Source organism: Rhodococcus baikonurensis (assembly GCF_040489275.1).
Lineage (GTDB): Bacteria > Actinomycetota > Actinomycetes > Mycobacteriales > Mycobacteriaceae > Rhodococcus_F > Rhodococcus_F baikonurensis.
This window is the reverse complement of record NZ_JBEUOQ010000003.1, coordinates 113013-228355: the sequence shown is the minus strand read 5'-3', so window position 1 is coordinate 228355 and position 115343 is coordinate 113013. Positions and strand designations below refer to the sequence as shown.

At 62.9% G+C, this 115343-nt stretch carries 101 protein-coding genes (1 of these 101 only partly in view); 37 read left to right on the top strand and 64 right to left on the bottom strand.

Annotated elements, in window-relative coordinates; genetic code table 11:
* The 3 genes from ABWI03_RS08675 to ABWI03_RS08665 form a co-directional block, all read right to left on the bottom strand.
* Positions 1–562, bottom strand: the 5' portion of a protein-coding gene (locus ABWI03_RS08675; RefSeq protein ID WP_298775837.1) for a cation diffusion facilitator family transporter. Its footprint begins 368 nt before the window's first position; the window shows 562 of its 930 coding nt (coding positions 1–562); its start codon is at positions 560–562; its stop codon lies off the left edge, out of view.
* Positions 563–653: 91 nt separating this feature from the next.
* Positions 654–1799 carry an FUSC family protein gene (locus ABWI03_RS08670; RefSeq protein WP_124567310.1) on the bottom strand — a complete coding sequence of 382 codons (1146 nt, stop codon included), beginning with the start codon at positions 1797–1799 and terminating at the stop codon, positions 654–656.
* Positions 1786–2202: a DUF3151 domain-containing protein gene (locus tag ABWI03_RS08665; protein ID WP_003944361.1), complete on the bottom strand. Its 417-nt coding sequence runs from the start codon at positions 2200–2202 to the stop codon at positions 1786–1788. Before ABWI03_RS08665 ends, ABWI03_RS08670 begins: the two co-directional genes overlap by 14 nt.
* Positions 2203–2327: 125 nt before the next feature.
* On the opposite strand from ABWI03_RS08665, the gene ABWI03_RS08660 reads away from it, so the two are divergent.
* Positions 2328–3218, top strand: a complete 891-nt coding sequence (locus ABWI03_RS08660) for an Rv0361 family membrane protein (RefSeq protein ID WP_298775841.1) — start codon at positions 2328–2330, stop codon at positions 3216–3218.
* 98 nt (positions 3219–3316) lie between these two features.
* On the opposite strand, the gene fbaA is transcribed toward ABWI03_RS08660, so the two are convergent.
* Positions 3317–4354: a class II fructose-bisphosphate aldolase gene (gene fbaA, locus ABWI03_RS08655; protein WP_095972438.1), complete on the bottom strand. Its 1038-nt coding sequence runs from the start codon at positions 4352–4354 to the stop codon at positions 3317–3319.
* A gap of 203 nt (positions 4355–4557) precedes the next feature.
* Here fbaA and ABWI03_RS08650 point away from each other — a divergent pair, with 203 nt between their 5' ends.
* Together ABWI03_RS08650 and ABWI03_RS08645 are read left to right on the top strand one after the other, a co-directional pair.
* Entirely contained in the window at positions 4558–5295 is a 738-nt protein-coding gene (locus ABWI03_RS08650) for a VTT domain-containing protein (RefSeq protein WP_003944390.1), read from the top strand.
* Positions 5296–5324: 29 nt separating this feature from the next.
* Positions 5325–5987, top strand: coding sequence for a DedA family protein (locus tag ABWI03_RS08645; protein WP_003944306.1), 663 nt, complete (start codon positions 5325–5327; stop codon positions 5985–5987).
* A gap of 11 nt (positions 5988–5998) precedes the next feature.
* Here the strand turns inward: ABWI03_RS08645 and ABWI03_RS08640 are convergent, their stop codons facing one another.
* Positions 5999–7126: a GTP-binding protein gene (locus tag ABWI03_RS08640; RefSeq protein WP_235171557.1), complete on the bottom strand. Its 1128-nt coding sequence runs from the start codon at positions 7124–7126 to the stop codon at positions 5999–6001.
* Positions 7127–7170: 44 nt separating this feature from the next.
* Positions 7171–8523 (bottom strand): LLM class flavin-dependent oxidoreductase, encoded by a 1353-nt coding sequence (locus tag ABWI03_RS08635; protein WP_124567313.1) that lies wholly within the window; start codon positions 8521–8523, stop codon positions 7171–7173.
* A 91-nt stretch (positions 8524–8614) separates the two neighbouring features.
* Here ABWI03_RS08635 and ABWI03_RS08630 point away from each other — a divergent pair, with 91 nt between their 5' ends.
* A complete protein-coding gene (locus ABWI03_RS08630) occupies positions 8615–9610 on the top strand; it encodes a GNAT family N-acetyltransferase (protein ID WP_298775847.1) in 996 nt (331 codons plus the stop codon).
* On the opposite strand, the gene ABWI03_RS08625 is transcribed toward ABWI03_RS08630, so the two are convergent.
* From ABWI03_RS08625 to ABWI03_RS08605, 5 genes are all read right to left on the bottom strand, one after another.
* Positions 9573–10280 (bottom strand): alpha/beta fold hydrolase, encoded by a 708-nt coding sequence (locus ABWI03_RS08625; RefSeq protein WP_298775850.1) that lies wholly within the window; start codon positions 10278–10280, stop codon positions 9573–9575. The two genes, ABWI03_RS08630 and ABWI03_RS08625, sit on opposite strands and share 38 nt — an antisense overlap.
* 11 nt (positions 10281–10291) lie before the next feature.
* Positions 10292–11413, bottom strand: coding sequence for a glycoside hydrolase family 76 protein (locus ABWI03_RS08620; RefSeq protein WP_003944321.1), 1122 nt, complete (start codon positions 11411–11413; stop codon positions 10292–10294).
* 57 nt (positions 11414–11470) lie between these two features.
* Complete coding sequence (locus tag ABWI03_RS08615; protein ID WP_298775854.1) at positions 11471–12163, bottom strand: TrmH family RNA methyltransferase; 693 nt, start codon at positions 12161–12163, stop codon at positions 11471–11473.
* Positions 12163–12762 (bottom strand): DUF6636 domain-containing protein, encoded by a 600-nt coding sequence (locus ABWI03_RS08610; RefSeq protein ID WP_095972443.1) that lies wholly within the window; start codon positions 12760–12762, stop codon positions 12163–12165. Before ABWI03_RS08610 ends, ABWI03_RS08615 begins: the two co-directional genes overlap by 1 nt.
* 67 nt (positions 12763–12829) lie before the next feature.
* A complete protein-coding gene (locus ABWI03_RS08605) occupies positions 12830–13612 on the bottom strand; it encodes an SDR family oxidoreductase (RefSeq protein ID WP_235171554.1) in 783 nt (260 codons plus the stop codon).
* Between the two features lie 34 nt (positions 13613–13646).
* Here ABWI03_RS08605 and ABWI03_RS08600 point away from each other — a divergent pair, with 34 nt between their 5' ends.
* Positions 13647–14090, top strand: a complete 444-nt coding sequence (locus ABWI03_RS08600; protein ID WP_050656270.1) for a hypothetical protein — start codon at positions 13647–13649, stop codon at positions 14088–14090.
* A gap of 4 nt (positions 14091–14094) precedes the next feature.
* On the opposite strand, the gene ABWI03_RS08595 is transcribed toward ABWI03_RS08600, so the two are convergent.
* Complete coding sequence (locus ABWI03_RS08595; RefSeq protein WP_298775857.1) at positions 14095–14808, bottom strand: lysoplasmalogenase; 714 nt, start codon at positions 14806–14808, stop codon at positions 14095–14097.
* Between the two features lie 49 nt (positions 14809–14857).
* Positions 14858–15538, bottom strand: a complete 681-nt coding sequence (locus ABWI03_RS08590) for a lysophospholipid acyltransferase family protein (protein ID WP_200314228.1) — start codon at positions 15536–15538, stop codon at positions 14858–14860.
* Positions 15539–15601: 63 nt separating this feature from the next.
* On the opposite strand from ABWI03_RS08590, the gene ABWI03_RS08585 reads away from it, so the two are divergent.
* Genes ABWI03_RS08585 through ABWI03_RS08575 form a run of 3 tightly spaced genes read left to right on the top strand, consistent with a single transcriptional unit; the run spans position 15602 to position 17922 of the window.
* Positions 15602–16165, top strand: coding sequence for a TetR/AcrR family transcriptional regulator (locus ABWI03_RS08585; protein WP_298775864.1), 564 nt, complete (start codon positions 15602–15604; stop codon positions 16163–16165).
* A gap of 33 nt (positions 16166–16198) precedes the next feature.
* The gene (locus ABWI03_RS08580) at positions 16199–16642 is read left to right on the top strand and encodes a MarR family winged helix-turn-helix transcriptional regulator (protein WP_095972448.1); all 444 of its coding nucleotides are present in this window, start codon (positions 16199–16201) and stop codon (positions 16640–16642) included.
* 23 nt (positions 16643–16665) lie between these two features.
* Positions 16666–17922, top strand: a complete 1257-nt coding sequence (locus ABWI03_RS08575) for an MFS transporter (protein WP_353798851.1) — start codon at positions 16666–16668, stop codon at positions 17920–17922.
* Between the two features lie 51 nt (positions 17923–17973).
* On the opposite strand, the gene pyrE is transcribed toward ABWI03_RS08575, so the two are convergent.
* The 5 genes from pyrE to clpB all read right to left on the bottom strand — a co-directional run bounded on the left by pyrE (position 17974) and on the right by clpB (position 24042).
* Positions 17974–18507, bottom strand: a complete 534-nt coding sequence (gene pyrE, locus ABWI03_RS08570; protein WP_003944385.1) for an orotate phosphoribosyltransferase — start codon at positions 18505–18507, stop codon at positions 17974–17976.
* A gap of 50 nt (positions 18508–18557) precedes the next feature.
* On the bottom strand, positions 18558–19358 hold the full coding sequence (locus tag ABWI03_RS08565; protein WP_095972449.1) for an SDR family NAD(P)-dependent oxidoreductase: 801 nt from the start codon (positions 19356–19358) through the stop codon (positions 18558–18560).
* Positions 19359–19403: 45 nt separating this feature from the next.
* Entirely contained in the window at positions 19404–20291 is an 888-nt protein-coding gene (locus ABWI03_RS08560; RefSeq protein ID WP_298776176.1) for a TtfA family protein, read from the bottom strand.
* An 86-nt stretch (positions 20292–20377) separates the two neighbouring features.
* Positions 20378–21331, bottom strand: coding sequence for a hypothetical protein (locus tag ABWI03_RS08555; protein WP_095972450.1), 954 nt, complete (start codon positions 21329–21331; stop codon positions 20378–20380).
* 158 nt (positions 21332–21489) lie between these two features.
* Positions 21490–24042 (bottom strand): ATP-dependent chaperone ClpB, encoded by a 2553-nt coding sequence (gene clpB, locus ABWI03_RS08550; protein WP_095972451.1) that lies wholly within the window; start codon positions 24040–24042, stop codon positions 21490–21492.
* A 182-nt stretch (positions 24043–24224) separates the two neighbouring features.
* On the opposite strand from clpB, the gene ABWI03_RS08545 reads away from it, so the two are divergent.
* A complete protein-coding gene (locus tag ABWI03_RS08545) occupies positions 24225–25421 on the top strand; it encodes an FAD-binding oxidoreductase (protein WP_200314233.1) in 1197 nt (398 codons plus the stop codon).
* Between the two features lie 16 nt (positions 25422–25437).
* Entirely contained in the window at positions 25438–26184 is a 747-nt protein-coding gene (locus ABWI03_RS08540; protein WP_003944435.1) for an FAD-binding oxidoreductase, read from the top strand.
* Between the two features lie 3 nt (positions 26185–26187).
* On the opposite strand, the gene ABWI03_RS08535 is transcribed toward ABWI03_RS08540, so the two are convergent.
* The gene (locus ABWI03_RS08535; protein WP_298775877.1) at positions 26188–27348 is read right to left on the bottom strand and encodes a globin domain-containing protein; all 1161 of its coding nucleotides are present in this window, start codon (positions 27346–27348) and stop codon (positions 26188–26190) included.
* 235 nt (positions 27349–27583) lie between these two features.
* Between ABWI03_RS08535 and ABWI03_RS08530 the strand changes: the two genes are divergently transcribed.
* Entirely contained in the window at positions 27584–28771 is a 1188-nt protein-coding gene (locus tag ABWI03_RS08530; RefSeq protein WP_298775879.1) for a nitric oxide synthase oxygenase, read from the top strand.
* Between the two features lie 6 nt (positions 28772–28777).
* Here the strand turns inward: ABWI03_RS08530 and ABWI03_RS08525 are convergent, their stop codons facing one another.
* Together ABWI03_RS08525 and ABWI03_RS08520 are read right to left on the bottom strand one after the other, a co-directional pair.
* Entirely contained in the window at positions 28778–30163 is a 1386-nt protein-coding gene (locus tag ABWI03_RS08525) for a CitMHS family transporter (protein WP_003944372.1), read from the bottom strand.
* Positions 30164–30256: 93 nt separating this feature from the next.
* Positions 30257–31264, bottom strand: a complete 1008-nt coding sequence (locus tag ABWI03_RS08520) for a Bug family tripartite tricarboxylate transporter substrate binding protein (RefSeq protein WP_298775880.1) — start codon at positions 31262–31264, stop codon at positions 30257–30259.
* Between the two features lie 168 nt (positions 31265–31432).
* Here ABWI03_RS08520 and ABWI03_RS08515 point away from each other — a divergent pair, with 168 nt between their 5' ends.
* The gene (locus ABWI03_RS08515) at positions 31433–33115 is read left to right on the top strand and encodes a sensor histidine kinase (protein ID WP_298775881.1); all 1683 of its coding nucleotides are present in this window, start codon (positions 31433–31435) and stop codon (positions 33113–33115) included.
* The gene (locus ABWI03_RS08510; protein WP_124567324.1) at positions 33112–33795 is read left to right on the top strand and encodes a response regulator; all 684 of its coding nucleotides are present in this window, start codon (positions 33112–33114) and stop codon (positions 33793–33795) included. Before ABWI03_RS08515 ends, ABWI03_RS08510 begins: the two co-directional genes overlap by 4 nt.
* A gap of 23 nt (positions 33796–33818) precedes the next feature.
* Here the strand turns inward: ABWI03_RS08510 and ABWI03_RS08505 are convergent, their stop codons facing one another.
* Positions 33819–35393 carry an AMP-binding protein gene (locus ABWI03_RS08505; RefSeq protein WP_298776178.1) on the bottom strand — a complete coding sequence of 525 codons (1575 nt, stop codon included), beginning with the start codon at positions 35391–35393 and terminating at the stop codon, positions 33819–33821.
* A 222-nt stretch (positions 35394–35615) separates the two neighbouring features.
* On the opposite strand from ABWI03_RS08505, the gene ABWI03_RS08500 reads away from it, so the two are divergent.
* From ABWI03_RS08500 to ABWI03_RS08480, 5 genes are all read left to right on the top strand, one after another.
* Positions 35616–36161, top strand: a complete 546-nt coding sequence (locus ABWI03_RS08500) for a hypothetical protein (protein ID WP_019749419.1) — start codon at positions 35616–35618, stop codon at positions 36159–36161.
* A gap of 126 nt (positions 36162–36287) precedes the next feature.
* Complete coding sequence (locus tag ABWI03_RS08495; RefSeq protein WP_019749418.1) at positions 36288–37484, top strand: 3-ketosteroid-9-alpha-monooxygenase, oxygenase component; 1197 nt, start codon at positions 36288–36290, stop codon at positions 37482–37484.
* Positions 37485–37535: 51 nt separating this feature from the next.
* Positions 37536–38717: an acyl-CoA dehydrogenase family protein gene (locus ABWI03_RS08490; RefSeq protein ID WP_019749417.1), complete on the top strand. Its 1182-nt coding sequence runs from the start codon at positions 37536–37538 to the stop codon at positions 38715–38717.
* Between the two features lie 39 nt (positions 38718–38756).
* On the top strand, positions 38757–39668 hold the full coding sequence (bphC, locus tag ABWI03_RS08485) for a biphenyl-2,3-diol 1,2-dioxygenase (RefSeq protein ID WP_019749416.1): 912 nt from the start codon (positions 38757–38759) through the stop codon (positions 39666–39668).
* 192 nt (positions 39669–39860) lie between these two features.
* Complete coding sequence (locus tag ABWI03_RS08480) at positions 39861–40643, top strand: IclR family transcriptional regulator (RefSeq protein ID WP_206029392.1); 783 nt, start codon at positions 39861–39863, stop codon at positions 40641–40643.
* Between the two features lies 1 nt (position 40644).
* Here the strand turns inward: ABWI03_RS08480 and ABWI03_RS08475 are convergent, their stop codons facing one another.
* On the bottom strand, positions 40645–41346 hold the full coding sequence (locus ABWI03_RS08475; protein ID WP_019749414.1) for a PadR family transcriptional regulator: 702 nt from the start codon (positions 41344–41346) through the stop codon (positions 40645–40647).
* A 226-nt stretch (positions 41347–41572) separates the two neighbouring features.
* On the opposite strand from ABWI03_RS08475, the gene ABWI03_RS08470 reads away from it, so the two are divergent.
* The 3 genes from ABWI03_RS08470 to ABWI03_RS08460 all read left to right on the top strand — a co-directional run bounded on the left by ABWI03_RS08470 (position 41573) and on the right by ABWI03_RS08460 (position 42817).
* On the top strand, positions 41573–42073 hold the full coding sequence (locus ABWI03_RS08470; RefSeq protein ID WP_019749413.1) for a flavin reductase family protein: 501 nt from the start codon (positions 41573–41575) through the stop codon (positions 42071–42073).
* Positions 42074–42185: 112 nt separating this feature from the next.
* Positions 42186–42572, top strand: coding sequence for a nuclear transport factor 2 family protein (locus ABWI03_RS08465; protein ID WP_095972459.1), 387 nt, complete (start codon positions 42186–42188; stop codon positions 42570–42572).
* Positions 42572–42817 (top strand): hypothetical protein, encoded by a 246-nt coding sequence (locus ABWI03_RS08460; protein WP_019749411.1) that lies wholly within the window; start codon positions 42572–42574, stop codon positions 42815–42817. The genes ABWI03_RS08465 and ABWI03_RS08460 overlap by 1 nt, the downstream gene beginning before the upstream one ends.
* On the opposite strand, the gene ABWI03_RS08455 is transcribed toward ABWI03_RS08460, so the two are convergent.
* Positions 42790–43275, bottom strand: coding sequence for a flavodoxin family protein (locus ABWI03_RS08455; protein ID WP_019749410.1), 486 nt, complete (start codon positions 43273–43275; stop codon positions 42790–42792). The genes ABWI03_RS08460 and ABWI03_RS08455 overlap by 28 nt on opposite strands.
* A gap of 119 nt (positions 43276–43394) precedes the next feature.
* Here ABWI03_RS08455 and ABWI03_RS08450 point away from each other — a divergent pair, with 119 nt between their 5' ends.
* Positions 43395–43829: a nucleotidyltransferase domain-containing protein gene (locus ABWI03_RS08450; RefSeq protein ID WP_298775900.1), complete on the top strand. Its 435-nt coding sequence runs from the start codon at positions 43395–43397 to the stop codon at positions 43827–43829.
* On the top strand, positions 43826–44437 hold the full coding sequence (locus ABWI03_RS08445; protein WP_298775903.1) for an AAA family ATPase: 612 nt from the start codon (positions 43826–43828) through the stop codon (positions 44435–44437). Before ABWI03_RS08450 ends, ABWI03_RS08445 begins: the two co-directional genes overlap by 4 nt.
* Before the next feature lie 88 nt (positions 44438–44525).
* Here the strand turns inward: ABWI03_RS08445 and ABWI03_RS08440 are convergent, their stop codons facing one another.
* Positions 44526–45797, bottom strand: coding sequence for a DICT sensory domain-containing protein (locus tag ABWI03_RS08440; protein ID WP_298775906.1), 1272 nt, complete (start codon positions 45795–45797; stop codon positions 44526–44528).
* A gap of 237 nt (positions 45798–46034) precedes the next feature.
* Positions 46035–46436, bottom strand: a complete 402-nt coding sequence (locus ABWI03_RS08435; RefSeq protein WP_298775908.1) for an STAS domain-containing protein — start codon at positions 46434–46436, stop codon at positions 46035–46037.
* Positions 46437–46766: 330 nt separating this feature from the next.
* Here ABWI03_RS08435 and ABWI03_RS08430 point away from each other — a divergent pair, with 330 nt between their 5' ends.
* Positions 46767–48200 (top strand): FAD-dependent oxidoreductase, encoded by a 1434-nt coding sequence (locus ABWI03_RS08430; protein ID WP_298775910.1) that lies wholly within the window; start codon positions 46767–46769, stop codon positions 48198–48200.
* Positions 48201–48221: 21 nt separating this feature from the next.
* Here the strand turns inward: ABWI03_RS08430 and ABWI03_RS08425 are convergent, their stop codons facing one another.
* The 5 genes from ABWI03_RS08425 to ABWI03_RS08405 all read right to left on the bottom strand — a co-directional run bounded on the left by ABWI03_RS08425 (position 48222) and on the right by ABWI03_RS08405 (position 52556).
* A complete protein-coding gene (locus ABWI03_RS08425; RefSeq protein WP_298775913.1) occupies positions 48222–48872 on the bottom strand; it encodes a nucleoside/nucleotide kinase family protein in 651 nt (216 codons plus the stop codon).
* Positions 48869–49171 carry a hypothetical protein gene (locus ABWI03_RS08420; RefSeq protein ID WP_019749398.1) on the bottom strand — a complete coding sequence of 101 codons (303 nt, stop codon included), beginning with the start codon at positions 49169–49171 and terminating at the stop codon, positions 48869–48871. The genes ABWI03_RS08425 and ABWI03_RS08420 overlap by 4 nt, the downstream gene beginning before the upstream one ends.
* 130 nt (positions 49172–49301) lie before the next feature.
* Positions 49302–50132: a mycofactocin-coupled SDR family oxidoreductase gene (locus ABWI03_RS08415; RefSeq protein ID WP_298775916.1), complete on the bottom strand. Its 831-nt coding sequence runs from the start codon at positions 50130–50132 to the stop codon at positions 49302–49304.
* Between the two features lie 4 nt (positions 50133–50136).
* Positions 50137–50934 carry a mycofactocin-coupled SDR family oxidoreductase gene (locus ABWI03_RS08410; protein WP_019749396.1) on the bottom strand — a complete coding sequence of 266 codons (798 nt, stop codon included), beginning with the start codon at positions 50932–50934 and terminating at the stop codon, positions 50137–50139.
* Positions 50931–52556, bottom strand: a complete 1626-nt coding sequence (locus tag ABWI03_RS08405) for a flavin-containing monooxygenase (RefSeq protein ID WP_298775920.1) — start codon at positions 52554–52556, stop codon at positions 50931–50933. The genes ABWI03_RS08410 and ABWI03_RS08405 overlap by 4 nt, the downstream gene beginning before the upstream one ends.
* A 210-nt stretch (positions 52557–52766) precedes the next feature.
* On the opposite strand from ABWI03_RS08405, the gene ABWI03_RS08400 reads away from it, so the two are divergent.
* Positions 52767–53207, top strand: a complete 441-nt coding sequence (locus ABWI03_RS08400) for a hypothetical protein (RefSeq protein WP_124567334.1) — start codon at positions 52767–52769, stop codon at positions 53205–53207.
* A 7-nt stretch (positions 53208–53214) separates the two neighbouring features.
* Here ABWI03_RS08400 and ABWI03_RS08395 read toward each other — a convergent pair whose 3' ends face one another.
* Positions 53215–53874, bottom strand: coding sequence for a response regulator (locus ABWI03_RS08395; protein WP_200314274.1), 660 nt, complete (start codon positions 53872–53874; stop codon positions 53215–53217).
* Between the two features lie 176 nt (positions 53875–54050).
* On the opposite strand from ABWI03_RS08395, the gene ABWI03_RS08390 reads away from it, so the two are divergent.
* Positions 54051–54512 carry a hypothetical protein gene (locus ABWI03_RS08390; RefSeq protein WP_095972469.1) on the top strand — a complete coding sequence of 154 codons (462 nt, stop codon included), beginning with the start codon at positions 54051–54053 and terminating at the stop codon, positions 54510–54512.
* A 91-nt stretch (positions 54513–54603) separates the two neighbouring features.
* Here ABWI03_RS08390 and ABWI03_RS08385 read toward each other — a convergent pair whose 3' ends face one another.
* From ABWI03_RS08385 to dnaK, 9 genes are all read right to left on the bottom strand, one after another.
* Positions 54604–55779 (bottom strand): NADH:flavin oxidoreductase, encoded by a 1176-nt coding sequence (locus ABWI03_RS08385; RefSeq protein ID WP_298775928.1) that lies wholly within the window; start codon positions 55777–55779, stop codon positions 54604–54606.
* Between the two features lie 132 nt (positions 55780–55911).
* Entirely contained in the window at positions 55912–56631 is a 720-nt protein-coding gene (locus tag ABWI03_RS08380; RefSeq protein WP_298775931.1) for an ABC transporter ATP-binding protein, read from the bottom strand.
* A complete protein-coding gene (locus ABWI03_RS08375) occupies positions 56631–58481 on the bottom strand; it encodes a branched-chain amino acid ABC transporter ATP-binding protein/permease (RefSeq protein WP_298775933.1) in 1851 nt (616 codons plus the stop codon). The genes ABWI03_RS08380 and ABWI03_RS08375 overlap by 1 nt, the downstream gene beginning before the upstream one ends.
* A 1-nt stretch (position 58482) precedes the next feature.
* On the bottom strand, positions 58483–59340 hold the full coding sequence (locus ABWI03_RS08370) for a branched-chain amino acid ABC transporter permease (protein WP_020906602.1): 858 nt from the start codon (positions 59338–59340) through the stop codon (positions 58483–58485).
* Complete coding sequence (locus ABWI03_RS08365) at positions 59337–60551, bottom strand: ABC transporter substrate-binding protein (RefSeq protein WP_095972473.1); 1215 nt, start codon at positions 60549–60551, stop codon at positions 59337–59339. Before ABWI03_RS08365 ends, ABWI03_RS08370 begins: the two co-directional genes overlap by 4 nt.
* A gap of 332 nt (positions 60552–60883) precedes the next feature.
* Complete coding sequence (locus ABWI03_RS08360) at positions 60884–61294, bottom strand: heat shock protein transcriptional repressor HspR (RefSeq protein ID WP_003944355.1); 411 nt, start codon at positions 61292–61294, stop codon at positions 60884–60886.
* On the bottom strand, positions 61291–62463 hold the full coding sequence (dnaJ, locus tag ABWI03_RS08355) for a molecular chaperone DnaJ (protein ID WP_095972474.1): 1173 nt from the start codon (positions 62461–62463) through the stop codon (positions 61291–61293). The genes ABWI03_RS08360 and dnaJ overlap by 4 nt, the downstream gene beginning before the upstream one ends.
* 22 nt (positions 62464–62485) lie before the next feature.
* Positions 62486–63082 carry a nucleotide exchange factor GrpE gene (gene grpE, locus ABWI03_RS08350; RefSeq protein ID WP_298775942.1) on the bottom strand — a complete coding sequence of 199 codons (597 nt, stop codon included), beginning with the start codon at positions 63080–63082 and terminating at the stop codon, positions 62486–62488.
* Positions 63079–64932: a molecular chaperone DnaK gene (dnaK, locus tag ABWI03_RS08345; RefSeq protein ID WP_003944365.1), complete on the bottom strand. Its 1854-nt coding sequence runs from the start codon at positions 64930–64932 to the stop codon at positions 63079–63081. Before dnaK ends, grpE begins: the two co-directional genes overlap by 4 nt.
* Positions 64933–65194: 262 nt before the next feature.
* Here dnaK and ABWI03_RS08340 point away from each other — a divergent pair, with 262 nt between their 5' ends.
* The gene (locus tag ABWI03_RS08340) at positions 65195–65770 is read left to right on the top strand and encodes a hypothetical protein (protein ID WP_253253001.1); all 576 of its coding nucleotides are present in this window, start codon (positions 65195–65197) and stop codon (positions 65768–65770) included.
* Positions 65767–66771 (top strand): TIGR03617 family F420-dependent LLM class oxidoreductase, encoded by a 1005-nt coding sequence (locus ABWI03_RS08335; RefSeq protein ID WP_298775945.1) that lies wholly within the window; start codon positions 65767–65769, stop codon positions 66769–66771. The genes ABWI03_RS08340 and ABWI03_RS08335 overlap by 4 nt, the downstream gene beginning before the upstream one ends.
* Positions 66772–66776: 5 nt before the next feature.
* Here the strand turns inward: ABWI03_RS08335 and ABWI03_RS08330 are convergent, their stop codons facing one another.
* The 5 genes from ABWI03_RS08330 to ABWI03_RS08310 all read right to left on the bottom strand — a co-directional run bounded on the left by ABWI03_RS08330 (position 66777) and on the right by ABWI03_RS08310 (position 74891).
* The gene (locus ABWI03_RS08330; RefSeq protein ID WP_124567338.1) at positions 66777–67421 is read right to left on the bottom strand and encodes an FMN-dependent NADH-azoreductase; all 645 of its coding nucleotides are present in this window, start codon (positions 67419–67421) and stop codon (positions 66777–66779) included.
* 23 nt (positions 67422–67444) lie between these two features.
* Positions 67445–69028, bottom strand: coding sequence for an MFS transporter (locus ABWI03_RS08325; protein ID WP_124567339.1), 1584 nt, complete (start codon positions 69026–69028; stop codon positions 67445–67447).
* Positions 69029–69132: 104 nt separating this feature from the next.
* A complete protein-coding gene (locus ABWI03_RS08320) occupies positions 69133–70617 on the bottom strand; it encodes a dynamin family protein (RefSeq protein WP_298775950.1) in 1485 nt (494 codons plus the stop codon).
* Positions 70614–72482 (bottom strand): dynamin family protein, encoded by a 1869-nt coding sequence (locus ABWI03_RS08315; protein WP_124567340.1) that lies wholly within the window; start codon positions 72480–72482, stop codon positions 70614–70616. The genes ABWI03_RS08320 and ABWI03_RS08315 overlap by 4 nt, the downstream gene beginning before the upstream one ends.
* A 123-nt stretch (positions 72483–72605) precedes the next feature.
* Positions 72606–74891: an IniB N-terminal domain-containing protein gene (locus ABWI03_RS08310; RefSeq protein WP_298775952.1), complete on the bottom strand. Its 2286-nt coding sequence runs from the start codon at positions 74889–74891 to the stop codon at positions 72606–72608.
* Between the two features lie 334 nt (positions 74892–75225).
* Here ABWI03_RS08310 and ABWI03_RS08305 point away from each other — a divergent pair, with 334 nt between their 5' ends.
* The 5 genes from ABWI03_RS08305 to ABWI03_RS08285 all read left to right on the top strand — a co-directional run bounded on the left by ABWI03_RS08305 (position 75226) and on the right by ABWI03_RS08285 (position 83734).
* The gene (locus tag ABWI03_RS08305; protein WP_298775954.1) at positions 75226–76953 is read left to right on the top strand and encodes an Hsp70 family protein; all 1728 of its coding nucleotides are present in this window, start codon (positions 75226–75228) and stop codon (positions 76951–76953) included.
* A 14-nt stretch (positions 76954–76967) separates the two neighbouring features.
* A complete protein-coding gene (locus tag ABWI03_RS08300) occupies positions 76968–79403 on the top strand; it encodes a LuxR C-terminal-related transcriptional regulator (RefSeq protein WP_298775956.1) in 2436 nt (811 codons plus the stop codon).
* Between the two features lie 111 nt (positions 79404–79514).
* Positions 79515–80759, top strand: coding sequence for a hypothetical protein (locus ABWI03_RS08295; protein WP_298775958.1), 1245 nt, complete (start codon positions 79515–79517; stop codon positions 80757–80759).
* Positions 80760–80859: 100 nt separating this feature from the next.
* The gene (locus tag ABWI03_RS08290; RefSeq protein ID WP_124567345.1) at positions 80860–82200 is read left to right on the top strand and encodes a S1 family peptidase; all 1341 of its coding nucleotides are present in this window, start codon (positions 80860–80862) and stop codon (positions 82198–82200) included.
* Positions 82201–82423: 223 nt separating this feature from the next.
* Complete coding sequence (locus ABWI03_RS08285; protein ID WP_298775961.1) at positions 82424–83734, top strand: S1 family peptidase; 1311 nt, start codon at positions 82424–82426, stop codon at positions 83732–83734.
* A 143-nt stretch (positions 83735–83877) separates the two neighbouring features.
* Here ABWI03_RS08285 and ABWI03_RS08280 read toward each other — a convergent pair whose 3' ends face one another.
* The gene (locus ABWI03_RS08280) at positions 83878–84528 is read right to left on the bottom strand and encodes a DUF8020 domain-containing protein (RefSeq protein ID WP_050655717.1); all 651 of its coding nucleotides are present in this window, start codon (positions 84526–84528) and stop codon (positions 83878–83880) included.
* 359 nt (positions 84529–84887) lie between these two features.
* On the opposite strand from ABWI03_RS08280, the gene ABWI03_RS08275 reads away from it, so the two are divergent.
* A complete protein-coding gene (locus ABWI03_RS08275; RefSeq protein ID WP_235171525.1) occupies positions 84888–88079 on the top strand; it encodes a (Fe-S)-binding protein in 3192 nt (1063 codons plus the stop codon).
* A gap of 72 nt (positions 88080–88151) precedes the next feature.
* Here the strand turns inward: ABWI03_RS08275 and ABWI03_RS08270 are convergent, their stop codons facing one another.
* From ABWI03_RS08270 to ABWI03_RS08260, 3 genes are all read right to left on the bottom strand, one after another.
* The gene (locus tag ABWI03_RS08270; RefSeq protein ID WP_235171524.1) at positions 88152–88616 is read right to left on the bottom strand and encodes a DUF8820 family protein; all 465 of its coding nucleotides are present in this window, start codon (positions 88614–88616) and stop codon (positions 88152–88154) included.
* 50 nt (positions 88617–88666) lie between these two features.
* Entirely contained in the window at positions 88667–89845 is a 1179-nt protein-coding gene (locus ABWI03_RS08265) for a DUF6745 domain-containing protein (RefSeq protein WP_298775965.1), read from the bottom strand.
* A 319-nt stretch (positions 89846–90164) separates the two neighbouring features.
* Complete coding sequence (locus tag ABWI03_RS08260) at positions 90165–92105, bottom strand: S9 family peptidase (protein WP_298775967.1); 1941 nt, start codon at positions 92103–92105, stop codon at positions 90165–90167.
* Between the two features lie 76 nt (positions 92106–92181).
* On the opposite strand from ABWI03_RS08260, the gene ABWI03_RS08255 reads away from it, so the two are divergent.
* Both ABWI03_RS08255 and ABWI03_RS08250 read left to right on the top strand, forming a co-directional pair.
* Positions 92182–93435 carry a pyridoxal phosphate-dependent aminotransferase gene (locus tag ABWI03_RS08255; protein ID WP_298775969.1) on the top strand — a complete coding sequence of 418 codons (1254 nt, stop codon included), beginning with the start codon at positions 92182–92184 and terminating at the stop codon, positions 93433–93435.
* A gap of 493 nt (positions 93436–93928) precedes the next feature.
* Positions 93929–95191, top strand: coding sequence for a YibE/F family protein (locus ABWI03_RS08250; protein WP_124567353.1), 1263 nt, complete (start codon positions 93929–93931; stop codon positions 95189–95191).
* A 9-nt stretch (positions 95192–95200) separates the two neighbouring features.
* Here ABWI03_RS08250 and ABWI03_RS08245 read toward each other — a convergent pair whose 3' ends face one another.
* Both ABWI03_RS08245 and ABWI03_RS08240 read right to left on the bottom strand, forming a co-directional pair.
* The gene (locus ABWI03_RS08245; protein WP_298775973.1) at positions 95201–96868 is read right to left on the bottom strand and encodes a DUF7159 family protein; all 1668 of its coding nucleotides are present in this window, start codon (positions 96866–96868) and stop codon (positions 95201–95203) included.
* Positions 96869–97017: 149 nt separating this feature from the next.
* On the bottom strand, positions 97018–98337 hold the full coding sequence (locus tag ABWI03_RS08240) for a UDP-glucose dehydrogenase family protein (RefSeq protein WP_124567355.1): 1320 nt from the start codon (positions 98335–98337) through the stop codon (positions 97018–97020).
* Between the two features lie 108 nt (positions 98338–98445).
* Here ABWI03_RS08240 and ABWI03_RS08235 point away from each other — a divergent pair, with 108 nt between their 5' ends.
* Positions 98446–98970 carry an arsenate reductase/protein-tyrosine-phosphatase family protein gene (locus ABWI03_RS08235; protein ID WP_200314300.1) on the top strand — a complete coding sequence of 175 codons (525 nt, stop codon included), beginning with the start codon at positions 98446–98448 and terminating at the stop codon, positions 98968–98970.
* Here the strand turns inward: ABWI03_RS08235 and ABWI03_RS08230 are convergent.
* The 12 genes from ABWI03_RS08230 to ABWI03_RS08175 all read right to left on the bottom strand — a co-directional run bounded on the left by ABWI03_RS08230 (position 98942) and on the right by ABWI03_RS08175 (position 114915).
* Entirely contained in the window at positions 98942–100366 is a 1425-nt protein-coding gene (locus tag ABWI03_RS08230) for a tyrosine-protein kinase domain-containing protein (RefSeq protein WP_298775977.1), read from the bottom strand. The genes ABWI03_RS08235 and ABWI03_RS08230 overlap by 29 nt on opposite strands.
* 130 nt (positions 100367–100496) lie before the next feature.
* Positions 100497–101822, bottom strand: coding sequence for a UDP-glucose dehydrogenase family protein (locus tag ABWI03_RS08225; RefSeq protein WP_283376856.1), 1326 nt, complete (start codon positions 101820–101822; stop codon positions 100497–100499).
* A 53-nt stretch (positions 101823–101875) separates the two neighbouring features.
* Complete coding sequence (locus ABWI03_RS08220) at positions 101876–102844, bottom strand: GDP-L-fucose synthase family protein (protein ID WP_298775981.1); 969 nt, start codon at positions 102842–102844, stop codon at positions 101876–101878.
* Positions 102841–103872, bottom strand: a complete 1032-nt coding sequence (gmd, locus tag ABWI03_RS08215; protein WP_095971940.1) for a GDP-mannose 4,6-dehydratase — start codon at positions 103870–103872, stop codon at positions 102841–102843. The genes ABWI03_RS08220 and gmd overlap by 4 nt, the downstream gene beginning before the upstream one ends.
* A 97-nt stretch (positions 103873–103969) precedes the next feature.
* Complete coding sequence (locus ABWI03_RS08210; RefSeq protein ID WP_298775985.1) at positions 103970–104767, bottom strand: WecB/TagA/CpsF family glycosyltransferase; 798 nt, start codon at positions 104765–104767, stop codon at positions 103970–103972.
* 5 nt (positions 104768–104772) lie between these two features.
* Positions 104773–105939 carry a glycosyltransferase family 4 protein gene (locus ABWI03_RS08205; protein ID WP_298775987.1) on the bottom strand — a complete coding sequence of 389 codons (1167 nt, stop codon included), beginning with the start codon at positions 105937–105939 and terminating at the stop codon, positions 104773–104775.
* Positions 105936–106832, bottom strand: coding sequence for a glycosyltransferase family 2 protein (locus ABWI03_RS08200; RefSeq protein ID WP_298775989.1), 897 nt, complete (start codon positions 106830–106832; stop codon positions 105936–105938). The genes ABWI03_RS08205 and ABWI03_RS08200 overlap by 4 nt, the downstream gene beginning before the upstream one ends.
* On the bottom strand, positions 106829–108040 hold the full coding sequence (locus ABWI03_RS08195) for an MATE family efflux transporter (protein WP_298775991.1): 1212 nt from the start codon (positions 108038–108040) through the stop codon (positions 106829–106831). The genes ABWI03_RS08200 and ABWI03_RS08195 overlap by 4 nt, the downstream gene beginning before the upstream one ends.
* Complete coding sequence (locus ABWI03_RS08190) at positions 108037–109248, bottom strand: glycosyltransferase family 4 protein (RefSeq protein ID WP_298775993.1); 1212 nt, start codon at positions 109246–109248, stop codon at positions 108037–108039. Before ABWI03_RS08190 ends, ABWI03_RS08195 begins: the two co-directional genes overlap by 4 nt.
* Before the next feature lies 1 nt (position 109249).
* Positions 109250–110518, bottom strand: coding sequence for an O-antigen ligase family protein (locus tag ABWI03_RS08185; protein ID WP_298775995.1), 1269 nt, complete (start codon positions 110516–110518; stop codon positions 109250–109252).
* Positions 110519–110534: 16 nt separating this feature from the next.
* Positions 110535–112058 (bottom strand): sugar transferase, encoded by a 1524-nt coding sequence (locus ABWI03_RS08180; protein WP_298775998.1) that lies wholly within the window; start codon positions 112056–112058, stop codon positions 110535–110537.
* Positions 112059–113469: 1411 nt separating this feature from the next.
* Positions 113470–114915 (bottom strand): tyrosine-protein kinase domain-containing protein, encoded by a 1446-nt coding sequence (locus ABWI03_RS08175; RefSeq protein ID WP_095971961.1) that lies wholly within the window; start codon positions 114913–114915, stop codon positions 113470–113472.
* Positions 114916–115343: the final 428 nt, after the last annotated feature.

The window sequence follows — 115343 nt, the reverse complement described above, 5'->3', positions numbered from 1 at the left end:
ACACCAGGACAAGGCCACCGGCGATCAGAACGCCGACGCTACCGACCGCGTCGGCAAGCACTTCGAGGTACGCGCCACGCACCGCGAGGCTGTCCTTGGAATCGCCGCGCAGCATCAGCATCACGACGATGTTCGCGGCCAGACCGGCGGCAGCAGTGATGATCAGGGCGCCGCCGGGAATCTCGGGTTCGTTTCCGATCCGGCCGATTGCCTCGTAGAAGACCCAGGCCGCAACGGCCAGCAGCATCACCGCGTTGGCCATGGCGGTCAACACCTCGGTGCGGTGCCAACCGAAAGTCCTGGCAGCGGTGGTGCTGCCCTTCTTCGCGAGCAACAACGCTGTCAGTCCCATGGCCATACCCACCACGTCGGTGAGCATGTGACCGGCGTCGGCGAGCAGAGCCAACGAGTTGATCAGGATGCCGACCGTGGCTTCGAGCACGAGGAATGCAACGAGAATCGCAAGCGCGATCGCCATTTTCCTGATGCGTTGCGGTGACGGTCCTACGCCGACCGAATCTGCTGCCGAGTGGCCATGTGAATGACCGTGCCCTGCTCCCATTTGTCCTGTTCCCTCCCAAGTCCTTCTCAGAGCATATGCATACATTCGCATACATACAATGAGTTGCTCAGTGAGCGGGAACCGGCAGAGGTCAGTGATCCGGCTCGTACGCGGGATGAGGCACAGTGGGCGGCAGGGTGGCGATCGACGAGATGCGCTTCATGCCAGCTACCTGCAAGAGGTCGACAACCAGCGAGCGAATCTGGGCGAACACCACGGTCGAGGACAGTCCTGCGTTCTCGACTATCGCCGGTTTCAGCTCCTTTGCGACCGAGCGCAGGACGCGCGCTGCTTCGGCCTGATCAGGCTGCTCCCCCGGCTCCGCCAGGATCATCTCCTTCAGAACTTCGACGGCTTTCGACAAGCGCTCCACCTGAGCTACCAGACGCGGATCAAGGATCTCGTCGTCCCTGACCAACGTCAACGAACGACGCGCGAGCACTCGAATGTTGCGCATCGCGTTGTCGATGGGATCGGCTGTCGCCATGAGCCTTTCGAGGCGCGGTCGACTGTTCCAGTACAGCGGGGAGATTCGGCTGATCTCGCGCCCGCCGAGAAGGTTGCTGCGCAATCCGTCGATGGCACCTTGAGTTGCGCGCGCCTTCTGCAGCGCCTTCACGATCGGGTCAGGGTCGTTCGCAACAAGCCCGTCTGCCACCAATTGCAGTACCTCGGAAGCGGTTCCGAGAATCGATGCAGCATCCTTGCGTGCGCGTCGTACCGGGTGGGTGGGGATGATCGCGACCACAGCGATGCCCACCAGGCCACCGACCAGGGCATCGATCATGCGATCGGGTCCGCCACTGCCGCCCGGCGGGATCAGCGTCGCCACCAGCACCGCCGAGTTTCCCGCCTGCATGGAGAAAATCGGTCCGCTGTTCAGAAGCACCGCCACGGACATCGCCAGCACGACGACCAAACTGATCTGCCAGGGCCCGCTCCCGATGCCGGAGATGATCAGGTCACCGATTCCGATACCGACCGTGACTCCCGCAACCAACTCGAACGAGCGTCGGAGTCGGGCGCCCAACGACAGACCGAGCGAGACCACGGCGGCAATCGGCGCGAAGAACGGCGCATGGTGCCCGATCACCGTGGTAGCAACCCACCACGCCAATCCGGCCGCCAAGGCACATTGAATGATCGGTAGCGCCGACGTTTGAAGCCGACGCACCGATTTGCGAGCCCGGTCCTTGATCCCGGCCCGGCTCGGACGGAAACTGCTAACCGAGGCCAAGCGCTTCGGCGGCGTTGGGATCGCAGTCTTCGAGCAGATCGAGGCAACGCGCGTACTCGTCGGCTTCACCGATCGTCTTCGCGGCCTTGGCCAGGACGGCGACGCAACGCAGGAAGCCACGGTTCGGTTCATGGCTGTACGGCACGGGACCGAAACCCTTCCAACCGTTTCGACGCAGTTGGTCGAGTCCGCGGTGGTAGCCGGTACGCGCGTAGGCGTAGGCCGTGATGGTTTCGCCCTTGTCCAGGGCAGCCTCGGCGAGGTAGGCCCACGCGATGGAGGCAGTGGGATGGTCGGCCGCGACCTGGGCCGGGTCAGCGTGGTTGAGCAGTGCCGATTCCGCTTCATCGTCGCCGGGAAGCAGGGTGGGCTTGGGTCCGAGCAGGTCACCGAATTGGGTCATGCGCTCATTGTGCCCGCTACGCCTTTCTGCCACAGGACCGCCTCGCCGACGGTCGGAGTTATGCAGGCTACATACCGGTCGTTACCCTGACATGGTCATTGCTGCATAAGACCGAAGGGTTACCCGTGCCGGACTCGAAAGACGACAACTCGACAAAGAGCGCAGCCCCGAAGGGTGCGTCCGAGAAGTCGGCCCCGACCGAACCTGCGACTGTGGCGATCCAGAAGGCAGACAAGAACTCGAAGGCCGGCAAGGATTCGAAGGCAGACGGCGACGCCAAGACCGCTAGTGCGCCAACGGTCGCGATCCCCAAGGCAACTCAGGCTCCCACGGCAACTCCGGCTCCCACGGCAACTCCGTCACCCACAGCAGCCCCGACACCCCAGCCGAAACCGGAGCCCGCCACCGTCGCGATTCCGAAAGCCTCGCGGCCGACACCACCGCCCCGGCAAGCTCCGACCCCACCACCACCGGCGCCGCAGCGCGCCGCGCCTCAACGTGTTGGTGCCGCAGCGCCCCCACCTCCGGCCCAGCCGATGCCGACCCGTATCGAGCCCGCCGCGCCGGAGAAGACCAAGCGCAGCGGCAAGGGCTGGTACATCGCGGCAGCAGCGGCCGGCGTGGCCGTCCTCGCGGCGATCGGCGTCGCCGTATTCGTCTCGTCCAACAGCGGTAGCGGTGAAAGCTCACCCGAAGCCCAGGTCCAGACCGCCATCTCGACGTACGTCGACGCTCTGCAGACCGGCGATCTGGCAACGCTGCGAACGTCGACCTGTGGGGCGTTGGGCGAGTATTACCGCACCATTCCCGACACGGCGTTCGCTCAGGTCCACGACAATGCCGTCGCGCAGAAGACGATCCCGCAGGTCGGGGCTGTCGACGCGGTTCGCATCACCGACGACACCGCGATCGCTCAGGTCCAGGCAAGTTTGCCGAGCACGGGCGAGCAGTCATGGCGCACATTCGACCTCGAGCGCCAGGACGGCACGTGGAAGGTCTGCGATCCCAGCAAGTAAGTACCTGAACAGACAATGAGTACCTGAACAGACAATGCGCGCCGGCGAGAATTTCGCCGGCGCGCATTTTGTTCTGTGTAGCTCAGTTGTGAAGCCGATCAGCCTGCCGAGACCGAGCGTCCGGCCGACTTCAGGTCGTTGCACGCCTCGACGACGCGAGCCGTCATGCCTGCTTCGGCCTTCTTGAGGTAGCTGCGCGGGTCGTATGCCTTCTTGTTTCCGACCTCGCCGTCGACCTTGAGGACGCCGTCGTAGTTGGTGAAGAAGTGTCCTGCGATCGGACGGGAGAACGCGTACTGGGTGTCGGTGTCGACGTTCATCTTGACGACGCCGAAGTTCAGCGAGTCCTCGATCTCCGACTTCAGCGATCCCGATCCACCGTGGAAGACGAAGTCGAAGGGCTGCGAACCGGAAGCCAGGCCGAGCTTGGCAGCGGCGACCTTCTGGCCCTCTTCGAGAACCTCGGGCTTGAGCTTGACGTTGCCCGGCTTGTAGACGCCGTGGACGTTGCCGAAGGTGGCAGCGAGCAGGTACTTGCCCTGGTCACCGATGCCCAGAGCGTCGACCGTCTTCTCGAAGTCCTCGCTCGAGGTGTAGAGCTTGTCGTTGATCTCGGCCTCGACGCCGTCTTCTTCGCCGCCGACGACGCCGATCTCGACCTCGAGGATGATGCGTGCAGCCTTCGAGAGGGCGAGCAGTTCCTTGGCGATGGCCAGGTTCTCGTCGATCGGGATAGCCGAGCCGTCCCACATGTGCGACTGGAACAGCGGGTTACGACCGGCGTCGACGCGCTCCTGCGAGATCGCGAGCAGCGGACGCACGTAGGTGTCCAGCTTGTCCTTCGGGCAGTGGTCGGTGTGCAGCGCGATGGTGACGTCGTACTTTGCGGCGATCACGTGTGCGAACTCGGCGAGCGCAACAGCGCCGGTGACCATGTCCTTGACGCCCAAACCGGAACCGAACTCGGCGCCGCCCGTCGAGAACTGGATGATGCCGTCACTGCCGGCGTCCGCGAAGCCCTTGATGGCTGCGTTGATGGATTCGGAGCCGACACAGTTGATGGCGGGGAAGGCAAAGGAATGCTCCTTGGCCCGACCAAGCATCTCGGCATAGACCTCGGGAGTTGCGATAGGCACGGCGGGAGTCCTCCATATACGTGTCGTTCGGAGCGCTCGGCGATGTGAAAGCGCTTCGTGTGGTCCTAGCAGTATGGCAAGTCCGACTCGTCCCGTCTCTTTGCGGTCTCGGCCACCACACAAGCCCGGTATCAGTCACCGCCGCCGACGCGATGACCTGCGGTGGTGGGAAACACTCAGATTCGGCCGGTACTCTGGCCCCCGTGAATGTGCAGGCAGCAACTGAATCCGTGACGAACCTGGCCTTGCTGCCCGGCTTCCTCGATCCCGTGAACCTCTTGAATTCCTTCGGAACGTGGGTTCTGGTGGGATTGCTTCTGGTGGTCTTCATCGAATCCGGCCTGCTGTTTCCGCTCTTGCCCGGCGATTCGCTCCTCTTCACCGCGGGGCTGATCGCGGCTTCCAAGTCCACCGAGATCGAACCGTTCGCACCTCTGTGGGTGCTCTTGGTGACCATTCCGATCGCCGCGATTCTGGGCGACCAAGTCGGGTTCTACATAGGCGCCAAGGGCGGAACTGCCCTGTTCAAGACGGACGACGCGCGGTTCTTCAAGAAGAAGTACATCGACGAGTCGCACGCCTTCTTCGAAAAGCACGGCCCGATCACCATTATCCTGGCTCGGTTCGTGCCGATCGTGCGTACTTTTGCACCGGTGGTCGCCGGTGCTTCGAAGATGAAGTACTCACTGTTCCTGACCTACAACATCGTCGGCGGCATCCTGTGGGGTGCCGGCGTGACTTTGCTCGGCTACCTCCTGGGGCAGATCGAATTCATCCGCGACAATGTCGACTACATCTTCATCTTGATCGTCCTGGTGTCGGTTCTGCCGATCGTCTTCGAAATCGGAAAGCGAATTCTGGCGTCGAGACGTGGTGAAACGGCGAATACTTCCACTACGGACAATTCGACGGTGACAGTCCCCGAAGACCCCACCCCCTGATTGCAGAACGAGGCGAAGAACTGACCACGATGACGCTCGCATCCGGCAGTTTCTCCCCACTCGAGACTGCCGGGCCTCTGTTGGTCTGGATCATCGTCGTCACGTTCGTCTTCATCGAGTGCGCGATCATCCTCGGATTGTTTCTGCCCGGTGATTCGCTACTGATCACAGCCGGAATCGTGCTTGCCGGTCACGAATCCGGTGCAGGCCACGTGTGGGCCCTGTCGGTGGGCGCGATGATTGCCGCCATTGCCGGTAACCAGGTCGGGTACGTCATCGGCCACCGAACCGGCAATCACATCAAAGCCCGCAAGGGTGGCAAGTACTTCACCGAGAAGAATTTGCACCGCGTCAACATCTTGTTGGAAAAACACGGGTTCTGGGCGGTCCTGATCGCCCGCTGGGTTCCGTGGGTGCGCACCCTGTGCCCGATGGTCGCCGGCGCAGCCAAGATGAACCACACGCGCTACACCATCGCGAGCACCATCGGCGCGATCATCTGGGCGCCGGTGCTCTTGCTGCTCGGTTTCTACGGTGGCTCGTTCCTCGATCGCGTTCCGTGGTTGCTACCCGCCGTGCTGATCGTGATGATGGTCAGCTTGGTCATCGGTACCGCGTTGGGTATCTGGCAGTACCGCAAGGAGATGGCCCGCCCCGCCGAAGACGTCGAGGTCGAAGAAGTCCTCGACTAGAAGCGCACGGCTCAGTGCACGTGGCTCCGGTCCCACGCCGGTAGCGGGTCCTCGTAGCGCGTCCAGGCCCGCGGCCCTTCGCGTAGTTCGTCATCGGTCAGCAGGGCTGGGTCGAGGATTTGTGACGGCGCCGCCGGGTCGAGTTTCACTCCGATGAACACGATCTCCTGCCCCGGTACCTCCGCTGCCGACGCCCACAGTTGAGCCGGTTCGATGACGAGGTTGGGGCCTGCCTGCGACCAGATCGCGGCGAACTCGGGCCGACTCGCGATCCAGCAGAAGCCTTTGCTTCGCAAGAGGCCCGCGAACTGACCGAGCGCAGCCTCGAGCCTGGACGGATGAAAAGGGCGCGAGGCGCGATACGTGACGCTGCGAATTCCGTATTCCTCGGTTTCCGGGGTGTGCCCACCGGCCAGTTCCTCGTCCCAACCGGGTACTTGCGCAGCCAGTTCCGGGTTGTAGAGGCCGGTTTCGAGGACGCGATCGAGGGTGACTTTGCCGTGGTCGGTGCGGATCAGTTGCGCGGTGGGGTTGAGCCTGCGAAGCGTTGCCTCGACGGTTCCCGCCGCCCGCTGGCTCACCAAGTCGGTCTTGTTCAGCAAGATGACGTCGGCGAACTCCACCTGATCGACCAGGAGATCGGAGATGCTGCGTCCGTCCCCCTCCCCTGCTTCGAGGTTGCGCTCGTCCAGTCGTTCGCCTTTTGCCAGCTCGCCGAGGAAGGTCGACGCGTCCACCACGGTCACCATCGTGTCGAGCTTCGCGAGCGAGCCGAGGCTGAAGCCGTCCTCGAATTCCCAGTCGAAGGTGGCTGCCACCGGCATCGGTTCGGAGATGCCGGTGGATTCGATCACCAACTGATCGAATCGCCCCTCTCGGGCCAGAGCGCCGACGGCGTCGATCAGATCCTCACGCAGCGTGCAGCAGATGCATCCGTTGGTCAGCTCGACCAACTTCTCCTCGGTGCGATCGAGGTGGCCCTGGCCTGCGACCAGGGCCGCGTCGATGTTGATCTCGCTCATGTCGTTGACGATGACGGCGACCCGCCGACCGTCGCGATTGGCGAGGATGTGGTTGAGGAGTGTGGTCTTGCCTGCGCCCAGAAATCCGGACAGCACGGTTACCGGTAGCTGCTTCATTCCTTAATGATAACCATTGTCATTATCGACAAGGGGAAGCGGGCCTACTGCACTGCGGACGCACTACCCGAGAACTGGCTCTCGGGCCTCGGCAAACCGAAATGATCGCGAAGCGTCGTACCCGAGTATTCGGTCCGGAACAAACCGCGATCCTGCAGGATCGGAACCACACGCTCGGTGAAGATCTCGAGCCCACCCGGGTAGTACGGCGGCATGACGTTGAATCCGTCAGCAGCACCGCTGGTGAACCACTCCTCGATCGTGTCGGCCACCTGCTCGGCGGTTCCGGCAAATACCCGATGTCCGCGCGCACCCGCCAAACGATGAAGCAGACCCCGAACCGTCGGACGCTCACGCTCGACAATGCCGGCAATCACCTGCAATCTGCTTTGCTTGTTGTCGGTGACATCACCTGCCGCCGCGAACAATTCGACAGGAACCGGAGCATCCAGTTCCAGATTCCGAACATCGGTTCCGGTGAGTGCACCGAGCTGCGCGAGCCCGTACTCCGGCGAAGTCAACTCGTTGAACTCGCGCTCGAGTGCCTTGGCCTGCTCTTCGGTGTCACCGATGAACGGGCTGATTCCGGGCAGGATCTTGACGTGATCGGGGTTGCGCCCGAACTGAGCGGCCCTCGACTTGATGTCGGTGTAGAACGCCTGAGCATCGGAAAGTCTCTGGTGCGCTGTGAAAATCGCCTCCGCGTACTGACCGGCAAACGCGCGACCGTCGTTGGACGCACCGGCCTGCACCAGCACCGGGTATCCCTGCGGCGTTCGCGGTGCGTTGAACGGTCCCCGCACCCGAAGATGCCGGCCGACGTAATTGATCTCGTGAATCTTGCTTCTGTCCGCGTAAATTCCGTTCTCCCGGTCCAGCCTGATCGCGTCGTCCTCCCAGCTGTCCCACAAGCGCACCACCGCGTCGACGAATTCCCGTGCACGCGAGTACCGGTCACCGTGGTCCGGATGCTTGGCCAGTCCGAAGTTGGCTGCTGCCAGGTCGGTGCCGGTGGTGACGATGTTCCACCCCGCGCGTCCGTTGGAGATGTGGTCGAGCGAGGCGAACAGCCGAGCCAGGTTGTACGGCTCGTAGTACGTCGTCGACGCCGTCGCGATCAAACCGATCCGCTCGGTCGCCACTGCGATGGCTGTCAACAAGGTGATCGGCTCCAACGTCCCCGCTGGACCGTGCTCGACGTCGCTGCGCAACGCGGGACCGTCGGCGAAGAAGATTCCGTCGAACTTCGCTGCCTCAGCGGTGCGCGCGATCTCCTGGAAATAGGTGACGTCGAACAGTCGTTCCGGGGTTGTCCACGGATGACGCCACGCCGCTTCGTGATGGCCGGCGGGGTGGATGAACGCGTTGAGGCTCAGTTGGCGCGGAGAATCAGACATGCCTGAATGCTGGCAACTGCCGCCGCCGTCCGACAGGGTTAGGGTTCGCGTGATTCCAACTCAGGGTGGGCAGCTCGGTATCGTCACAAGGGTGAGCCGCGTAGTCGTAGCCGAGTTCGTACCGTCCGAGGACTCGGCACCTGTTCTTCGGCAATGGTGTGAGGTGTTCTCCGAAGGTCAACGCCGGCTCTCCGGAACTGCGCCGACAGCGGCGGTCCTGGCGGACATGATCGAGGCCGAAGGCGATTCGATCGATGTGTGGCGTTGGATCGCACGCGACGCCGACACCGACGAGGTTCTCGGTATCGCCCAGGCACGACGAAATTCAGCCGAAGCCGACCTCGCAGAGTTACGGATGTACGTGACACCCCACGCGCAGCGACGAGGAGTAGGACGAGCGCTTTCCGAACTCGTCGAGGTTGACATCACCAGGTTCGGCGTGCGGAGAATCAGGGTCACCGCGCTCGTGGGAAGTGCGGCCGAACACTTCCTGCACAAGTTCGACGGCCATCGTGTGCTGCTTCGACTGGCCAACCAGGTGCAGCACCTCAGCCCTCCCACCGCAGAAAGCGATCACCCCGGCTATCGAATCGTCAGTTGGCGCAACCGAACCCCCGACGAGCTTGTCCACTCCTTCGCGGAGGCATTGAATCGACTTCTCGACGCACCGGGCGCCGAACTGCAGATGCCCGAACGTAATTGGGGAGCCGACGAGGTCAGATCCTGGGAACAGAAGATGACGGGTGGCTCTCAGGTACTCCTGGTGTGCTGCGCGGTCGACGGCGTCGGCGAAGTGGCCGCAGCGACAGTAGTGACGGTGGACGAGCACGACTGCACCCACGCTTCGCAGCACGACACCGTGGTACTTCCCCAACATCGCGGGCATGGCCTCGCTCAGTGGGTCAAGGAGCAACAAGCGGCTGTGTTGGCAGCTGAATTTCCTTTGCTGCAAAAGATTCACACGACGGTGAACACGGAAAATCACCCGATGCTGACCGTCAATCGGAGCCTGGGATATCAGACTGTTGCGGAGCGGATCCTGGTGGAGATCAGGAGAGTCGAGAGTGCGTCGCACAAGCCTCGGTGACGATCGTCCTCCACAGGCCCGGGTGCGACTGCCAGAAGTTGTGCGCGACACCGTCGACGACCTCGAAACTACCGTTCGGCACCAGCGCGGCCAGTTGCTGCAACGGCCACGACGGGCGAATGTCGTCGGCTGCCGCGAGAAATGTCATGGGCACGGGTGAGTCGGCCAACTGCCGAAACAGCTGTGGTTCATGAATCCATTCGACGAACGATTCTTGAAGCGATTGCCAGACAACAGGTTCCCAAGGTATCTGCGGGTCCGGCTCGATCCCCGCTTCGTACTGCTTCGACCATGTCCGGTCCTTGTGGAGGCCGTGCCCCGCGATTCCGACGACGCCGGACACCGATTCCGGACAGTCGAGTGCGTACCGCACTGCCAAGTCGGATCCCCACGAGTGCCCCAGCACAACCCAGCTGTCGATCTCGAAGGTGCGCCGGACCAGTTCGAGGTCCGCAACCGCCTGCGTCATCGAATGAGCGCCGCCTCGGGACCGACCTACTCCGCGCGGCTCAGGGCACCACGCGCGCATTCCTTCAGGGACCAGCTCGTCCTGAGCAAGATAGTGAACGCATCCCGGGCCGCCGGAGAGAACCAGAACGTCCGACCCCGACCCACCGACATCGATGTGAAGACGAACGCCGTCGGTGTCGATCACGTGCCGGGATTCCATGACGGAAAAGCCTAGCGCTTACGCGGGTATCCAGCCGCCGAGACGACAAATGCCGCTTCCATGAGCATCCACCCACCCACCTGCACCGAGAGGTCTCGCTCGGGGACGCTCGACGAGCGCACCGTTCCGGCGGCGAAGGTGGCGATGTCGCCGGACAGACTCGGCAACTGAGCATCCTTGGTCCAGTCGTGCCCGAACAGCGGCAGACCTTCGATCTGCAGTCTGTTGTTCCAGGCGGCTTCGGCGGAGGACAGAACGATCTGCGCTGCGAGTTCGCGCGCTCGCAGGTCCTCGTGCGTCTCCCAGGACAGGTTCACCACCACGAAGGCGAGGTAGCGGGCCAGGATTGCGTTGAACAATCCGCCGTCGCCTCCGCCGCCGCCCGTGATGACTCCGTACTCGGTCATGCCGTCGTACACGGCGTCGACGAGTTTGTGGACTCGCTCGCGGTGACGCGGCTCGCCCAATCGCGTCGACAACTCGGTTTCCAACCCCAGCGTGACGCCTTGACAGTACGAGTAGATCGCGCGCTCGAGGGTGCCGTCGCGGCGGATACCGTCGAAGATCAGTCCGGAGTCCGGATCCCGCAGCGTCTCGTCGATCCAGTCGGCCGTTGCTTGCGCACGCCAGAGTTTTCCGGTGCGCGCCAGCATGATTCCGGCGGGTCCGTTTGCCGGGGTGTTGTAGAAGTCGGAACCTTTGCACCACGGAATGCCGCCGCCGTCGGCCGGGGACCACGAATCGAAGAGTTGCGATTCGAGCGCCTGGACCGCGGTCCGGTGATCGACCGAGAACATGCGTTGAGCACGTTCGAGCGAGAGGCCCAGCCACGCCATGTCGTCGTAGTAGTTGTTGGTCCACGCCGAGACGTTGCGGACCCGCACACTGCGGGCAACCTTCGCCACCCGGCGACGACGCTTGGGCGTCGGGTCACGTTCGAGTGCGTCGATTGCAGTATCGAGCAGGTGCGCCTGCCACCAGTAGTGCCAGGGCTTGAACATCCGCTCGCGCCGAACTGCAGGCCAGGCAACCACGCCGAGTGCTGTCCGGGGCATCCCCCACAGGCGCCGAAGGTGACGACTGACTATCGCGCCCTCAGCCGCATCGGCCCGCTCTGCCCACACTTCCTGCATAACTACCTATCCTGTCTGGTCGAGCCGCTACGCGCTAGCCGGAATACGAGAGCGAGATCAGCGGGAATCGGCGAGATCGGCATGCTCACGGACCCACGCGTGCATCGCGATACCGGCCGCGACTCCGGCGTTGATGCTGCGGGTCGACCCGAATTGCGCGATCGAGACCGTCATGGACGCAACCTCTTTCGCATGATCGGTCACTCCGGGGCCTTCTTGACCGAACAGCAGGATGCACTCTCGCGGCAGGCTTGCCGTTTCCAGCGGCACCGACCCCGGAGTGTTGTCGACGGCCACGATCGTGAGTGAATTCTCACGGGCGTACTCGACGAGTTGGCCGATGTCGGCGTGGTGAACGATGTGCTGGTATCGATCGGTCACCATGGCGCCCCGCCGATTCCAGCGCCGACGCCCCACGATGTGGACGGCGGCTGCGGCAAACGCGTTGGCCGTGCGGACTACCGTGCCGATGTTGGCGTCGTGCGCGAAGTTCTCGATGGCGACATGCATCGTGTGACGGCGCGAGTCGATGTCCTCGACTATCGCTTCCCGCGTCCAGTACCGGTACTCGTCCAAGACGTTTCGACGATCACCCTCGGCCAGCAGCACCGGGTCGTAGCGCTCGTCGGTCGGCGGTTCCGTGTCGTGTTCCTCGGCCCACGGTCCGACACCGTTGGGATTCTCGCCCCACTCGGTGGGTCCCGGTTCACCGGCCCCGCCGGAAACGTCGTCGGCTGCGACTTCGGTCATCAGAACACCTCGTTGGAATCTGCAGCCACGGTGAAGCCGTGCGTGGTCTGATCGTTGACACACGAGACGTCTGTCGCGGTGGTCGTGCAGGTGAAACCCAGTTTGCTCAGCGGTTGACCGGCGGCCAACACCGGATCGGCGTCGGGGCCGCCGGAGGTGTACACCTCACCGCCCGAACACATGAAAGCACCTTCGCCCTCGTCGGTGACGCGAATGCCGTTGCCCCAGTTGACCATGCAGCTTTCCGGCCGCGGCGGGACCGGGGTGGTCGTTCCCTCGCACCCGGCTTCGATTCTGGTGGGCAACTTGATGATGCCGCACTGGAAGTTACCGTCGGGAGTGGTGAAGTAGTACGACTCGTTGCGCTCGAACTGCACGTCCGTGAGCGTCGTCGTCGGCGGCAGCGTCGTGGTCGGTGGTTCGGTGGTCGTGGTGACGACGGGCGCGACGGTGGTTGTTGTCGTCGGTGTCGCGGTCGTGGTGGTCGAACTGGGCTGCGCCGCTACGGTCGGTGCCGAATCCGCCTCCCCGCCGCACCCTGCGAGCACGAGCGCCGATCCGACGCCCAACAACACGAACCCCACCCGAACACGAACCACCCGACTACCTCCACACACGTCATCTTGGCCCAGCAACAGCCGACAGTGCACTCTATCGTGCGGCCGACTAAGTGCTGGTGACGCGCTTGTTCATCAGCCGTGAGAGCCACGCGGGCGAGAACCGCGACGCACTGAGGAAGAGCTTCGCCTGAGTTCCGACCGGGTAGTGAACCTTGTGTACGCGTCCGGCGCCGCGTGTGGCCGTCCACAGCTCCTGCGCGACGTCGGTGGCAGTCAGCTTGATACCCAGAGATCTGGTGGCACCAGTGTCCATTCCGGTGACCATCGCGGTCTGGACGAACAACGGCCAGAGCGCTAGTACGCGGATGTCGTGCTGTGCCCATTCCAAATCGAGCGCCTCGGTCAGGCCGCGAATCGCGAACTTGGTTGCGCCGTACGTCGCGAGTTCGGGTTGGCCGTAGATCGCCGACGCGGAGCACAGATTGACCACCTGCGCCCCGGCGGTATCACGGAGGTACGGGAAAGCCGTGTGCGTGCCGTTGAGCGTGCCGGTGACGTTGATGTCGACCATTCGGCGATGCGCCGCAAGAGAAATATCCTCGAACCGTCCCGAGGAGAGCACGCCCGCATTGTTGATCAGGATGTCCAGACGGCCTGACTCCCCGGCAAAATCGGCCAGACACCGCGCCCATCCGGCCGGATCGGTGACGTCCAGGACACCCGTCACGACGCTGCCGCCGAAGCCGTCGATCTCGGCCTTCACAGAGGCAAGGCCGGCGTCGTCGATGTCGAATGCGCCGACGCGGTATCCGTTGCGCGCGAACAACAGCGACGTCTCCCGCCCGATTCCAGCCGCAGCACCGGTGATGAAGACGTTCGGTTCGCTCATCCGGTCAGGCTATCCTGGATGTGGAGGAAATCTGATGAATCACCGTCGCGTCGTACACACCGTGTGTTTCATCGCGGTGGGGTATCTGATCGTGCTCGCGGTGTGGCTCGGATGGCTGGTCGAGCACACCCCACCCGGCACGCTGCCCTATCAGATCGGCGGGCTGCTCGCCGCTTTCGGCTCGGTTCTCGGATTCGGAATGGCCTGGGCCAACCGCCCGACCCGTGCCGAGCGCAAACTCGAGAAGCACGGCCTCGAAGGATGGGCACGGATCGACAAGGTCACACCCCTGCGCCGAACCGTCGACGGCGAGTTGGCCAAGCTCGCACTCCACCTCACGGTTCCAGGTTCCGATTCGTACTCGGGTCGGATCGAGTACGAGATCCGGCCCGAGTTCAAAGACAAGATCACTCCCGGATCCACGGTCACCGTCATGGTGGACCCGAAGAACCGAGACCGAATCATGCTGTGCCCGTGAAAAACTAGACGCTCTTCTTGCGTCCCAGCGCCAACATGCCCTCCACCAGCATCAGTTGCGCTCCCGCGTACGACGCCAGGATCACACCCTCGGCAGCAGCGCGGCCGGCGGTCCCGCGGATGAACAGTCGACGCACCACGATCAGCCCGTCGGACGCGGTGAAGAGCACTCCGCCCAATCCGAGCCAGGACCGTCGATCCTTGTTCGGGACGACCACGTCGAGCACGGCCTTCGATTGCGGCGCCAGAGCGGGGTCCGCCGACAACGTCGAGGTGGTTCCCAACATCAATCCGTATCCGGTGAGCGGCGTCGACACGCTCGGCGCCTTGGCACGCAGCAGACCGGACGCCGTCGACCAACCGCTGATGCGGGGCCGCAGGGCAGCGCGCGTCGGCCGAGCGCCACGGCGCAGCAGCAGCGCCGAGTAACTGGCCTGCATCACCGCGAACGAGGACGCGCCCTTGATCAGACGAGCATCGTTGTCCGGGTCGATCATGAACACGTCGCCGACAGTTGCAGCGGCGAGGCCGGCCAGAAGCAGTGCGGTATCGGCAGTTTCCGTCTCCGAACGCTTGCGCAGCACTCGGGCAGCCAGGGCGGGTGCAATCAAGGGCTTCGCGATCTGCTGAACCCGCTCGTTACCGACTGCTGCCCCGACCACGGTCGCTGCCGTCGCCGCCGCAAAAACTGCGTGCTCGATGCCCCACTTGCCCGCCATCACAATCCTCCTGTTGGTTACACGTCCAACAGCGACCGTACTGGGTCACTCAGGCGGCATCGCCGGATTTGACGTCCGCGCCGTAGACATCGACGTATTCCTGCCCCGATTGCTCACAGAGCACCGTCATCAATTCGTCCGTCGCCGCGCGCACGACGGCCTGGTAGCCCCGAAGTTCGCGGTACCGCGAGAAGTCGATCGGCTCCCCTACCGTGATCCGGACCTTGCTGAAGCGCCACATCCGCGTCCCCGGCGGGTTGACGGCGTCGCCGCCGTGCACGACGACGGGAACGACCGGTGCTCCGGTTTCCAGGGCAACGCGAATCGCTCCGGTCTTTCCCTTGTACAGGCACCCGTCGGGTGATCGCGTTCCCTCGGGATAGATCCCCCAGACCCCGCCCTTGTCGAGAATTCCGATGGCCGTGTCCAACGCCGCACGGGAGGCGTCGGCGCCGCTACGATCGATCGGCACCTGACCCGCCCCACCGAAGAACCAGCGCTGCATCGCGCCCTTCACACCGGTCCCGGTGAAATATTCACTCTTCGCGACGAAGGTGATGCGTCGGCGCACCATGAGAACCAGGAAGAACGAGTCGACGACTGCCCGATGGTTGCCGGCGAGAATCACCGGCCCCTTCTTGGGGATGTGGTGCTGGCCCTCGATCGTCGGCCGCCCGAACAGCCAGAGGACCGGGCCGATCAGGACGTATTTGAACAGCCAGTAGAGCACAGGGCATCACCTTTTCCGTCTAGTAGACAGTGTCTACGTTCAAGATAGTAGACACTGTCTTCCATGACTGTCAGCAGCCTTCGCGAAACACTTGTCGCCACCGGCGTCGAGATTCTCGATGTCGACGGCGCCACGGAACTGACGCTACGGGAGATCGCGCGGCGCGCGGGCGTGTCGCACGGCGCCCCGCGGAGATACTTTCCGACCCACAACAGCCTGCTTGCCGCAATCGCCTCACACGGCCTGCGCGATCTCACCGACAGACTCGATCCCATCCTCGCCGGCAAACAACCCGCTCGTAGCCGATTGATCTCGGCAGCAATCGAATACGTGTCATTCGCCCAGGAGCGACCCGCAATGTTCGAGTTGATGTTCCGCCACGACCTCCTCGAGGGCGCAGGCAGCAACCTCCGGGAGTCTTCACTCCCACTCTTCGCCGCCCTGCAATCCCTGACCGACGAGGCCAACGCCTCCGATCCCACCACTTCTGCACTGAACATCTGGACGGGAACCCACGGCATCGCAGTGCTGGCGACAAACCGAAGCCTCACGCTCGTCTGCCCCGACCTCGACATCGCGGCACTCGTCACCTCGACTGTGACGAACCACCTTCCGCACACCCGTTGATTTACATAGTTACCCTATGTAATAATATTTCTCGTGTCCGATGACCAGCAGCAACTGCACGAACTACTCGTCGACCTCGTGAGCAATACACACCGCTTCGCGAAGCTGGCAGGTTCGTTCGCGTCCGAGCAGTACCCACGCGCCTGGCTGCGCGCACTCTCACTTCTCGAGGAGTACGGCGAAATGCGCATCAGCGATTTCGCCCGGCTCGACAGATGCTCGCAGCCCTCCGCCACCGCGCTGCTACGCAAACTCGGCGAACACGGTTACGTCGAGCGCCGGGCCGACCCGGAGGACGCCCGCGCAGTGCGCGTCGCCATGACCGAGAAGGGTCGAAAGATATTGAACGACGGCCGAAACGAGATCGCCGACGCCCTGGTACCTCACTTCGTCGAACTCGAGCCGGAACAGATCAAGAAGCTGGCTGACGGATTGGCCGAATTACGGTCCATCATCAAGACTTCCGACCCCAGCTGAAATACCCACCACTGAAAAAGGAGGTGGCCGTGAGCAACACGACCGCGACATCAACGCACCAGAACGAGGCTCCGCCGAGCCTCCTGAAGCAACCGAAAGCGGTGTGGGCGGTAGCTTTTGCCAGCGTCATCGCCTTCATGGGCATCGGTTTGGTCGATCCGATCCTCAAGCCGATCGGCGAACAACTCGACGCCACACCGTCGCAGGTTTCGCTCCTGTTCACCAGCTACATGCTCGTGACCGGCGTGGCCATGCTCATCACCGGTGTGGTGCCCAGCCGCATCGGCGCCAAGAAAACACTTCTTGCAGGCCTTGCCATCATCATCGTGTTCGCTTCTCTGGCAGGCGCTTCCAGCACCATCGGGCAGATCGTCGGATTCCGTGCGGGCTGGGGACTGGGCAATGCACTGTTCATCGCAACGGCACTGGCGGCCATCGTCGGCGCGGCCAGCGGCGGCGTCGCACGTGCGATCATCCTGTACGAGGCTGCACTGGGCATCGGTATCGCGGTCGGACCGTTGGTCGGCGGCGTTCTCGGTGACATCAGCTGGCGCGCACCGTTCTTCGGCGTCGCAGCCTTGATGGCAGTTGCCTTCATTCTCATCGTCGTGATGCTTCCGAGCGCACCCAAGCCGGAACACCACACATCCATCGCTGCGCCGTTCCAGGCTCTGCGGCACCGCGGGCTACTCACTGTTGCCATCACCGCGCTGCTCTACAACTACGGATTCTTCACGCTGCTCGCGTACACACCGTTCCCCCTCGACATGGGGGCGTACCCGATCGGATTCATCTTCTTCGGCTGGGGCCTGATGCTGGCGATCTCGTCGGTTTTCCTCGCCCCTCGCCTGCAACGACGCTTCGGCACCCTACCGATGATGATGCTGGCGCTGACACTGTTCGCACTCGACCTCGGCATGATGGCGCTCTTCACCGAGAACAAGATCGTCCTGATCGTCGGCGTCGTCCTCGCCGGTTTGTTCCTCGGCGTGAACAACACACTCATCACCGAAACCGTCATGATCTCGGCTCCCGTGGAACGGTCGACCGCCTCGGCTGCCTACAGCTTCGTTCGATTCGTCGGCGGCGCCGCAGCCCCGTGGGTTGCCGGCAAGCTCGGCGAGTCCAACGTCCACATGCCGTTCTGGGTCGGCGCGGTGCTCACCCTCGCCGCCGTGTTCGTCCTGTCGAGCGGACGCAAGGTCCTCGCGCACGTCGACGACCACGATCCCGCGCCGCACAGCGTCGACGAAGCGCTCGCCGTCACCGTCGGCGACTGACCCCTGTGAGTGGTTAAGGAGTGCAGGGACCCCTTAACCACTCACGGGGCGTCAGCTCAGGTTCAGATCTTCCAGGCCCAACAGCGAGCGGTACTCGACGCCCTCGGCACCGATCACCGCATCCGCACCCGTCGCGCGATCGACGACCGTCGCGACTCCGACCACGGTGGCCCCCGCCTCGCGCAGGGCCTTCACTGCTGTCAGCGGCGAATTGCCCGTGGTGGTCGTGTCCTCGACAACCAGGACACGCTTGCCCACGATGTCCGGGCCCTCGATCTGACGCTGCATCCCGTGTGCCTTGGCAGCTTTGCGAACGACGAACGCGTCGATCGGGCGTCCGGGAGCGTGCATCACCGCCATCGCAACCGGATCGGCGCCCATCGTCAAACCGCCGACGGCGTCGAAATCCCAGTCCGCGACCAGTTCACGCAGCAGCGAGCCGATCAGCGGCGCCGCCTTGTGGTGAAGTGTCGCGCGGCGAAGGTCGACGTAGTAATCGGCTTCCTTGCCCGAGGACAACGTCACCTTTCCGTGTACAACAGCCAATTCGCGCACCAGCGCAGCCAAATCCTCACGATCGCTCATGAGTGCTCAGCCTACCGACCACTGCCTTGTGTTCGGCTTCTGCCTCTGGGCTACGTTCGCCCGCGGCCTCTGCCCACGATGTTCGTCAGCCGACGAACCAGACCCTTGGGAACCAGACGCCCAGCCGTAGTGAGGACCTTGTACTGAACTCCCGGAATGCTGATGACCTTGTCGTCACCGAGATCCTTCATCGACGCCGCAACCACCTGGTCGACGCTCAGCCACATCGGCTTGGGGATCGTGGACATCTCGATACCCGCACGCTCGTGGAACTCGGTGCGGATGAAGCCCGGGCACAGTGCCTGCACGCGCACTCCCGTTCCGGCCAACCCGCCGGACAGTCCCTCCGTGAACGAGATCACGTACGCCTTGCTTGCCGAGTACGTCGAACCGCGCCCGGACAACAGCCCCGCGACGCTCGCGACGTTGACGATCGTTCCGTGCGCCGACGCGATCATGCTGGGCAGCGCCGCGCGGGTCAGCCGCATCACGGCGGTGACGTTGACGTCGAGTTGCGACTGCAGCAGCGCCGGATCTGCGGTCCAGAACTCGCCGGACGTACCGAATCCGGCGTTGTTCACCAACACCTCGACGCCCTTCTCCAATCGAAGCGCGACCGTGTCGCGTCCGGCCTCGGATGCGAGATCGGCAACCAAAATCTCCGACTCGGTGCCGAACATCGTCTTCAGCTCGGACGCGAGGTCATGCAATCTGACCTCGTCACGCGCGACGAGAACCAGGTCGTATCCGAGGGAGGCGTATTTCTTGGCGAAACCGGCGCCGAGACCAGAGGTAGGTCCGGTCACCAGGGCAACGGGACGCACAGGGCGATCCGAGTGGGAAGTCGACATACCGGCCACGCTAGTGGTTATCGGGACGGGACGGGAACCTGAAGGTCAGTCGACGGGGCGAATTGTGCCCGAGCGCTGCGACGCCGGACGCTGAGCCGGCTTGTCGGCCGCCTCGGGCTTGCGCAGCGATTGGTCCTGACGCGGTCCAGATTCACGCGATCCAGATTCACGCGGCGCGGACTCACGCGGCGAGAATTCACGAGGTGCAGCTTCACGAGGCGGCTGCTCCTGACGCGAACGGGGCTGCTCTACCGGATCCTGAGCGGGGCGAGACTTCTCGGCCCCCGGCCGCGGACGGCTCGGATCGTGATCGACCTCGAGTTCATTGGGATCGGTGACGGGGGGCAGTACGTGCAAGATGCCGGACAGCCGCGCAACCGACTCGATTGCCGCGTCCCAATCCCGGCCGTTGCTGGTCACCGGCAGCGAGCCGAGCGTCCACGGCCCTTCGCTCCACAGCATGCTGATCGACGGCGGAACGGATTCGGTGAACGCCACCATGCGCTGATCACAGACACGACGAGCAATCTCGAGGTCCGTTGCGAAAACCACCCGGGAACCGATCGCACCCAGCAGGTTCAGGTCACCGTCTTTGGGCGGAGCTGTCGACTTCAACCGGAGATCGATGTCGACGTCGGACCCGATCTCGCGGCGAACGGCCACGATGGTCGCGGTCTCTTCCAGGTCGAACAGCACGAACTGCTCTCCGCGGCGACGGCCTCGGACGACGTCGGTGGCTGTGAGGTAGTCCTGCTTGGCCATGACCGCGCGATGCCATTCGCCTGCCAGCTGATCGTCGGTAGCCGTGTACGTGTAGCCCTGAGCCTTCGCCCAGATCTGACGCACTCGTCCTGATTGATCTCGCCTCGTCCTGTCGACGTACAGAAGCGCACCCGCGCCTGCGAGTGCAATTGCTGCCAGTCCGAACCACATTCCAGTCATCACCCTCCAGGGTAGCGACTCGCGGCTTCAACCTCCCGCGACACCCTGGTGGACTCGCCCGATGTGTCGTGAACGACTCAGTTGCCGAACTTCGGCAGCGACGTACTCAGAATCGTGTTGGCGGTCATCGTCCCGTTCTCCACCGGCGTTCCGTCGACGACGATGTTGTCCCCCGGTTGCAGATCGGCGATGGTGGCACGGTTGAGCGCGATGAGCGTGGTGTCCGCAGTGGTCAGGATCGTCACCTGCGAGCCGCCGATCGAATCGATGACCAATGTGCCGCCGTCATTCGACTTGACGGTGCCGACGGCTCCCCCGGCGTCACCGATGACTTCGCCGAGCCCGCCCGGAAGCTGGCTGAGCGGGGAATCCGTCGTCGGAGTCGGTGCCGTGGTGCTCGCCTTCGGCGGTGTGGTGGTCGGCGCCTGCGTCGTGGTCGTCGGGGGAACGAAAGCGGTCTGGGTGCCCTTGTCGTTCGAACCGAACGCCGAGAACGCGACGATCGCGATCACGGCGACCAGGATCCCGACCACGCCGGCGGCCACCCATGTCGCGAGCTTGCGCTTCTTGCCGCCTCCCGACGACCCGTCCTCGATGAACGGCTGTTCCGGCGGGACACCACCGCCACCACCGGCAACCGGATACTGCTGTGTATTTCCGTACTGCTGCGTATTTCCGTACTGATCCGTGGTCCCGTACTGCTGGGCCGTGTACGGCGGATAGGCCTGCGTCGCTCCGGGCGGCGGCGCCTGCGGATCGAACTGCGGGTTGTAGGCAGGGAACGCCTGAGTGGGATTCGGCTGCTGCCCCTGCTGCCCCAAGTACTCCGTGTTCTGATCCGGGCCACCGTAGGGATACTGCTGTGCCCCCGGCTGCTGACCGAAATACTCCGTCGGCTGGTTCGGATTCTGGCCGGACACCGTCCCGTACTGCTCCGTCGGCTGGTCGGGCGTACGCCCCCACACCTCGGTGGCCTCGGGATCCTCACGGCGCGGCCCACCCGAGTTACGCGGATCGTTCTGATCGGTCATGCCTGGCTCACCTTCGGTTGGGACGAAAGAGCGTCGAAGTCGTTCGGAGAGGCGCGGGTGCACTCATCCCCGGTTCGAGCATCCAGCCATCCAGGGTAGAACAAAATGCGAATGCCCCGCCGATCCAAGTGGATCGACGGGGCATTCCGCTTACCGAATCAGGAGAGAACCAACTGATCCGCGTCCTCGCTGACACCGACGTGCACGGTGTCGCCGTCCTGGACCTTGCCTGCCAGGAGCAGCTTGGCGAGCTGGTCGCCGATCGACTGCTGAACGAGTCGACGCAGAGGCCGAGCGCCGTACAGCGGGTCGTAGCCGCGCACTGCGAGCCACATCCGAGCCGCACCGTTCACCTCGAGGGTGAGACGACGCGCAGCCAGACGCTTCTGCAACTGCTCGAGCTGGATGTCCACGATGTGCTCCAGCTGCTCTTCGGAGAGCGAATCGAAGATGACCACGTCGTCGAGACGGTTGATGAACTCCGGCTTGAACGCGTGGCGTACCGCGTCCATGACCTGCTCCCGTGTGCCACCGGATCCCAGGTTGGAGGTCAGGATCAGGATGGTGTTTCGGAAGTCCACCGTGCGGCCTTGACCGTCGGTGAGTCGGCCTTCGTCGAGCACTGCGAGCAGGACGTCGAACACGTCGGGGTGTGCCTTCTCGACCTCGTCGAAGAGGACCACCGAGTACGGGCGTCGCCGGACAGCTTCGGTGAGCTGGCCGCCGGCTTCGTAGCCGACGTATCCCGGAGGGGCACCGACGAGTCGGGCCACCGAGTGCTTCTCACCGTATTCGCTCATGTCGATGCGGATCATCGCGCGCTCGTCGTCGAAGAGGAAGTCCGCCAAGGCTTTGGCGAGCTCCGTCTTACCGACGCCGGTCGGGCCGAGGAACAGGAAGGAACCGGTGGGCCGATTGGGGTCGGCGACACCTGCTCGGGCGCGGCGAACCGCATCCGAGACGGCGACGACGGCGTCGGTCTGGCCGACGACTCGCTTGCCGAGTTCGGACTCCATGCGGAGCAGCTTCTCGGTCTCGCCTTCCATCATCCGGCCGGCGGGGATTCCGGTCCAGGCTGCGACCACGTCTGCGACGTCGTCTGGCCCGACCTCTTCCTTGAGCATCACGTCACCGTCGGAGGCGGCTCCGGAAGCGGCTGCTGCCTCTTCCAGTTCCTTCTCCAGCGCCGGGATGCGGCCGTAGCGCAACTCGGCTGCCTTGCCCAGATCGCCGTCACGCTCAGCGCGTTCGGACTCTCCTCGCAGGTTTTCGAGCTGTTCCTTCAGCACGCGCACCGAGTCGATGGCCTGCTTTTCGTTCTGCCAGCGGGTGCTGAGCTGATTGAGCTTTTCGCGGTCGTCGGCGAGTTCCTGACGCAGCTTCTCGAGCCGTGCCTTGGACGCGTCGTCGGTTTCCTTCTCGAGTGCCACTTCTTCGATTTCGAGTCGGCGAACCGTGCGTTCCACCTCGTCGATCTCGACGGGCCGCGAGTCGATCTCCATACGCAGTCGCGATGCGGCTTCGTCCACGAGGTCGATGGCCTTGTCCGGCAGGAACCGCGACGTGATGTAGCGGTCCGACAGCGCGGCAGCAGCCACCAACGCGGAGTCGGTGATGCGCACGCCGTGGTGCACTTCGTAGCGCTCCTTGAGGCCGCGCAGGATGCCGATGGTGTCCTCGACCGAGGGCTCACCGACGAGCACCTGCTGGAAACGACGCTCGAGTGCTGCGTCCTTCTCGATGTACTTGCGGTACTCCTCGAGTGTGGTGGCACCGACCAACCGCAGCTCACCGCGGGCGAGCATCGGCTTGATCATGTTGCCTGCGTCCATCGCGGATTCACCGGTGGCTCCGGCGCCGACGATGGTGTGCAACTCGTCGATGAAGGTGATGACCTGTCCGGCGCTGTTCTTGATGTCGTCCAGAACTGCCTTGAGACGTTCCTCGAATTCACCGCGGAACTTGGCACCGGCGACCATGGACCCGAGGTCCAGGGACACGACGGTCTTGCCTCGCAGCGATTCCGGGACGTCACCCGCGACGATGCGTTGGGCCAGGCCCTCCACGATCGCGGTCTTACCGACGCCGGGCTCACCGATGAGGACCGGGTTGTTCTTGGTACGACGCGAGAGCACCTGCACGACACGACGAATCTCGGTGTCGCGACCGATCACCGGATCGAGCTTGCCGCTTCGCGCGGCTTCGGTGAGGTCGGTGGAGTACTTCTCCAGCGCTTGGTAGGTGCCTTCCGGCTCCGGGCTGGTGACGCGAGCGCTGCCGCGGACGGTGGTGAAGGCTTCACGCAGTGCGTCCTGGGTGGCGCCGTGGCGCACGAGCAACTGGGCGACGTCGGAGTCGCCGCCGGCCAGTCCGTAGAGGACGTGCTCGGTGGAGACATATTCGTCGTCCATCTCGGTGGCGAGGTGCTGAGCAGCGGTCAGTGCCGCGAGTGCCTCGCGTCCGAGTTGCGGAGTGGAGCTTGCGCCGGTTGTCTTGGGCAGGCGGTCGACGATTGCCTGAGCTTCACGGTGTACGACCGTGGGGTCGACGCCTACGGCTTTGAGTAGTGGGGCAGCGATGCCGTCGGTCTGGTCGAGCAATGCGACCAGCAGATGGGCGGGCCGGATATCGGGATTACCCGCCGACGACGCCGACTGCAGTGCAGCCGTCATCGCAGCCTGGGTCTTGGTTGTTGGTGTGAACGAGTCCACTTGTCACCTTTCTGGCGAAGTCGAACGGGAAGAGCCGCGACCGGTTGGTATTGCGACTGTGTCACTATGCTCAACGCGGACAAACTTGAGTCTATTCCGCTCAAGTTTGTTTTCGCCAGACCGAGTTGGTTTCGTAGGTCACATTTTCGGCCGTACTAGAATTGTGGCGAGAGTTGCAGCTGGTGCGAAAGGGGGATGGATTGGATCCGACAGTGATCGCCCGTCTGCAATCCAGCCTCGATTCTCTGACCGACGACGAAGAGAGCCGCGCGCACTTCTCGGCAGTGTTCTACACCGGCCTCTTTGCGGAACATCCTCTGTACCGCTCATTGTTCCCCGCCGGGATGGAATCGCAGGGCCACCGTTTCTTCAGAGCCGTCGAGTTCGTCGTGAAGAATCTGCCGCAGCACCGCCGAATCCGAAAGTTCCTCACGCAACTCGGCCGCGACCACCGTCGCTACGGTGTCGAGCGTGAGCACTACGAGGCCGCAGGCGTCGCTCTGAAGCGCGCGGTTCGGTCGATGTACGGCACGAGCGCGCACAGCCGCTACAAGTGGACGCCGGAACTGGACGAGGCCTGGTCGCAGTTCACCGACCTCGTCGTGAGCACGATGGCCGACGGCGCCGAATCCGATACGACCCCGGCGCTCTGGGGCGCAACCGTGGTCAGCCACGAACGAGTCCTCGACGATCTGGCGATAGTGCGCCTCGAAGCCGACCCACCCATTCCGTACGGGGCGGGACAGTACGTCGGCGTTCAGATTCCGCAGCGCCCGAAAATGTGGCGGTACTACTCACCGGCGATTCCGACCAACCCTTTCGGTCAGCTCGAGTTCCACATCCGCAAGGTGTCGGGAGGATGGGTCAGCCCCGCGATCGTCAGCGAAACCAACGTCGGTGACCGCTGGGTCATGTCCACTCCCCTCGGCGGTCTCGAGGTCGACTTCACCAGCGACCGTGACGTTCTCATGATCGGGTCCGGCACCGGCATCGCCCCTCTGCGGGCCCAGGTGATGGAAATGTCCCAACGCGCGAACAACCCGCGCGTGCATCTGTTCGTCGGCGGCCGCTACCCGTGCGACCTCTACGACCTCGAAACCCTCTGGCACATCTCGCTCAGCAACCCGTGGTTGACCGTCGTACCGGTTTCCGAAGAACCCGAAAACCCTTGGTGGCACAACGGACCGGTGCTCGAACCGCCCTTCGGAATGCACAGCCGACTGATCGGACCGATCGGAAAAGTGGTCGCGCAGTTCGGCTCGTGGGCCGACCGTCAGGTGCAGATCTCGGGGTCACCGTCGATGATCAAGACGACCGTCTACGCCTTGCGTGCCGGCGGAACTCCGCTCGACCAGATCCGGCACGACCCGCTCTACTGACTACAGGAGAACTTTCATGGCCCAGCGAACCTGGTCGAGCACAGTTGTCGAACATCACCGTCTCCGTGAGGATCTGGCGGTTGTCCGCCTGGTCGGCGATGTCGTCCCCTTCCGCCCCGGCCAGTACGTCGATGTCAGCGTCCCGCAGAATTCGCGGTTGCTCCGTCGGCTCTCCCCCGCCCTGCCTCCCTCACACGACGGGAAGCTGGAGTTTCACGTCAAGACGGTTCCCGGCGGTTGGGTCAGCGGTTCGATAGTCAAGGACACCCAGCCCGGTGACGTCTGGCAGATCCTCGACCCGCGCGGCAACCTGTCCGTCGACGAGAACGGACCCACCGTCATCATGGTCGCGGGCGGAACCGGCTTGGCTCCGCTCCGGTCGATCATTCTCGATCTGGCTCAGACCCCGAACCCGCCGCAGGTGTACCTCTTCTTCGGTGGCAGAACGCTTCGCGATCTCTACGCAGCGGACATGCTGTGGCTGCTCGCCGACCAGTTTCCGTGGTTGCAGCCCATTCCTGTCGTCGAAGATCTCTCCGACGGCGGCCCGCCCGACGGATGGTTCGACCGGTTGAACGTCGACATCGGATTCGGCGACGATCATCTCATCGAGGGAACGCTCGCCGACGTCGTCGCGTCGTACGGTGCGTTCACCGAACATCAGGTCTTGGTGTGCGGGTCAGCAGCAATGGTTCGATCGACGCGTGATCGATTGATCGAGGCCGGAACGCCGGCCGAGGTCATTCAGTTCGATCCTTACTGACGGTCAGTACGTCGGATCATTGCGAACGGTGTCGACGTCGATGCCCACTGCGCGCAGCCTGAATTTGGTGCTGTTGACCATGGATTCGCTGCCGACGACCTGAATGTCGTAGCCCGCCCAGTCACCGAACGAGGTCACGACCTTGCCGACCTTGCCGACGATGCGCCTGGCCATGCCGATCGGGGGCAGCGGTTCCGCTTCGGTGTGCCACCACGGATTCTCGTCTTCTTCGGAGACCGGGACAATCGTGAGCCACGGGTGCTTCTCTGCCAACTTCCACAGGTATGGAAGGTCGTACAGATCGCACGGATGCTGTCCGGAATAGAACAGTTGGACCTTGCGGGTGTTGCCGCGTCGGATCAGCTCGAGTATCTGAGCGCGCAGCGGAGCCACTCCGGTTCCCGACGCGATCATCAAGAGGTCCTTGGAGTTCTCCGGAATCCCCAGGGCGCCGATGGGCGAACCGACCACCCAGGTGTCACCGACAGCGGTCTGGTTCACCATGACCGGGCTGACCCACCCACCGGTGACCTGCCGAACGTGGAACTCGAGGATTCCGGTCCCGTCGTACGGCGTGGCCGGCGAGAGGTAGCGCCACATCCGCGGCCTCGCGGCGACCTGCACGCTGACGTACTGACCGGCGCGGTACTCCATCGTCTGGTCGAGCTGGAGCCGCACGACGGCGACGCCCTTGATGACCGGACGGCATTCGACGACCGTGGCACTCCAGGCGGGCGGTCCGTCTTCCGCGTTGGCGGCATCCATCATCGCGGCCGAGATGATCGCGAGCGCGTTGCGCCACGCGCTGTCCACCTCGTCGGTCCACATTTCTGCGCCACCGAAAGTTTCGAGTGCTTCGATCAACGCGTTCCCGACTGCCGTGTAGTGCTCGTCGGTGACGCCGTACTTACGGTGATCGCGGCCGAGCTGCGCGAGGTACTCGACTATCGCGTCGGACTCGTCGAGGCGCTCGACGACGTGGGCGATAGCGCCGACAAGCCGGTCCCGCTGCACATCCATCGCTGCCGGAAAGAACTCCCGGGTTTCGGGCGATCGAGCGAACAGGATCGAATAGAAGGTACGGGCGAGCCGTTCCGGACCATCTTCCACCGCAGCGACGGATTTGAAGCTCGACCGGACCAGAGAGATTGCTTGCGAATCCACGCTCATCCTCGTCCCGACTAGACGCGGCAAGACCCGCCGCGGAATTTCGTCTGCAGCTTATGTCACAAATGTCTGACTCGTAAATCATTCTGGACAAGTGTCACAATGCGACCCCATTTCGCGGTGTGACCGTCCCTTTCTTATTCTTGCGTGCAAGATAAACAAGAGCTTCGACACTCTCGATCGCCGAGCTAACGTTCAGCGAAATCTCAACCAGCCAAACAGGAGTCGTGCCGTGGATTTTGTTCGACAGGACGAATTGCCCACCGATAGCGGGCTTACGTCCCAGATCGCCTCCACTACCCCGACGCTGACCGAGCTTCAACGTCGGGAACTCGAGTGCGTCGAATTTTTCGACTCTCCGGAACTGGGCCACCTCCCCACGTCTCGGCGGCGCGAGGCCTTGCGTGAACTCCACCGGACCGGCACCTACACGCACACAGCGGAGGAATTGCTCGTCGGCGCCAAACTCGCCTGGCGAAACCACGCCCGGTGTGTCGGTCGCGCCCATTGGCGGACCCTCAAACTCATCGACGCGCGCGATGCCGTCACCGCTTCCGCTCTCGCAGAAGCGTGCTGGGAGCACCTGCGTCTGTCGACGAACGGTGGCGCTCTGCAGTCCGTCGTGACGGTCGGCCCCCTTCCCCGCGAGGACGGCCAGGAGTACCGCATCCTCAGCCCGCAACTGATCCGCTATGCCGGCTACCGTCAGCCGGACGGCAGCATCCTGGGCGACCCCTGGCACGTCGATCTGACCGCTCAGGTCACCGCGATGGGATGGAAGGGCGCCGGTACGGCGTTCGACGTTCTCCCCGTACTGATTTCGGTTCCCGACGAGCCCTTGCAGTATTTCGACGTTCCGACGGACCTCGTACTCGAGGTCGAGATCGAACATCCCGAATACGGCTGGTTCGCTGATCTGGGGCTTAAATGGCACGCCGTTCCCGCGGTCTCGGACATGAATCTCGACATCGGCGGAATCGTCTATCCCTGCACACCGTTCAGCGGTTGGTACGTCAGCACCGAGGTCGGCGCACGCAACTTCAGCGACACCGATCGCTACAACATGTTGCCCACCATCGGAGCGATGATGGAGCTCGACATGAGCCACGACCGCACGCTGTGGAAGGACCGCGCACTGGTCGAACTGAACCGCGCAGTTATCCACAGCTACCGCAAGGCCGGCGTCATCATGGTCGACCATCACACTGTCGCAAAGCAATTCATCGATCACATCGCGCGTGAGGACAAGGCCGGGCGCAAGTGCCCGACCGACTGGTCCTGGGTGAACCCGCCCATGTCCAGCTCGCTCACACCGACGTTCCACCGCCTGTACGACGAGCCAGATCTCGACATCCGGCCCAACTTCGTCACGAAAAAGAAGAAGGGCACCGACCAAGGCCGGTGCCCCTTCCACAACTGATCGCGCTCAGAAGGGGATCTGCCCCAATCCGACGCCGACCACGAGCATCGTGATCGAGATCAGTCCGGCTCGCCACAGGACCTTCTTGTGGTGATCCGCCAGGGACACACCGGCGAGGGTGACGAGGAGCAGGATCGCCGGGACCAGCGGACTCTGCATGTGTACGGCCTGCCCGGTGATCGACGCGCGCGCCATCTCCACCGGCTCGATGCCGTACTGCGCTGCAGTCTCGGACAGTACCGGGAGCACCCCAAAGTAGAATGCGTCGTTGGTCATGAAGAACGTGAGCGGAATGCTCAGGACGCCCGTGATGACGGCAAGGTGCGGGCCCATGGCGTCGGGGATGACCTGCAACAACCACTCCGCCATTGCCTCGACCATGCCGGTTCCCTGGAAGACTCCGGTCAGCACGGCCGCTGCCAGGACCATCGCGACGACCGAGACGATGCTCGACGAGTGGCGGGCGATCGCTTCGCCCTGATCCTTGACCGCCGGGAAATTCACCGCGAGAGCGATCGACGACGCGATCATGAACAGCACCGGGATGGGCAGGATGTCCATCACGAGCACCACGAGAAGGATCGTCGTCAGCGCGGCGTTGAACCAGAGCAGCTTCGGTCGCAAGGTGTCCCGCTTGGGGTCGAGGCCGTCGATGAAGCGTCCGGTATCGCCGCCGTCGTCTTCGGAGTCGTTCGAGCCGCCGGTGCCGGCGCTACCGGTGCTGGAACTTCCACCGTTTCCGACCTTTTCGAGGATGCGCTCAGAAGTCAGGACCAAAGTCCCGATCCTGCGGCGTTCCATGATCCCGAGGTGAATCGCGAATCCGAGCACCATGATCAGGCCGACGATCAACGACGGCACCATCGGGACGAAGACGTCGGACGGTGAGAGTCCCAGCGCACTCGCCGCTCGGACGGTCGGGCCGCCCCACGGAATGATGTTCATCGTCGCGTTGGACAGGCCGGCGATCACCGTCAGGACGACGGGGCTGACACCGAGTTTGAGGTAGAGCGGTAGCAGCGCGGAGGTCACGATGATGAAGGTCGTCGAACCGTCGCCGTCCAGGGACACCACCATCGCGAGCACCGCGGTTCCGACCACGAGCCGCATCGGATCGTCCCGCACCATCCGCAAGATGAGTTTGACCAGCGGATCGAACAGTCCGACGTCGATCATGATTCCGAAGAAGATGATCGCAAAGAACAACAGAGCCGCGGTGGGTGCAAGCGACTTGATGCCGTCGGTGATCATGTCGCCGATTCCGAGCCCCGCCCCGGCAAGTAGTCCGAAGGCCACCGGAACCAGGGTCAGTCCCACCACCGGGGTCGCGCGTTTGGTGAGGATCAGGAACATGAACACCGCAACCATGAGGAAGCCGAGTGTGACGAGCATGATGAACTCCTTTTGTGCTGAGTTGCCGAGAAAAACGGCACGGCAAATCGAGCCGGTGACCTTCGTGGAGGTGAAACGAAACTTTCGGTTGTGCTAGTTCGTGCCGGGCGGATCGAGCGTCGCGTCGACGAACTGGGCTTGATCGGCAAGGAAGGCAGAGAACTCTGGTTCGGTGAGAACTGCACTGTTCCAACCATTTCGGCGAGACAGCTCGTTCCACCGCGGGCTTGCCGCCAGATCCCGCACCAAATCCTGCAAGCGCTGACGCTGATCGTCGCTCAGACCCGGCGGCGCCATGAGCCCTCGCCAGTTGGTGAACGTGACGTCGACGCCCGACTCCGCCATGGTGGGCGCATCCACCGCCGGGGTGCGCTCCGGCGAGCTGACCGCAAGAACCCGAACCGTGCCTGCCGCAATCTGATCCAGGTACTCACCGATTCCGGTTGCAGCGACGTCGACCTGCCTGGTGAGCAGCGCGGGGAGCAGTTCTCCGCCGCCGTCGAAGATGCGATAGGGAGACAGCGACGGATCTATCCCGACTGCCCGTGCGAACAGAAGGCGGAACAACCCGTCCGGTCCACCTTCACTCGAACCACCGCCGATCGAGATCGACGACGGATCCGCCACCCAGGCCTGCGTCAGATCCGCCAGAGTTTTGTACGGCGAATCTGCCGGAACCAGTAGAGCTTCCGGTTCTTCGACCAGTCTCGCGATCGGCGTCACGTCGGCAAGAGTGTGCTCTGACGGCAAAATCTCGAGCGAACCCAGAACACCGAGCCCCATGACCATGAGCAGATCGGGATTCCCGCTTTCGAGAGCCAACCGGTTGAGTCCGACGATGCCGCCCGATCCGGGCAGTACAACGACGTCGGAGTCGACGGTTCCCTCGTCGGCCAGTGCCTGCACCATGGTCCGGGCGGTCAGGTCGTAACCACCACCGGCCACCGAGGGCACCAGTACTCGCAGTTCTTCGGAACTCTCACCCGCTCGGCCACCGGCGAAGAAGGACTCGACCGGAGTGCATCCGGTCGAGAGCACGAGAGTCATCGCGCAGGCGCCGAGCAGGGCGATATGCCTACTCAGCCGCTTCGATACCTTCATGTCGCTGCCCTTGTCTGCTGGTTGTCTGCTGGTACCGCTGTGTGAACAGGTTTCATACTGACGCACTTTGTGACTGGGGTCACCATTGGGAAAGCAAATTGATTTGTGCTCATTGTGCTCACGAACGGGCGCTTTCCCGACATCGAACCGAAGGCTAGGGTCTGGCTGGTGTCCTCAGGAAACGAGCAGGCCGAGCGAGAGCGCAGGTCGCCACTGCGTGCGCGCTTGCGTCCGCGCCGGCACACTCTGGCGTCGCAACTCCTCGAGCTGCAACTTCTGATCGTCGTCGCGGTTCTCGTGTGCGTCACTGCCCTCTCCCTCGCTCAATCGTCCGCGAGTTTTCAACGCGAGGAGGGCCGTCGCGCACTCTCCGCAGCGGAATCGCTCGCAGCCAATCCGGCGGTACGCGAACTACTCCCCCAGGCTCAGACCCGCCTGCGCTCCGGACTACAGGGTTCGGTCGACTCGGTGCGCGCCATCTCGGGCGTCACCTACGTCTCGCTTGCCGACGCCGACGGCACTGTCGTCATTTCGACGCGCCCCGGTGATGTCGGCATCGATGCACGTCAGACCCAGGATCGGTCGTGGACGGGCTTGGTCGACACGCCATCCGGCAAGGCCGTGGAAGCGCACGTTCCGATCCTCGGAGGCGAAGGCACGATTACCGGAACCGCGATCGTCGGCATCGAGTATCCCTCGATCTGGGCGCGACTGCTGCAGTCGGCGCCGAACCTCCTGGTGTACCTCGCGGTGGCCTCACTCCTCGGCGGCGTCGGTTCGATCCTGTTGGCCCGCAGGGTCAAACGGCAGACCCTCGGCATGGAGGCCGGGGAGATCCTGGACCTGGTTCGCCAACGAGAGGCGATGTTGCGTGGCCTCAAGGAAGGTGTCATCGCATTCGACGCGCAGGGAAAAGTGGTGCTGATGAGCGACAGTGCTCACCAACTCCTCGACATCCCACGCGGGAGTGCCGGTAGATCGGTGCGGGACCTCGGCCTCGACGACCGCCTCCAGAGTGTACTGACCTCCGGCACAACCGAATCCGATCAGTTGGTTCTTGTCGGTGATCGACTACTGGTCCTCAACACCGTCTTGATCGAATCCAAAGGCCGCACTATCGGGTCGGTCACCACTTTCCGCGACCGCACCGAATTGCGCTCCGTGGAAGAGGAACTCGACGTGACCAGAACCAGCACCGACGCACTACGCGCACACATCCACGAGTTCGACAATCAACTGCACACCATCTCCGGCCTCGTCCAGCTCGGCGAATACGACGAGGTGGTCGGCTACGTCGAGGGCTTGACCATGGAGCGCGCGCAGGTCAGTGCATCCGTCACCGACAAGATCGCCGACGTCGGTACCGCTGCACTCGTGATCGCCAAGATAGGTGCCGCTGCACAGGGACTGGTCACGGTCGAACTCACCGAAGACACACATCTGGAGGCGGTGGACCGCAGGCTCGGACGAGATCTCGCGACGGTGGTCGGAAACCTCGTCGACAATGCCGTCGACGCCGTCGGTGAGATGACGGAAGCCTCGCGCCGCAAGGTTCGGTTGTCGATTCGCGACCGCGGTGCAGCCGTCGAAGTGCGAGTCGAGGACGCCGGCCCTGGTATCGCGCCGGAGAATCGCGACAGGGTCTTCGGTCAAGGCTGGAGCACCAAGGGACAGTCCAGTGACGGACACGGTTTCGGCTTGGCACTGGTACGCCTGACGTGTCGTCGACGCGGTGGCGACGTCACCGTGAGCACGTATTCGACAGCAGGAATCGAGATACCGGGTATCGAGACAGAGGACATCGAGTGGACTGTCTTCACTGCGGTCCTACACGACGGAGAGGGCGCATGATCCGGGTACTGGTGGTCGACGACGACTTCATGGTGGCGAAGGTGCACAGCGGATTCGTCTCGCGGATAGACGGTTTCGAAGTGTGCGGCGTTGCCCATTCGGCCGAGGCCGCGCTGACCGCGGTCGGTGAGTTGCAACCCGACCTGGTTCTACTCGACGTGCACCTGCCCGGTACCACGGGACTGGATCTGATCGCCCCGTTTCGCGAGCTGGCACCGGAGCTGGACGTTCTCGTCATCACGAGTGAGCGCGAGGCGGGCTCGGTCAAGAAGGCACTGCGCAGCGGCGTCGTGCATTACCTGATGAAGCCCTTCACGTTCGAGGTTCTCCGTGAGCGGCTCGAGCGATACCGATCGACCTACGCGAACCTCGACAGTACCGGCGAAGCAGAACAGGACGCGGTGGACGAGGCTTTCGGAGTGGCCGGTGGCGCCGCGGGGGCGTCGTCCCTCAAGGGGCTACCGAAAGGACTCAGCCCCGAGACCCTTCAGTTGGTCGAGACAGCACTGCGAGAGGTAATCGAACCCGCCTCGGCAACAGAAGTTTCCGAGAGGATCGGCATCTCACGCGCAAGCGCGAGGCGCTACCTCGAGTATCTCTACGAAACCGGGCGGTCCACCACCTCGCTGAAATACGGAGTGGTGGGCCGCCCGGAGCGCCGATACGTCTGGAAACGCTGACCCTTCGCTGTCGACGCCGGTTCCTAGACTGCGCGGGCGCTGGTCTCCCAGTACCGCGCGCGCAGAGCCTTCTTGTCCAGCTTGCCCAGTGGTGTCAGCGGTAGGGAATCCACGAAGTCGACGCTCTTGGGCGCGTGAACCGAACCCTTGGCCGCCTTCACCTTCTCGACCAGTTCCTCGGTGTCGACGGTCAGTCCTGCTCGAAGTACGACACAGGCCTTGACGGCTTCGCCCCACTTGTCGTCCGGCACACCGACTACCGCCACCGATGCGACGGACGGATGCGCCGAGATCACGTCTTCGATCTCGCGAGGGAACACGTTGAAACCACCGGTCACGATCATGTCCTTCTTGCGATCGACGATGGACATGAACCCGTCCTTGTCCTTTCGCGCGATGTCGCCGGTGTGTAGCCAACCGCCCCGGAACGCCTCGGCAGTTTCGGCCGGCTTCTTCCAGTAGCCCTTCATGATCAGCGGGCCGCGCACGCAGATCTCACCGAGTTCTCCCTGCGGCACCTCGTTGAGGTCGTCGTCGAGCAACCGGACGTCGAGCCACGGCACCGGGCGCCCACAGGTAGCGAGGCGGCCCGGATCGTCAGCGAGGTGTTCTTCCTTGCGCAACACCGAAATTGTCATGCCGCACTCGGTCTGACCGTAGAACTGGAAGAAGATCTGACCGAACTTCTTGATGCCCTCCTGCAACCTGGCAGGAGACATCGCGGACGCCCCGTAGAACAGCGTCTGCAAACTGGAGACGTCCCGCTTGGGCAGATCGGGGTGGTCCATGAGCATGTAGATCATGGTGGGCACCAACATGGTTGCCGTGATCTTGTGCTTCTCGATCGCTTCGAGCACAGCACCGGGCTCGAAGGCAGGCAGGACGATCAACGCACCGCCGCGCAGCAAGGTCGGGATGAAGAACGCTGCGCCGGCATGCGAGAGTGGCGTGCAGATGAGGAAGCGGTTGTCCTCGGGCCATTGCCACTCCGACATCTGGATCTGATTGAGCGCTGCACCCGAACGGAAGGATCCGACAACACCTTTGGGCTTGCCAGTCGTTCCACCGGTGTAAACCATGCTGCTGGCGTCTTCGGCGTCGACGTGCGCGGCCTTCAGCGGCGCGGGCTCGAACGTGGCAGCCAGCGCGAGGATGTCGATTCCCACCTCGGACGGACCCATCGAGAGCACGTTGGTCAACGAGGGTGAGGACGCCTTCAACTCGGCGGCACGCTCTTCGAAGGCATTGGGATCGAAGATGAGGGTCTCGATCTCGGCGTCGTCGACGATGTACTTGTGGTCGTCGAGCGATCCCATCGGGTTCAAGGCGCTCGCCCGGCAGCCGGTGATCATGGTTGCGCCCATGCTGATCAGGACCTCGGGGCGATTCTTCGAGAGCATCGCGGTGCTGGTGCCCTGAGTGATTCCCAGTGACGCGAGCGCCTGGGCGAAGCAGCTGATCTGATCGCGCATCTGACCGCCGGTGAGGATCACGTCGCCGAGGTACAGCGCGGGCTTGTCGTGATTGCGTTCCAGAGCGGTGATGAGCAGGTCCGGACCGTATACCGGTCGGTGCAGGTCAGCGAACTCGTCTGTCATCTGGTCTTCCTTCTGCTCGGCGCGTGCAGTCATCGAGATGTGCTCCCGGTCACGGATACGATATCCAGAATTGCACAAAACTGGAACAGGTTCCACCTCTTCGATCGAATCCGAGAATGCTCCCGATCAGCGGGAAGCCCGTCGTCACCCGCCAGAGCGGTGGTTAGCGTCGATGTACCCACCGAGACGACAGCGTCTCGGTCGCGTCCAACGGAGAGTGTCATGACTACCAAGCTCGGTACCGCCCACTTCACGGCAACTGCTCCCCGTACCGCCACCACGCTCCTCTCCGATTTCGACTCGTTGTACGGCACCGTGCGCTCGGCACGCGACGGGTCCGTCGTCGAGCAGGATGTGGTGTTCTTCGGACGCCCCGACCCCGGCGCACGGCTCACCGGATCCGTGAGGCCACTGGGTTCGACACTCGAGCGAATCACCGAATACCACGATCAGACCGGGCATCTGGTGGCCGAGGTCTTCGTGCGGGAAGCCCCGTCCACTGACGCCGGCGCCGATTCCGTTGCTGCCCTTGCTGATTTCGCCGCTCGGCGTTACGGATCCGCATCGCTACGACGGTTCCGCGGGCGGTGCACCGCGACCTCCTCGGGAGCAGACCTGAACTGCTCCGTGACGGTACTCGCCACGTACGAGAAGGACCACGAGAGCGTCACCGACGTAGCTCTGGTCGCCACCGATCCCACCGGGGTTGTCACTGCCCGGGCCTGGGCGACTCTCGCCGTCGACAATGCTGCGACTCTCGCCGGCTGAATCCCTGCAGGTCACCGAGTGGGTGTTCCATCCAGCGGGAACTGCCGTATCTCCAGCGGACGCTTCGTCGTTGTATGAGACGGATCACATCACTGGAGCGTCGCAAGACGCGGCTCGGAGGAAGACATGGCACTCGGAACCGGCCCACTCACCACTACGGACGCCCCGACGCAGTCGGGCGCCGGCGAGGAAATTCGAGAAATCGAAGCGGCAGCGCCTCCCGCGCGGTTCGCACGTGGATGGCACTGCCTCGGACTCAGCAAGACCTATCGCGACGGTCAGCCCCACCAGATCGAGGCATTCGGCACCAGCCTTGTCGTCTTCGCCGACAGCAAGGGCGACATCAAGATTCTCGACGCCTACTGCCGCCACATGGGTGGCAACCTCGCTCATGGAACCGTCAAGGGCGATTCGATCGCCTGCCCGTTCCACGACTGGCGTTGGGGCGGTAACGGAAAATGTACGGCGATCCCCTACGCACGACGCGTTCCGCCGCTGGCCAAGACGCGGGCGTGGACCACACTCGAGAAGAACGGTCAGCTGTTCGTCTGGCACGATCCCCAGGGAAATCCCCCGCCCGCCGAGGTCACGATTCCCGACATCGAGGGCTTCGGAAGCGATGAGTGGAGCGACTGGAGCTGGAACACGCTCACCATCGAAGGCTCTCATTGCCGCGAGATCGTGGACAACGTCGTGGACATGGCCCACTTCTTCTACGTTCACTACTCCTTCCCCAAGTACTTCAAGAACATCTTCGAAGGTCACGTCGCGAGCCAGTACATGGAATCGGTGGGACGTGAGGACATCATCAGCGGCACCAACTACGGCGACCCCAACGCTGTGCTCCGTTCGGATGCTTCGTATTTCGGTCCGTCGTACATGATCGACTGGATCAAGAGTGAAGCCAACGGGCAGATCATCGAAACCGTTTTGATCAATTGCCACTACCCCATCTCGAACAATGCGTTCGTGTTGCAGTACGGCGCGATGGTCAAGAAACTTCCCGGTATGGACGACGAGTCCACTGCCGCGATGGCTGCGCAGTTCACCGAGGGCGTCGAGATGGGATTCCTTCAGGACGTGGAGATCTGGAAGAACAAGGCTCCGATCGACAACCCGCTGCTCTCCGAGGAGGACGGCCCGGTTTACCAGTTGCGGCGCTGGTACAACCAGTTCTACACCGACGTCGAGAACGTCACGGAAGACATGACGAAGCGCTTCGAATTCGAGATCGACACCACCCGCGCCGTGGAGAGCTGGAAGCGGGAAGTCGCCGAAAACGTTGCCGCACGTGACGCCCAGGCGCTCGAGACAACCTCCTGATCCGCAGTCGAAAGCACTGCTGAAACAACCTGACTGGATGCAAGGAACAACATGACGTACGAAGTGCTCGAACAGATCAATGCGATGGCCGACGACATCTTCGCCGAAGGTATCGAGGCCGAGCGGATCGGCCGGGTGGCCGACGACACCGCCAAGAAGATGAAGGCAATCGGTTCCATCCGCATGCTGCAGCCCAAGGAACACGGCGGCATGGAAGCGCACCCTCGCGAGTTCGCCGAGACCGTCATGCGCATGGCTTCGCTCAATCCCTCGGCCGGCTGGGTCCACGGGATCGTCGGAGTTCACCCGTGGCAGCTTGCGTTCGCGGATCCCAAGGTGCAGCAGGAGATCTGGGGATCGGATCCCGATACCTGGATGGCTTCGCCGTACATGCCCGGCGGAATGTGTATCCCGACCGACGGCGGTTACAAGTTCTCCGGCCGCTGGCAGTTCTCCTCCGGCACCGACCATTGCGACTGGGCATTCCTCGGCGCGATGGCGTGCGACAAGGACGGCAACATGGAGATGCCGCCGCGCATGCTCCATGTGATCATTCCGCGCACCGACTACGAGATCATCGAAGACTCGTGGGATGTCATGGGACTTCGCGGCACCGGTTCCAAGGACCTGGTGGTCAAGGATGCCTATGTCCCGGATTACCGCGTCATGGACTGCGACGAGGTCATCGACGGAACGGCAGTACGCAAGTACGGGCGCACCGAGACGCTGTATCTGATGCCGTGGTCGAACATGTTCCCCCTCGGCATCACTGCCGCCACGATCGGGATCTGCGAGGGAATGCTCTTCCACGCCAACGAGTACCAGGCCGATCGCATCAACGCGCAGGGCACGGCGGTCAAGGACGACCCGTACACCTTGTTTGCCATCGGTCAGGCAACTGCCGACATCCGGGCTGCCCGCGACACCCTGCTTGCCAACGTCGACCGCATGTGGGATCGGGTGGACGCCGGTAAGGAAGTGACCTTCGAGCAGCGCGCCGAGGGACGTCAGACTCAGGTGCAGGCCGCCTGGCGCGCAATCAATGCAATCGATCAGGTCTACCCGCGTTGCGGTGGCAACGCACTACGGATGGACAAGCCGCTCCAGCGATTCTGGCGCGACGCTCACGCGGGGCAGCACCACGCAATTCACGTGCCGGGCACCGTATTCCACGCCGCCTCACTGAGCCGTCTCGGCGCAGATCCGCAGGGTCCGCTGCGGGCGATGATCTGATCAGACTTCGACACGAGAAATCGACAGGAACAGAACACGATGACACACACCGACATCAAGGGACTTGGCTACGTCAAGATCTCGACCAACGACATGGCACGTTGGCGCACTTTCGCTTTCGATGTTCTCGGATTCGCCAAGGGCAGTGGGCCGGACGAGAACGCCCTCTACCTACGACTCGACGAGCGTGCTGCTCGCATCGTCGTCGTCGAGGGTGAGCGCGACGAGATCGTCAACATCGGTTGGGAGGTCGCCGATCACGCCGCACTGCGCCGCGTTCAGGAGGCCCTCGAGAAGAACGGCACCGAGGTCGAGCAGCTTTCGCTTGCCGAAGCAGATGCTCGACGGGTCGAAGAGGTCATCGCCTTCACCGATCCCGGTGGAGCAGCCATCGAGGTCTTCCACGGAGCGATCCTCGACCACAGCCCCGTGGTGACACCCTTCGGTGCTCGATTCGTCACCGGCTCACAGGGTCTCGGCCACGTCGTACTCCCGGTGATGGACAGTGCTGCGAGCTTCGACTTCTACACCGAGGTGCTCGGCTTCTACCCACGCGGCGCGTTCCGTCTGCCGGCACCGCCCGAATTCGGGCCGCTGCGAATCCGTTTCATGGGCGTCAACGAGCGTCACCACAGCTTGGCCCTGTGCCCGGCACCGCACGGCGGCGCACCCGGCCTGATTCACATCATGGTCGAGGTGGACACCCTCGACGCCGTCGGCCAGGCTCTCGACCGAGTGATGAAGGACGGATTCTCCGTGTCGTCGACCCTGGGTCGTCACACCAACGACAAGATGATCTCCTTCTACGTCCGCGCACCCGGCGGCTGGGACATCGAGTTCGGCACCGAGGGCGCGAAGGTGGATCAGGACTCGTACTCCTCCGAGGAGATCACCGCTGACAGCTACTGGGGCCACGACTGGTCCGGAAGCGAACCACTGGCAGCTATGTAGTACCCGCCCGGTAGTAAACCGACGAAGGGGGCTTGTGCGAATTCTCGCGCAAACCCCCTTCGTCGTTTCCACCATGACGCGCCCGAAAACAGACCGGTGATCCACTTCACAAATCCGCAACTCTATGACACTATTTCTAATTGAAATAGCCAGTTCACTGGTTGTGGAGCTCTAAGAGAAGTGAGGTACACGATGACACTGCAGGCTGTGGATGCTTTAGGCGGAGATTCGGCCCCGACAGCAATTCTCGATCGCGTCTCGCTGGTTCTCGACGCCTTCGACGGTCCCGGCAGGTTGACGCTCGCTCAGGTCGTTCGGAGCACCGGCCTTCCCCGCTCGTCTGCCCACCGCATGCTCGAACGTCTCGTCTCGATGCGTTGGCTGCGTCGTGACGGCCGCGACTACGAACTCGGTATGCGCCTCGTCGAACTGGGATCGCTCGCGGTTCATCAGGACCGCCTCCACGCTGCAGCCATGCCGCTTCTGCACGAGCTCTACCGCGTCACCGGTTTCGTGGTCCACCTCGGCATCCTCGACGGGCCCGACGTGGTCTACATGGAGAAGATCGGCGGACGCCTCGCCGCCGCGGTGCCGACGCGTGTGGGTGGTCGACGCCGCGCCGAGACCACTGCGATCGGTCAGGCACTGCTCGCGTTCGGTTCGCCGAAGTCCTCGGGTTACGCACTGCCCCACCTCGCCAGAATCCGCGAGTCAGGGGTTGCATTCGAATCCGGAAACGGCCTACCGGGATTCAGCTGTCTTGCGGCACCGATCGGCCCCATCGGCCGCGCGGTTGCCGCGGTATCCATCTGCGCGCCGTCGAAGGCCCTCCGCCTCGACCACGTCAGCGCAGCGCCGGTCCGTATGGCAGCCGCTGCCATTTGGCGAGGCATCGACGGCGGATCGCTGAGTGTCACTCCGACGTTGCAGCGTCGTCACCTGTTGCGCAACATGCCGACCGCGGCCGGAGCCTGACTCAGATATTCGAGCCGTTGCCGGTGAGCCCGGCCTGCTCGAGTGCCAACACGTATTCCTCGACGTTCTTCCATCTGCCGGGCGTCGAGGGCAACGGCGATCCCAGTCGGTCGTGCTCGGCAACGTTCGCGAACTCGGCGGACGCACGGTCGATGTCTTCGAGTAGTTCGCGAGCAAGTTCGATCTCTGCGCGGAAGTACCGTTCCGACCAGCGCAGTGTCATGACCGGGAACGACCACGCCGGCTCGTTCTCGGCATGATCTGCGTGAAGTTTCGCGCGTCGAATCTGCTCTTCGACATTGGCGATGTGGGCTTCCACCAGGGCCTTCAGTCGTTCAGGCTCATTGAGGTGTCCCATCCACAGACGCAACATCACGCCGTGCTTGAGCACCGGAACTTCCACCGGCGCCTCGCGTGACCACGTCCGGACGGCGTCAGTTCCCGACTGGGTGATCGAGTAGAGGCGCTTGCCCCGCACCCCCGGCTCGGAGACGACCCGGGACTCCACGAATCCGATGCTTTCGAGCTTCTTCAGCTCTGCGTAGACCTGGCTGATGGACGGGCTCCAGTAGAAGAAGCCGACACTCCAGTCGGCCCACTTCTTCAAATCGTTTCCGGTCAGTTCCTCCCCGAACGTCAGCATCCCGAGCACTGCCCAGCTGGTAGCGGGAAGTCCTCGGGACACGTCATCAGGTTCGGACATGCCCGAAGTCTAACAATCACTGGTGATTTGCTGGTTTCGTAGAATCCGAACGGACCGCTGAGCGGGATCAAATTTGCGTGAGGCCCCTCCACCTGGCACTCGGTCGGCCCGGACCCGTGCCGAGAAGCCATTGCTGCCATTGAGTGGGACTGCCGCTGGATTACCGCCGCGCCGCCACACATCGTTGTTTCCGAAGCTGTTTGCAGAGTTTGAACAAGGAGACGACATGACCGTGGAAAACGCCGAGCCGCCAGTTCTGGACGGACGCACACTTCGCAACGTGATGAGCAATTTCTGCACCGGCGTCACCGTCATCACCGCTCACGACGGAGAGTCACCCCTCGGCTTCACCTGCCAGTCTCTGGTCTCGGTATCTCTCGATCCCCCGCTGCTCTCCTTCTGCCCGGCGAAGACGTCGACGAGTTGGCCGAAGCTTCGCGAAACAGGGACTCTCTGCATCAACGTCTTGGCACACGATCAGCAGGACATGTGTTCGGCGTTCGCACGCGGCGGGACGGACAAGTTCCTCGGCGTCGAATGGGATGCCGCCGGCAACGGCGCTCCGGCGCTGAGCGGCGCGCTCGCCCGCATCGAAGCAACGGTCGAGCAGGAGCACGACGCCGGTGATCACACGATCGTCGTCGCACGCATCACCGATCTGAACGTGCTGCGCCACGACGGTCCGCTTCTGTTCTACCGCGGTGGGTTCGGACGCTTCGACGCCTGAGTGCTCAGGCTGTCCCGCTGCGTGGGAGATGGCGGCGCCTAATCGAGACAGCACCGATAGCGTCCGAAGTAGTTGTCAGACCCTGAACTTCTCGACTGATCGGACTAACTCGATGACCACTCTCGAACCAGACACCACGGCCGCGATCACGGCGACGGTTACCACCTACCTCGACGCCGTGGCTCGCGGATCGTCAGCGGACATCGCCGCCCTCTACGCCGAGAACGCGACACTCGAAGACCCGGTCGGCAGCGAACCCCGAGTCGGCAAGGCAGCGATCACCGAGTTCTACGGCGCTCTCGAGGGCGGTTCGCAAGAGACGGAACTGCTGACCCTGCGGGTGAGCGGATCCAGCGCGGCCTTCCACTTCCGCGTCGTCACGCCGGTCGGCGACCAGATCTACGAGGTCGAACCGATCGACGTCATGACTTTCGACGCGGACGCCAAGATCACGAGCATGCGTGCCTTCTGGTCACCGGCCGATCTGATCGCACGCTGATGCGTCAGGTCAGTTGCCGCAACTGCGGAAATCGTGTCCTGGTGGAGAAGTACAGCGACGCGCACACCAGCGTCCAATGGCTCGAAGAGTCGCAAGAGGTGTGCCCGGAACTGGGGCGCGAGAACGGCCGTGCCAACGCTCAACGGACGTGTGGTGCTCTGCGCCAGACGATCAACGATCTCGCCGACGCCGGAGAGCTCGAGATGAGCCTGCGCAGCTATCCAGTGCCGGGCAAGCTGTCCTGAACGCTTCCGCGTAGCACTTCGGCGAACGTGCGCGCCGATTCCAGGTCGTCGGCGTTCGGCCGCCCCTTGCGGATTCCGCCGAACAGCTTGAACGGAAAATACGTATCCCACGCACGGGACGAGAACGCGGCGACCACATCGAAGCCCTTCTGTTCGAGCAGCTGAACCAGCGGACGCGAGAAGCGATGAATCCCCTTGTCGGGAAAACCACTGGTAGCAAAGACAAAAGCCTTGGATCGTCGTTCTACGGCGAGCGAGTCGATGAACGAGCGTAGATCTTCGTGGTACGAGCGCAGATAGATTCCGGACCCGAAGCCCACGAGGTCGTAGCCGGCGAGCTCCGCGGAGTCGATCTCGCCCGGTTCGACCACGCGAGCATCGAGAACCTCTGCGATGACGTCGGCGATCCGCCGCGTATTGCCGTGGGAGACAGAGGTGCACACGATGATCGCCTTCATCGACTGCCTTCATTCGTCGTGGACATATGCATTTTCTCCCCAGGGTTGGTCACGGAACTCCCCCAAGGATATGGGCAGGAATAGGATCGATTGCCCATTGGTGAGGAAAGATACCCGGCATGTCAGCACGATTGAAAGGACGTAGGCGCGCGGTCAACGCGTTGGTCGTCGACGTCGAACGATGGGCCGCTGAGCACGATGACGTCAAAGCTGTAGCCCTGGTCGGGTCCTACGCGCGCGGCGCGGAGCGTATGGCGAGTGATGTCGATCTGATGATCCTGGCCGAAGATCCGGACGCGGTTGTGAACGGGGATTGGTTCATACAAATCCGTCCCGACGCGCGATTCATCAGAGCCGCGAACTGGGGGCCGGTCCGAGAGCGGCGTTTCCGCCTGCGGTCCGGGCTCCTCGTCGAACTGAACTTCGCCGCCGAAAGCTGGGCGGACGTTCCCCTCGACGAGGGCACTCGACGCGTTCTCGCGGACGGCCACCGAATCCTGTACGACACGGGACCTCTCGATGTCGCCACGGGCGCGGCAAGAACTCCTCGATGAGCACCGCGACGGCCTTCGAAATCCTGGCCGCCGAAATCTCCGCCTTGCGCGGCTCCCCCCTCGTCGCGATCGACGGTGTCGACGGGAGCGGCAAGACGACATTCGCGAAAAATCTTGCAGCACAGCTGAATGCACGCCCCGTCATCGTCATTCACGTCGACGACTTCCTCAATCCGCCGGAGATTCGTCATCGCAGAGGTCGGCAATCGCCGGAAGGCTTCTGGCTCGACAGCTACGACTACGACGCCCTCGAACGCCATGTTCTCGACCCACTGACACCGGGAGGAACCCGCGAGTACCTGCTACGACGGGACAGCGCCGCGTACCTGCATGCAGCCGATGGAGCGATAGTCCTCGTCGAGGGCCTGTTCCTGCATCGTGACGAACTCGCCGAAAGATGGGACTACTCGATTTTCCTCGACGTGCCCTTCGAGGTCACCGCGCAGCGAATGCACCTTCGCGACGGAACGAACGCAGATCCGGAACATCCGTCGATGAACAGATATGTCGGTGGCCAACGGCTCTACTTCGCGGCCGCACGACCCTGGAGCCGAGCGGACTGCGTCATCGACAACTCCGACCCGAAAATGTCAACTCTGCAGCAATAGAAACGTGGCGCGGCGCCCGTCCAGTCCTTAGCCACGATCAACGCTCTGGCAGCGCTCGCGGCGAACTGCGAGAACATCGGCACCGGGTTCACGAATTCGTCTTGGGGTAGCGACGAAGGATAGAGTGTGCTGCCTGGGTGACGGTGGTGCGATCGTAGGTTTGCACGAAGTCGAAGGTACGCTCGAGATCTGGCCCGTTGTCATGAAGATCTCGCGCCGACAGCATCGCAGCATGATGTGGTCCCAGAGTGACGACCGTCCACTCGTTGACAAGATCATCACCTGGGTCGAGCGGTGCGTGTTGCACTTTACCGTCGAGCATCACGGACAGTCCGACACCGTAGACACCGGCGAACCCAACGGTATCGGCGAGGTGACGCCACCGTGCTGCTGTGGATGCGGTGAAATGCTCGGCTTGTTGAAAGGTGCCCAGAACAAGCATCGAGGAACCCGATGTGGCGGCTTGCGTTTCGAGGGACTTACTCAGTTGGATCAACAGTCGCTTGGTACCGCGCCGGACCTGGCTGTGAGCAGACACGATCGAGTAGGGAGTGCCGACGTCGGGGATGGGATCACTCCACACCGGACTGTCGGGCATCGCGACGACCGGTTCGGACAACAGTGAACTCGGATCGTCGACTGCGGGATACAACTCACCCGTTCCGTATGTGGCTCCGATAGTGATTGCGGCAAGACGGGCGGATTCCGAGTCGACACCCTCGGCAAGGATAATCGCGTTCGATCGCTCGACGTAGGCACCGAGCGCATGTACCGTCGTTCCGACTTCGAAATATGCTGCCTTGGAAAGTAATTCCGCGGAAGTGACAATGATGTCGGGTTCGACCAAAGACAGCAGCGTCGCCGAGTGCTTGTCGATGCCGACACCATCGAGTGCAATCAGACGCCCACACGCGCGGGCTTCTCTGATCACTGCCAGAGAGTTGTGGGGATCGGCAAGCACCGATGCGCTGTCAACCGTGATGACGATCCGTTGCAGATTTCTCGTCGTTCCTTCGATACCAGAAGCGTTCAGAGCTGCTCGGGAAGCCGAGTCAACGGCCACCAGTAACGGCAGGCGATCCGCGACGGTGCATGCGAGTGCAGTACGGGACATGGCCAGTTTGTGACTGTCGAATTCCGAGCGTTGCTGCATCAATTGCGAGGCGCGGCGAAGGGCATGCGCCGAACACAGAGAGGAATTGTCAGGCCCACGCAATTGCAGCTCGGCACCTGCAAGTGCGTGGTCGTCGAGGCGGCGTATCGGTGCGAACTGCATGCTTACTTCCAGACCAATCACATCGGAGAACTGGGTGATCGGAGAATTCGACGATGTCGAACCGTTGCTGGTGTCATACGCCATGGTGTGGCTCTTCACTACGAGTCGGGACCACCAAGCGTTCATGCGGCCGGACGCGTCGATGGCGGCGCCGGCTGCTCGACACTGAAAGAGACTACCGCAAATCACGGCGCAACCCGGTGACGACTACCTGATCGCGCGCCACAAAGTGCACATCGAGACGCAGATCAGACCAGGAAACCAAGTCAACGCGTGTCGAGCACTGCTCACTTCACATCGTTCGTCGGAGTTGTTTCCGGCTCAAGCACCGAGAGCATCAGCAGTCGATGCGGCATCGCCCGCAATGAGTTCGGAGGCACCGAGAGCCTGGAAAATCATGGAGACCGCGCGCGTCGGGGCAAACAAGCGAATGCGGTTGTTGCCACGCCCCGCAGCGTCGACAACGGCATTCGCCACTCCGGACGACATGAAGGTCACGCCGGAGAGATCGACGTGAATATCGGTGCCGACCAGGAGAAGTCGGTCGAGCGCATGCACCAATTCCACACGCTGACCCATGTCCAATTCTCCGGAAAGCCTCAGTACCGCATAGGAAGGGGTGTAGCTTTCCACGTCGATACTGTACCGATACCCTTCTCGGCCGGCGCTGTCGAAGAGATCGAGAACATTTGCAGCTGAAGAACGTTCGTTGATCGTAGTCATGAAAGCCTCTTGTCTGGACTCGGCGTGCCCCACCGCCCGAATCAGCGATGAATCACTGTGCGTCGGATAACCAACGGTGTCGGTCACTGCGTTCCAGACGAACTCTGCCACCGGCAGGTTTCGCCGACACATCTACATTCATAACGCTAGGGTCTCGAAATTGTCACAGCGCGATGTCGCACTTTGGCGCCACCCCCGATGCACTGAACGCGTATACCCCACCCGGCCCCGACGTCTCTGCGGGGCGTCTCTGCGGCGTCAATCACTAGCTTTCTCGCTCATCGGGAAGGTGGGTTCGCCGCACCACCATTCCGCAATACCTTCTGTGACATGGATAACATTGTCGACGTACTCGTCATCGGATCGGGCGCTGCCGGATCGGCCGCAGCGCTCCAAGCACACGCTGACGGCGCGTCGGTGGTGATTCTGGAGAAGAGCGGACGCGATGCCGCGGGCGGCAATACTCGACTGTCCGGCAGTGGATGGTTCGTCAACCAGGACCCTGCTGCCGCCCGCACCTTCCTGCGTTCGTTGAACGGATCGTTCACCGTTGCCGACGATGTCATCGACGCCTGGGCAGAGAATACGCAAGGACTGTCCGACTGGCTCCGCAGTCTGGATGCATCTGTAGCGATGACCGGCGATTTCCATTCCACGGCGGAGTACGGCGAACTCGACGGAAGTTCTTGTTACGCAGGGATGGACACCATCGAAGGGAAGATGGGCAATGAACTTCTCTACTGCTTCCTCGTTTCCGCTCTCGCTGAACGTGGCATCACCACTCTTTTCGACACCGAAGCCACCAGACTCTTGACGGATGAATCCGGATCGGTGACCGGAGTCGAGGTCCGTTCGAGTGAACAAACTTCGGAGATCCAAGCGCGCCGGGGCGTCATTCTTGCCACCGGAGGATTCGAAGCGAATCCGGCCATGGTCCGCGACTACTTGCGTCTGGAGAATCCGAAGATCTGGGGCTCACCGTCGGCAACCGGCGACGGCCACCGCATGGCGCAGGCAGTGGGCGCAGATCTGTGGCATATGAACAACATGATGACCATTACGGGAATCCCCGGTGATCCCGAGAATCCCACGGGTTTCTTTCTCGCGCTGTGGAATGCACATAATTACGTGTTCCTCAGCCGGGAAGGTCGACGTTTCACCGACGAGTCAGCCGAAATGCGGCACGGTCATGTGTTCAGAGAGGGCTCTTACCAACACTTTCCAGTGCAACCGATGAACATCGTCTTCGACGAGACGATGCGGTTGGCCGGACAATTGAGCCCCAGCCGTGACGCACTGCCCGTCGGACACAGAGTCCTCGACGAAGGGTACGAGTGGAGTTCGGACAATCAAGCCGAGATCGACAAGGGTTGGATCGTCAAGGCGGACACGCTTGCCGAGCTCGCCGAGAAGCTCGGACTGGACCCCACAGTCGTGGAAACGAGCGTGCGCCGCTACAACGAGGCGTGCACAGACGGCGTAGACCACTCGTTCGGTCGCAAGCCCGAGACTTTGGCTCCGATAGCGACCGCTCCGTTCTACGCCGTCTCCGGGCCACCGCTGCTGGGATGGAGTAGCGGTGGGCCGCGCCGCGACGGTCATTCCCGCGTACTCGACACCGCCGGTAGCCCGATTCCGGGACTGTATGCGGCGGGCGCAGTGAGTTCCACCTACAGCGCGGCAAAGGACGGTGGATTCCACATTGCCGACGCCTTCGCATTCGGCCGTGTCGCCGGGGCCCACGCTGCCGCGCGCCAAGCTTGATACCGTCTGCCTTTCGACTGACTAGCTGCGCACAATCACGTGGCTCGTCAGTTGTGGTCGATCGTCACGCAGATGAATCCTCTGCGCCGGATGAAACCGGGATTCGTACCGGGACACTATCGCCTCGGCGGTCCCGTAATAGCTCACATCGCGCGGACGAACCTTCGCACGCCGCAAGGACTCGTCGAAGCTGGTTTCAACCCAGATTCGTAGGTCGAACTGATCTCGCATCAGTCCCCGAAAAAGCAGAACTCCCTCGACGAGCACGATGGCACGATCTGGAACCCGGGCCTTCGTTACCACCGATTCGTCCGTCTCCGGATCAGTCGAGACGTAGGAAATGTCGGAAACTTCGGCCGACCGTAGCGGCACCAGCACACGACTGCTGAGGATCGAATAGTCGTACGCATCCTCGAGATACCCACGCACCGCGTCGGGATTGTTGTTTCGTACGGCTTTCGCAGTCGAGAACTCGTCGCCATGGATCGTGACGACGTCATGGCCCGACGTCGAGATACCGTCAGCCAACTCGTCTGCGATCGTCGATTTTCCGGACGCCTCGATTCCCGAGAGCCCGACGACAGTGCGTCCGAAGCGTACTTCGTGGCACCGTACGACGTGCTCGACAAGAGAACCCGAATCATCCGCGCCGAAGGTCTTCTGCCGATTCACACCCGAGCGGCCTTGACCTCGTCGAAGAACGCGATGACGGCGGCTTCATTCTCCGGCGGGACCGTCATTGACGCCCGTGGACCCGCTACCGCGATGGAGTCGTCGGCGAGCCGGTTTCCAATGGTGAGCTTCAGTCCCGACTTCGACGGTTTCGCCTTCACCGCAATGTGTTCGACATGCCAGCGAGCCACTTCGCTCGTGCTCGCAGCGGTGCGGTCGAAGACCTCCACCGTGCGGTGGTCGAGGACCATGACGATGTTGGTCCCGACGGTAACTTCCAGATAGCGTCGTTCCGCCACGGTGTGCGCCTTTCGGTCAGTTGAACCCGACGCTACACACCGTGGCAGATCTCAGCGTGACATAACTCCGCTATTCAAAACTTCAGCTGTTCAGAACTTCTGTTGTTCAGAACTTCTGTTGTTCAGAACTTCAGCGGGATGAACTACCCGCATCCACCGGCAGTGCGACCGACGTGATGTAGCGGGCCTCGTCGGAAGACAGGAACAGAGCAGCGTTCGCTACGTCCACCGGTTCGATCCACGGAATGGCGAGCATGTTCATCGTCATCGCGGCCGCAGCGAATTCCTCCCGCGTCGGGTTCTCGAGATCGGGGCGGAACTTGCCGCGCACCAACGGGTTCTGAATCATCGGGGTGTCGACGTTGGTGGGATGGACCGTGTTGACCCGCACGTTGTACGGCGCCAGTTCCTTTGCCAGCGAACGCATCAGACCGACTACACCGTGCTTGGCTGCGGTGTAATGCGCAACCCCGACCAGCCCCCGAAGTCCGGCGATGGAGCTCGTGAGAGTCATCGATCCCCCACCTCGCTCGATCAAGTGCGGAGCCGCGACCGTCGTGGTGTGCCACACCCCGGTCAGGTTCACGTCCAGCATGGTCTGCCACATCGTTTCCGACATGGTCAGTGCCCCGTCGGATGACGTGATACCGGCTGTAGCGCACACGATGTCGAGTCCGCCGAGCGCTTCGACCCCCGAGTCCACCGCACTGCGTAGTGCCTCGAGATCCCGAACGTCCACTACCGCAGATTCGACCTTTCGCCCCATCGCCCGGATCTGCGCAACGGTCTCGTCGAGATCCGCCTCTGTTGCGGGCGGCGTGACTGTCGTTTCCAACGACGTGCACACGTCGACCGCGATGATGTCCGCGCCCTCTTCGGCAAAACGCACGGCCTGTGCCCGCCCGATTCCCCGAGCCGCACCCGTGATCAGCGCGATCTTGCCTTCCAATCGAGAAGTCATCAATTCACACTTTCTGGGTCAGGCCGGCGTCGACGACCAACTGACAGCCGGTCATGTAACGGGACTCCGCGGATGCGAGAAACAGGACGGCATTGCTGACATCCACCGGATCGACCCAGGGAACGGGCAACAGGTTGCGTGCGCTCAGTACTGCAGCAGCATCTGCTTCGGTGGGATTCTCGATGTCCGGGCACAGGTTCGCGAACACTCGCTCGTTGATGATCATCGGGGTACGTACCGAACCCGGATGCACGGAGTTGACGCGAATGCCCTCCGCCCCCAACTCGTTGGCCAGCGTTCTGGCCAGACCCACCACAGCGTGCTTGGCGGCGCTGTAATGACCCGCTCCGGCAATACCTTTGATTCCGGCGGTCGAGCTGACCAGAACGACGGATCCACCGTCGCCGAAGTGCGGAACACAGGCTTTGACGGTGTGCCACGCCCCGGTGAGATTGACGTCCAGCGATCGGTTCCACACTGCCGGTTCGATGGTCCACGACGGTCCCGGTGTGTCGTAGACGCCGGCGTTGGCGACCACGACGTCCAGACCCCCGAGTTCGGTAACACACTCGGCCACTACTGCGGCCAAGCCGTCGAAGTCCCGAATGTCCGCCACACCGGTGACCGCGACACCGCCTCGATCACGCACTGCCTGAGCGGTTTCCGCCAACCCCGATTGTGCCTGTTCGACGTCCAATGCGATCACGGACGCGCCTTCTTCGGCGAGCCGCTCGCAGTGTGAACGTCCCATTCCGCCGGCAGCACCCGTTACGAGCACCCGCTTGCCTTCGAGACGACTCATGCGTTCACCGCGCTGTTCAGCTCGAAGCCTCGGTATCCCGCTGCTGCCACGTCTGCACAGATGTCGGAGTAGACACCGAAGCCTCCGATGAAGGGCATGAAGATCCTCGGCTTTCCCGGGATGTTGGCTCCCATGTACCAGGAGTTCGCGGATGGAAACAATGTTGCCGACGCCCGACGCGAGCACTCCTCGAGCCAGGTGTCCACGGCTTCGGCGCTCGGCTCGATGGTGTCGATGCCGTTGGAATCGAGATGCTCGATCGCGTCGGCGATCCAGTCGACGTGCTGCTCGGCAGCGAGGATCATGTTCGACAGCACACTCGGGCTACCGGGTCCGGTGACGATGAACAGGTTCGGGAAGCCGTGCACTCCCAGGCCGAGATAGGTTCGCGGACCCGCATGCCAGTTCTCTCGCAAGGTCTCGCCGCTGCGGCCACGGATCTCGATGCGATCGAGTGCCCCGGTCATCGCATCGAAACCGGTGGCGAACACCAATGCGTCGAGTTCGTAGTGGGCGTCGGCCGTCTTGATCCCGGCCTCGTCGATTGCCTCGATCGGTGCGCTCTTGAGATCGACCAGGCTCACGTTGTCGCGGTTGTAGCTCTGGTAGTAGTCGGTGTCCGTCACGATCCGCTTGGTCCCGATGGGATGATCGTTCGGGATCAGCAAGTCTGCGATGGCCTGATCTTCGACCACCGATCTGATCTTGGCCTCGGCAAACGCCGCTGCTGTGGCGTTGGCGTCGATGTTGCTGGTCTGGTCGGCGAAGGTTTTGGCGAACAGGACACCGCCGAGCTTCCACCGCTCTTCGTAGGCCGCGTTTCTCTCGGCCTCGGACACCTCGAGCGCACTGCGAGGGTCCGAGACGAACGGTGATCCACCGCCGCTGCGCTTGGACAGTGCTCGACGCTCGGCGTAGTCGGCCTTGATCTCGGCGCGCCGCTTGTCGTCGAGCGGCGTGTTTCCCGCCGGCACACTGTAATTCGCGGACCGCTGGAACACGAAGAGGTGCTCGGCTTGCTCGGCGATCAAAGGAACGGACTGGATGCCCGACGATCCGGTACCAATCACTCCCACTCGCTTGCCGGTGAAATCGACGCCCTCGTGCGGCCAGAAGCCGGTGTGGAAGACCTCACCGCCGAAAGTCTCCCGACCTGCAATGTTCGGAACGTTCGCGGTCGAGAGGCTGCCAGTGGCGCACACCACGAAGCGTGAGGTGACGTCATGACCACCGTCGGTGCGCACTCGCCACGTCGACGAAGCCTCGTCGAACTGTGCGCTCTGAACACGGGTATCGAAGGTGAACCCACTGCGTAGGTCGAAACGATCGGCAACGTGATCGAGGTAGGACAGGATCTCCGGTTGCGCGGCGTACTTCTCGCTCCAGTCCCACTCCTGTTGCAGCTCTTCGGAGAACGAGTAGGAGTAGTCGAAACTCTCGACGTCGCAGCGTGCGCCCGGGTAGCGGTTGAAATACCACGTGCCGCCCACTCCGGAGCCCGCTTCGAAGCCGTGGACACGCAACCCCTGCTCGCGAAGTCGGTGCATGGCGTACATGCCGGCGACGCCGGCGCCGATGACTACGACGTCGAGTGGTGCGGTGGAGAAGTCAGGATCGGTCATGGTGGTCACGCTACGAGTGGGTTGGTTGGCAGAGGAACGGGTTCTCCCGCTGGGTGGGCGGGCGAGGCGGGTTTGTCCACCGATCGGAGGACACCGATGTCGTCCGGCACTGGGACCGGTAGGCGGACAGACCTGAAGGGAATTGGGGGCCATAGTTGTCTCATCACCGAAACACACGGTCACCGAGACCGACCAATCGAGGAGAACATGATGAGCACCAACACAATTCGACCCGAAGCAATTTCCTTCTCCGGCCTCAGCATGGCAGCTCTGGTTGCCCGCGCCGCCGGTGCGAACACGGTGAAGTCGATAACCGACACATCCGTCACGACGGCGATGATCAGCAATTCGGGTCGCGGCGCCCTGTATCTGGTCGACGCGTCCAATCCGAACGGCGACTGGGTCGTCCCGCCGGCGGACTACATCCTCCCCAACACGAACGTCAACGTAGTCGCCACCAGTAAGAACCAGAACGACTTCCCCATCGTGCTCACGTACCGCTCCGACGACGGTGGAGTGTTCGTCTTCAGTGCCACCAATTCGAAGACCAGGGCAGATGTCGGCGGTACGTACGCCACCGACGACCACGACGTCACGGTGACGATGACCTCGGGTTACCCGGCCATGAATGTCACCTACGTGATCCGGTGACGCTTGCTCACTCCAACAGACCCTGTCGCATCGCAGCGGCGACGGCGGCGCCTCGATCGTTGACTCCGAGTTTCTCGTAGAGGCGCTGTACGTGGGTCTTGACAGTGGAGGGCGCGAGAAAGAGCTGTGCGGCGATGGCCGGGATGCTTGCGCCCTGCGCGATCAATCCGAGAACCTCACGTTCGCGGGCACTGAGCGTCGGACCGGAAGGTTCACTGCGACGCCGGACCTCCCCCACCAATCCGGCGGCGATGCTGGGCGGCAACACATCTCGGCCCGCGGCACAGTCGAGTACGGCGCTCACGATCTCGGCGCGAGTGGATTCCTTCGGCAGGAACCCGGCAGCGCCGGCTTGCAGAGCCTGATAGACGACGGACGACTCGTCGTGAGCGCTGAGCAGTAGCACCCTGGTCGGAAGCTCGTCTCTGACCACTGCGGCGGCGACCTGAGTTCCGTCCAGGTGCGGCATCCGGAAATCGAGCAGCGCCACCTTCGGGCGTAGTTCGCGGATCATTGCGAGCGCTGCTGCGCCGTCGTCGGCCTCGCCCAGGACGTCGATGCTGTCACTGCCGGTCAGGGCCCGAACCACGCCCTCACGGAACAGCGGGTGATCGTCGCCGACCACCACGGAAACCTTGCCGACCACCGGCTTCGTGCCTTCTCGCATTGCTCACTTTCTCACGCCCGTATCAGCAATGCGAGCACTTGCGCCTCCCCCGATCGGGGGACAGACGATTCAACCCCGCCGCGGCCCCGTCGGCGGACATACAGCAGCACTCATTCGCGACAAGATTGATTCATCGCCGAGAACGGCAACCACACACCATCCCAGGAGCAGACATCATGCGTACCAACACCACTCGCTTCGTAGCAGTCACCGCAATCGCCCTCGCTCTCGGCGGAACCGCTCTGGGAACCGCAGCGATCGCCAACGCCGGCACCATGCCGACCGACGGCCCGACGGTTGCCATGACCATCACCAACAACACCGACAACCCGATGCTGCTGGACAGCGCGTCCAACCCCTACGGACAGTGGATCAACGGCCCCCGCTCCTACCTCGCCCCGCACACCACCGAGATCGTCACCGCGTACAGCAGCGATCCCCGAGGCATCGGTGTCGACGTCACCTACAACGTGGCCGACGGCGTCCAGACCGTGATGGCGGCCAACAACTACGCCGGCAACCCCACCCTCGACGGCACCCGCATCATCGGCGACCCGACGCACGTCATCCTCACCGACTACATGGCCACCGGCTACCCCACGATGAACGCCTCCTACGACGTCTTCACGCAGAACTGAACCAAGCGTCGAAGCACCCACGAACTTGATCCGCTACGGCCCACGACCCGGTATCCGCATGGATGTCGGGACGTGGTGTGCGCTGACCAACTCAGACGCGTTCGACCAACACGCAGCGGGCACCACTGAAGATAGTGGGCATGCACTTGTTGCAGTGGATGCACAGTGAATGGGTATCGGATTCGGCTGCGATCCGATTGATCAGATCCGGTTCTCTGAGCAGCGCCCGTGCCATGGCGACGAACTCGAATCCCTCCGCCATTGCCGTATCCATTCCAGCCTTGTCCGTGACACCGCCGAGCAGCACGAGCGGCAGCTTCACCGCAGCACGGATCTGCCGAGCCTCTTCCAACATGAACAGCGGCTTGTACGGATAGGTATGCAACATGCTCTTACCCACCAACTGCACACCGAGTCGAACAGGTTGCGGCATCGCGGCGGCAAACTCGCGGATCGGCGCATCGCCCTTGAACAGGTACATCGGGTTGAGCAGTGAGCTACCCATCGTCAACTCGAGCGCATCGACGCTTCCGGATGCTTCGAGCCACTGCGCCACCTGGATTGCTTCGTCGACCCAAAATCCTCCTGGCACACCGTCGTCCATGTTCAGCTTGGCCAGGATGGCGATCTTGTCGCCGACTGCATCGCGCACACTGCGCGCGGTGTCGAGTACGACGCGAGCCCGGTTCTCCAGTGATCCGCCGTAGGAGTCCTTACGACGGTTGAGTTTCGGGCTCAGGAACGAGCTCGCGAAATAGTTGTGACCGAAGTGGATCTCGACGGCGTCGAATCCTGCTTCGACGGCAAGTCGCGCAGCGCTCCCGTGCGCCACCGCAATTCTGGTGATGTCCGCTGTGGTGGCGCTGCGAATCATCCTCATGCTCAACGGATTGAACGAACTCGACGGTGCCAGCGCGGGCAGTCCGGTCGACTTCTGGTTCGCCACGGGACCGGCATGCCCGAGCTGCGCCGACGCAGCAGCACCTTCGGCGTGAATGGCATCGGTGAGCCGCCGTAGCCCGGGGAGGGCATCGGGCCGCATCCACAGCTGACCGTATTCGGTGCGTCCTTCCGGTGCGACGGCGCAGTACGCGACGGTGGACATCCCGACCCCACCGGCTGCCGGGCGTCGATGGAATTCGATCAGCTCGTCGGTGACCAGGGCGTCGGGAGTTTTGCCTTCGAATGTCGCGGACTTGATGATTCGATTTCGAAGGGTCACCGGGCCGAGCTTTGCCGGGGCGAGTACGTCGGGAGCAGCGGTCATCAAGTTTGCCTCTCGCGGGAGTTGTGTCCAGGACGGTAAATCCACGGCCGAGAGATGGCCAGCGTCCGTGCCACGGAGCGGGAAACGACTTCAGCCCGGCCGAGGTGGCCGGGCTGAAGTCGTCAGTGCCGTTCAGACTCGTCCGAAGTACGCATCCTTGAGCACTGCCAGGTCGTCGATGTCCTTGGCGTCGGCGTCGAGAACCACCTTGCCGATGTCGAGGACCGTCACGTGATCGGCGACGCTCATCGCGGCCTCGACTGCCTGCTCGACCAGCAGAACAGCCAGGCCGGTTTCCTTGAGTTGTTGGACGCGGTCCATCACCTCACCGACGATCACGGGAGCGAGACCGCCCGAAGGTTCGTCGAGAAGGAGTAACCTCGGCTGCGCCATCAGCGCTGCGCCGATCGCGAGCATCTGCTGCTGACCGCCCGACATGGAACCTGCGGGAAGCGAACGCTTCTCCCCCAGGATCGGGAACATCTCGTACATGGACTCGACGGACTCCATGAGTGCGCTCCGCTTCACCTTGCGGGTATAGCCACCGAGCAGGAGGTTTTGTTCGACGGTCTGCTTGTGAAAGACCCGCTTGCCCTCCTGCACGTATGCCATTCCCTGCCGCACCCGCTTGTGCGCGGGAACTCCGGTGATGTCGGCGCCGTCCATTTCGACGGTTCCAGAGGCCACCTTGTTGAGGCCGGACAGAGCACGCAGCGTGCTCGTCTTGCCGGCTCCGTTGCGTCCGAGCAGGGCTGTCACCTGACCGGGATAGACATCGAACGAGACGTCCCAGACGACGCGCAGATCGCCGTACCCGGTCTGCAGGTTACGGACCTTCAGAATCGGTTCCATCACTTCACCTCACTGGTCTGATGGTCCACCGCGCCGATTTCTTCGAGAAGCGCTTCCTCATCGCCGGACTTCACTCCGAGGTACTCGCTCAACACGCGTGGGTGATGTTCGATCGTCGCGGCGTCACCGGTAGCGATCACCTGTCCCTGAGCCAGTACCACGATCTCGTCGGCCAACGAGAGGACGAGGCGGAAGTTGTGCTCTACCAACACCACTGTGGCCCCGGCATCACGCAGCACCCGGATCAGGTCTGCCAGGCGTTCGAGTTCGTCCTCGTCGAGTCCGGATGCCACCTCGTCGAAGAGGACGACCCTCGGCTCGGCGATGACGGCGCGAGCAACCTCGAGCATGCGTCGCATCCCCAGGGGCAGCGACGTCGCGATCTCGTTGCGTAGGTGCGACATCCCCACGAGTTCGAGGACACGCTCGGCCTCGACGATGTCGGCCTTTGCGATCCTGCGGAAGCTGGGCAGACGAAGCACGGCCGACGCCATCGACGCGCGGTGCACCGAATAGCGTCCGGATGCAACAGCTTCCAGAACTGTGATGTTCTCCGGAATCGTCGGAGTCTGGAATGTCCGCGCCACACCCACACGGGCCACCTTGTGCGGCGACGACTGCGAGACCACCGTGTCACCGATCGTGATCACACCCGCATCGGCGGTGTAGAACCCGCAGATCATGTTGAGCATGGTCGTCTTGCCTGAACCGTTGGGTCCGATCAACGCGGTGACCTTACCGGCCTCGGCCGTCAACGTTGCCGCATTGAGTGCCTGGTTACCACCGAATGCCTTGGACACTCCGTCGACCACCAACCGAGCGCCGTTGATCGCCGCAAGTTCCGGTGTCCCACCGCCGTTTTCCTTTGCAGTGACTACGCCCATGCCGGCCTTGCGATCGAGTTTCGAGACGATCGCTCGTCCGACCTTGGTCAAACCACCGGAGAGCAGCACGCCGCCGATGATCAGGAAGCCGCCGTAGAAGATCAGCGAGTATTCCTGGAACGCCGTCGACTGGTTGGGGCCGAGCTGCATGATCGCGGCACCGACAACCGCGCCGTACACACTTGCCGCCCCGCCCAGGATCGACGCCGCCAGAACTGCTGTGGCAAAGGTGAACCCGAAGGCCTCCGGCGAGATGAACAGGTCGGTGTTGGCGAACAGCGCACCCGCCAGACCCGCCGGGAACGCACCGATCGCATACCCGAGCAGCTTCATCCGGAACACCGACACACCCTGCGACGACGCCAGAACCGGCGACAGCTTGAGCGTGCGGAACGCGATGCCGTGGCGTGAGACCACGAGGTTGCGCATCACCGCGAACCAGAGGACGGTCACGACGACGACCACCATGTAGTACTGCTGAGTATCGAGTTCGGAACCGAAGAGCGTCGGCGGTTCCATACCGGTGAGGCCGTTTCGGCCGCCGGTCTTACCGCCGAAGATCGCCAGTACGTCCGGTACCAGCAGGACCAGGAAGAACGACGTCATCGCCAGGGACCAGTTGCCCAGGCGCAGACCGGGAACACCGGTCAAGATACCGACCGCCAGCGCCACAGCTCCGGAGGCAGCGAGCTGGAGCAGAATGTCGGTGTGACCGGCCTGGGACATCAGACCCGCGGTGTAAGCACCGGCCGCGTACATCGCGGCCTGGCCGAGCGCCAGTTCACCGGCGAAGCCGAGGCTCAGGTTCAGGCCACTGACCACCAGTGCCAGGATGCAGGCCAATTGAATCTGCCGTGATGTCGACAGATCCAGCCCGAGGACCGGGAGCAGCAAGATCACTACCGCCAGGACCAGCGGGATGATCCAGCTCGGAAGGGAACGGAAAGTCCGCCACGCGCTTACCATTTCACACCACCCGTTCTCGGACGTTGCCGAACAAGCCGGCAGGTTTGACCATCAAGATGACGATCAGCACCGTGAAGACGGCGATATTGCTGTACTGACTTCCCGCCCACAGAGCGGTGAACGATTCCACCAGGCCGACGGTCAGTCCGCCGATCAAAGCGCCTGGCAGAGAGCCGAACCCGCCGATCGCCAACGCCACGAATCCCTTGAGGGCCAGCGCGGCACCCAATGTCGCAACTGCAAACGTCTTGGGACCGACCAGCAGTCCGAGGACACCGGCCAATGCACCCGAGAAGGCAAACGCACCCAGCGCCAAACGTCGGACGTTGACTCCGCGCAGCATCGCCGCTTCACGATCCTCGGAGATACCGATCAGAGCCAGACCCGTCATGGTTTTCTTGGAGACGTAACTCAACCCGATGACCAGTGCGATCGCCGCAACAAGCAGAGCGATCTCGACCGGGTAGGTGCGGCCGCCGAGTAGGGTGATCGGTTCGTTCGATCCGAAGAACGGAACCGTGAGAGGTTCACTACCCCAAATCAATTGAGTTGCACCATTGAGCAGAGTGGCAACACCAAGCGTGGTGACCAACTGGTTCTGGTGATCGGCCACCGGTCTGATCGCGACGATCTCCTCAACCGAGGCGAGGAGCATCACGGTCACGGTTGCCATGACGGCCACCACGAGAACGGGGAGTTTCAGGGTTACCAGACCCGTGTAGGCGACGAAGGTGCCCACCATCATCAGCTGAGCTTGAGCGAAGTTGAAAGTGTTGGACGAAACGAAAACGATGTTGTACCCGATGGCAACCAGCACGTAGACCGCGCCGAGCGCCAATCCGGACCACAGAATGGTCATGACGCAGCCGGGTTTCCGAACTGACCGTTGAGGATCTTCGTCGGGCTGATGAACTTCAGCTCACTGGTATCCGGGTTCGGGCCGTGGTTGTCGGAGCTGAAGTTGTAGCGCGAGAGGAATGCAGTCTTGGCATTCTCCTGGACCTCTGCGGTTTCCAGTGCTTCGGCGAGCTTCTTCGGATCGGTCGAACTGCCGACCTTCTCCGCTGCCGCCGCGACGAGGGGGAATGCGTCGTAGTTGTCCGCGAGGATCAGCGTCGACGGGATCGAGCCCAGCGACGCCATCGTGTCCACCATCGTGGTGACGAGCGCGTTGTTCGGATCGAACACCGTGCTGGTGAACACCTGCGTCACGAGGTTCTTCACCTGTGGGGTGCCGAGCACACCGGCGGGCGGATCGTTGGCGATCAGGTTGGTGGCAGAGACCGACGTGTTGCCGATCAACGGCACGTCCCAGCCGAGTCGCTCCAGGCTCTGCAACACGTATCCGAGCGGGGCGCCGTACGCGTCCAACGCGATTGCCGTTGCACCGGCATTCTTCAGCGACTGCAACTGAGCCGTCATGTCCAGCGCGGCGGCGTCGTACTCCTCGTTGCCCGCAGCCTTCAAGCCGACCTTCTCGAGCGCACTGGTCATCTCCTCGCCGAAGAGTTCACCGTAGGCGGTACTGCCGTGCAGGACTCCGACGCTGCTGTAGCCCTTGGTCTTTGCATACTCGGAGATGCCGCGAGCGGTGTCGGTCGCACCCGGAGCCAGGTCGAAGTTCAGCGGGAACTTCGAGGGGTCCGTCGAATCGGGAGAAGGCGCCATGCTCAGCGAGAGGATGTTGTTCTGCTTGAGGATCGGGAGAACCGCAGCCGCAATCGACGAAGGACCCGAGTTGAGGTAGAGGTCAGGCTTGTTCCCCGAGTTGATGGCTTCGCGCAGCTTGGTGACGGCGATGGTTGCATCACCCGCGTCGTCGACAGTGGTGAGCTCGATCTGACGGCCACCGATTCCCCCGGCCTCGTTCTGGACCTGAACGCCGGCCTTGGTGGCCAGCAGCGAGGTCTGCGAGTTCGCCGCGAGAACGCCCTGTGCACTGATCCCGCCGGTCAACAGCACTCGGTACGGCGAATCCGCGCCACCTTCGGACTCCGAAGAACCACTACACCCCGCGAGAGCCAGAGCCGTCACGGCTACTGCCGCAACAAGAATGGGCCGACGATTCATGTCTGCACTCCTAGAACACATGTATGCACCGAACGTCAGGCGAATACCTGACGAAAGAAGGGTCGACCGGTGGACGCGCCTGATTTGGAGCACCAGCCGACCAAGCACCCGCTTGATGATCTAGCAAGCAGTTGCTTGGGTTGGAGCATAGAATGTGATCTGGATAACGTCAAACGCGTAAAAGAGGATTCATGGAAGCGGACGCTATGCACATTCGGGTCGCCTCGACAGACCGATTCCCGCTGGGTGGAAATGCCAAAACGGCCCCACGCCCTGCGGGATTCGATGAAATGAATCCGACAGGGCGTGGGGCCGTTTGTGACTAGGTCCGACTACCGCTGGTTGCGGGGTTTCCAGACCACCAACGCGTTGTTGCGCGGAATCGGAACGAGGTCCCGGCGGTACCCCGCATGGACTTTCGCGATTTCCTCGGCCAATTCGCGGACGCGATGCTGCAAAGCCTCGACCTGGTTGGTCAGTTCGATGATCCGTTTGATTCCGGCAAGGTTGACGCCCTCGTCCTGCGAAAGCCGTTGCACCTCACGAAGAAGCGCAACATCACGAGGGGAGTAGCGTCGTCCTCCACCAGTGGTTCGGTGAGGGGTGACCAAACCGAGTCGATCGTAGTTGCGCAAGGTCTGCGCATGCATTCCGGCCAACTCGGCTGCCACCGAGATCACGAAGATCTGGGCGTCAGGATCGACCGTCGCATCCCATTGATTCTGCGGTCGTTCGGTCATCATGCACCGGCCCACCCGGCCCGTGGATCGAACCCGCTCGCCTTCTCGGCTTCGAGATAGGTCTTCAGCGCTTCGATCGCCGGGTCGTCCAACTTCTGCGGGACGGATACCTTGACGGTGACCAGGAGATCACCGGCACCATCGGGACGCTTGGGGATACCGCGTCCGCGAACTCGCAGAATGCGTCCGTCCACCGTCCCGGCCGGAACCTTCACTCCGACACGGCCCTCCAGGGTCGGCACGGACAGTGTCGTGCCGAGCACCAGTTCGCCGTAGCTCACCGGAACCGTCAGAGTCAGGTCGTCACCGTTGCGGCCGAAGACGCTGTCGGGCTTGACGCGGATGTTGACGAACAGGTCACCGGCCGGTGCTCCGCGGAGGCCCGCTTCGCCCTTGCCCTTGAGCCTGATCTTCTGACCGTCACTCACGCCGGCGGGCACGCGAACCGTGATGGTCCGTGTCCGGTTGGTGACGCCGCTACCGTGGCAGTCCTCGCACGGCGAGTCGATGATCGAGCCGGTTCCCCGGCAATCGTCGCACGGCTCACTGAATCCGAAGGCGCCCTGGTTCCGGCTGACAACGCCGGTTCCGTTGCAATGCGGGCACACTCGCGGGCTGGTGCCTGGCTTCGCGCCGCTGCCGTGGCACGTGGTGCACGACGTCGGACTTGTCAGACGAAGTGGGACGGTGACACCGAGCGCTGCTTCACGGAAGGCGAGCGTCGTCTCGGTCTCGAGATCCTTGCCTCGACGCGGGCGATTGGGTGCGGCTGTGCGCTGGCCCGCGCCCCCACGGTTGAACAATCCGCCGAAGATGTCGCCGAGACCCGAGTCCTGCGCGCCGGCACCGCCGCCGAACAGATCGTTGATGTCGAAACCGCCGGCGCCGGGGTTGAATCCGCCGCCGCCTTGAGCGCGGGGGCCGAAGCCTCCGCTGGCAAAGAGGCGCCTGGCCTCGTCGTACTCCTTGCGCTTGTCCGGATCGGACAGAACGGCATGAGCTTCACTGACGGACTTGAAACGCTCTTCGGCCTTCGCATCGTCAGGGTTGGCGTCGGGATGAAGATCCCGAGCCAGCTTGCGATACGCCTTCTTGATTTCGTCGGCCGTCGCGGTGGACGAGACGCCCAGCTCCTTGTAGAAGTCCTTCTCGATCCACTCCCGTTGACTCACTGGGCGTCTCCTCCTCTCACTCTTACTTCGCTTCTTGTTCTGAACCGTCTGCAGGCTTGTCGCCTACCCGGTCCGTCACGGCCACCATCGCGGTCCGAAGGACCCGGTCGCCGAGCTTGTAACCCTTGCGCATGACCGTCCCGAGTACGGGGTCGTGGCCTTCGCCTTCATGCTGCACCGCTTCGTGGAGTGCGGGATTGAAATCGTCACCCTCGTTACCGAAGTCGGTCAAACCCAGACCCGTCAGGGTCGTGTTGAGCTTGTCCGCGAGTGCACGCAGTGGACCCGATTCGAGGTCACCGTGTGCCCGAGCGCGATCCAGGTCGTCGAGGATTCCGATGAGCTCGGTGATGACCGAAGCCCGCGCGGTTTCCTTGATGACCTGCTTGTCACGCTCGACGCGACGACGGTAGTTGGTGAACTCCGCCTGAAGTCGCTGCAGATCCGCAGTTCGTTCGGCGAGCTGATCGGTGGCGGATGCTTCCTCCACGATCGACTCTGCTTCCTGAACTACCCCTGTGTCTTCCGAGTCGAGCGGCGGCAGGGATTCCCCCGCCGCCTCTCCCTGTGCACCGGTCTCGGGGTCGACCGGGTTGTTCTCGGGGTTGTCCGAGGTCACTTCTTGTCCGAGTCGGTGGGCTCGTCGACAACCTCGGCGTCGACAACGTCGTCGTCATTGCCTGCGCCGTCGGTGTTTCCGGCCTCGTTTGCAGCGGAAGCCTCGTAGATGGCCTGGCCCAAAGCCTGCGACTCGGTGCCCAGCTTCTCCACTGCGGTCTTCACTGCAGCGATGTCGGTGCCTGCCAGGGCGTCGTTGACGTCCTTGACCGCTGCCTCGACCTTGGTCAGGATCTCCTCGGAGACCTTGCCCGCGTTCTCACCTTCACGCTGCTCCTTGACGAACTTCTCCGTCTGGTGGACCAGCGACTCGGCCTGGTTGCGAACCTCTGCCTCTTCGCGACGGGCCTTGTCTTCCTCGGCGTGAGCCTCGGCGTCCTTGACCATGCGCTCGATCTCTTCCTTGGACAGACCGGAGCCGTCCTGGATCTTGATCGTGTTTTCCTTGCCGGTGCCCTTGTCCTTCGCCGTCACGTGCACGATGCCGTTGGCGTCGATGTCGAAGGTGACCTCGATCTGCGGAACGCCACGCGGGGCGGGCGGCAGATCGGTGAGCTCGAAGGAGCCGAGCAGCTTGTTGTGCGAAGCGATTTCGCGCTCACCCTGGAAGACCTGGATCTGCACCGAAGGCTGATTGTCGTCAGCGGTGGTGAAGGTTTCGGAACGCTTCGTGGGGATCGTGGTGTTGCGCTCGATGAGCTTGGTCATCACGCCACCCTTGGTTTCGATACCGAGGGAAAGCGGCGTGACGTCGAGGAGCAGAACGTCCTTGACCTCACCCTTGAGCACGCCGGCCTGGAGTGCGGCGCCGACTGCGACGACCTCGTCCGGGTTGACGCCCTTGTTGGGCTCACGGCCACCGGTCAGTTCACGAACCAGATCGGAGACGGCCGGCATACGGGTGGAGCCACCGACGAGCACGACATGGTCGATGTCCTTGACGGCGATTCCGCTGTCCTTGATCACTGCCTGGAACGGCGCACGAGTGCGATCGAGCAGGTCCGAGGTGATCTTCTGGAACTCGCTGCGGGTGAGCTGCTCGTCCAGGAAGAGCGGGTTCTTGTCCGCGTCGACCGTGATGTACGGGAGGTTGATGGAGGTGCTCTGCGAGCTGGAGAGCTCGATCTTCGCCTTCTCCGCAGCCTCACGCAGACGCTGCAGCGCCATCTTGTCCTTGGTCAGATCGATGCCGTTCTGAGCCTTGAACTTGTCGACCAGCCAAGCGACGACGCGCTCGTCCCAGTCGTCGCCACCGAGGTGGTTGTCACCGGAGGTTGCGCGAACCTCGACGACGCCGTCGCCGATTTCGAGCAAGGAGACGTCGAAGGTGCCGCCACCGAGGTCGAAGACCAGAATGGTCTGCTCGGTGTCACCCTTGTCCAGTCCGTATGCCAGTGCAGCCGCGGTGGGCTCGTTGACGATACGAAGGACGTTGAGGCCGGCGATCTGGCCGGCTTCCTTGGTTGCCTGACGCTGTGCGTCCTCGAAGTACGCGGGGACGGTGATGACGGCGTCGGTGATGTCTTCGCCGAGGTAAGCCTCCGCGTCACGCTTGAGCTTCATGAGCGTGCGGGCGCTGATTTCCTGCGGCGTGTACTTCTTGCCGTCGATTTCCACGTTCCAGTCAGTGCCGATGTGGCGCTTGACGGAGCGGAGGGTGCGGTCGACGTTCGTGACTGCCTGGTTCTTCGCGGGCTGACCGACGAGAACCTCGCCGTTCTTGGCAAATGCGACCACCGAGGGGGTGGTACGTGAGCCTTCGGCGTTGGCGACCACTACGGGCTCGCCGCCCTCCAGCACTGCAACTACCGAGTTGGTCGTACCGAGATCGATACCGACTGCACGAGCCATAGTGTTCCTACCTTTCGTTCTGCGGTTCTCTGCCCGAGTGGTTGATCTCGAACATGACCGCGAGTTTTTCGCTTGGTGAGCGTCCTCCGCTCAAGTTTGCCTCCGACCGTAGCCGGGAGTCAACTCGAAGTTGAGCCGAGGGCGCTCAAGCTTGTCGAAATGGTCAACTACAGCCCACGTAGATTTGTTCCCGCCTTCCCCGAAAAGCCGAAAAAGTGTGCCACATCACTTCCAGATCTGTACGAATGGCTACGATCGGCCGGTGACCGATCCCGACAATCCTCCCGTTCGACCTGCTCGACCGGCGCCGGCGCGCCCAGCCCCCGAGCGACCCGACGTCTCGGTTCGGCCGCTCCGACCTGCAGCGAACGACGAGACGCCCAAAGCCGTGACGTTGTCTACTTCCGCCTGGATCGGCTCGTTCGTAGTCCTGGCCGGTATCGCCGGAGTGGTAGTCACCAGTCTCGACGACGTCCGCTCAGCCCTCGAGGAATCGACTGCGCGCGACAATCCCGGATACTCGTCCACCGACATCTCCGATGCCGTGACGGTCGTCCTGGTGGGCAGCGGCGGCGGCGCTCTCGTCCTGGTCCTGCTCGCACTCATGAGCCTTCAACTCCTCCGTGCCCGCAAGAACGCCGGGCGGGCGATGACGGCGATCGTGGGAGTCGTGAGCATCGCGGCCGGACTCGGCTTCATGTCTCTGGTCGACGGCGCTGCGGATATCGGCGCTGGAGTTCTGAGATGGGGTCCGATTCTCTACTGCGTCCTTGTCGCAGTGGCGGCGATCGCTCCGTTCACTCCCGGTGTCAGCACCTGGTTGCGAGTACGCCGATGAAGGTTCACGTACAACTCGACTCCGCGCCGGGCGCGGGCGCTGCTCGCAGCCGTGAACTCGCGGAGATCGGCGCCGGTGGCCTGTTCACCTTCGAGGGACCACACGACGTGTTCTTCCCACTCGTCGAAGCGGCATCGGCCGTCGACCTCGACCTGATGACCAACGTCGCCATCGCGTTCCCCCGTAGTCCCATGCATCTGGCACATTCGGCCAACGACCTGCAGTTGCTCAGTCGCGGGCACTTTCGCCTGGGTCTCGGATCGCAGATCAAACCGCACATCGAAAAACGCTACAGCGCAACGTGGTCGCGTCCAGCGGCCCGCATGAAGGAGACGGTCGCCGCGGTCAAGGCGATCTTCACGGCATGGGAGAACACCTCGACGCTGAACTTCCGCGGCGAGTTCTACACCCACACACTGATGCCACCGACGTTCGATCCCGGCCCCAATCCCTATGGGCCGCCGCCCATCCTGATGGGCGCACTCGGGCCGGTGATGACCCGAACGGCGGCGGAGGTGGCCGACGGACTACTGGTCATGCCGTTCCACACGCACCGCCATTTCCTCGAACGAACACTTCCGGCCGTCGATGCCGGTCTTCGTGAATCCGGCCGCACCCGAGAAGAATTCACGATCATCCCGCAGGTCATCGTCGGCGTCGGCCGCGGCGACGAACAACTCGCCGCGGCTGCACGAGGCGTCCGAGCCCTGCTCTCGTTCTACGGTTCGACGCCCGCATACCGTCCGGTGCTCGACGTCGAAGGGTGGGGCGAGGTCCAACCGGAACTCAATGCCCTGTCCAAGCGAGGCGGCTACGCCGACATGGCGTCACTGATCACCGATCCGATGCTGACCACACTCGCCGTCGTCGGCACCCCCGAAGAGTGTGCGGCCGAGATTCGGCGGCGGTTCGGCGAGCATGCCGACGAGGTGTGCTGCTACTTCCCCGGTTACGACGCAGAACCGGCCGACGTGGCGTCGCTGATCTCGTCTCTCGACTGAACTGCTCAGGCTCGCAGAGTGCGTGCCAACTCGACGAGCGATTCCCGGGCAGCGCGCAGGCTTTCGTCACCCTGCTCGATCAGAGGTGCCATCGCCGGAATACGGTGCGCCAACGTCAGTTCCGCGGTGATGACGGAGACATCCATTCCCATCGACACCCCGAGCACCTGCACGAGTGGCGGGACGGTGTGATCGTTGGCCTCGTTCCCCGAACCCGGCCCATAGGTGTTCCCACGGCTGGACACGATCACCACCGGCTTACCGGCCAGCGGCTGAGTGCGCGTGTCGAAAGGCACCGTCGTCCCCAGGACGTGTACGTAATCGATCCATGCCTTCAACGTGGACGGGATCGACCAGTTGTACATCGGTGCACCGATCACGACTGCGTCCGCAGCGATGAGTTGCTCGATGATCCGAGCCTGCAGTGCTTCCGCGGCGGGATCCGGAATCTCCCCATCGACTCGCAAGCGTGGTGCGTAGTGCAGGGCCGCATCCGCGAGGTGCGGCAACGGATCCCGATGCAGGTCCACCGTCACCGTCGTGTGATCCGGGCTGTTCTTCGACCACTGCTGAGCGAACAGGGCAGTCAGATCACGCGAGGTCGAGTTGTGGAGTTCGGCAGACGAATCGATGTGAAGTAGCTGTGGCATTCCTCATCACTACCAGAGCGCGCTCAACTCTTCTCCGCGGCGAGATCGGATTCTGCCGCGTACTGCGCCAGCAGAACACGTTCGCGCTCGCGATGCGGATAGAAGAACGTCACCACCGCGGCCCCGGCGCACACGATGATGATCGCCGCGATGTAGGCGTTTGTATCCCCGTCCAGGAAGGCGTTTTTGGCGGCGGTCATGATTTGGTCCGCGTATTGCGGGTAGCGTTCCGCCAGAACTTCGGCGCTGGAGAAAGATTTGGTGAGCGCGGCCTGAGTTTCGGGAGTCACCTCCGATGCGTTCGGTGATGACGAGATCGCATTACCCAACGATTTTGCGTACCCGGCCGTGAGTATTCCGCCGAGAATCGACTGCATGATGGCCCCGCCCAGGTCGCGTTGCAGGTCCGACGTTCCCGACGCCATACCCGCGCGATGCACGGGAACGGATCCGGTCAGCGAACGAGATGCCGGTGTGCCGGCCAGGCCGACGCCGATGCCGACCAGTGCGTAGGCCAGCGCGACCTGCCAATACTGGGTGCTTTCGTTCCACAGGAACAGCGCGACGAACAACCCCAGAACGACGAACAAGTAGCCGGAGAGCAGCGTGACGCGGGCACCGTACTTTTCGATCATGGTCGCCGAGCGCGGCGCAACGATCACCATCGCCAGCGCAGCCGGAATGATGGCCGCACCGGCTGCCAGCGTCGAGTAGCCGAGGACGTTCTGCAGGAACTGCTGGCCGATGAACATCGCACCCATGAGCGAACCGAACACGACCAAACCGCCCACCGCCGCGACCCAGAAGGTCGGGCGCGCGGCTACGTGAAGATCGAACAGCGGATTGACCGCGCGTCGCTGTTGCAGGAAGAACCCGATACCCGCGACGACCGCTATCGCCCCGAGCACCAGAGCCAACGTGCCCGAACCCTTCACCGGCGCGAAGTTGATGGACAACACCAGCGCCCCGATGAAGACGATCGACACTGTGCCGCCGAGGTGATCGACCCGCTCGGTCGTCTCGTTGACGTGAGCGGGCACCAACACCAGCGAACAGATCAGGGCCACAAGGGCCAACGGAAGGGTGACGAAGAAGACCGAACCCCAGTGAAACTGCTCGAGCAGCGCCCCCGAGACGATCGGACCGAGTGCTGAAATCGCGCCACCTATTGCCGACCACATGGCAATCGCCTTGGTTCGTGCCGGTCCGGCCCACAGCGCCGTGATGATCGCCAGCGTCGTCGGGAATGCCAGACCTGCCGACACGCCCCCGACTATCCGAGCGAGGAACAGCACTTCGAAGTTCCCGGCGAATCCCGCCACGATCGACGCCGGAATGGACAGCGCCATACCGGTGACCAGCAACATCTTGCGGCCGTATCGGTCTCCCAAGGCCCCCAGGTAGAGCACCGTTCCGGCCAGGCCGAGCGAGTACCCTACCGCGATCAGGTTCAGTTGCGTCTGGCTGGCGTCGAAGGCCCGCCCGATGTCCGGCAGCGCGACATTCGCGACCGAGAGGTTGAGGTTCGCGACCGCAGCGACCAGGATGAGCGTCCCCAGGACGAGGGTGGCTCGATCCGGTGAAGCGGACTTGATGTCACTCGCCATGCGCGTGCTCCCATCGAGGTGGGACCCGGACCTGGGAGTTATGCCCGGATCATCCCGAACTCAAGATAGAACCCTCTCCAAGCGCTCGCACAGTGAACGGGTCCCTATTCGGGCACAATTTCAGCCAAGACGCCCTCGGCGCTGCGGGCAGCAACCAGGCACGCGCGCGAGGTAAACCTGTCGAAGAGCGGATGCCTGGACAACTCGCGCCATCGCCGGACAGCCGCCGTAGCCCGCGCACGCTGCACCTCCGGCGATTCTTCCGGTTCGCAGCCCAGACGGTCACTGGCCCGGATTCCGTAGCCACCGATCAGTCTTTGCAGTTGTGCCAGGTCGTCGGGTGGCAGATCCGTGTGTACCGAACGAAGTCGCCCGAGCAGTCGAAGTTCGTGGAAACCGTGAACGTCGGCGAGCAACCGTTGTGCCTCTGCCGCGATCTGATCGCCTTCCTCACTCGGATCGGCTTCGAGGATCCGGCCCAACGTCACCAGAGCGGTGTGCGATTTCAGTTGATCCGCGCGCTGCCCGAATTGAACGTCGATCACCTGACGCAGTTCGTCCAATCCGCTTCGCTCCAACAATTCCGCGGCCAGGGACGGGGAATCAGTGGCGCCCAGCTTGATCGACGTCACGGCGAGACGAATTCCGAAGAGCCCGAACCGATCGGCCAACTGCGCGCGCATGGCCGCGTCGACCGGAAGCGGACTGTCCTGCCTGGCAAAACGGTCCGCGGAGAGCAGCGCAAGGCTCAGATCCTCGGCCGGAACCTGCGCGAGCGCCGAGAAGGCCGCGAACTCACTCTGCCGCATCGTCCGAGCAGCGAGGGCGAGCAAACCTGCCACCGGAACCACCGACTGGCACAGGCCGGTTCGCTCCAACTCCTCGGCAAATCGTGCCGCGACGTCCTTCGCCGAGGACAATGCGTCGAGTCTGCCTGCACCGACCTCGTCAGCACGCGAGAGAACACCGATCACTCCGAGCGGGCCGGATTCTCCGCCGACATGATCAGCGATCTTCCCGAGGAACTGCATGTCGCTGGCGTTCAGGGCGCGCAGCAGATAGACCACTGCATCCGCGCCCGGTGCCCCGCCGTCGGGAACAAGCATGTCCCACGTTCTGGCCGAAACCTCGGTCGAGAGCGACGAGGTACCAGGGGTGTCGATGATCGTCGTGCGAGCCAATGCCGAAGACGGCCAGTCGACGTCGATGCGGTCCACCGAGTCTGCGGTGTACTCCCCCAGATCGAACGTGAGCCTGCCGTCGCGGCGCGTCACCGGCACGTTGAACTCGGCACCGTTCTCGGCCGTCGCGGTCACCTGCGGCGTTGTCCCGTTCCGATACCAGGTGACGACGCGCGTGCATTCGGTCGCGTCAGTCGGCGCTATATCCTGTCCGACAAGCGAATTGAGCAGCGTCGACTTACCCGCCTTGAGGGAGCCGGCGAGCGCCACTCGGAGTGGCTCGTCGAGCCTGGCTGCACATTCTTCCAACTGGACTCGCGTCTGCGGCTGGTCCGCGTAGACCCGTCTGGCGTGGTCGATCAGTGCGTGTGCCGACTCCACGGCGGTCAGAGCAGTCGCGGCATTCATGCGTTGGTCACCTTTGCCGAAGCAGGAGCGGGAGTTTCGCCGATCAGCGTTCCGGCAACGGCATCAAGCTCTGCGACGACGCGCATGTCGGTCTCCAGACGCTTGATACGAGCTGCATGTTCACTCGACTCCAACTGCGCGGCTTCCTGCGTGGCGCGGAGGGATTCGTTGATCGAGCGCAGCGCCTGCTCGGCGATGTCGGTGAAATGATCCCGCAGAAGCCGCTGCACCAGGCGGAGGCGATCCTTCGACTCCTTGCCCACCTGGAAGCTGACGTCGTCGGCAAACCGTCGGATAGCCGCTTTCGCCTCGGCCCGACGCTTGAGCACCTGCGCTTGCTTGTCTTCGCGATAAGCCTTGGTACCCAGCAGAACCCCGGCTCCGATCGAGATCGGGTTGACCAGTGCCATGCCCATCATCGTGGTGATCAAGCCGAACATCAGGACGCCGCCGTACGAGCCGCGCATGCCGACCAGGACCTTCTGAGTGATCCCGATTCGGCCGGATTCGAGGTCCGACAACGCGCCAACCGGTTCCAGGAAACCGTCGGTGTCGGCAACGTCGAGATGCGGGAGCGCGACGTCGCCGGTCTCCGCAAAGTGCTGCGCCACAACCTCTGCCAACCATTGAGCTCGATCGTGAGCCCACACGAAGTTGTCTCCGATGGCGGTGGCAATCTCCTGTTCGAGCCACTCCCCTACAACGTCCCAGTCCTTACCGGGATCGCCTTCGTCGACAGTCTCCTCGGCCTGGCGGGTGACCCGGCGCAACCGGTCCCGGAGGTCGTGATCGATGTCGGCGGCGAGGTCTGCGATGCCGTCGCCGAGGCTCTGTTGCCAGAGTGAGGTCTTCTTGTGCAGTTCCTCGGCCGCTGCCCGAGCACGCTGCAGGCCGGCAACCGCTGCCTGAGCTGTCGACGGATCCTTCAACGCCGCAAGCTCACTGCCCATCTCCAACGTCAGATGCGCTGCCGCGGAACGGACGTCCATCGCAACGGCGCGTCGAGTGTTCGACTCGGCACGCGCAACGACGTTGTCCCGCAAGAACTGATAGAGGTCCAAAAATCCGGATTCCGCTTCGAGTTCCTTGTCCCCCAGCCTCAGAGCGTGCGACCGCAGTACCGAGGAGATCGGAATGAGCGGCAGGTCCAACCCGGCTCGCTGGAGATGTCCGCGATCGGCGTCGAGGATCTGCCGCCAGTGCGGGTACAGATCGGTCTTGCTGATCAACCCGGCTACCGCAGGACACAGATTGACGACCTGGCGGATGAATCCCAGCTCCGGTTCGGTGAACTCCTGGCTGGAGTCCGACAGAACCAACACTGCATCGGCCGCAGTGATCAATCCCAATGTTCCTGCAGCATGAGGATTTCCATGACCACCGACACCGGGGGTGTCGATCAGAACCAAACCGTCGGCCAACAGAGGACTGGGAACACCCACTTCCACACGCAGAACTTCACGCCCTTCGGCGCGAGGCGTGGCCGGGGTGATCCCCATCAGTTCTTCGAGCGGGAGGGGCACCCGAATGGGCGCCGCACCCGGATCGGCGAGAATCAGTTCGGCGACCGCGGTCTCCGCGTGCTGAACGACCGTCGCCACGGCAGTGGTCTCGTCGTCACCGACCGAGCACACGTCGATGCCGAGCAGAGAATTGACGAACTGGCTCTTGCCCTGCTTGAGGGGTCCGACCACCACGATACGAATACGCGGATCATTGACTCTGACCTGAGCATTCTCGAGTCGGCGCACCAGATCCGTTCGCCCGAAATCCTTCGCCACGACTGCTGTTCGTTCGAGCAACGACGCCGTCGACGACGCGACGCGCGCCTTCCGACTGCTTACCTGACTCGCTGAATCACTCATGAGCTTCGTTGACCCGCAATTCTTCCCGACTCGAATATCCGGCCCTGCGAACGCATAGCGCGCGCAGGGCCGGATTTGTTACATCAGGTCATTTTGACCGATTTCAGTTCCTGCGTCAGCAGATCAGGGATGCAGGTGATCGACAACCGCAACCGGGTCGATGTGATCGACCGGCGCTGCAACCGAATCCTCGGCGAAGAGCGAGTGCCCGGTATCGGCGCTCAGTCCCGAATCGGAGCCCGAACCGAAAGCATCGGTCGCATCGATCGACGACCACGGGTTCAGCGCACCGGTCAACGAACTCGTCAGGTCGGACACTCCGCTGACTGCTCCACCGAGTGATCCACCCAGGTCAGCGACGCCGCCGCCGCCAACGGTACCGCCACCGTCGACGGTGCCACCAGCAGCCGCGGCTGCGTCGGCACCGATCGAACCCGTCACGTCGGTAGCTGCTCCGACAGCCCCGCCGAGCGATCCACCGAGATCGGTGACGCCGTTCAGTGCTGCGCCGAGCGACCCTCCCAAACCGGCTGCCGCGTTCGTGGCTGCGTCGAGACCTGCGGTTGCGTCGAGACCTGCTGTTGCGTCCAGAGCACCGCCCACCGTCGCTCCAAGATCGCCGGTCACAGCACCGAGGTTCAGTCCGTCCGCCGCGATACCTCCGAGGTCGACGGAAGGCAGTTCAGCGGAGATCGGGCCAAGGTTCACTGCGCCGAGGTCGACGGAAGGCAGGTCGGCGCCGATCGAACCGGTGTCGATTCCGCCGAGGTTCAGTGCCGTGTCCAGCGCTCCACCGAGTGCACCTTCGGCACCGAGAACGCTGTCGAGTGAGCCCCCCAGTCCGAGGCCGGCGCCCAGCGCACCGTCCAGCGCGCCGGTGAGGTCCGTGCCCACGGAACCGACAGCACCCAAGCCACCTGCACCTGCGAGAGCGGTGTCGAGAGCCGCAGCCACACCGGCGGCCAAGCCTGCTTCGCCGCCCAGGCCGAGTGCACCACCGAGGTCGATGCCGGTAAGTCCACCTGCGCCCAGCGCCGCGTCGAGGGCGCCGCCGAGTCCACCTGCGAGCCCGGCATCGACGCCGAGCGCCGAACCGAGGACGCCTTCGAGAGCCGTCGACAGATTCGCGCCGCCGCCCAGAGCCGCTGCGAGGTCTGCGCCGAGACCGCCTTCGATGTCGAGTGCTCCCCCGAGCAATCCGCCCAGTGCGCCGCCCAGGTCGGCTCCGACCGTTCCGCCGGCGCCGAGGGCACCGGAGAGTGCTGCGCTGAGCTGAGCGCCGAGGTCCGCGCCGCCGCCGAGTACGGCGTCAAGGTCGAGTCCTCCGCCGAGGCCCAGTGCTGCGTCGAGTGCGCCGCCGAGTGCAGTTTCCAATCCGCCACCGACGCCGAGTGCGCCGCCGAGCGCGCCGCTCAGGGCAGCACCGAGGTCGAGGCCGCCTGCGATATCGGTGAGGACGCTGACATCCGTGATCGCTCCGAGGACGCCGCCGAGCGATGCACCCAGATCGGCGCCGATCGTGCCGCCGGCTCCCAGGACACCGGAGAGCGCGCCGGACAATGCCGTGCTGAGGTCGCCCGTCAGAGCGCCGGCCAGATCCAGGCCGCCGCCGAGGGCAAGGGCGGATTCCAGAGCGCCGGTCAGGCTCGCCCCCAGTTCGCCGCCGATGTCGAGAAGACCACTGAGGTCTGCTGCGCCGCCGAGGAGTCCACCGAGAGCCAGTCCGAGATCGGCTCCGAGATCGCCACCGATGGCGAAGACGGGTGCGAGAGCTCCGCTGAGCCCTGCCGTCAGGTCGAGTCCGCCGACCGCGCCGATCGCGGCGTCGAGGGCTGCTCCCAGTTCCGCGGTCAGGCCGCCGGTCACCCCGAGGGCACCGCCCAGAGCCGCGCTGAGCTGTGCGCCCAGATCGAGAGCTCCCTCGAGATCGAGTGCACCACCCAGACCGAGACCGGCTTCGATGACAGCGCCGAAGGCTGCACCGAGGTCGGCACTGATCTCGCCGCCGATGGCAAGCGCAGCACTGAGGGCTGCTGCGAAGTCGCCGACCAGGTCGAACTGGCCGCCGAGGGCTCCTCCGACTCCGAGGCCCGCGCCGGCGCCGAGACCCAGGCTGCCGCCCAGACCGCCACCGAGACCACCGGTGAGGCCGCCGCCGATTCCGAGTCCGCCGCCGATTGCACCGGCAGCGGACGCGCCGGCGTTGACGATCGCGGACAGGTCGGCGCCGCCACCGGCAAAGAGGCCGGACTCGGCGACCAGCGGAGCGACCGCGACGATGTCGGCGGGGCTGACGTCGCACAGACCGGCAGCATTGAGGGCCGCAGTCGGGTTGGCGCAGTAGTTGGCAGCTGCCTCGTCGTCACGAAGTAGCCCGAGGATGAATTCGAGTACGGCGTTCGTTGCCATGGCGGGTTCTCCTGAAGTTCGTTGACCGGGCTGTTGCCGGTGGGTTGTTGCCGGTGATCCGGAAACTGGTGCGCTGCCAGAGGTAGCGAGTGGAATCAACGCTAAGAACTTTTGCGGTGGGGGCCAACGGGGTGCACCCCCCTCATCTGCAGGGGCGGACGGGGAAGTCCCCTATGGGCTACGCCCGGTCGGATTAGGGGATTTGCCCCGATTAGGGGATCGGCCCCCTACTTCTTCGCGACGCCTCCGATCCGGTAACGATCTTGGTCCTGAAACCGACATCGCAGACAACCGCGACAGTCCTTCTGTCGCCCACGACCAGGGGAGTTCGTTCATGGCGGCAGGGCTCGGCATCAGCATCGGTTCGGCCACTCTCGTAGCTGTCACCGACGGCTCGACCGGTGAAACGCAACAGGTCCGCTTACCCAGTGCACTGCAATTGGACGACGGATCCGTCATCACCGGATTTGTCGAGCGCGTCGGCGACCCGATTCCGATACTTGCCGCCGACGGTACCGAGTACCGTGGCGAGGCTCTCGCGGCAACAGCGGTAGGCGCGCTCGTGGGCCAGGCGGACGGCGATGAAGGGACAACCGTTGTCCTGGCTCACCCGGTGGCGTGGAACCGCCACACAACACGCACCATGGAGTCCGCGCTGGACGATGCCGGCGTTCACGGGGCTACTCTCGTCGCCGAACCTGCGGCCGTCATGGCGTGGCTCGCAGCTTCCGGAACTGCTGTCAACGACGGTCTGACCGTCGTCTACGACCTCGGCGCTCGCTCGCTCGACGTCACGATGATGTCCACGACCGGCGGACGGAGCGAAATCTTCGGAAAGCCACTGCGCAGCGAGGACATCGGCGGCGACGAATTCGATCACCTCGTCACCGTGCACCTGCTCGATGCGGTTTCCGACCACTTCGCAACCCTTGATCCGTTTGCTCCCGAGACGATTGCCGCGCTGGAAACTCTGCGCGAGAATGCCCGCGCAGCCAAGGAGGAGCTTTCCACCGAGACGGAAACCGTTGCCCGAGTGGCGCTTCCCGGCGCCCTGAGCGACATCCGACTCGTCCGTTCCGAGCTCGAGGATCTGATCCGGCCCGCCCTCACCGAATCGGTGGCTTTGGTGCGTGAAAGCCTGCGATCTGCCGCCGTCGAGTCCAGTGACGTAAATCAGGTTGTTCTGGCCGGAGGAAGCTCGTCCATTCCCCTAGTCGCCGAACTGTTGTCTGCGGAGCTTCGTGTCCCGGTGATCGCCGACGCCGATCCAGCGTCGTGCGCAGCGTCCGGCGCCGCGGCCCTCGCACTCGACGCCAGAGACTCGCACGTGCCGGCCGCCGCCACTGCAGTGATTCCCGTCGAGCCGTCGCGCAAGCCCGCACCGGTTCCCACCTTCTCCACGCCGTTGATTGCCGAGCCGACCGAAGAAGAGAACACGGCGACTCGACGCTCGTCGAGAGTGGGTGTCGTTGCTGCAGTGGTGGGAGCATTCATCGTGCTCGCCGCAGGCGGACTCGGAATCGGAACAGCCATGGACAAGATCAACATTCCGTCCAGTTCGGCGAACACCACCAACGAGTCCACCTCGTCCACCGTTTCGACCACACCGGGCTCTACTCCCGGCAGCACCACGGCAGCCGAAGCAGCAGGCACCGGATCCACGACTGCGAACAACGGCACTCAGAACAATCAGCCCGGATCTCCTGCTGCCGCAGCGGGTTCGACGACGGCGCCAGGGGCAGTGCCGGTTGCCGGCGCACCGGCTGGATCCGCGCCCGCACCGGGCGAGACCGCTCAGTCGGCGCCTGCACCTGCCGCACCCGGCGCCCCGGCTCCCGCACCAGCCCCCGCCCCGGCACCCGCGCCCGCGCCCGCCCCGGGAGCAGGCGTCGGAACCGGTATCGGTGATGCTGCGACCGGCATCGGCAACGGAGTCGGCGGTCTGGTCGACGGCGTCGGGAACGGAGTCGGCGGCGTGGTCGGAGGCCTCGGTAACGTCGTCGGTGGTGTCGGCAACGTGGTCGGTGGTGTCGTCGGCGGCGTCACCGCGCCGATCCGCTGACCGGACGGCTTTCGATGAACCGTGACAGCGGCGCCGAATCGTCCTACATCGCGGGACTTTTGCGCGGCATCGACCTGACTGCATCGCCACTGCGCCTGTTCGTCACCGGGACCGACGCCAGCGCTCGACCCCAAGTGACGAGAGCGGTGCGGAAGAGAATCGAATCGGGTGACAAGCCCGTGGTCACCGCAGTCACGCTTGACGCCCCGGTCGATGCGATCGTGGTGATCGCGGACGCGCAGGCTCTGACCTCCGACGAAATCCGCGCCCTGAACGAGCTGGTTCACCGTGACGACCTCGGAGTTGTCATCGCCTCCGATCGGATCGATCCTTCACTCGCACCGATCTATTCGAACATCTCGAGTTTCGGCACCGTCCTTCATCTGGACCCGTTGAACCGATCCGACATTCGGAAGATCGCCGCAGATCGAAGAGTTCCCCTCGACGACCGTGCCGTGCTGGCGCTCGAGCACCTTGCCGGTGGTTCCTTCGGGGCCGTCGAAGCGTATTTCGCCGCCGCCTCGGCGGGCCGCCCGGAAATGGCGACAGCCGTACGCACTCAGATCCTCCATCAGGTCACAGCTCTGCATCCGATCGAGCGGGAGATCCTCGAGGTTTCACTCGCCGTCCCGGACATCGACGCCTTCGAACTCGATCTGGGACAGGAGAAGTTCAGCCTCACAGCGGCATTCGACCGAGCACTGGCGACCGGCCTCTTCGGTTCCCGATCACCTCTCGTCGCAAGCGTGCTGGCCGAGTCGACCAGCACCGCGCGCATCCGCAGCGAGCTGATCAGAATCGTCGAATCACGCGCGCACGCGCGAACCCTCGACGTCGACACCGCGCGAAAACTTGTCGACTCCGGCATCCGCCACCGCGACCTCACGGCCGTACTACGAGACGCAGTCGACGGCAGTACACCGGCGGTCGCGGCAGATCTCCTCCGTCGCGTGAATTCGATCGAGGCTCTCGGCCTGGCCGACACGCTTCTGTACGCCCAGGTCTCGGCTCGAAGTGGTGACCTCGACACCGCTTGCCGCCTGGCCGATTCCGTCATCGCCGAACCCGATCCCGGCAACGCGCAACTGGCGGCGGCGGTACGAATCCGCGCAGCTGCATCCGCGGCCTGCGGCCAACTCGGCGCCGCTGCAGATCTCTACACCTGGCTCGGTACGGAGCGCACCGGAACCGAATCCCCCTTCGCCGCAATCACCTTCCTCGGCATCGGCAAGGTCGACGACGCGAACGCAGCACTGACCGGAATCACCGGATCACCGTCGAGTTCCACGGTCGGCGCTGCGACCCTGGCCAACGGACTGATGCAGTCGGTGACGGGAGTCGCACCGACTGCGCTCAACACGATGTCGCGCGCGCTCTCGCTCCCCGGCGGAGCAGACACATCTGCATTCCAGCCGGATTCCGCCCCGGCACTGGTAGCTCTTGCACTCCTGCACAACGGCGCCCACGAACGGGCCGCCACTGTCGTCTCGGCCGCGATCGCCGCCGTCGACGCAAGCAGCCACACGTGGGCACGGCTCCACATCCTTCGCGCCTGGATCGCGATGGTCCGCGGGCAGGACGCGGTCCTCGAGGGCCTTCCGGACGAGGTGGTCCGCGGCCCCCTCCGCGAGCGCGACTCACTGTTTCTACACGCGCTGATCGTCGGCCTCGCTCGTCGCACCGGCGATCTCGCTCAGTTACGTCGAGCTTGGTCGGGCGCAGCAGGCGCCCTCTCTTCGTGCAGCGTAGATCTCTTCAATCTCCTCCCCGTAGGCGAACTGTGGCTTGCCGCAGTGCGACTCGACGAGACCGAGCAGGTCGAGCATCTGGTCGACGACGCGCGCTCGCTCCTGCGCGCACTCGGTGAGCCGCCGCTGTGGTCTTCGCCGCTTCATTGGTACGGCGTCCAGGCATCGATCCTCGCGCAGTCACCCGCCGACCTCCTTCCACATGCGCACGCACTCGCGGAATCAGCCAAAACCCACACGTACGCAGCCGGTTTGGCGACCGCAGGCCGCCAGTGGCTCCTCCTCCTCCAGGGCAGCGTCGACGCCGACGATGTCGAAGCCGCGGCGCGGACGCTGAGTCGGATCGGACTCCCCTGGGACGCAGCCCGCCTCGCCGGCGAAGCAGCGCTCCGCACACCGGACACCAAATCGGCGACGGCATTGCTCCACGTCGCGCGCTCGCTACGCACAGCGTCGACGGCCGAGACGAACGGAACCGATTCGGCCGACAATGCGGCGCCACCGTCGGTACTGACCGAGCGCGAACAAGAAGTTGCCGAACTCGTCGTCGTCGGCCTGACGTACCGGGAAATCGGCGAACGTCTCTACATCTCCGCCAAAACCGTCGAGCACCATGTCGCACGCATCAAGCGTCGCGTCGGCGCGCAGTCTCGTTCGGAACTGCTCACCATCCTTCGTAGCATGACACCGGCGAACAAATAGTTAGCTGAATATTGTCCGGACGGTTGCATTTATCCGTTCAAGTGATAGTTTTCACAGGAATCAGAGCATACATACCGAGCAAAGTTCGGTAACTGTGAAACGGGGATCGCTATGAAGTGGGGAGTCGGACTCGCCGTCGGCAACAAACAAAGCATTGCCGCGATCGCGAAACCCGACTCGGCACCAATGATCCTCGAACGCGAATCGGTGCTGCACCACGCTCCTGACGGCACCGTGCAGCTAGGTGGAACCGCGACAGGATCCGCCGGCTTGCGGGGGTTCCTCGACAGGGTCGGAACTGACGATACCGACAACTTCTCCGAGCACATGACCCGAGGAGAGGAACTCGTAGCGACAGCGATGTATTGCCTGGTCAAGGAGGTCCGGACACTCACTGAACAGAGTCCGAACATCTCCGCGGTGATCCCGGCTGGCTGGTCGAACGATTCTGTCGCCGCGCTACGTGACGCACTCGACAGTATGGATCTCGACGGCGTCGACCTGATTCCGGAAGAGGAAGCCTCCGCGGCTTGGCTCGCGGATCCGGAGGCCGCCGACAGTGCAGCTCGCGGAGCAGCAGCGTTGGCCGCGCCTTTCGCGATCGCCCCTACCCAACCCGAACCCGAACCAACCGACCTGGCCGAGCCGGAGGGAGTCCCCGAGGAGTTTCCACCGTTCGTCCTGATCGAGCCGGAGCCGGAAAGTGACGCAAAGGTCCCGGTCGCGAAAGCACCGAGCGTCGACGGCTGGCTGAATCGTCAGTGGCAGTCGGAGCGCCGACCGATCATCGTCGCAGCTGTCGCCGCAGTTTTTCTGACGCTGTCGGGTTCCGCGGCAGCGCTCGTCATCGGGCACACGTCGACGGTTCCGGCGCCTCGGATTCTCGACGCACAATCTCCCTTGTCCCCCGGCACCACGCCTGACACCGCACCGAGCCCGTCCGGCGGGGCATCGCAGTCAGCGACCTCGCTCCCGTCTCAGGTACCCGCGCTCGGAGTACGACCGACGACGCCGTGGTCACCCGAACCGGAATCGCTCTCGCCCAACCCCTTGCCGACATCCGAGATTCCGAGCGTCGGCGTCGAAAAATCGCCGACGGGCACCGCGACCGTGCAGCAAGGTTCGCCGATCACCGTGCAGATCCCCCCACTTCGGATCGAGAATCTACCGCCGGCGGTCGGACCGCTGGATCCGGTTACCCCGGACAACCCCACCGCGACCGACCCCACGAATACACAGTCGACGCCGACACAGCCCTCCAACCCGACCGACACAACCGATCCGGTGGTTCCGAATCCCGACATGCCCGTCATGCCCGTGGCCCCGAGACCCGGAATGCCAAGTCAGCCAGAATAATTCAGCTGTCCGAGCGGAGGCGCACATTCGTTGTCGGAACTTTTCCCCTATGGTGGGTGCGGTACCTACCGGCTCGGTGCCGGGGACTTGAAGGGATTTCATGCGTAACTCGTTGGCGATCCGCACCGCTGTGGTCGGCGCCTCGGCACTACTGCTCGCAGCTCCATTCATCACGACGGCATCGGCAGAGCCCGCCTCCGATACGCAGGTCGAACAGCTCGAAGCCGATCAGCTTCCGGCCGAGTTGGTCGAGGCGATCGCACGCGATCTGAAGATCTCCCCACAGGAGTATCTGGACCGCGCCGCCAAAGCTCAGGAACTCGGCGCGTACGCCCAGGAGTTCAAGTCCGAGCGCCCTGGCGACTACGCCGGCTCGTGGATGGGACTCGACGGTCAGCCCGTCGTAGCCGTCACCACCACCGAAGCTGCTCGCATCGCCGCCGACGACGGTTACCGCACGCACGTCGCCCCTGTCTCCGCCGACACCCTCGAGAAGACGCTGGCCGACGTCAACGGTTGGATTGCCGGGCTGCCCAAGGAAATCTCACGCGCAGTCAATTCGGCGACGATCGACGTCTTGAACAACCAGGTCGTCATCGACGTCGCGAACAGCCCTGTCGGGCAGGCGCTCAATCTTCCGACCCTGCTCGAGAACACCAAGATCGTTCTCAGCCCGGACGGTGGCGGATCGGTCGAGCCCGGAGCACTCGGCGGCGACACCTACATCACGTCGACTGGCCCCATTCGTGAGACGCCGACCGAGAACATCTCGGTCTGCTCGTTCGGGTTCAACGCCGTCGACGATCAGAACAATGCACTCAATATCAGTGCCGGACACTGCAATCCGGCCGAGGGCTCGAAGTCACCGGTCTACCTGCCGAACCACGCGAACGTCGACGACAGTCAGTTGATCGGCGCGTTCTCACAGTCTTCCGTCGGCAACAACTCCGGCGATCTCGATTACTCGGTCATCAAGTTCGACCAGTCGGGCATCGACGCAGGCCTCGACCGCGCTGCCGTCCGCGGCGCCAACGGGACCACCCTCGCGATCACCGGAACAGCACGTCCCGTGATCGGCGCTCCCATCTGCAAGTCCGGTCAGACGTCCTCGTTCACCTGTGGCGTCGTGGCAGCCGATCGCGTCGAAACACAACTGGTCATGGCCGACGGTGATTCACGAACCGTCCGCGGATTCGCCGGTACCGCGTGCACCCTCGCCGGGGACAGCGGCGGCGCCATCGTCTCCGGAACCTTGGCGCTGGGTATCACCAGCGGCTCCAACAGCAGCGGCGCACCGAGTTGCAACGAGGCGAACCTGGTACTGGCAACCTCCGGTGGAACCTCGAACCTGGGTATTCCGGTCGGAGACATCCTCGATGCGGCAGATCGCGCATCCGGTGGCGGTGTCGGTTCCGGTATCCGCGTTCGCACTGCCGGTTGACCAACCCCTGATTCACGCTCTGTGCCCGCCGATCTGTTCTCGATCGGCGGGCACAGTGCTGTTATCGGTCGGGATCAGCGCTGTGTGCTCATGTAACGGGTGGGAATAGCGCGTTCGAACCCATATAGTCATGGTCGACTGTGATCGGCTCACCACAAGTCCGTGAGCCGTATCCGTGTGCTCCCAGGGGGTGGTACGCGGTCAACGAAGTGGAAAGGCCCTCATGCGAAGCTCCATCGCACGTCGTGCCGCAGTGTTCGGTTCGGCCGCGCTGCTGCTCCTCGGACCGATTACCGCGGTCGCGAACGCAGAACCGAACGAATCCGGAGTATCCGACCAGGCAGCCCATCTGCCCGTCGAACTCGCCGACGCTCTACAGCACGACTTGGCGCTGACGCCCGACCAGTTCGTCTCGCGTTCCGAACTCGCACAGAAGCTCGCGGAGTTCGCCGCCATCGCGCGCGTCCAGTTCCCCGACTCCTTTGCCGGCGTGTGGCTCGACGACCTCGGCAAGGGCGTCGTCGCTCTCGCTGACGGTCGCGACAAGGACGCCGCCCGCGAGGCCGCCGAAAAGGCCGGCTTCGAGGTCAAGGACGTCGCGCAGAGCGAGCAGGCTCTGCAGAGTCAGCTCTCGGCACTCAACTCGTGGCTCGATTCGCAGCCTGCCGAGGTCGCGGACCTCGTGCGTGGCATCGCCGTCGACGTGGTCGGCAACGGAGTTGCCCTCACGGCCGATCCGGCCGCCGGCATCGAATTGCCTGAGTTCCTGAAGCGGACCGTTGTGCACACCGCTGCTCCGCTGCTGGTTCCCCCGATCGTCACGGACCTCATCCCCGCAACCGGATCCGCAACCGGCGACGCCGCACTGGGCGGAGACGCCTTCGGCGCGACCTCAGGCAACACCGGACTGCGTTGTTCATTCGGCTTCAACGGCACCGACGGTTCCGGACGCACGGTCAACATCAGCGCCGGCCACTGCGATCCCAACCGCGCCGCTGCCGGTACCTCGAATTCGAGCCAGGTCTTCCCGATGGTGAACAACCAGACCGGGCCCCGCGTCGGATACTTCGCCAAGAGCAGCTTCGACGGGCGCGACTACTCGATCATCAACATCGACGACAACGCGAAGTACCGCTTCGAGAACAACAGCGTTCGGGTTCCGTTCAACCGTTCGGTCAACATCACCGGTACCGCCGATCCCGTAGTGGGCGCCCCGGTCTGCAAGGCCGGATCGACCACGGGCTTCAGCTGCGGCGTCGTCACCGGCGTCAACCGCGTCGCCAAGGTTTTGGATCACACCCTCGACAACGGCTTCACCACCAACATCTGCGTCCTGCAGGGTGACAGCGGTGGTCCCATCGTCTCCGGAACGTTGGCCGTCGGCATCACGAGTGCGTCCAATGTCGCCACCTCTCCCCTGTGCGAGATCGCGCAGGCCGAGACATTGTTCGGGCAGGAAGCACCGACGCAGTATGCGACGCCGATCAACGACATCCTCGCTGCCAATCCGGGCCTGAAGGTTCGCGACTACTGATCGCACGCATTCCCCGAGACAGCAAAACGGGCGCCACACCTTCTGAAGGTGTGGCGCCCGTTTCGACGTTCGTGACGTCTTACCGGAAGAGCTGCTTACTGGAAGAGCTGCTTACTGGAAGAGCTGCTTACTGGAAGAGCTGTTTACTGGAAGAGCGTTGTTCCGGCCGGAGCGTTCAGGACCTTGATCAGATCCATGCCCGCAACGATTGCGGTTCCGCCGCCGGCGAGGATGGTACCGGCGACTCCACCGATACCGGCACCGGTGACCATGCCGGGGAGGCAGCCGATAACCAGGCCGGGCAGACCCACGATGCAACCGATGACTGCACCGACGATCGTGCCGGTGAGGCTACCGATCTGCGTGGCAAGCCCGAGCTGTGACTGAAACTTCTCGATTGCCTTCTGATCCTCGTCAGGCGAAGCAACCGGGGTGAACTCGGCAGCGACCGGCTTCGGCTTGGAGCTGGCCGGATCCAGGTTCGGCTTGAGGGTGAGGGTCTTGCCGTCCTCACTGACGGTCTCGTCGAACGGGAACTGAACGTCCCCGAGGTTGAACGCGAGCGGCAGACTCACGAGAGTTGCGCCCTGGCTGTTCTGCAGGTCGACGTGTGTTCCGTCACCCGATACCCGGAATGCCCCGGCGTCGATGGTGGTGACAACAGCCTGGTCTACGACCTCGGCGGTGTACGAAACGTCGGGTGACGTCTCCGGAGCTGCGTAAGAAGTACCTGCAGCGATGCCCGTAGCGGCAATGGTCATCGCTGCGACGGCCGCAGCTTTACGAATGAACATTTTCAATCCTCCCCGGGATCGGGCGGGCGTCAGTCGATGACTCACACCACCCGTTTCCCCTGTGCGTGACGGGCGTAACGATAACAGCCGGTCGGTTGTCCTCACCTGCTCGGAACCCGAGTTAGGGCTGCCTGACAGATGGACACCTGACGGGCACCGCCTAACGTGACGACCAGACATGTCTGCGTCTGACCAAGCCCGTCCGACGCAGAAGATTGATCTCTCCAGGCCACGAGCGGTTACCAGCCGGTACCTACAGGCTGGTAATGCTAGTTACTGGCGGGTAACATAACGCAGGTTAGTATCAGTGGGCTGTCCCGAGGTGGCCGACGCGTCGCCCTGAAACGAAAGGCCGCGACATGAATGCCCTGACGATTACGTTGGGCACGATTGGTGCTCTGCTGAGCTTGGTGTGTTGGTACATCTTCCTCTCAGGCGCGCTGAGGATGTTCAACACCGTGCGCATCGGCCAGTCGGCACCCGATCGATGGCGCCCGTTCTTCCCTCGCTTCAAGCAGATGATCATCGAGTTCATCGCGCACACGCGCATGAACAAGTTCCGCAGCGTCGGCTGGGCCCACTGGCTCGTCATGGTCGGCTTCCTCGGCGGATTCCTTCTGTGGTTCGAGGCCTACGGACAGACGTTCAACCCCGAGTTCCACTGGCCCATCTTCGGTAACACGTGGGCGTGGCACCTGTGGGACGAGATCCTGGGCCTCGGCACCGTCATCGGTATCACCACGCTGATCGTGATCCGTCAGCTCAACCACCCGCGCCTGCCCGCACGCCTGTCCCGTTTCGGTGGCTCCAACTTCAAGGCCGCTTACGTCATCGAAGGCATCGTCCTGCTCGAGGGCCTGGGCATGATCATGGTCAAGGCCGGCAAGATCGCCACCTACGGTCACGCCAACCCGTGGACCGACTTCTTCACCATGCAGGTCGCAAAGCTGCTTCCCGCCAGCCCCGTCATGATCTCGGTGTTCGCGTTCGTCAAGCTGATGACCGGCATGATCTGGCTCGCCATCGTGGGCCGCAACATCACGTGGGGCGTCGCGTGGCACCGCTTCTCGGCGTTCTTCAACATCTACTTCAAGCGTGAAGACGACGGGACCGTCGCGCTCGGCGCGGCAAAGCCCATGATGTCCAAGGGCAAAGTCCTGACGATGGAGAACGTCGACCCCGACACCGACACTCTCGGCGCCGGAAACATCGAGGACTTCTCCTGGAAGGGCTGGCTCGACTTCACCACCTGCACCGAGTGCGGGCGTTGCCAGTCCCAGTGCCCTGCTTGGAACACCGGAAAGCCGCTCTCCCCCAAGCTGCTCATCATGTCGCTGCGTGACCACGGCTACGCCAAGGCCCCGTACCTGCTGGCCGGTGGACGCAAGGACATGGGCGGCGACGAGATCGGTCTCGTCGACGCCGAAGGCAACGTCAAGGAAGCCGCACTCGCAGCCATCCCCGAGGCAGCACGGCTCGAGGCAGACCGCAAGCTCGTCGGTGAAACCGTCGAAGGTGAGATGGCCCCGGTCATCGACGCCGAAACCTTGTGGAGCTGCACCAACTGCGGCGCCTGCGTCGAACAGTGCCCCGTCGACATCGAACACGTCGACCACATCATCGACATGCGTCGCTACCAGGTCCTGATCGAATCGGAGTTCCCCTCCGAACTCGCCGGCCTGTTCAAGAACCTCGAGAACAAGGGCAACCCCTGGGGCCAGAACTCCAAGGACCGTCTCAACTGGATCAACGAGATGGACTTCGAGATCCCCGTCTTCGGCAAGGACGCCGACAGCTTCGAGGACTACGAGTACCTCTTCTGGGTCGGCTGCGCCGGCGCCTACGAAGACCGTGCCAAGAAGACCACCAAGGCCGTCGCCGAACTCCTTGCCACCGCGGGAGTGAAGTTCATGGTCCTCGGCGCCGACGAAACCTGCACCGGCGACTCCGCACGTCGTGCCGGCAACGAGTTCTTGTTCCAGCAGCTCGCAATGCAGAACATCGAGATGCTCAACTCGGTCTTCGACGGTATCGAGCAGAAGAAGCGCAAGATCGTCGTCACCTGTGCGCACTGCTTCAACGCTCTCGGCAACGAGTACCCGGAGGTGGGCGGCGACTACGAGGTCGTGCACCACACTCAGCTGCTCAACCGTCTGGTGCGCCAGAAGAAGCTGATCCCGGTTGCATCCGTGAGCGAAGACGTCACCTACCACGACCCGTGCTTCCTCGGACGCCACAACAAGGTCTACGACGCTCCCCGTGAACTCATGGAAGCGTCAGGCTCCAAGCTCGTCGAAATGCCGCGCCACGGCGAACGTTCCATGTGCTGTGGCGCCGGTGGCGCCCGCATGTGGATGGAAGAGAACATCGGCAAGCGCATCAACGTCGACCGCGTCGACGAAGCGCTCTCCACCAACCCCAAGAAGATCGCCACGGGTTGCCCGTTCTGCCGCGTCATGCTCACCGACGGCGTCACTGCCCGCCAGGAGCAAGGCCAGGGCGAAGGCGTCGAGGTCGTCGACGTCGCGCAGCTGATGCTGAACTCCGTCACCCGCCTCGATCCCGCCCAGCTCGGCGAGAACATCAAGGTGATCCCGCGTGAGAAGGCACCGGTCGCTGCCGAGGCAAAGGCTGAGACCGTCGAGCAGGATCGGGTCGCCGAAGTCGAGGAAGCCGCCGCGACTCCGGAAGCCAAGGCTGCACCGGCAGGCAAGGGTCTGGCCATGAAGGGCCTTGCCAAGGCACCAGGCGCAAAAGCTCCCGGCGCCAAGGCACCCGGCAAGGGCCTCGGAATGGCCGGCGGGGCAAAGGCTCCCGGCGCCAAGAAGGCAGCTCCCGCCGCAAGCGCGGAAGCTCCCGCTGCCGAAGATGCTGCACCGGCCGCACCCGCGGCAAAGCCCAAGGGGCTCGGTCTTGCGGGCGGAGCCAAGGCTCCCGGCGGCAAGGGACTGCAGATGAAGGGCGCCGCCAAGGCACCCGGAGCAAAGGCCGCTGCAGCACCGGCAGCGGAAGCTCCGGCAGCGGAGGCTCCCGCTGCTGAGGCTGCTGCACCCGAAGCTGCTGCACCCGTCGCCAAGCCGAAGGGTCTGGGCCTGGCGTCCGGTGCCAAGGCTCCGGGTGGAAAGGGACTGCAGATGAAGGGCGGAGCCAAGGCTCCTGGCGCGAAGGCTGCTCCGGCTGCCGCTGCGCCTGAAGCACCTGCTGCTGCGGCTGCGCCTGAGGCGCCGACGGAGGCTCCGGCTGCCGAGGCTCCCGCCGCCCAGGCGGAAGCCCCGAAGGCTCCACCGGTCGCCAAGGCAGGCGGGCTCGGATTCAAGTCGGGCGCAAAGGCGCCCGGTGCCCGGAAGGCATCTCCGGCTGCAGCTCCCGCACCTGCTGCGGAGGCACCGGCAACGAAGACCGAACCCGTGAAGGCAGAACCCGCTGCGGACGCACCTGCCGAGGCGTCTGCACCCGCGGAAGCTGCGGCACCCGCTGTGGCGCCGCCCGCCCCCAAAGCAGGCGGACTCGGCTTCAAGGCCGGTGCAAAGGCTCCCGGCCGCAAGAAGTAAGCGCACCACTCGCGAATGCCCTCACCGTCATGGTGGGGGCATTCGCTTTGTCTGAAGCCCGAGGTCTGCCTGTCAATCTGCGACAAGCATCACCGCACCACGCGCACCACGCGCACGCCCGACGCCCCTTTCCTGCTGCCGTCCGATGACGTAGCGCCCCGGAGCGATTCCGGTCGCGCCGTGCTCCGGATGGATGAGGTAAGCGGTCACCTGGGTGTCGAGCACGCCGAGTGCAAGGCCCCGAGCGTCTTTCACCGGTGTCGACCACACGCACTCCCCTACGTCTGCAACCAGACTGTGAGGGTTCCCGCCCGCCGCGCTTCGCAGCAGTTCCACTCCCGAGAGTGGAACGTTCACGGATCGAGTCCACGGTAACGGCGTGACGATATTTGCGAGCAGCGAAAACGGGATCACGATGAGATCGCCCTGCGCTTGAAGACCGTCGACGACGGGAATGGACACTTCCTTGTCGAGATAGTCGAAGACGTCGAGGCCGGTGAGGGTGGTGAGAGCGGACAAGGTCATGTTCGAGTTCATAAGTATCACCAAGGGGTTAGAGGGTTCGAGGTTGAGTGTGTGTGTGAGGTTCAGGTTCGACGAACGAGGCGTGCATAGTCGGTACCGGTGATGCCGTAGGTCCAGCCGGCAGCATCCAGCGCGGACGTGAACCATCCGGGCACATGCAGTCCGTATCGCCGCCGATGCCCGTCGCGTTCCAGAGAGCCGTTGACCGCGAGCAGGATTCGCCCACTTCGGCCCCAGCCGTCCGGCGACGCGTAGAGCTGTAGCAGGCAACCGGCATTGCCCGGATCATCGGTTTCGTCGACCAGTGTCAGTCCGGCGCTCTCGATGTAGGTATCCCAGCCGATGCGCTCGATCGCGCACCGACGGATCTCGACATTGCGCTCCAGTGCGATCCGTTCGGCGGTCGGGTCGAGCACCACCCAGTCGGGAACGATCGCCCCGTGCAGAACGAATGCATGTGCGCCGTCTCCGAATTCAATTGCAGGGCCATCAGAATGGTGCAGTCGTCGCTCTCCCAGCGTGCTGCCCGGTATCGGTTCGCTATGCACGGCGCCGGGTCGTTCAGCCATGATGCACAGGTTGTCGAACGCCCACCACCACCCGGTCGAGTCAGCGAGTGCGGTCTGCACGTCCAGGAGTTCACGATCTTCCGAATCGAAGGTCGCGAGACCGTATCGACGGAACGTGTCGTAGTACGCGATTCGATGGGCTTCCTGCTGTCCGTACCAGGTCACTCCGCCTGCCATCGGGGTCGACATCGTTCGTATCGCGACCGCGACTCCGTCGAACAGCGTGGTGTGCAACGATTCCCAAACGGACGCCCTGATCAGGCGCTGCCTCTGCCGGCGTTCTATCTGCCAGTCAGCTTTCCGACCTTGGATACTCGCGTTCATACGTCGGCGCGATGACGCGAACATGCTCGCGATATGTCCGGACGGGCAGTCGACTCCGGCGCCGTCGAAGGACATCGTGGTCGACAAACCTTCGGCGGCGATCAGATCCGAACCGGCACGGGGAGACGGAACCCAGACAAACTCCGGTTTCGGGAGTCCGGATCGCCGATATAGTTGCGCGACAGCAGATTCTGCAGTGGATCGATCGGCCGGACGTGTACACAAGCCGCGTTCGAGCCATACGTCGCGGACTGCTTCCAAGGCCTGATTGTCTACATCGAAGATATCGATGTTCTCGGTCGATGTCGCTCGACGTGACGTCGACGAGCGAAACGGTGCGGCGCTCACGCGACGGTGGCGGTGTCCGCCTTTCCTGTAGTCATAGTTCTACAGCGTGGCACGCAAACGCTCCGGACGCAAGGGTTTCCTGGAGTGTGATGCCGAGGACCGGCCGCCGTTCCCCATACCGAACGCCCTCTCCAGCGACGCGAAAGTGGTTCGAAATCCACGACGTTCGTGGGTTCGCCGGCCGCGTCACACACGGCCGACTGGTACCCACCGGTCGCAGCGCCGAGGACGTGCGCTGGAACGAGAAGCTCCGCGACCAGCTCGGTGGCGCGGGGTGGCAGGTCGGTCATTGCGGCCCTCGCACGCAGCCGCGGGGCCGTCAGCTACTGGTCGCAGGCTTCCACAGCTCCAGCGTCGGGATGTCCGGTGGGGTGAACCCGAGCACCTGCCCGTAGAAGGACAACTCGGCGTTGCGTGAGCTGATGATGGTCGACTGCTTACGGAATCCGTGCGATTCACCCTCGTAGGCCAGGTAGGCATGCGGAATACCCTTGGCCACCAATGCATCCCGGAATCGTTCCGCCTGCGAGGGCGGCACGATCGGATCGTCGAGGCCCTGGAGCAACAACACCGGGCAGTTCAACCCGTCGACGTTGTTGAGCGGAGCACGTTCGGCGTACAGGTCGGCAGATTCCGGCAGTGGACCGATCAACCCGTCGACGTAGCGCGACTCGAAATCGTGAGTTTCCTGCACGAACAGGTCCAGTTCTGCCACCCCGAAATAGGAAGCACCACAGGCGAACACGTCGGACGTGGTCAGTGCGGACAGAACGGTCCATCCGCCGGCAGATCCACCCTCGATGGCGAGGCGGGCCGGATCTGCGAGCCCCTGCTCGGCCAATCCGGTGACGGCGGTGACGACATCCTGCACGTCGACGACACCCCACTGACCGCGCAATCGATTACGATACTCACGTCCGTATCCGGTCGACCCGCCGTAATTCACATCCACCACTCCGATTCCGCGGCTGGTGAAGAAGGCGTAGACGAGGTTGAGGGCCGGTGCGACGTGCGCCGTCGGGCCGCCGTGAACAAACGCGACGTACGGCGGCAGTTCGCCGTCGAGTCCTTTGTATCGCGGACTGCGCGGCGGATACGCAACGGCGTGAACTTCTCGCCCGTGTCCGTGAGCCACGACTGCTCGCGCTTCCGGAAGATATGCAGACTCGGGCAATTCTTCGACCGACGAACGGATTTCGGTCAGTTTTCCGGTACCGAGGTCCAGTTCACGTAGCGCGCCCGCCAGTTTCGCACCTCCCGAGACGAGCAGCAACCGGTCGCCGCGAACCTGCATGAGGCCGATACTGGTGACCCCGGGGATCTCGATGTCGCGTAGTTCTCCCGACGCGGGATCGAGCACCCCCAGGGTGTCGGTTCCCACGGTGCGCGCGGTGAGAAGGTGGCCGTTGTCGAGTTCGACGAACCAGCGCGCACCGAAACGCCACTGTGGCCCACCGAAATCCGCCTCCACCGGGCAGATCGGGGTGATCTCGGCGCCGACGCGATAGATGTTCCACCAGCCGCTGCGATCGCTGATTGCGAAGAGTTCGTCGTCGGTGATCCACTCCGGTTGCAGGACCGACTCTTCGGGTCCGCCGATCAGTACGGAGTAGTCCTGAGCGACGCCGTCGACTAGTGGAGCTACCCGCAGTTCGGCACCGTCCCAGGGCATTTGCGGATGGTTCCACGCGATCCAGGCGATCTTGGTTCCACTCGGCGAAAGCCTCGGTGACGAAAGGAAGTCCGAGCCGCCGACGATCGAGCGGATCTCGCCGGAACCGTCCAGAGGAATCGCGCAGATATCGCGAGTGATCGCCCCGTCCTCCGCGTGCGCTTCCCGAACCGCCCACACCTCACCGTTCACGATCTGCAGGTCTGCGTATCGCAACGCGGCCGGCGACGCCGGTTCGGGCGTAAGAGCCCGCGGAGTGACTCCTTCGAGGATGTACACCCGTTGATCGGAGAATTCACTGAAGACCAGTTTTCCGGACTCCGTGACAGTCCAGGCGCCACCGCCGTACTCGTGAACCCTCGTCCGCGCGTTCCACGGCGCCGGGAGGATGTCGACTGGTTGGTTGTCGAGACCGGATCGACGAATCGACGTCCGACCACTCTCGGTCGGACGAATTTCAGCCCACCAGATCTCGTCGCCGACGTATCGTCCGCCCTCGACAGGGTGGCCACCTGCAGCCAGATCAGCTGCTCCGATCGGAGAAGTCCACGATCCGTACGGGGCTGCAATCTGCTCGCTGGGGGTCATCGCTCGACAATAGCCAACTGGTCGCGCGACACGGTCCCCGACAATGCACTTGCACAGTGGTGGAATCATGTAACTCGTGAGCACACCAGAACCCGTCCGCCACCGTCAGCCGCAGCGCGAGCTGGAGCAGTCGTCGAAGCTCCAGAACGTCCTCTACGAAATCCGTGGACCGGTGCACGCGCATGCCGCCCGGCTGGAGGCGGAAGGGCACCGGATCCTCAAGCTCAACATCGGCAACCCGGCACCGTTCGGATTCGATGCCCCCGACGTGATCATGCGAGACATGATCGCTGCGCTGCCCTACGCGCAGGGCTATTCGGAGTCGAAGGGCATTCTGTCGGCGCGGCGCGCAATCGTGACGCGCTACGAACTGGTTCCCGGCTTCCCCGAGCTCGACGTAGACGACATCTACCTCGGCAACGGTGTCTCAGAGCTGATCACGATGACCATGCAGGCCCTCCTCAACAACGGCGACGAGGTGCTGATCCCGGCACCGGACTATCCGCTGTGGACCGCGATGACGAGCCTGTCCGGCGGTACACCCGTCCACTACCTCTGCGACGAGGCAAACGACTGGAATCCCGATATCGCCGATATCGAATCCAAGATCACGGACAAGACCAAGGCTCTCCTCGTCATCAACCCGAACAACCCCACGGGTGCGGTGTACTCGATGGAGGTTCTGCAGCAGTTGGTCGATCTGGCGCGCAAGCATCAGCTTCTGCTCCTCGCCGACGAGATCTACGACAAGATCCTCTACGACGACGCAAAGCACATCTCGCTGGCGACGCTCGCCCCTGATCTGCTGTGCCTGACGTTCAACGGCCTCTCGAAGGCCTACCGTGTCGCGGGCTACCGCTCCGGCTGGGTCGCGATCACCGGGCCGAAGGATCATGCGGCCGGCTTCCTCGAGGGTCTCGATCTCTTGGCGTCGACGCGGCTGTGCCCCAACGTCCCCGGACAGCACGCCATTCAGGTGGCCCTCGGTGGGCACCAGAGCATCGAAGACCTGATCCTGCCCGGCGGCCGTCTTCTCGAGCAGCGCGACGTCGCCTGGGAGAGACTGAACATGATTCCGGGCGTTTCGTGTGTCAAACCACGCGGCGCGCTCTACGCCTTCCCTCGTCTGGATCCGAACGTCTACGACATCCACGACGACGAGAAATTGGTGCAAGACCTGCTACTCCAGGAGAAGATCCTGATGGTTCAGGGCACCGGGTTCAATTGGCCCAATCACGATCACCTTCGGATCGTCACGCTCCCGTGGGCCCGAGATCTTGCCGTCGCCATCGAGCGATTCGGCAACTTCCTCACCAGTTACAAACAGTAGATTCTCCGGCTGAATCCGGCTGAAATCGAGTAAACAATTCGTTGTACAAATGCCCCGTAAACGTAAAACCGCGGGGCATTTGTGCGACCTTGGTCACATTTTTCGCAAACCACACGGTTTGATTGACACTTTAACTATTTAGTGACCTGCCCTGATGTGAAAACGGTCCAACCGGTACGTGATTCGTTGCGGAATTGGTAGTTGGACAACGCGCCAAATCGGTTTGAAATTGGGTACATTAGTTATCAGCACTTCGGTGCCGCGAGCACCTGGTATCCCTCCCCCCCCTGTGGATACCAGGTTGGTGGCGGGGACAACCCCCCCTGTTCCCCGCCACCCAGCTCGACCAATCTCCGTTTCACACCCCCTCATCGGTAGCACCGGTTTTCACGGACACTGCCTTTCACCGACACTGCCTTCAGAAGCTGACCATTCGCTTCGGAGCCGATAACATTGCACCGGTGCAAATCCCCAGTCCGACACTCAGTTTCCGATGAGTCACGGCCACGGCCACGGTGGACCCATTCAGATCGGCCCCACCGCCTCACGCGTCGTCATCGGCTTGCTCGTCGTCATCGGCATGATCGTCGTCGCGGCAGCAATCGCACTGTGGCCGGACAAGAACACCATCCCCGTCCCACTCCCTTTTCAGAATGCCGACGGCAGCTCGGTGGAAACCGAGGCGGGCACGGTCACCATGCAAGACCTCGGCGACTGCGGGAGTTCCTCCGCTGGAAGGGTATTCGTCGGCGCCCCGCAACCGCCGCCCACGTCGGCCTATCAATGCCAGCGGAGCATCGTCGACATCGAATCCGGGCCGAATGCCGGAACCAAGACACTGCTCGAGGTCATCCCGGGCGCCGGTCAACCGGATCTACGAGTCGGTGACCACATTCGTCTCGTGCGTCAGACGGACCCGAACGGCAATACTCAGTACTCCTTCGAGGACTATTCGCGTGGACTCCCGCTGGCACTGATCGCTTTGGCGTTTGCCGTAGTCATCATCGCTGTTGCGCGGTGGCGCGGATTGCGCGCTCTCGTCGGACTGGTGATCGCATTCGGCGTTGTCGTCGGATTCCTCCTGCCCGCCTTGCTCGACGGCAAGCCTGCGATACCGGTTGCACTGGTCGCCGGCGCGGTGATCTTGTACGCGGTTCTCTATCTGGCGCACGGTGTCTCACTCAAAACCAGTTCGGCATTGCTCGGCACCCTCGCCGCGATGGTGCTCGCGGCGGTTCTCTCCTATCTCTGTATCGAACTGACCCATCTCACCGGGTTGTCCGAAGAGCAGAACACCAATGTGCAGACATACATCGAACACATCGACATCACGGGCCTGCTGCTGGCGGGCTTCATCATCGGATCGCTCGGTGTTCTCAACGACGTCACCATCACCCAGGCATCTTCGGCATTCGAGTTGGCCGAACTCGACAAGCACGCTCCTCGCCGAAAGGTGTTCAGTGGGGCGATGCGGGTCGGACGCGATCACATCGCCAGCACTGTCTACACCTTGGTCCTCGCGTACGCCGGCGGGGCGCTGCCACTGCTGTTGCTTTTCAGTGTCAGCGGGCGCCCACTTCAAGACGTGTTGGTCGGTGACGCCGTCGCGATCGAAATCGTCCGGTCCGCGGTCGGCGGAATTGCTCTGGCTCTTTCGGTTCCGCTCACCACCGCAATCGCCGTCATTCTCGCGCGCCCGCCCGGTAGTGCGGTCAAGACCGGCCCCACGTCAGGTGGACGCCACTCCAAACGCTGACACCGGGTCTCAGAGTCCGGGGATCGGCGGGAGGACCGGCAACAGAATCGGCGGCAGCCCCGGAATGTAGATCGCGGGCGGCGGAGGTGCGGGTGCAGGCGCCGGCGGCACATAGGTGTCCTGCACAACCGGCGGGGCCTCGACCACCGGTGGCGCTTCCTCCGTCGTGGGCGGGGGCGGGGTCGTCGTGGGCGGGGGCGGCGGAGTCGTCGTGGTAGTCGGTGCCGTCGTGGTCACCTCGGTTGCCACAGGTCCGGCTTCGTCGGAATCACCGAAGACCTTTCCGCCATAGCCCAACCCCAACCCGACGATGACGACTGCCGCGATCACACCGGCGCCCAGGCCGGCGAAACGCAGCGGATTCCTCGGTTCCGTGGACGTAGTTTCCGCAGTCTGTGTACCGGCAAGCCACGACGGGTGCGCGGTTCCTGCTCCTACTCCCTCGTCTTCGCGCACCGCCGAGTACGCCTGGGCGTCAACCATCACGGCCTCGGTGTCGGCATCACGTTCTGTGCCGAATCCGTCCGTGGCCGGGTCGCTGACGGCGACCGCGAGATCTTCGGCCCGATCGAATCGTTGCTCGTGTCGGTTCGGTCGCGGCTGCGGCAGGTCCGCGGCATACGGACTCGACATCTGTTCCTGCGGAACAGACTTCGCCTCGACAGCGACCTCCGGCCGTTCCGATTCGGGGAGCGTCGCGACTCCTCCATGACTGAACGCCTGTACCGGGACAGGCACCTCTGCCGGTGTGTGAATCGGATAGGGCGCGAAGATCGGCGCCACCGCAGGGACCTGGACCGGTGCAGCGACAGGTCGTGACGACGGCGCCAGGGACGACTCCGCGATCAGTGCAGCGCCTTGCGCAGCCACCAGTTCAGGCTGTTCTGGCGCGATGACGGGGCAATCCAGCCACGCAGCGAGCGTCGCCCGCACGATCGGGATGCGCGCACCGCCACCGATGAGGACAATCGCGTCCGGGTTACGGCCGGACGTTGCGATGACCTCCCGTATTTCTCGGGCAAAGGCCTCCACCGACGTGATGACCAACGAATCGAAAACTTCCCGCGACAGCAGGAGAAGCCCACCGGGACCGGGCAGGCACACCGCGCTCCGTGTGGACAGTTGTTCCTTGGCAAGTCGGCATCGCGACTGCAGTTCGGAGTCGCCGCCCGGGTCGGCCGGCGTCGAGATTCGGCGGCGTACGGTCTGGTCGGAGTAAACGAGGTCGTCGAAGTGGTCGCCGCTGATCCGAGTCGACCGAGCAGTCACGACGGTAGACCTCGAATGCCTGTCCACAACGCTGATCGTCGATCCCGAGCTACCCATGTCGACGACGACAAGCGTGCTCTGGTCGGTCAGCGCACCGGGTTCCTCGAGCATCCGAAGCGTGGCTGTAACTTCGGGAATCAACTCGAAGTTGCCGATGCCTTTCTGCTCGAACGCGGCCTGGAGTGCACCGGCTTGCGCTTGATCGCGGTAGGCGACGACCGTATGACTGCCAACGCCGACATTCTCGGCCAATGCCACCTTCGTTGCTTCTGCGGCGATTTCCTCGGGAATGTCGCGTCCGCGATCGACCGCTCTCGATCGAAATACCGGACCACGGTGGTCGGGCGTCCCCGGGCGCGCCAAACGCACAGCGCTGGCTCCCACCGTCACACCCAATACCAAGTTCATGATCCACCTTCGTCGACCGTGGACGGGTCCTGTCAGCAGACCCCGTCATTCCCCGGCCGGAAGTCTACCCACTAGGGGTGGTCTACAAGGTTCGCGCATCGCATCTAACGCCTAATCGCAGCTACTTTTTCGCTACCTGGACGTTCGACCTACCGCCCCAATCCGCGATAGTTCCATCCAGCAGCACGCCAGACCTCCGGATCGAGGCAATTTCTGGCGTCGACGATGACGCGTCGACGAACGAGCGGATCCAGATCGGCGGGCACGAGCGAGGCAAACTCGTCCCATTCGGTCGCAATCAAGACGACATCAGCGTTCTTGCAGGCGTCTGACGTGGAGGTTGCGTAGTGAAGGGTGGGAAAGAGTCGGCGAGAATTGTCCATTGCCTTCGGATCGAAGACGGTGACTGCCGCCCCGTGCAACTGCATCATTCCTGCGACGTTGAGCGCAGGCGAATCGCGCACATCGTCGGATTCCGGCTTGAATGCAGCCCCCAGCACCGACACGTTAGCTCCCAGCAAACCATCATCACAGGCCGCCGTCACCAGCTCGACGGCTTTCGTGCGTCGTCGCATGTTGATGCTGTCGACCTCGCGAAGGAAGTACAACGCTTGGTCCACACCCAGTTCTCCGGCCCGCGCCATGAAAGCCCGGATGTCCTTCGGCAGACATCCCCCGCCGAACCCCAACCCCGCATTCAGAAACCGTCTGCCGATCCGATCGTCGTATCCGAGAGCGTCAGCCAACATCGTCACGTCGGCCCCGGTGGCCTCGCACACCTCCGCAATCGCATTGATGAAGGACACCTTGGTGGCGAGAAATGCATTCGCCGATCCCTTGACCAACTCGGATGTCGCCAGGTCGGTCACGAGAAACGGCACCCCCGCGCCCAATATCGCGGCATACACCTCACGAAGAACACCTTCGGCGTTTCCCGGTCGATCACGATCGATCCCCAGAACCAACCGATCAGGTCTCAAAGTGTCCGCGATGGCGTGCCCCTCACGCAGGAACTCCGGATTCCAGGCCACCTCTACTGCTGCGCCCGCCGGCGCGCCGGCACGTAGTCGCTCGCCGAGAGCGGCAGCCGTACCTACCGGAACCGTCGACTTGCCGACGATCAGAGATGGCCGTCGCAACAACGGCGCCAGCAGATCGATCACCGAATGAACGTGGCTCAGATCCGCGCCGTACTCCCCTTTCTTCTGCGGAGTCCCCACACCGACAAAATGAATGTCGGCAAAATCTGCGGCATCGGCATAGGACGTCGTGAACCGGAGCCGACCCGACTCCAGATTCTTCTCCAGCATGTCGGTCAGACCCGGCTCGAAGAACGGGACCTCCCCACGGGACAACTTGTCGACCTTGGACTGGTCGATGTCGACCCCCAGCACGTCGTGACCCAATTCGGCCATACACACAGCGTGGGTCGCGCCCAGGTATCCCGTTCCGAACACGGTCATCTTCATGTGTTGTTGGTATGCGTCCGAACTTTCCGAAACGCGTACGCCAGATGGGCGCGAAACCAACATCGGGCGTACGACGAGTGCGTCGCGCGTGCAACCTATGCTTCTGCCATGCACGTTCTCTTCGTTTGTACGGGAAACATCTGCCGATCACCCACGGGCGAACGCCTCGCACGTGCATATGCCGCCGAAGCCGGGATCATCGGATTCACCGCGTCGAGTGCTGGAACCCGGGCGATGGTCGGGCACCCGATCGAGCCGACGGCCGCGAGGGTTCTCGCGGGGCTCGGCGGCGACCCCACGGAGTTTCAAGCTCGACGCATGACAACAGCGCTGGCCTCGGACGCCGACCTCATTCTCACGATGACCGAAAGTCAGCGAGACAAAGTCCTGGCGATGGCTCCGGCGCGGCTGAAGCGCACGTTCACCCTTCGAGAAGCCGCACGGTTGGGCTCGCTCGCGGATGCAGGAACGGTCGACGACCTCGCCGCCGCCAGGCCCCGATTTCGTGCCACCGAACCCGAGGACGTCCTGGATCCGATGGGTAAGGAAGAGAAGGTGTTTCACGAGATCGGACTTCAGATCGCCGATCTCGTCGGCCCACTGCTCAGCCGACTTCGCTTCGGTGAGCGCTGAGCGAGGTCACCGCGGTCAACTGCGGTAGCGACTTGTCCGACTCGTAGTAATAGCTGTACTCGTACGCATTGCGTCCGCGAGACGGCGTCATCGTGATGACAGTGCCGAGGACGTGCGCACCCACACTCTGTAGGTTTCCGACCGCGCGCGCCAGTTGATCGCGCTTCGTGGAGCCGTGTCGGGCGATCACCAGAGCGCCGTCCGACATCGCGGCCAAAACCGCGGCATCCGTGACGGGGAGCAACGGCGAGGCGTCGATGATGACGTAGTCGTATCGCGCCCGCAGTTCCTCGAGAACATGTTTGGCCGTGTCCGTACCGAGTAGTTCGCTCGGGTTCGGGGGGATCGGTCCGGAGGCGAGCACAGTCAGTCCGTCGAACTCGGTCGGCTGAAGCACATCGTCCAGCGTCGCTCGACCGGAGAGCACCGAACTGACGCCGACACTTCCGATCAATCCCAAGTACTTCGATACTCGCGGCTTGCGGAGGTCGCCTTCCATCAGGCACACCGATTTGCCGGCCTCCGCCAAGACGAGAGCGATGTTCACGGCCGTGGTCGTCTTGCCCTCGGAGGGAAGCGAACTCGTGACGACGATGACACGCGGTGGATGGTCCACCTCGAGGAACTGAAGGTTGGTGCGCAATTCACGGAAGGCTTCGGCACTCACGGAATTTCCGTCACTGAAAGCGATCGCGTGATTGACCTCGACGTCCTTGTCGAACGGGATCGTGCCCACCATCGCCGAACCCGCAATCTCTTCCACCGTTCGACGATCCTTCACCGTGTTGTCGAGCCGATCACGAATCAACGCAAGCGCGATTCCCGACACCAGTCCCGCCACGGCTCCCAGAGCGAGGTTGCGTGAAGTCTTAGGTGACACGGGAACAGACGGTTCTTGGGCCTGCTGCTCGACGACCACACGCGCAGGCGGCGTTCCGCCGTTCTCAGGCGTCTCCAGTTCCTTTGCCAGTGAGACGAATTCGGACGACAGAGTATCTGCAATCTCCCGTGCGAGTTCCGGTGAAGGATCCTTGACTCCGAGGTCGATCAGCACAGTGTCGGGCGCCGACGTCGCAGTGACCTTGGACGCCAACTCGTCAGCCGACATCCCGCCGACCACTCTCGGCCCCAGTGCGTCGATCGTCCGCTGCGCGAGAGTTCGGCCGGTCAGGAGTTTTGTATAGGACAGAACACGCTGCTGTGACAGCTGGCTACCTTGAAGCGCCTCGTTGACCGAAGTACCCGCCGACGTCGAAACGAAAAGCCTCGTCGAGGCCTGGTAGATCGGTGTCGACAGAAGGGACGCACCAAGAGCTCCCAGGATTCCGAGTACAGTTACAGCAGCAACTATTCGCCATCTGGCTTGCAATATCTTCAGGTAGTCGACAATTTCCATCTTGATGCCTCCTTCGGCTCACGCATGTCCACTGCGGGTCTGAGCGGTTCTTGCCGGTCAGACCGCGAGGGCGAACCGGGCTTTCTCAACTTCGATATCGATCAACTGCAGCAGGCACGATGCCTGGTACTCACGGACGTCCCAATCCGCGGTAAGTCCAACCAGCGCCTCGCCAGTCGTCGGGGGAAAGGCAATTGCGCCCGTCGACGATCACCTTCTTGCGAACCACCGAATCAAGATCGGACGGCTGCAACTTCAAGAATTGGGGCCACTCGGTCAACACCAGGACGACATCAGCACCTTCGCAGGCCTCCAACGCATTTGCCGAATAGGTCAACGTCGGGAACAGCGCACGCGAATTGTCCATGGCCTTCGGGTCGTACACGTTCACCGCAGCACCTTGGAGCTGAATCTGGCCCGCGACATTGAGCGCCGGCGAGTCACGAACGTCGTCCGAGTCCGGCTTGAACGCGGCACCCAGAATTGCAACTCTCGCGCCGAGCAGCGATCCGCATGCCTCCCGTGCCAATTCGACCATGCGTGTACGTCTGCGCATGTTGATGTTGTCGACTTCGCGAAGAAACGTCAGTGCTTGGTCGGCACCTAGTTCACCGGCGCGAGCCATGAATGCACGGATGTCCTTCGGTAAGCAGCCTCCCCCGAAACCAATTCCCGCGTTGAGAAATCGACGTCCGATCCGAACGTCGTATCCGATCGCGTCGGCGAGCACTGTGACGTCGGCACCAGCAGCCTCGCACACTTCGGAAATGGCGTTGATGAACGAGATCTTCGTGGCCAGGAATGCGTTCGCTGATGCTTTGACCAACTCCGCCGTAGCCAGGTCCGTGACGAGAAAGGGAATCCCCTCATCGACAAGGTCTGCATACACTTCGCGCGCAACAGATTCCGCGCGTCCGTGTCGATTGCGGTCGACCCCGAGCACCAGACGATCGGGATGCAATGTGTCCTGGACGGCAAATCCCTCACGGAGGAACTCGGGATTCCACGCCACTTCGACGGCGTCGCCGCTCGGTGCCAGCTCCCGCGCGCGCTTACCGAGCCGTTCCGCGGTGCCCACCGGTACCGTGGACTTCCCGAAGATGACCGAGGGCTTGGTGAGTAGCGGTGCCAGAGTCTCGATCACGGCATCCACGTAGATCATGTCCGCAGCGAACTCGCCCTTTTTCTGCGGTGTACCGACCCCGAGGAAGAACACGTCCGCAAATTCAGCGGCTTCCTCGTAAGACGACGTGAACTTCAGTCTTCCTCGATCGATATTTCTTCGTAGAACCTCACGCAAACCTGGCTCGTAGAAAGGAACTTCCCCTGCTGCCAGTTTCTCCAGCTTTGCCGCGTCGACATCCACTCCGAGGACCTCGTGACCGAGTTCGGCCATACAGGCCGCGTGTGTCGCGCCCAGGTATCCCGTGCCGAAAACTGCTATGCGAGTGCTCATGGTGCTCGATCTACTTTCTCGAGAGTGTGTGAAGTGTTGATGGGATGGGAAATTCACGTACGTAGGGCACCGATGTTGTCGCGGTACCACGAGACCGTCGACGCGATCCCTTCGCACAATCCGATGGTCGGCCGCCATCCAATCTCTCGAATCATGCTCACGTCCAGAAGTTTCTGCATCGTTCCGTCAGGCTTCGAGGTGTCCCATCGCGTCTCGCCGGTGTATCCGACCTCGTCGGCAACCATCGAAGCGATCTCACGAATTGTGTGATCCTCGCCGGTTCCGACATTGACATGCGATGCACCGTCGTAGTTGTCGAGCAGATGCAGACACGCCGACGCCAGATCGTCGACATGCAGAAATTCACGGCGAGGATTGCCACTCCCCCAGTTGACAACCAACGGCACTGCGGACGACTGCGCCTCGTCGTAACGCCGAACGAGGGCGGGCAGTACATGCGATCCGCGCGGCGAGAAATTGTCGCCCGGGCCGTACAGGTTGGTGGGCATCGCCGAGATCCAGGATCGACCATGCTGTCGTCTGGCAGCTTGGACACGGAGTATTCCCGCAATCTTTGCAATTGCATAGGCATCGTTGGTCGGCTCGAGATGCCCGGTGAGCAGGTACTCCTCCTTGATCGGCTGCGGCGCCAATTTCGGGTAAATGCACGATGATCCGAGGAACAGGAGACGCTCGACGCCGTGTGCAAGCGCAGCGTCGAGCACGTTCACCTGGATCCGAAGATTCTCCGACAGGAAGTCGACGAGGAACGCGCTGTTCGCCGCAATTCCACCAACTTTTGCTGCTGCGAGGATCACATTGGTCGGCTTTTCGCGGGCAAAGAAATCGAAGACAGCGTCCCGGTCACGCAAATCGAGTTCGGCGGACGACTTTCCGAGAAGGTTCGTGAAGCCTTCGGATTCCAGGTGCCGCCACACCGAGGAGCCGACCAATCCTCGATGTCCGGCTACGTAGAACGGTGCGCCTCGATCGAGCGCTCGCGCTGCGAACGAATCACTCATCGCGTCGCCAACCAGTCGGGAAGTGCCGGAGTGTCGATCCACGGGCGCCCCTCATGTTCGAGCGCTTCGATGTCTGCGTCGACCATGATCCGGGCCAGTTCGGGGGTGTGCACTCCGGCCTTCCACCCGAGTTTGCGCTCGGCATGACTCGGATCCCCGATCAAGGCGTCGACCTCAGTCGGACGAAGGTACCGCTCGTCGAATCGCACGTGATCTTCCCAGTTCAGACCCGCATGTTCGAAAGCGACTGTCAGGAAGTCGCGCACCGAATAGTTGCCACCGGTGGCGAGCACAAAATCCTCAGGCTCGTCGACCTGCAACATGCGCCACATACCCTCGACATACTCCGGCGCATATCCCCAATCACGAATCGCGTCGAGATTACCCATGTACAGATGATCCTCGATCCCTGCCTTGATACGCGCCACCGCACGCGTGATCTTGCGCGTCACGAACGTCTCACCGCGCCTGGGAGACTCGTGATTGAACAGAATTCCGTTCACCGCGAAGATCCCGTACGCCTCACGGTAGTTCTTCGTAATCCAGTACGAGTACACCTTCGCCGCACCGTAGGGAGAGCGTGGATAAAACGGCGTCTCCTCGTTCTGCGGCGGTGGCGTCGCACCGAACATCTCAGAACTCGACGCCTGGTAGAACCGGCAGTCGAGCCCCGCCATCCGAACCGCCTCCAGAAGACGGATCGACCCCACACCCGTCGTGTTCCCCGTGTGTTCGGGTTCGTCGAAGCTGACCCGGACGTGAGACTGCGCAGCAAGGTTGTACACCTCGTCCGGCTTGATCTGCGCGAGCAGCGTCACCAGGCGCGCTCCGTCACTGAGGTCACCGTAGTGAAGGAAAAGCCGCGCATCCACATGGTGGGGGTCCACATAAATGTGGTTGATCCTCGAAGTGTTGAACGTCGACGATCTACGGATCAGTCCGTGAACCTCGTAGCCTTTGGAGAGCAGCAACTCGGCGAGGTACGAGCCGTCCTGCCCCGTGATTCCGGTAATCAGTGCGCGTTTCATCCTGCGTTCCTTCCGTTGCGGGACAGCCCGCCTGATAGTTGCGAAACCACGGTTGTGGTCCGTATTCCTCCGAATCGACCGGCAGTCTTGATCTCGCTCATGCGTGTCCTCTCGAACGGCCGAGGAACTTTCGAATGTCGCGCGATGCCAACCGGACGAATGTCGAGTTACCGAACAGGTAGCGCCGCCACAGACGTTTGGGTTCCGATGCAAGTCGATACATCCACTCGAATCCCGAATTTCGTACGAAAGACGGTGCCTCAGAAACGGTTCCGGCCAAGAAGTCGAAGGCCGCGCCGACACCGACGGCCACGTAGTCGGTTCGATCCGCTATCGCCTTCGTGACAAAATCCTGCTTCGGCGCTCCCAAGCCGACCCACACGATGTCCGGCGCCGACGGACCGACCTTCGTGATGATGTCATCGACGAACTCCTTGCTGAACGCGGCAAACGGCGGGGCGTAAGTGCCAGCCACCGTGATGCCCGGGTACAACTCTTCCACTCGATCCGTCAAAAGACTCAACGTCTCTTCTGTCGTGCCGACAAAATGGTGACGAAGGCCGTAGCGGCGCCCCTTGTCCAAGGTGGCCTCGAAGAACGATGGACCCCGGACTGGTCGAACACCGACGTGATCGGAAGCGGTGGCGCCGATAAGGCGCATCACCCAACTGACCGGGGTTCCGTCTGCGAAGTTCACACCGGGGCCCTTCAAAATCGCGGAGTAGTCACGATCGTTGTGCGCCGCCGACACGCAGTAGGAATTCGACAACCTCACGGAGACTCCGGTTCCCGCTCCCTCTCGTCTGTCGTTGACTACCCAATCGGTAGCTCCCTCGAGGTTGGTCGCGGCAAACGGAATGCCACCCACCTCGATGACCTCGAACGGACTGCTCATCTGTCTCACCACTTTTCAGCGTTCCTTTGTTGACGTTCATTGCACTGGCCGTAGCTGCGCGACAAGACCGATTTCAACCGAGATCGAGTCCAATCACGCTGCGGTTCAAAGAGAGAAAGCTCTGTCTCGACAACCGATCGAGCGATACGCGAGACGAGAGTCGACGCCGGCGCAACCGGGATCGCCACAGCGTTCCTACCGGCCAGTGTCGGTACACCGCCGAGATCCAAACAGACCACCGGCAGGCCCACGGCCGCTGCTTCGGCCGCCACCCAGCCGCCCGAATCGTGCATGCTCGGGAAGAGCAGAACGGAGGAGGCCCCCATCTCGCCCACCACTTCCGATCTGTCGCGCCACCCGCGAAGCGTGATCTGACCGCGGCGATACGGAAGCGACATCTCAATCCGCCCGCGGGCGGGTCCCTCCCCGACAAAGGTCATGGACCAATCGGTGCCCAGCTGCTCGAGCGCATCCAGAATCAGATCGATTCCTTTGTACTGCAACAGTCTTCCTACGAACAAGAGTCTTCGTTTCGGCCTGGGTACCGTTTGCTTCTCGATTCCGTCGTAGTCCAGGACACAATTGGGTTGGACGACGACGTTGCGTGCCCGCGGTGCGCCACGTCCGCTGTCGGAGTTCATCGCGATGAAAGTGTCGACTCGTCCTGACATGAAGATGTGTGTCAGTGACCGAGCGGCTTTCGTCGAGCAGGTCCGAACTGCCGTGGTTGCCAGATACCGCATACCGATGCGCTTGGCGAGTGGCATCGGCGGGTAGGTGTTGCCCCCGGCAGGCCCCCATACGAGTCGTGCGCCGCCGGCTCCACCGAACAGCACCGGTGGGGGCAGCCAGTCGGACGCGAACGTTGCATGGTGCAGGACGTCGAAGTGTGCCGCTTCACGCCGAACGAACAGTGAAGTGTGCCAGAGCCATCGGAGATATCGACCGTACGATCCGGCCTCTTCCGCGGTCAAAGTCGCTATTCGTACGACACGAACTTCGCAACCGAGCTGTTCACATTCTGCTTCCAATGTGGGAGCCTCACCGGAGCGAGTCACCACCGTGATCGACTCACACAGTTCGGAAGCCGCCGAGAGAAGCGCCCAACCCGCCCCGGATTCACTCCCCTGATTCGGATCGCAGGCGTATGCCGTCATCAACAACCGTGTCATCGCGCTACCTCGAGCCTCTGTGCGCGCGGCATCCGTGAACCGCGGTGGCCGAATTGCTCTGAGAACCAACCGATGTTTCGTGCACCGTTGTCGAGAACCACGCGTTTGATCCGTGGGCTGATCAGGGCAGCGGGGATCAAGGTCGCCGACGCGAGTGCGAGCAAAGCGCGTTTGGCAATCTGAACCGTCAGCAGTGGCAGTCCGAGCTGTCCCTGACAGACCGCGAGGATTCGTCCGTTGTTGACGTACCGGGCGAAGAGCCAGGAGTCCCGACGCCGTTCCTCGTCGACGGGTTCGTACGCAAGCGCCTCGTCGCACCACAGCAGCCGGACACCGCCGGCACTCATCCGGAGCGTGAACTCGGTGTCCTCGCCGCCAGGTAGATCCCAGTCGTCACTGAAGTTCAAGCCGTTCAAAGCTTTCAGGTCCAACAACAGATTTCCAGCACCTGCCGACGCAACCGGCGTCCCGGTCGAATGTCGAACGCGAGTGTGCAATGGAAGTTCCGAGGCGGGCAGGCCCACCGGAATCACGGGACCGGCCACAGCACCTGCGTCGAAATCTGCGGCGCAGGTGAGGAGATTCGACAGCCAGTCGAAGTCGACGTACTCGTCGTCGTCGACGAAGATGATGTACCGACGATCTCGTGCACGGGCGAGATCGACCAGCGCACGTCGTGCCGGAGATACCCCGCCGAATCCGAGATGCAATCGTTCGATCCCGTCGGCGACATATATCGGCGTCGTGGATTCCGGATCGTTGTCGCCCACCACGATTTCGGCCTCGACGCCGGCGCCCTCGATCGACGCCTTGACACTCTCGACGCACACAGCAAGTGAGGCTTCTCGACGGAACGTCAGAATCGCGACCATGACGCCGCTCAGGTTCTTCATGAGAGATCAACTTTCGGTCGAGAGGTGTGATTCATCGAGACCAGGAGTGCGACGCTCGCGTTGACACACGCCGACAGCGCCAAGGCTCCAGCGACATAGACGGCATCGTCGGACAGTCCGGCCCCGAGAACGATCAGAAACTGCACCGGCAGCAGCACTGCGCGGAACGTGTTGAGGGTTCCGGTCTTGTCCAGGACGCGGATCGACGTGCCGACGCCCAGAAGAATCCCGTTGAACGCCACCGCCAGCCCGCACATCAGAATGACCGGTATCAAGTTCGGAAAGTGCGTCCCGACCAGATGATCCATCAATCGCACTCCCGAGAGTCGAATCTCGAGCGTGAGACAGATCAGCGAAACGCAGATGATCGAAACCCAGAAGACCTGCAAGCCCACTCGGCGACCGAGTGCCATGCACTCGGCCGGGCTCATCGCTTCGACACCACTGCCGAACTTGCGCATCAGAATCGGCGAGATGCCCGCGAACATCAAGGACAGTGGACCGAGCAGTGTCTGGGCAGTTCTGATCTCACCGATCATCGAGATCGACGCCACCACGGTCAGTATCAAGAACATCGCCTGCTGCGCAGCTGATCCCATCAATATCTCGATCGCAAACGGCACGGATCTGTACCGGTGAGTGCGTGAGTACCTGATTGACGGCACCGGCGGTATCAGACGCATGGTTGCGTGACCGAGAACGAGCGCGACGAAGACACCGACCGTATAGGTCACGAGTGCAAGTGTCAGATTCTCGACCAGGAAAGCTGCTATAAGGACGAACGAGAGTGTCACGATCTGTATCGACGCAGAGATCCAACTCGCACCGTCGTGCATCAGCATCGTGCGTATCACGTCGAACACCACGAAACCAGCTGCAGCCAAGGCGTATACCGTGAGATTCATCGAGTCCGAGCCGGCAATCAGGAACAGAGCCCACACCGATGTCACTGATACCGCCGCCAGCGCGATCGTGGGTGCCAACGCCGGTCCGCGCTCGACGGTCCTCGCCCCTCGTGACAGCCAGACGTCGACGCCGATCGCTCGCCCCAGTGCCAGTGCCAACAGACCCGCCGATTGAATCACGGCAATCTGTCCTACTTCGATCGGACCGCCGAGTCGTGCCACCGAGGTGAGGACGACAAAAGTGAGGATGCTCGAAAGCGCCTGATCCGCCATGAATGTCACATGTCGAGTGCGATCGTTCACGATCTCACCTCGTTGATGAGCTCACGCATCGACGTCGCTGCCTTGCCCGATGTGAAGCGATTCGAGTAGTGACGATATGCGGATCTACGTATCGCCGATCGGTCGCCCGCTCCGAAGATCCGGTCGAGGGCCTCGCGAATCGACGACTCATCCAAGGAATGGAGAGGCGTTCCGCCAGGTCCGACGATGTCCGCGAGAGCGCCGCTGGTTGCGTAGATGACCGGGGTGCCAACCGACATCGATTCGATCGCAACGCGTCCGAACGGCTCTGCCCATTGAGACGGCACCACGGACGCCGCACTGTCGCGGAGTATCTCGATCACATCTTCGTGTGAAGTGAATCCGGCCAGCGTGACGTTGTCGCGAGCTGCGCTGATGCTGGAGATCTCGGCGTACTGCGGTCCGTCACCGAGCACTGTGAGTGAGGGACTTCCCTCGTCCTGTGGCCAGTTGCGCACCAGGTCCAGGACACCCTTCTCCGGTGTCAGTCGGCTCACGCAGACAACCGAATCAGTGCTCCGAAACGCGGGTTCGTTTTCTTCGAATCCGAAGTTCGGACGAACCACGACGCGATCGGAATCGATCAGTGGCCCCTCGATCAGCCGCGCTGTCATCGCGCTCGTTGCCACGAACCTGTGCTGCTTCCATCCCGAGACGCTCAGCTTGACTGCCGCAGCACTCAAGTAGCAGACAAGGCTCTGAAGTCGGCTGTTGCCGTAGCATCCGTTGCGGACACAGCTCGAGAAGTAGTTCGTGGAACCACATTCGGTGCACGTGCCATCCCCGCGCAACTTGGCGGACGGTGTGGCCAGGCGGTAGTTCCGAACCGCCTGCAGCGTAGGAATTCCGGCTGCTCGCGCAGCCACGAGCAACGAGGCCGAAAACGCAGGCCAGAGATTGTTGACGTAGACGACGTCGGGCCGCTCCGAACGGATAATACGAAACGCGTCGACAAGTACCCGCGGGCTGAATACTGCTGTGACTGCCGCCCACGGTCCCCCGGAGATCTCGGAGTTGTCCGTGGTGCACCGAACCGTCTCGTATCCGATCGATTCGAGGAGCTTGGATTCGTTCGCAAAGCTCTGCTCCTCGCCACCCGGGTTCCGATAGATCGCATGGAACATCAAGGCTTTCGGCTGCGTGGATCCACCGGCGGCCGTTAGGGTCACATCAGGCTTCGAACGCGCTACATCGAACGTCTTGTACATCTCACCGACCTCCTCTTTGCTGCGTAGCGAGGCTGTACACATCGTTCGTGTCGGCACGCCGCGCACTGTGAGAGCGGTGCGTCGAGGGTCCGTACGGTGCCAGGAAGACCCATACGATCAACCACATGGCGCCGAAGAAGAGCGTCGATTCCGTCAAGTCCATCGAGAAGACGAGAACCATGATCGCGACGACGGCGATGTACTCCGTTCTGCTGCGAGCTCGCCCGAGCGCCGTGCGCAGAAGCAGGTAAAAGCCGGCCAACAGCAGCAGGAATCCGATCCAACCGATCTGCAGACGAATGTCGAGCATTCCGTTGTGCGCGCTGGTCGCCGGAAAGGACAGCTTGGACCGGATCATCTGTCCAACGGCGCTGTCAGGTGCCCAGACCGAGCCGAAGCCCCAGCCGAGCAGAGGCCGCTGTTCGGCGTAGTAGCCGGATACCGTCCAGAGATGTAGCCGGCCGGTCAACGTGACATCTCGCGAGAGTATCGCTGCGACATCGGGTCCGAGCACCTTCATCGCGCCGGACACCCCGATGTAGAGCCCGATGATTACCGTCGAGGCGAGGTGAGCGTTCGGAGTCCGTCGAAAACACTTCAGAGCAAGCACTGTCGCCAGTGCAATCCCAGCAGCGACGAGACTGGTCTGGCTCCGGGCTTCGAACAACACGATGCCCGCGACAGCAAGCGCCGCCACCCACGGTATCCGCTTGACGTCGGGAAGCATGAGTATGACAGCAACGAGAACAACTTCGATCGCAGCCATTCGGCCCAAAGTGTTCTTGTGGGTGAAGATTCCGCGATAGGCAACGGCGCGGGTGTCCACGTCGATGCCAGTCGAAGGATCGAGAATCACGACGATCAGAGACAGGACGAGTAGTACCAGCAAGGTGATGGCCACAGTCCGCACTCGCACCGCGAAGGTCAACTCCCGGGCGACGATGATTCCCGAGATCGCCAGGCACACGATGACGATGCCGGCGACTGCGGAGTTCCGGGGTAGCGTCGACCAGTACCAGCTGGTCGCCGGAACGCAGGCCGCGATCAGAAGCGCGAAGACGGGCCAGGTCGCATTCCGTGAGTATCGCCGATCGAGGAAGTAGACCAACGCCAGTGTCGCCGCGAGAACGGCCGAACCGTGTACGAGCAACGATCCGAGAGCTGTCTTCTGCGTGTACGCCTGAAAGGCTCCGCTCGCGCCGATGACCGCGATCACCAATGCCGTTCGCAAGATCAGCGGATCGTGCGGAGCCTCATTTTCGCACGGCACCGGTGCCGCCTTTTGATCAGTAGGCGCCATCACTTCCCACCACCGCCTTGAGCGTCTTCGCGACGATCATGACGTCACCCATCATCGACCAGTTGTCGACGTAGGAAAGGTCAAGGCGGACAGTGTCTTCCCACGAAAGATCCGAACGTCCACTGACTTGCCACAGGCCGGTGACACCGGGCTTGACCAGCAGTCGGCGACTGACCGCACCGTCGTACATCTCGACCTCGCGCCGAAGCGGTGGCCGCGGTCCGACGACGCTCATCTCTCGCCGAAGGACGTTGACGAACTGGGGCAACTCGTCGATCGAGTACCGACGCATGAAGCGACCGACAGTCGTCACCCGCGGATCGTCTCGCATCTTGAAAAGCACTCCGGCGCCTTCGTTCTCCTTCATCAGCGCCGTGACCTGAGAATCCGCATTCTGGACCATCGAGCGGAACTTGAGCATCGGGAACGGCTGCCCGTCCAACCCCATCCGCTCGGACTTGTAAAGAACCGGCCCCTTGCTCGTGAGCTTGACTGCGATCGCAGCCGCCAGAAGCACCGGACTGATCACGACGAGTACCACGGTTGCGAAGACGATGTCGAAGGTCGTCTTCGTGAACTTCTGTGCGCCGTGATAGCGCGGACGCTCGACATGGATCAGCGGAAATCCAGCGACCGGGCGCATCGACAGCCTCGGTCCGGACACGTCCAGAATCCCCGGTGCGACAACAAGGTCCACATGATCACGCTCGAGTTCCCAGGCCAGTTTGCGCAGCCCTTCCGGGCCGAGTCGCTCCGACGCCGTCACCGCCACCGTGTCGGCCCCGACCTGTTCGAGTGCGTCGGCGACGCTGTGCTCGTCCCCGAGCACCGGAATGTCCCGGCCGTTCACTGTGACAACTTCGCCCACGTCTCCGCCGTAGCCAGGTACGCAGACGCCGACGACTCGGTATCCATGGGCATCGTCGCGCTCGAGGTTGCGTGCAAGATCGACAACCGCCCCTCGCACACCGACCACGAGAACTGCAGTTCGAAATTCACCTCGGGCCCGCTCACGAGCAATCACCCGTCGCCAGATCCAACGACTCGCGATCAAGGCGGTCAATCCCATCGGAAACGCAACTGCGAGGTACAGGCGCGCGATCTCCAGGTGAAGGAGAAGGCTGGCGATCGCAATCAGTCCGAACAGGCGGAGCGTTCCGACAGCGATCAATCGGTACTCTTCAGGGCCGCTTCCGATCACCCGAGGAGATCTGGTGCGAAACACTCTCAGTACGGCGAACCAGCCGATGATCAGGGCGAAAGACAGTGCGGTGTAGCTCAAATGGCCGAACGCTTCACCGTCGACGACATCCGCGTCGCTACCGAATCGCCACCATTGAGCCAGAAACACAACTGCCGCAACGATGATCGTGTCGGTGATCGCCAGGCGACGAAGATACGCAGATTGCCATTTCCTGCGTGCGGACACTCCACCAGCCCGCTCCGGCGCTACTCGTCGGTGTTGTTGTGGCCGTTCGTTCGTAGGCGCGGCCATATCGAGAACCGTCATGTGTTCAGATACCTTTCCCCAAGCACAGAATTCGGCCTGAAGCTGTTCACCGGCCGAGGTCCATCGGACCGCCGTGCCGAATCCCGATACTTCGACTGCGAAGCAACTGCTCCGCATCACTGCGTTCAGTGCGAATGGTCGCATTACGTGCGCCTTGTAGTTAGCCCGGCGACTATTGTCAGGCCTCGGCCCAACGGTCGATTGATGCGGCATTGCCGCAGCTCACACCCCATGATTGAAGCAGAGTCCACTAACGACCCAAACACGGGACGATCGGCGATTTCTCCTCGCCCGCTGACGTCGCCAGCCTCGATATTGCCGAGACTCAGGACTTGGCAATTATTCGGCTAGCTGGTCAGTACCAGTGAGGAGTTTGCCACATTCCGGACAACGTGGCAATAGCGCTTTCCGAACTTCTTCCGGACTCCGGCATTGAACTCAGTTACTTACCCTCCAAGCAGGAAGGTGCGAACATTCCCCACTATTACCGTTGCGTACCTATAGTTTTCATTTCCGTCGTCAATTGGACTCCACGTTTGGACGGAAACAAGCACGCAGTTGGTAATCGCTCTGCAAACCATGCTTTGATGCGTTCAGCGTCGCCTCAACCCTGGACGATTGTCCGATACTTCGCCTATGGGTGTCTTACCTACGACGGGCCGACAATGCGCGAACCTGCGATCGGGCGACACCGAGAATTCGGACATGCGAAAGGAGGAGCCTGCTCCCTCAACGACAGTCTATGAGGTCCTAAAATAGCTGCAGCACAGCTGAATTCGAGAGGTGCGGAATTGTATAGCCCCCCGGCTGCAAAGCGGGGCGATCGCTACCGATGGCCATGCAAGCGTGTGTGGCCGTATAGGGTCAGCTGACGATCGACACGCTTGTTGGCACCCAATAGCGGAGAGTGTCTCTCGAATAATCGACGTTGCGAGACAACTGATCAGCTGGGCGCAGGCTATCGAGAAAACCCCGCACGCTTCAATGGCCTTACGCGAACCCACGTTCGTTTCGTCGCAAGTCATCAAGACACGACCGAGGCCCACCGGTTGTGTGGCATACGTGAGCAACTCCCGCAGAGCAGTCGACGCTCTCCCTTCCGGTGTTCCGACGGCCGGACCCCTTCTTACCGTCTCGAGCGATCCGCCAGTTGGTTGCCGGGACAATGTCGGGCCCGGCAACGCCGCCGGCTGCGCGAACAGCTCCTGCACCCTCTGTCCAAATCCATCGCGGGATGCAACCAGATCGATCTACCCAACTACTGCGACGACCGATGAACCTGCATTCCGGCAATGCGCGTCGCAGACTCAGAGGACCCGACTAGAGATTGCGTCCGATTCACCACATAGAGAAGGGCCCCCGAGCATTGCTCGGGGGCCCTGTGAGGCGTCGGGTTTAAAGTACGACCAAGTCAGATGACTGTCGACGTGACCTTTCGTTCGCCAACTGGATTGCTGTCCACGGAACCTCCCACGGCCACGTCAGCGACAACCGGATCGGAATCGTAGTAGTACTTGTATTCGTAGGATCCACGGCCGTTCAGCGGGGTCATCGTGATGACGGTGCCGAGAATCGTCGCACCCACACTGTGGAGATTGCCGACCGCCCTGCTCAGCTGTTCCCTCTTCGTCGAGCCGTGACGCGCAATCACGAGCGCACCGTCCGCCAGAGCTGAAAGAACTGCAGCATCCGTAACAGGAAGCAACGGCGAGGCGTCGATGATGACGTAGTCGAACCTTCTGCGGAGGTCGGCAAAGACTGCATGAGCAGTGTCAGTGCCCAGCAATTCGCTCGGGTTCGGAGGAATCGGACCCGAGGCAAGAACCGTCAGGTCGGCATTGCTCGTAACTTGAAGTACGTCGTCCAGGTCTGCTTGCCCGGCCAGGACCGAACTCAGACCGACGCTTCCGATAAGTCCAAGGTACTTCGAAACGCGAGGCTTACGAAGGTCACCTTCGACGAGACACACCTTCTTGCCTGCCTCGGCCAACACGAGTGCGATGTTGACCGCAGTCGTGGTCTTTCCCTCGGAGGGAAGAGAACTCGTGACGACGATGACACTCGGTGGGCGATCCACGGCCAGGAACTGCAGATTGGTTCGGAGCTCGCGGTACGCCTCGGCACTTGCGGAATTGCCCTCGTGGAAGTTGATCGCTTGATGAACTTCGCGTTCCTTGTCGAACGGAATTGTTCCCACCATCGCCGCGCCGGCGATGTCTTCGACCACCTTGCGCTCTTTGACGGTGTTGTCCAGGCGATCACGCACCACAGCCAACCCGATCCCCAGCAGAAGCCCGATCGCGGCACCGAGCGCCACGTTCCGCGATGTCTTCGGCGACACCGGTTCCGCGGGAGTTTGTGCTCGCTGCTCGACAACGACGCGCGCCGGCGCTGTGCCACCATTCGCAGGCGTACCCAGATCTTTGACCATGACGACAAACTCGTCCGACAGCGCATTTGCGATTTCACGTGCCAGTTCAGGCGACGCATCTTGCACACTCAAATCGAGAAGTACCGTGTCCGGCGCCGATGTCGCGGTCACCTTGGACGAAATCTCCGCAGCGGAAAGCCCGCCGAGCCGATCGGGCCCGACTGAATCGATCGTTCTTTGTGCCAGTGTCTCGCCGGTAAGGAGCTTGGCGTAGGAAGTGACCAACTGCTGCGAGAGCTGGTTACCTTGGTAAGCCTCGTTCACGGTTGTTCCGGTAGAGGTCGACACGAACAGGCGCGTGGAAGCCTGGTAGACCGGCGTCGCAATCAACGAGGCGCCCAATGCGCCCAAGATCACGACCACAGTGACGACAGCGACTATCTTCCACCGTGCCTGCAAAATCTTCAGGTAGTCCCGTACATCCATCGTCGAATCTCCTTCGGCTCGAACACGTATCACGTCTTCGAGTAGTAATCGACAGCCGCTGTCGAGCCGCTGCACTCAATGCAGGCTGAACGAGGCAGCCAATCTTCTATCGCGCGTCCCTGCGTCCCAGCGCGAGGTATTTGCCGAAACAGCCAGGGGGGAGAAGCCTTCACGGCATCTCACACATCTCACTTCCTGGCCGATACATGATCGGGAAGCGGCGAACACGCGACACTGACAAACCCGCGACACTGACATCGGGTCCACTCGCACATCGCGCAGAGCAGACACAACGTGCAGCCAGGCTGAACTCTACTGCGTCATTGGTCTTTTCACCACCGCAACGGAGCCTCGGAACGCCCTCGGTATCGTCAATCGACCGCGCCGACCGCGAAAGGGTCACATACCATAGCGAGCCGTAGGACCAA

Coding starts and splice junctions, on each gene's coding strand:
- ABWI03_RS08500 (WP_019749419.1), top strand. CDS start 35,616: ATGACTACCAAGCTCGGTACCGCCCACTTCACGGCAACTGCTCCCCGT.
- ABWI03_RS08510 (WP_124567324.1), top strand. CDS start 33,112: ATGATCCGGGTACTGGTGGTCGACGACGACTTCATGGTGGCGAAGGTG.
- ABWI03_RS08285 (WP_298775961.1), top strand. CDS start 82,424: ATGCGAAGCTCCATCGCACGTCGTGCCGCAGTGTTCGGTTCGGCCGCG.
- ABWI03_RS08295 (WP_298775958.1), top strand. CDS start 79,515: ATGAAGTGGGGAGTCGGACTCGCCGTCGGCAACAAACAAAGCATTGCC.
- ABWI03_RS08275 (WP_235171525.1), top strand. CDS start 84,888: ATGAATGCCCTGACGATTACGTTGGGCACGATTGGTGCTCTGCTGAGC.
- ABWI03_RS08665 (WP_003944361.1), bottom strand. CDS start 2,202: ATGACCCAATTCGGTGACCTGCTCGGACCCAAGCCCACCCTGCTTCCC.
- ABWI03_RS08175 (WP_095971961.1), bottom strand. CDS start 114,915: ATGGATGTACGGGACTACCTGAAGATTTTGCAGGCACGGTGGAAGATA.
- ABWI03_RS08370 (WP_020906602.1), bottom strand. CDS start 59,340: ATGACCATTCTGTGGTCCGGATTGGCGCTCGGCGCGGTCTACGTGCTG.
- ABWI03_RS08505 (WP_298776178.1), bottom strand. CDS start 35,393: ATGACAGACGAGTTCGCTGACCTGCACCGACCGGTATACGGTCCGGAC.
- ABWI03_RS08280 (WP_050655717.1), bottom strand. CDS start 84,528: ATGTTCATTCGTAAAGCTGCGGCCGTCGCAGCGATGACCATTGCCGCT.
- ABWI03_RS08615 (WP_298775854.1), bottom strand. CDS start 12,163: ATGACCGAAGTCGCAGCCGACGACGTTTCCGGCGGGGCCGGTGAACCG.
- ABWI03_RS08325 (WP_124567339.1), bottom strand. CDS start 69,028: ATGGCGAGTGACATCAAGTCCGCTTCACCGGATCGAGCCACCCTCGTC.
- ABWI03_RS08290 (WP_124567345.1), top strand. CDS start 80,860: ATGCGTAACTCGTTGGCGATCCGCACCGCTGTGGTCGGCGCCTCGGCA.
- dnaK (WP_003944365.1), bottom strand. CDS start 64,932: ATGGCTCGTGCAGTCGGTATCGATCTCGGTACGACCAACTCGGTAGTT.
- ABWI03_RS08365 (WP_095972473.1), bottom strand. CDS start 60,551: ATGAATCGTCGGCCCATTCTTGTTGCGGCAGTAGCCGTGACGGCTCTG.
- ABWI03_RS08190 (WP_298775993.1), bottom strand. CDS start 109,248: ATGTACAAGACGTTCGATGTAGCGCGTTCGAAGCCTGATGTGACCCTA.
- ABWI03_RS08240 (WP_124567355.1), bottom strand. CDS start 98,337: ATGAAGATGACCGTGTTCGGAACGGGATACCTGGGCGCGACCCACGCT.
- ABWI03_RS08430 (WP_298775910.1), top strand. CDS start 46,767: ATGGATAACATTGTCGACGTACTCGTCATCGGATCGGGCGCTGCCGGA.
- ABWI03_RS08455 (WP_019749410.1), bottom strand. CDS start 43,275: ATGAAGGCGATCATCGTGTGCACCTCTGTCTCCCACGGCAATACGCGG.
- ABWI03_RS08450 (WP_298775900.1), top strand. CDS start 43,395: ATGTCAGCACGATTGAAAGGACGTAGGCGCGCGGTCAACGCGTTGGTC.
- ABWI03_RS08235 (WP_200314300.1), top strand. CDS start 98,446: ATGCACGTTCTCTTCGTTTGTACGGGAAACATCTGCCGATCACCCACG.
- ABWI03_RS08465 (WP_095972459.1), top strand. CDS start 42,186: ATGACCACTCTCGAACCAGACACCACGGCCGCGATCACGGCGACGGTT.
- ABWI03_RS08270 (WP_235171524.1), bottom strand. CDS start 88,616: ATGAACTCGAACATGACCTTGTCCGCTCTCACCACCCTCACCGGCCTC.
- pyrE (WP_003944385.1), bottom strand. CDS start 18,507: ATGAGCGATCGTGAGGATTTGGCTGCGCTGGTGCGCGAATTGGCTGTT.
- ABWI03_RS08560 (WP_298776176.1), bottom strand. CDS start 20,291: ATGTGGTTCGGACTGGCAGCAATTGCACTCGCAGGCGCGGGTGCGCTT.
- ABWI03_RS08330 (WP_124567338.1), bottom strand. CDS start 67,421: ATGCCACAGCTACTTCACATCGATTCGTCTGCCGAACTCCACAACTCG.
- ABWI03_RS08220 (WP_298775981.1), bottom strand. CDS start 102,844: ATGAGTGATTCGTTCGCAGCGCGAGCGCTCGATCGAGGCGCACCGTTC.
- ABWI03_RS08210 (WP_298775985.1), bottom strand. CDS start 104,767: ATGAGCAGTCCGTTCGAGGTCATCGAGGTGGGTGGCATTCCGTTTGCC.
- ABWI03_RS08605 (WP_235171554.1), bottom strand. CDS start 13,612: ATGAGCGAACCGAACGTCTTCATCACCGGTGCTGCGGCTGGAATCGGG.
- ABWI03_RS08490 (WP_019749417.1), top strand. CDS start 37,536: ATGACGTACGAAGTGCTCGAACAGATCAATGCGATGGCCGACGACATC.
- ABWI03_RS08645 (WP_003944306.1), top strand. CDS start 5,325: ATGACGCTCGCATCCGGCAGTTTCTCCCCACTCGAGACTGCCGGGCCT.
- ABWI03_RS08395 (WP_200314274.1), bottom strand. CDS start 53,874: ATGCGAGAAGGCACGAAGCCGGTGGTCGGCAAGGTTTCCGTGGTGGTC.
- ABWI03_RS08320 (WP_298775950.1), bottom strand. CDS start 70,617: ATGAATGCCGCGACTGCTCTGACCGCCGTGGAGTCGGCACACGCACTG.
- ABWI03_RS08230 (WP_298775977.1), bottom strand. CDS start 100,366: ATGGAAATTGTCGACTACCTGAAGATATTGCAAGCCAGATGGCGAATA.
- ABWI03_RS08250 (WP_124567353.1), top strand. CDS start 93,929: ATGAGTCACGGCCACGGCCACGGTGGACCCATTCAGATCGGCCCCACC.
- ABWI03_RS08415 (WP_298775916.1), bottom strand. CDS start 50,132: ATGACTTCTCGATTGGAAGGCAAGATCGCGCTGATCACGGGTGCGGCT.
- ABWI03_RS08565 (WP_095972449.1), bottom strand. CDS start 19,358: ATGTCGACTTCCCACTCGGATCGCCCTGTGCGTCCCGTTGCCCTGGTG.
- ABWI03_RS08200 (WP_298775989.1), bottom strand. CDS start 106,832: ATGAAGAACCTGAGCGGCGTCATGGTCGCGATTCTGACGTTCCGTCGA.
- ABWI03_RS08205 (WP_298775987.1), bottom strand. CDS start 105,939: ATGACACGGTTGTTGATGACGGCATACGCCTGCGATCCGAATCAGGGG.
- ABWI03_RS08625 (WP_298775850.1), bottom strand. CDS start 10,280: ATGGAATCCCGGCACGTGATCGACACCGACGGCGTTCGTCTTCACATC.
- ABWI03_RS08180 (WP_298775998.1), bottom strand. CDS start 112,058: ATGACGGTTCTCGATATGGCCGCGCCTACGAACGAACGGCCACAACAA.
- ABWI03_RS08375 (WP_298775933.1), bottom strand. CDS start 58,481: ATGGTAAGCGCGTGGCGGACTTTCCGTTCCCTTCCGAGCTGGATCATC.
- ABWI03_RS08310 (WP_298775952.1), bottom strand. CDS start 74,891: ATGGCAACGAACGCCGTACTCGAATTCATCCTCGGGCTACTTCGTGAC.
- ABWI03_RS08520 (WP_298775880.1), bottom strand. CDS start 31,264: ATGAAGGTATCGAAGCGGCTGAGTAGGCATATCGCCCTGCTCGGCGCC.
- ABWI03_RS08495 (WP_019749418.1), top strand. CDS start 36,288: ATGGCACTCGGAACCGGCCCACTCACCACTACGGACGCCCCGACGCAG.
- ABWI03_RS08360 (WP_003944355.1), bottom strand. CDS start 61,294: ATGATGACCGAACGACCGCAGAATCAATGGGATGCGACGGTCGATCCT.
- ABWI03_RS08525 (WP_003944372.1), bottom strand. CDS start 30,163: ATGCTCGTCACACTCGGCTTCCTCATGGTTGCGGTGTTCATGTTCCTG.
- ABWI03_RS08300 (WP_298775956.1), top strand. CDS start 76,968: ATGAACCGTGACAGCGGCGCCGAATCGTCCTACATCGCGGGACTTTTG.
- ABWI03_RS08470 (WP_019749413.1), top strand. CDS start 41,573: ATGACCGTGGAAAACGCCGAGCCGCCAGTTCTGGACGGACGCACACTT.
- ABWI03_RS08410 (WP_019749396.1), bottom strand. CDS start 50,934: ATGAGTCGTCTCGAAGGCAAGCGGGTGCTCGTAACGGGTGCTGCCGGC.
- ABWI03_RS08555 (WP_095972450.1), bottom strand. CDS start 21,331: ATGACCGATCAGAACGATCCGCGTAACTCGGGTGGGCCGCGCCGTGAG.
- ABWI03_RS08600 (WP_050656270.1), top strand. CDS start 13,647: ATGAATCACCGTCGCGTCGTACACACCGTGTGTTTCATCGCGGTGGGG.
- ABWI03_RS08445 (WP_298775903.1), top strand. CDS start 43,826: ATGAGCACCGCGACGGCCTTCGAAATCCTGGCCGCCGAAATCTCCGCC.
- ABWI03_RS08245 (WP_298775973.1), bottom strand. CDS start 96,868: ATGAACTTGGTATTGGGTGTGACGGTGGGAGCCAGCGCTGTGCGTTTG.
- ABWI03_RS08390 (WP_095972469.1), top strand. CDS start 54,051: ATGCGTACCAACACCACTCGCTTCGTAGCAGTCACCGCAATCGCCCTC.
- ABWI03_RS08335 (WP_298775945.1), top strand. CDS start 65,767: ATGAAGGTTCACGTACAACTCGACTCCGCGCCGGGCGCGGGCGCTGCT.
- ABWI03_RS08385 (WP_298775928.1), bottom strand. CDS start 55,779: ATGACCGCTGCTCCCGACGTACTCGCCCCGGCAAAGCTCGGCCCGGTG.
- ABWI03_RS08540 (WP_003944435.1), top strand. CDS start 25,438: ATGGCCCAGCGAACCTGGTCGAGCACAGTTGTCGAACATCACCGTCTC.
- ABWI03_RS08435 (WP_298775908.1), bottom strand. CDS start 46,436: ATGACTACGATCAACGAACGTTCTTCAGCTGCAAATGTTCTCGATCTC.
- ABWI03_RS08400 (WP_124567334.1), top strand. CDS start 52,767: ATGAGCACCAACACAATTCGACCCGAAGCAATTTCCTTCTCCGGCCTC.
- gmd (WP_095971940.1), bottom strand. CDS start 103,872: ATGAAACGCGCACTGATTACCGGAATCACGGGGCAGGACGGCTCGTAC.
- ABWI03_RS08585 (WP_298775864.1), top strand. CDS start 15,602: ATGACTGTCAGCAGCCTTCGCGAAACACTTGTCGCCACCGGCGTCGAG.
- ABWI03_RS08440 (WP_298775906.1), bottom strand. CDS start 45,797: ATGGCGTATGACACCAGCAACGGTTCGACATCGTCGAATTCTCCGATC.
- ABWI03_RS08305 (WP_298775954.1), top strand. CDS start 75,226: ATGGCGGCAGGGCTCGGCATCAGCATCGGTTCGGCCACTCTCGTAGCT.
- ABWI03_RS08640 (WP_235171557.1), bottom strand. CDS start 7,126: ATGAAGCAGCTACCGGTAACCGTGCTGTCCGGATTTCTGGGCGCAGGC.
- ABWI03_RS08260 (WP_298775967.1), bottom strand. CDS start 92,105: ATGACCCCCAGCGAGCAGATTGCAGCCCCGTACGGATCGTGGACTTCT.
- ABWI03_RS08620 (WP_003944321.1), bottom strand. CDS start 11,413: ATGCAGGAAGTGTGGGCAGAGCGGGCCGATGCGGCTGAGGGCGCGATA.
- ABWI03_RS08480 (WP_206029392.1), top strand. CDS start 39,861: ATGACACTGCAGGCTGTGGATGCTTTAGGCGGAGATTCGGCCCCGACA.
- bphC (WP_019749416.1), top strand. CDS start 38,757: ATGACACACACCGACATCAAGGGACTTGGCTACGTCAAGATCTCGACC.
- ABWI03_RS08595 (WP_298775857.1), bottom strand. CDS start 14,808: ATGGCGGGCAAGTGGGGCATCGAGCACGCAGTTTTTGCGGCGGCGACG.
- ABWI03_RS08380 (WP_298775931.1), bottom strand. CDS start 56,631: ATGGAACCGATTCTGAAGGTCCGTAACCTGCAGACCGGGTACGGCGAT.
- ABWI03_RS08475 (WP_019749414.1), bottom strand. CDS start 41,346: ATGTCCGAACCTGATGACGTGTCCCGAGGACTTCCCGCTACCAGCTGG.
- ABWI03_RS08405 (WP_298775920.1), bottom strand. CDS start 52,556: ATGACCGATCCTGACTTCTCCACCGCACCACTCGACGTCGTAGTCATC.
- ABWI03_RS08635 (WP_124567313.1), bottom strand. CDS start 8,523: ATGTCTGATTCTCCGCGCCAACTGAGCCTCAACGCGTTCATCCACCCC.
- ABWI03_RS08460 (WP_019749411.1), top strand. CDS start 42,572: ATGCGTCAGGTCAGTTGCCGCAACTGCGGAAATCGTGTCCTGGTGGAG.
- ABWI03_RS08315 (WP_124567340.1), bottom strand. CDS start 72,482: ATGAGTGATTCAGCGAGTCAGGTAAGCAGTCGGAAGGCGCGCGTCGCG.
- ABWI03_RS08225 (WP_283376856.1), bottom strand. CDS start 101,822: ATGAGCACTCGCATAGCAGTTTTCGGCACGGGATACCTGGGCGCGACA.